Below are 115343 nucleotides of genomic sequence, written 5' to 3'. Positions count from 1 at the left end.
AGCGGTGCACCAGGGCTGATGATTCGATCACGTAGGCTGTCATAGCCCTAATGCTGCCCAACGGCCACCAGCAGTGGCACGAGTAGCGTGTACTCGTTTTTTCAGCGGATCGGTGGTGCCGCTACTTGGTTTCGAAGACTTGCACGGGTTCCGGGACTGCGAGTCCCTGTCCAAGGACCGTGCGTTTGCTGCCCGCCGGTTCCACGTCCGCAAAGGTGGCAAAACAACGCCGGCAGGAATACTCCCCGGCCAGGGCGTGACGTGATTTCCAATGCGGCCCCGCCTGCGCGCAGCGGAAGCACAGGGCGTCGGAGTACCATGCTCCGTCCGGGTCTCTTCTGACCGTCACGGGATGAAGCATAGGGCAAAACGGAGCCGCCGAACAGCTGCTTCCGGCGTCGTTTATGTCCCGCCCTCGTTCAGGAAATCTGCGTGCATGATCCTCTGGGGTCCGGCATCTCCCCCGAGGTAGCGGCCGGAGTCAACAAAGCCGGCCCTGGCATACGCCGCCTGCGCTGCCGGGTTCCGTTCGTTGACGGAAAGTACGACGCCGGTTTGCCCGCCACGGTGCCGCAGCGTCAGCCTGCGCGCCTCCAGCAGGGCCGCTGCCGCCGCTTGGCGGCCAAGACCCTTGCCCTGGCACCGGGAGTCTATGAGGAATCCCCTGAGCAGCCAGGCCGAATCGTCATCTTCCCACCCGGCAAGAGTGGCCGCTCCGGCTTGGAGGGTCAGGACCCCAACAGCTTTGCCGGCAGACTCTATGACATAGGGGAACCGTGAACCCTCATCCAGGGCGACGAGCATCATCCGCAGGGGATCCCCCACGAAGTCCTGTTGCTCCGGGAGGATGCGCAGCCCCGCTACTTCCGCCAACTGGATGGCCCGTGCGTCCTCATCCAGGAGTTTGAGGGGAATGAGCCATACAGAGCTAGTTGCCATAGAACTTTTTCTCGAAAACGCCGCGCGCCCTGCGGCTCAGGCGAAGGTAGTCCTCCTCGAACCGGCCCGCCGCTCCGGGCTCGTAACCGCACCACCGGGCCACGGCCTCAAGGTCCCGCCGCGAGGAGGGCAGCAGGTCGGAGGCGCGTCCGGTGACAATGACGTTGGCCGACCGGATCCGGCTGGCGAGCCGCCATGCCTGACGCAACAGTCCGGCGTCGTTCTTGTCAATGAAACCCAGCTGTTCAGCGGCGGCGAGTGCTTCCAGCGTGGACGTGGTCCGCAGTTCCGGATGCTTCCCGGCGTGCTGCAACTGGAGCAGCTGAACCAGCCATTCCACATCGCTCAACCCGCCACGGCCAAGCTTTACGTGCCGGGCCGGGTCTGCGCCGCGGGGAAGGCGCTCTGACTCCACGCGGGCCTTGATACGCCGGATTTCGCGCACGTCCGCGTCCGATAACTCCTCCGGGTACCGGATGGAATCGATCAAGCTCATGAAGTCGGCAGCCAACTCATCCGAGCCTGCCATGGGGCGTGCGCGCAGCAACGCCTGGGCCTCCCAGATCAAGGACCAACGGCGATAGTACTCGGCATAGGAGTCCAAGGAGCGCACCATGGCGCCGTTCTTGCCCTCGGGACGCAGGTCGGCATCCACTTGGAGAACGCGCTCGGCCATGATTGCCGGCTTGAGCGGCTGCGTCAGGAGGCTGGATATTCTTGCGACGATGGCGGCCGCCTGTTCCTGTGCCTCGACGTCGCTGAATCCGGGGCGGGCCCGGTGCACGTAGATGACATCCGCGTCCGACCCGTAGCCGATTTCGCGACCCCCCTGCCGCCCCATGGCCACCACCAGAACGTCGGTCTTCAACGGGCCGTCTTCCGCTATGGCGTTTTCGGCTACATGCAGGGCCCCCAGCACCGCAGCACGGTCCGCCTCTGCCAGCGCCAGCCCGACGGCGTCCTGGTCCAGCAATCCCGAACTGTCCGCAATGGCGGTTCGAAGGATCTCCCTGCGCCGGATGAGGCGGATCAGCCGCATGGCACTTCCCGCATCCGGGTGGCGGGACAACTTGGACTTGATCTCCTGCCACTGCGCGGAGAACGGCACAGGTGCCAGATCCTTGTCGCTGCCCAACCACGCTACGGATTCCGGTGACACCTCCAGCAAATCCGAGATCAGGCGCGAATTGGCAAGGACGTGGCACAGCCTCTCCGCGGCGGCCTGCGAATCCCGCAGGAGTCCCAGATACCAGTGGGTGGTGCCCAACGCTTCGCTGACCCTGCGGAACGCAAGCAGGCCGGCATCGGGATCCACGCCGTCGGCAAGCCACCCCAACAAGATGGGCAGCAGCTGGCGCTGCAGGGCTGCCCGCCGACTGACCCCGGCGGTGAGCGCCTCGATGTGCCGCATGGCACCTTTGGGATCGAGATACCCGAGCGCGGCGAGTCTGCCCTCGGCTGCTTCCGGGCTAAGTTTTGCGTCCTCGGTGCTGAGCTTCGCCGCGGTGTTGAGCAGTGGCCGGTAGAAGATGCGCTCATGAAGTTCACGGACCGAGCGCTTGGTCTTCTGCCATGCGGCGATCAACTGGTCGGGGTGGGGCCGCCCATGCGAGAACGGCCCGAGGACGGCTTTGGCCAGGAACCGCTGCGCGTCCTCGGCTTCCGGCATCAAGTGGGTGCGCCTGAGTTGGAAAAGCTGGATGCGGTGCTCGAGCACGCGCAGGTAGCGGTAGGCGCTATCGAACGCTGCGGCGTCGGCGCGGCCAATGTAGCCGCCGGCAGAGAGTGCCGCGATGGCCGACGTCGTGTCCCGGCACCTCAAGGACTCGTCGGACCTGCCGTGGACCAACTGCAGAAGCTGGACAGTGAACTCAACGTCCCGGAGTCCGCCCCGCCCAAGCTTGATCTGGCGGTGTTCCTCGGCGGCCGGGATGTGCTCGGTCACCCGGCGCCGCATGGCCTGCACGGACTCCACGAAACCGTCCCGGCCGGCCGAAGCCCACACCAGCGGTTCGACTGCTTTTTCATAGCGCTGGCCCAGGTCCGTGTCCCCCGCGATGGTCCTCGCTTTCAACAGCGCCTGGAATTCCCAGCTTTCTGCCCAGCGGGCGTAGTAGCTCAGATGTGACTCCAAGGTCCGCACGAGTGGACCGGACTTGCCTTCCGGGCGGAGGTTCGCATCCACCTCCCACAGGCCCGGCTCGGGAGCAGGAGAAGAAATCGCCCTGGAAATGCCTGATGCCAGCGCTGTGCCGATGGTCGAGGCGCGGGCGTCGTCAAGGTCCTGCGACTCGATCACGTAGATGACGTCGACGTCGGAAATGTAGTTGAGCTCCCGGGCGCCGCACTTGCCCATGCCAATTACTGACAACCCGACGCCGGCTACTTCCGCGGCGTCGAACTGGCCGGCCGCCTCTGCCCGGGACACGGCCAAAGCGGCCTCAACGGCAGCCCCGGCGAGGTCCGCCAGTTCAGCCCCGGCCATGGGCATGAAGTCCTGCGGCGAGGCGGCACACAGATCCTTGATAGCCAGCTCAGCCAATCCCCGGCGGTAGGCCGTGCGCAGCGCCGTGTACGCCGGAACTCCCGTCAGCCCTGCAACGGGGCGATGCGCTCCGGGCTCCGCCTTGACCGAACGCAGCAGTGTTGCGCGCAGTTGCTCGCTGGAAGCCTGGAGGGGTTCCGGGCTGACTTTCCCTTGGAAGACATCCAAGTGCTCGGGCCGCCGCAGGAGGAATTCTCCAAGCGCTTCGGAGGCACCCAGCAACCGGTAGAGCGGCTCGCTGGTGTCCGGATCCGCAGCCGCCAACTCCTTGAGCCCGGGATTTTTCTCAATCAGGCGGACCAACGATTGCAGGGCAGTATCCGGACTCGCCGCCATCGACAGTCCGGCAAACAGTGCTTCCTGCTCGATGCCGTCCAGCTCCGGGGCAGAAAGGAACCGCTGGCCCTTTTCCAGGTCACTGAAGCCGGCCGAGATGAGCCGGCGCGCCAGGCTCACAGCGCCTCCCTAGAGAATGCCGAGGTTGCGCTGCAACTCGTACGGAGTGACTTGGAGGCGGTAGTCCTGCCACTCGGCACGCTTGTTCCGCAGGAAATGCTCGAAGACCTGCTCGCCCAGGATCTGGGCCACGAGTTCGGACTCCTCCATCGCGCGGATGGCGTCATGCAGGCTGGCCGGCAACGGAGCGTGGCCCATGGCCTTGCGTTCGGCCGTCGTCAACGACCACACATCGTCCTCAGCGGCTGCGGGAAGATCGTAGCCCTCCTCGATGCCCTTGAGTCCCGCGCCAAGCAGCACGGCGTAGGCGAGGTACGGGTTGGTGGCGGAGTCGATGCCGCGGTATTCGATCCGCGCCGACTGGCCCTTGCCCGGCTTGTACAACGGAACACGTACCAGGGCAGAGCGGTTGTTGTGGCCCCAGCTCAGGTAGCTGGGCGCCTCGCCGCCGCCCCAGAGCCGCTTGTAGGAGTTCACGAACTGGTTGGTCACTGCCGTGAATTCCGGGGCGTGCTTCAGGATGCCGGCAATGAATTGCCGGGCCGTCTTGGAAAGCTGGAACTCGGTGCCCGCTTCGAAGAACGCGTTGGTATCGCCCTCGAAGAGCGAGAAGTGGGTGTGCATGCCCGAGCCCGGGTGGTCCGTGAAGGGCTTGGGCATGAAGGTCGCGTACGTTCCCTGCTGCAGGGCAACTTCCTTGATCACGGTGCGGAACGTCATGATGTTGTCCGCGGTTTGCAGGGCATCGGCGTAACGGAGGTCGATTTCGTTTTGGCCCGGGCCGCCCTCGTGATGGCTGAATTCCACGGAAATTCCCACGGACTCGAGCATCGTCACGGCGGTCCGGCGGAAGTCCTGGGCAACGCCGCCGGGAACGTGGTCGAAGTACCCGCCCTCGTCAACGGGTACCGGGGCGCCGTTGGCACCCAGTTCCTGGGACTTGAGGAGATAGAACTCGATCTCGGGATGCGTGTAGCAGGTGAAGCCCATGTCGGCTGCTTTGGCAAGGGTGCGCTTGAGGACGTTGCGAGGATCGGCTGCGGACGGTTCACCGTCGGGAGTCAGGATGTCGCAGAACATCCGGGAGGTCTGTTCCGTCTCTCCGCGCCAGGGCAGGATCTGGAACGTGGAGGGATCCGGCTGCAGCAGCATGTCAGACTCGAAGACACGGGCCAGGCCCTCAATCGCCGAACCGTCAAACCCGAGGCCTTCTTCGAAGGCACCTTCAACCTCGGCAGGTGCCAGCGCAACAGACTTCAGGGAACCAACGACGTCGGTGAACCACAAGCGTACGAAGCGCACGTCACGCTCTTCGATTGTCCGCAGAACGAACTCTTGCTGGCGGTCCATGGGGCCTCTTTCCGTTCGGTATCCACGCAGCGCCTTCCGCAGGAAGGAGCCGCAGCGTTCAGCCTTCACTCTACTAAGCAATCAGTGCGAATGCCGATGCTGCAGCGCCGCGTAACACAGCGTTTACAAATGGTGACGCTTGGCACACTGCTGGCAGCCGCTGACGGCACGGCTTAGGCTCTAACCATGGCCCCAAGCAACCATCCCGAGTCCAGCATGTCCGCCGAAGTTCCCGCACCCTATGGTTCGGGGCCTGCCGATGCCGCGCACCTGCCGCCCACGGGAAAGAAACCGGCAGCCAAAGTCCGCATCCACCACTTGCAGCAGGCCAAGGAAGAAGGCCGGCGATTCGCTATGCTCACCGCGTATGAGCAATACAGCGCCGAGATCTTTGACCAGGCCGGAATCGAAGTCCTGCTGGTGGGCGATTCGGCGTCCAACAACGTCTTCGGCAACGAAACGAGCCTGCCCGTGACGGTTGATGAACTGTTGCCGTTGTGCAGGGCCGTCAGCCGCTCAGCCAAGCGTGCCCTGGTAGTGGCCGATCTGCCTTTCGGCAGCTACGAGGTCTCACCGGCCCAAGCGGTGGCATCAGGCGTCCGGTTCCTCAAGGAGGGCCTCGCCCACGCGGTCAAGATAGAAGGGAGCGCCTACTACGCCGAAACCGTCCGCGCGATGGTCCAGGCGGGCGTTCCGGTGATGGCCCATATCGGATTCACGCCCCAGAGCGAGCACGCGTTGGGCGGCTACCGCGTCCAGGGCCGCGGCGACGACGCCCAGCGGCTGATCGATGATGCGGTGGCCCTGCAGGACGCAGGGGCCTTCAGCGTCCTGATGGAAATGGTCCCTGCCGAGACCGCGGCCGCTGTTGACGCCGCCCTCCGCGTACCAACCGTGGGCATCGGCGCAGGCAACAGGACTACGGGCCAGGTTCTGGTCTGGCAGGACATGGCCGGGCTGCGTGGCGGCAAGATGGCCAAATTCGTCAAGCAGTACGCGGACTTGCGGTCAACGCTCACGGAAGCAGCCGCCGCCTACGGAGAGGACGTCAGGTCCGGGCAATTCCCCGGGCCTGAGCACTCGTTCTAGTCGTCGTCCTGGGCGTCCCAGGCTTCGTTGCGTTCCCGGACCTTCTCCAAAGCGTGTTCGGCCTCTTCGCGCGTCTTGTACGGTCCGATCAACTGGGTCCAGTCGGACATCGCGTCCTCTTCGATCTGGTGCGTCTTGACGTTGTACCAGTACTCCGTCACGTTTCCTCCTCCATCTGCGGACCGGTGGCACGTAACGTTTGGCAGGCTTGGCCGACGACCCCGGCCTCTGTTACCTGCGTCTCTTGCGTGCCTTATATGATCAATCTATGCCTTATCCCGCTTTGACCGCACCCATCGGCACGCTCACTCCCGGAACCGTCAGCCCCGAACTGCCCGTACCGGCGTCGATTCCGCGTCCCGAGTACGTCGGCAAGAAGGCACCGGCCAAATTCACGGGCTCCGAGGTCAAGTCCGCGGAAACCATCGAAAAAATCAGGGTCGCAGCCAGGATCGCGGCGCAGGCTATCGTCGAAGTGGGGAAACACATCAAGCCCGGCGTCACCACGGACCAGCTGGACCGGGTAGGGCATGAATTCCTCCTGGACCACAAGGCCTATCCCTCAACGCTGGGGTACCGCGGATTTCCCAAGTCATTGTGTTCCTCGCTGAATGAGGTCATCTGCCATGGGATCCCGGATTCCACAGTGGTCCAGGACGGCGACATCCTCAACATAGACATCACCGCATACATCAATGGCGTCCATGGGGACACCAATTACACTTTCCTGGTGGGCGACGTGGATGAAGAGTCCCGTCTCCTGGTTGAGCGTACGCAGGAGTCGCTCAACCGGGCCATCAAGGCCGTGGCTCCAGGCCGCGAAATCAACGTCATAGGCCGCGCCATCCAGTCGTACGCAAAGCGTTTCGGCTACGGCGTGGTGAGGGACTTCACGGGGCATGGAGTCGGCGAGGCATTCCACACGGGCCTCATCATCCCCCACTATGACGCAGCCCCCGCTTACAACACCGTGATCGAACCCGGCATGGTCTTCACCATTGAACCCATGCTGACCCTCGGCACCATCGAATGGGACATGTGGGCCGACGACTGGACAGTCGTCACCAAGGACCGCAAACGCACAGCCCAGTTCGAGCACACCCTGCTGGTCACAGAGACCGGCGCGGAAATCCTTACCCTTCCCTGAGAACTTCCGGAAGGTCCACGCAGCTTTCGTGGCTGCGGCATGTCCAACCCTCCTGCCATGATCGGAATTGAATTGTCCAAAAAGGATGAGAATACCTACAAGCACGCACCGCTGATCGGAATCGACATCGGTGGAACGGGAATCAAAGGCGGCATTGTCGACCTCAAGAAGGGCAAGCTGATCGGCGACCGGTTCCGCGTGCCGACCCCGCAGCCTGCTACGCCGGAGGCGGTCGCCGAGGTAGTTGCCGAAATCGTCGAAGAACTCTCCAAGCGTCCTGATGCTCCCGCCCCGGATTCGCCGGTGGGCGTGACCTTCCCCGGCATTATCCAGCACGGTGTGGTCCATTCCGCGGCTAACGTCGACAAGTCATGGCTCAACACCGACATCGACAAGCAACTCACTGAGCGTCTGGGCCGCCCTGTGGAGGTCATCAATGACGCCGATGCTGCCGGTCTGGCGGAAGCCCGCTACGGGGCGGGCGAAGGAGTCGGCGGGACGGTCCTGGTCATCACGTTGGGCACGGGTATCGGATCGGCGTTCATCTTCAACGGCCAGTTGGTGCCGAACGCCGAGTTGGGCCACCTTGAGGTGGACGGCTTCGACGCCGAAACCAAGGCCTCAGCTGTTGCCCGGGAACGGGACGGGCTGAGCTGGGACGAATACGGAGTACTGCTTAACCGCTACCTCCAGCACGTGGAGTTCCTCTTCTCGCCCGAACTGTTCATCATCGGCGGTGGAATCTCCAAGCGGTCGGACGAATACTTCCCCCACCTGGACCTTCGCACGAGGATCGTCACGGCAAAGCTGAAGAATGACGCCGGCATCGTGGGTGCCGCACTGGAAGTCGCACTGCACCACAAGCTCGCCAAATAGTGCGGGTATGAAGATGGCGGCTGCGGCTTCCCCTCCGCAGCCGCCATCAAGCTTTTATAGCTGGCTCTTTTCCGCGCTCTTGGCATCCTTGAGGCCTGCGGCCTTGGCGTGCGCGCCGCCGTCGTGGCGCAGCAACGCGATGGCTGATTCGAAGTCTTCCAGCGACTCGAACGCCTGGTAGACACTGGCGAACCGCAGGTAGGCCACTTCATCGAGGTTGCGCAACGGGCCCAGAATGGCGAGTCCGACCTCGTGGGCATCAATTTCGGCTGCACCCGAGGAGCGGATGTTCTCTTCGACCTCCTGAGCGAGCATGGCGAGGTCGTCCTCCGTCACAGGGCGCCCCTGGCAAGCCTTGCGGACGCCGTTGATCACCTTGATGCGGCTGAACGGCTCCCCAACCCCTGAGCGTTTGATGACCGACAGGCTCGTGGTTTCCACAGTGGTAAAGCGACGGCCGCACTCAGGGCACTGGCGCCGACGGCGTATGGACGAACCGTCATCGGCCATGCGGCTGTCAACGACGCGCGAATCAGGATTCCGGCAGAACGGACAGTACACGCTGGGCCTCCCTGATGGTTCCGGCTGGGCTGTTCCGGCAGAGCCGCCGGATAAAAAATGGTGCCGGAAGTTTCGCTTCCGGCACCATTTTAGGGTCGCCCACAGGCTAATGACAAGCTTGTAATTACTATATGTAGTGGTGGCCGCCCGTATATATAGTGGTCAGGACCGTTCGGCGAACCGAATTTGCACAGCCTCCCCGTGCCCTGGAAGGTCCTCCGCGCCGGCCAGATTCACGATGTGCCCGCTGACCTGCTCGAGGGCCGCACGATCATAATTGATCACTTGGACTGCCCTGAGGAAGGTAGTGACGTTCAGTCCGGAGGAGAAGGCAGCCGTACCGCTGGTAGGAAGAACGTGGTTGGATCCTGCGCAGTAATCGCCTAGGCTGACCGGGCTGTAATCGCCCACGAAGATCGCGCCGGCGTTCCGGATCCGCCCCGCCACCGCCGGAGCATTGGCGGTCATGATTTCCAGGTGCTCAGCCGCATAGGCATTGCACACCGCGATCCCCTGTTCCAGGTCATCCACCAGGACAACACCGGACTGCGGGCCTGAAAGGGCCTCACGGACCCGGGCGCTGTGTTTGGTGGCCGCGGCCTGCCGGTTCAGTTCATCCACGACGGCGCCGGCCAGTTCCGCGGATTCGGTCACCAGGACCGATGCGGCCTTGGGGTCGTGTTCGGCTTGGCTGATCAGGTCGGCAGCTACCAGGGCGGGCTTGGCAGTGGCGTCCGCCAGGATCGCGATCTCGGTGGTGCCGGCTTCGGAGTCGATGCCAACGACGCCCTTGACCAGGCGTTTGGCCGTGGCCACGAAGATATTGCCCGGTCCTGTCACCACATCCACCGGTTCAATCGGCAGTTCGGTGCCGTCGCCCGGAACTCCGTAGGCGAAGGACACGATGGCCTGTGCACCCCCGATGGCATAGACCTCGTCGATGCCGAGGAGCGCTGCAGCAGCAAGGATGGTGGGGTGCGGGAGTCCCCCGAAATCCTTCTGGGGCGGTGAAGCCAAAGCAATTGATTCAACCCCGGCCGCCACGGCGGGCACAACGTTCATGATGACCGAAGACGCCAGCGGTGCGAGACCACCGGGCACATAAAGACCCACCCGCCCCACGGGTATCCAGTTCTGGCTCACCACGGCACCATCAGCCAGCTGCACATCGACATTTGCCGGCTTCTGCCGCTCGGCGAACTGCTTGGCGCGGGTGATGGATTCTTCCAGCGCAGCCCTCACGCCGGGATCCAGCTGCCGCAAGGCATTGGCGATCTCTTCAGCCGGGACGCGCGGGTGGGACTGCTCAACGCCGTCGAACTTTGCTGCCAGGTCCGCCAGGGCGCCGAAGCCGCGGCCGCGAACATCGGCGATGATGTCCAGCACTTTCTGTTCTGCGTCTGCCATGGTCTGATGCTTGGCACGGGGCAAGGCGGACTTCAGCTCCGCCAGCGAAAGCCGGCGGCCGCGGAAATCGATGCTGCGGAAGTCCAAAGACGCGGTGACAGTTGCATTGGAATCAGAAGGAGAGCTCACCCGAGCTATTTTACGGGCTTCCGGGAAAGAACCCCGAACAGCGCCAAGGCGAACGTCACGAAGGCCGTGGCCGCCGGCCACAGCAAGAGCGCAGCATAGGATCGCAGCGTGAAGCCGTATTCCGGCCCCAATCCAGGCTCCGGCGCGGGACCCCACAGCAGCCCGGTCAGGAGCCCGACTCCCCACGCGGCCAAAGCGCCTGCTGCTCCTCCGCCCAAGGCGAATCCGAACCGCCTCCCGGCTCCCGGTCCGTCAAGCCTGCCGTCCAACGTCAGGCCGATGATGCAACCGGCCAGCACCATGAGGGCAGCCAGGGTCAGATCCCGCGGCAACCACGAGTCAGGGTTTGAAGGATTGGCCAGTTCGGGATTTCCGGACAGCACGTTTCCTCCTCCCGGGGCCAGCAACCACCACAGGAAACCGGCAATCACTCCGGCCGCCAATGGAGCGGCCACCCATGCGATGTCCTTGCGGAAACGGTCCGTGCGCACGGGCGGGGCGGACGGGCCGGTGTGCCGGGTTGCGGCAATGAGGTGCGGAGTGGGCTCGGTCATGGACTTCACATTAACAAACGTTCACCGCCGCTCAACACAAATGCGGATGGACGGCGCTGCCAGGCATACCCTGAAGGGAGAGACCCCGCTGACCCAGGAGACAGACCACCGTGGCAAATGCAGTACCCGGCTTCGAGCAGACCTTCAGGGAAATGTTCCGGCGCCATGCGGCCGGGGTGGCGATCATCACCGCCAACTTGAACGGAAAGCCGTTCGGCTTCACCGCGACGTCAGTGGCCTCCCTGTCAGCTGAGCCTCCGCGGTTCACTTTCAATATGGCCCGAAGCTCCAGCTCTTGGCCCGCGGTGGCAAACGCCAACTACATCGGGGTCCACATGCTGGGTCTCGAGAACCAGGCCCTCGCCGATCGCTTTGCCCGTACCCGTGACCGCTTCGAGGGCGACCACTGGGAACCCGGCCCCTACGAGGTTCCCATTCTGAAGGACGTCACAGGCTGGCTCGTCGGAAAAATCCAGATGCGGCTGTCCTTCGAGAACAACGCAGTAGTAGTGGTGGAAGTGGTCGACGGCCAGGTAGGCGACGGCGGCACTCCCCTGCTCTACCACAGCGGCAGTTACAGCAAGCCTGCGCCACTGGACTACGAGATTTAGCGCTGTCCGGCGCTGCAGGACTCAATTGTCCAGGCAGGCCGGTCCCAGCAACACCTTGAGATCCCCGAACAACGACGGGCTGGGGTTCACCCTCATATGCACCGGTAAGCCCATGACTTCCACTTTGGTGTCACCCATCAGTTTGAGCCGCACCTCGGAATTGCCGCGGTGCGTGCGCAGGACGTCGCGCAGGTCCGTCACCACCGCCTCGGTTGCCTTGAACGTGGGAATCGTGATCACCACTGGACCATTGACGCTCTCACTGAGGTCCGGGACAGACAGTTCCATGCAATTGAGCGTCACCGCTCCGTCATCGCGGCGCTGCAGCCTGCCCTTGACCACAACGATCAAGTCCTCGGCCAGTACCGATGCGATCGGACCATAGACCTGTCCGAAGAACATGACTTCCATTGAACCGCCAAGGTCCTCGATCTCGGCGCGGGCGTAGGCGTTGCCGCTCGCTTTGGCGATACGGCGGCTCAAGGAGGTGATCATGCCCGCGATAGTGACGATCGCGCCGTCGTGCGGTCCGTCCTCGGCGATGATCGACGTGATGGACTGTTCCGCGTGCTGGCTGAGCACACCTTCGAGACCCTGCAGTGGGTGGTCTGAGACATAGAGCCCCAGCATGTCCCTCTCGAAGGAGAGCTTGTCCTTCTTTTCCCATTCCGGAAGGTCGGGAATTTCAGTGGTCAGCGAGGCTTCCGGCTCTTGGTCCTCGAACCCGGCGAAAAGATCGAACTGGCCGATCGCTTCATTGCGCTTCAAAGTAATGACGGAGTCGATGGCTTCTTCGTGGATCATCGCCAAGGCCCGGCGATGGTGGCCCAGAGAGTCGAACGCGCCGGCCTTGATCAGCGACTCAATCGTGCGCTTGTTGCACACGATGGCCGGAACCTTCATGAGGAAGTCCTTGAAGGAGGTGTAGGCCCCTTCCGTGGCACGGGCGGAAACCATCGCCTCGACGACGTTCACGCCGACGTTGCGGATGGCGCCCATGCCGAAGCGGATGTCATTCCCCACAGGGGTGAAGTTCAGCGACGACTCGTTGACGTCCGGCGGCAGCACGGTGATGCCCATGCGCCGGCACTCATTGAGGTAGATGGCTGATTTGTCCTTGTCATCACCCACCGAGGTGAGGAGGGCAGCCATGTACTCGGGGGCGTAGTGGGCCTTGAGGTAGGCAGTCCAATAGGAAATGACGCCATACGCGGCTGAGTGGGCCTTGTTGAAGGCGTAGTCGGAGAACGGCAGCAGGATGTCCCACAGCGTCTTGACCGCGTCCATGGAGTACCCGTTGTCCTGCATGCCCTGGGAGAAGCCTGCGAACTGCTTGTCCAGTTCCGACTTCTTCTTCTTACCCATGGCGCGGCGCAGGATGTCGGCTTGGCCCAACGAGTATCCCGCAAGTTTCTGCGCCACGGCCATGACCTGTTCCTGATACACAATCAGGCCGAAGGTTCCACCGAGGATATCTTCCAGCGGCTCGGCAAGTTCAGGGTGGATCGGAATAACTTCCTGAATCCCGTTTTTGCGCAGGGCGTAGTCCGTGTGGGCGTTAGCACCCATCGGACCGGGACGGTATAGCGCCAGGACGGCGGAAATGTCTTCGAAGTTATCCGGCTTCATGAGCTTGAGCAGCGACCGCATGGGTCCGCCGTCGAGCTGGAAAACGCCCAGGGTGTCGCCGCGCGCCAGCAGCTCATAGGAAGCCGCGTCATCCAATGCCAGGTTTTCAAGGTCGAGGTCGACGCCCCGGTTCATCTTGATGTTCTCGAGGGCATCGGAAATGATCGTCAGGTTCCGCAGGCCCAGGAAGTCCATCTTGATCAGGCCGAGGCCTTCGGACGTGGGATAGTCGAACTGCGTGATGACCTGGCCGTCCTGGAAACGGCGCATGATCGGGATGACGTCGATGATCGGGTCCGAGGACATGATGACGCCCGCGGCGTGGACGCCCCACTGCCTCTTCAACCCTTCGATGCCCAGTGCAGTTTCGAAAACCTTGGCGGCTTCGGGGTCGGTGGCAATGAGCTGGCGGAAATCGCCGGCCTCGCTGTATCGCTTGGCCTCGGGGTTCTGGATGTCTGCCAGCGGGATGTCCTTGGCCATGACGGCCGGCGGAAGTGCCTTGGTCAGCTGTTCACCCATGCTGAACGGATAGCCAAGGACGCGCGAGGAGTCCTTCAACGCCTGCTTGGTCTTGATGGTGCCGTAAGTAACGATCATCGCTACACGCTCATCCCCGTACTTCCGGGTGACGTAATCGATGACTTCGGAGCGGCGGCGATCGTCGAAGTCGACGTCAAAGTCGGGCATGGAGACGCGGTCCGGGTTCAGGAACCGTTCAAAGATCAAGCCATGCTGCAGCGGATCGAGGTCGGTGATACGCATGGCATAGGCCACCATGGAGCCTGCGCCGGAACCACGGCCCGGGCCGACCCGGATGCCGTTGTTCTTGGCCCAGTTGATGAAGTCGGCCACCACCAGGAAGTAGCCCGGGAAGCCCATGGAGGTAATGACCTCGAGCTCGTAATCCGCCTGCTTCCGGACCTTGTCCGGCACGCCTTGGGGATAGCGGTAGGCCAGTCCCTTGTCCACTTCCTTAACCAGCCAGGACGTCTCGTCCTCGCCCGGCGGGCAGGGGAACCGGGGCATGTAGTTCGCGTTGGTGTTGAACGAAACCTCGCAACGCTCAGCGATGAGGAGGGTGTTGTCGCAGGCCTCGGGATGGTCGCGGAAGAGTTCCCGCATCTCCTGGGGGGACTTGAGGTAGTAGCCGCTGCCGGAAAAAGCGAACCGCGAGCCGCCGTTGTCATACGTGGGTTCCAGGAGCGTGGAGCCGGACTGGATCGCCAGGAGTGCTTCGTGGGCCTTGGCGTCGTGCTCGTGCGTGTAGTGGAGGTCGTTGGTCGCCACGAGCGGGAGGTTCAGTTCCTTGGCCAGGCGCAGGAGGTCGCCGGTAACGCGGCGTTCGATGTCCAGCCCGTGGTCCATGAGCTCGCAGAAATAGTTCTCGGCGCCAAAGATATCGCGGAATTCCGCAGCTGCTTCCAGGGCCTCCCTGTACTGGCCCAGCCGCAAACGGGTCTGGACTTCGCCGGAGGGGCACCCTGTGGTGGCGATCAAACCCTCCGAGTAGGTGTTGAGCAACTCCCGGTCGAGGCGGGGCCATTTGCCGAAGACCGAATCCAGCGAGGCGATGGAGGAGGCCCGGAACAGGTTGCGCATGCCCACGTTGTTGTAGCTCAACAACGTCATGTGCGTGTACGAACCACCACCGGAGACGTCATCCTTGCGCTGGCTCTCATCACCCCAACGTACGCGTTCCTTGTCACCGCGGGCGGTTCCGGGAGTCACATAGGCTTCAACGCCGATGATGGGTTTGATGCCCTTGTCCGTGGCTTTCCGCCAGAAGTCGAAGGCACCGAAGAGATAACCGTGGTCCGTCGTGGCCAGTGCAGGCATGCCCAGGCGCTCTGTCTCGTCGAAGAGCTCGCCGAGGCGCGCGGCTCCATCCAGCATGGAGTACTCGGTGTGGGTGTGCAGATGGACGAACGAATCATTGCTGGAACTCACCCCGATAGTCTACCGTCCGGGTCGGACAGAACCCGGACGGCAGGCCGCGTCAACGACTACGCTGCTCCACTGGCCAGCAAATCAAGGGCGTACTGCAGGTCTGCCGGGTATTCGCTGGTGACCTCTACCCACTCCCCTGTGCGCGGGTGGTTGAACCCGAGCTGACGGGCGTGCAGCCACTGCCGGGTCAACCCAAGATCCGCTGCCAGGCGGGGGTCCGCGCCGTAGGTGAGATCTCCAGCACACGGGTGGCGCAATGCCGAGAAGTGCACACGGATCTGATGGGTGCGCCCTGTCTCCAGGTGGACCTCCACCAGCGTTGCCTTGCCAAACGCCTCAAGGACTTCGTAATGGGTCACCGAAGGGCGGCCGTCTTCGATCACGGCGAACCGCCAGTCGTGGCCCGGGTGGCGTCCAATCGGGGCATCGATGGTTCCCTCCAGGGGATCCGGAAGGCCTTGGACCACGGCATGGTAGACCTTGTCCACCGTGCGCTCCTTGAAGGCCTTCTTCAAGACCGTGTAGGCATGCTCCGTCTTTGCCACCACCATCACTCCGGAGGTTCCGACGTCGAGCCTGTGGACTATGCCGGCACGTTCAGGCGCGCCGGAGGTCGAGATACGGTACCCGGCGCCCGCAAGGCCGCCCACAACCGTAGGACCCACCCAACCCGGCGAAGGGTGTGCAGCCACGCCGACCGGCTTGTCGATGACGACGAAATCCTCGTCATCCAACAGGATCTTCAGGCCTTCCACAACTTCCTCCACCACTTCCAAGGGGTCCGGGCGCTCCGGAACCGTCACGCTCAAAACGGCGCCCGCCACGAGTTTCGCTGATTTGCCCAGTACCGCTCCGCTGCTGGTCACATTTCCCTCGGCCAGCAGCAGGGCCGCGGCGGACCTGGAGATATCCAGCAGCTTGGCAAGCCCGGCGTCGGCCCGCGCACCCGCCAAATCCTCGGGGACTACAACGGACTCACTCACCGGGCTGCCCCTCTGTTGATTCCTTGGGGTGCTTCGAAGCGGGGACGTGGCGCTTCCCGTCCATGCCGATGCCCCGCAACGTCAGCAGGCAGATGATGACCACCCCCGACACCACTGCGGAATCGGCAATATTGAAGATGGCGAAGTTCGGAAGCTGAATGAAATCCACCACGTGTCCCATGGCAAACGACGGTTCACGGAACAGCCTGTCCGTCAGGTTGCCCAAGGCACCGCCGAGCAACAGGCCCAGGGACAACGCCCACCATGCTGAGCCAAGTTTCCGCAGTTGGAACAGGATCGCCACCGATACGGCGGCCATGACGATGGTGAAAATCCAGGTCACATTCTCACCAATGGAAAAAGCCGCGCCGGAGTTGCGGATGTAGTACCAGTGCAGCAACGGAGGAAGGACCGGAATCCTTTCACCCTCAACCATGGTGCTGGTCACCCAGAGTTTGGTCAGTTGGTCGAAGACGTAGGCAAATACCGCGAAACCCGCGAAGAGCCAGATCATGGCGGGACGCCACTTGCGTTGGGCAGTGCGGGCCGGCTGCGATGCGCCGTCGGTGAGGTCGTCGGTCATAAGGCTTTCATTCGTGAACCGTGATGGAGCGGGAGGGCTTTAACAGCAAAAACCGGTGGCCGAGGAGTCCTCAGCCACCGGCTTTCAGAATACTTGCTAAACGTCAGCTGTTGCTTCGCCAACCTCAGGAGCGGCAACGGAGCCGCGGGCGTCGAGGTCGCGGAGCTGGCCTTCGATGTACGCCTTGAGGCGTGAACGGTAGTCACGCTCGAAGCCGCGGAGCTGCTCCACCTTGCGCTCGAGGACGGAGCGCTGCTGCTCGAGGGCCCCGAGGATCTTCCGGGACTTCTCCTGCGCGTCGTTGACCAGGCTCGAGGCCTCGATCTGCGCTTCCGCGATGATCTTTTCCTTCTGCTGTGCACCGTCAGCAACGTGCTTGTCGTGCATCTGCTGGGCCATGGCCAGCAGGCCTGCTGCGGACTCGGCGGACGGCGGCAAGGTGTTGCTTGCAGCAGGCGCCTTCGCGGCAGCTGCCTGCTCGGCTTCCTTCTTCTTGGCAGCTTCAGCAGCCTTGGCCTCGGCTTCTGCCTTGGCTTCAGCTTCCTTGTCCACCTTGACCGGCGCGGGGACCTTTTCGACCACAGGAGCAGCAGCAGTTGCCGCGGGCACGGCGGAACCGGCCTCGCCGAGCTTCTTGCGAAGTTCGTCATTCTCCTGGTTCAGACGGCGCAGTTCCACCACGATCTCGTCGAGGAAGTCATCCACCTCGTCCTGGTCGTAGCCTTCGCGGAACTTGGTCGGCTGAAAGCGCTTGTTGACAACGTCTTCTGGCGTCAAAGCCATCTGGTCACCTCGTTGGTCTAGTTAGTCAGTAGGCCTTCCGGCCGTCCAAAACTACGGTACCTAAATATCGTCTGGTTCCTCTAATTCAACACCATCGTGTTGATTTGGAGAATTTGCGGCCGCCCATCCGGAGCAGCACCGCAGGAAGCTATGCCAAGCCGCCAGTCACCGACATGCCTATGTAGACAGCGATGAAAAGGATTATGAAACCCAAATCCAGCGAAATGCCGCCCAGCCGCAGTGGCGGAATCAGCCTCCGCAAAGCCTTGAGGGGCGGATCGGTAAGCGAGTACACCACGTGGGCTGTTACCAACGCCACACCCCGGGGCCGCCACTGGCGGGCGAACATCTGCACCCATTCGTAGACCAACCTGATGATCAGAGCCACGAAGAACAGCAACAACACTATATAAATAAGGCCGAAAACAATGCCCACGAGTTAGCTCAGATCTCCCACTTGTTTCGGAATACCGATCGGTCCCTACTATTGCAACACAGATGCCAGGCGGGTCGGCCCGCCTGGCATCCGCAAAAAGGGAAGTGCTCAGCTCTGGTTGAAGAAGCTGGCCTGCGATTCACTGGCTTTTTTGTCGTCCCCGATGACCTCTACGTAGGACGGCGACAGCAGGAAGACCTTGTTGGTCACGCGCTCAATGCTGCCGTGGAGGCCGAAGACCAGCCCGGCAGAAAAATCCACGAGGCGTTTGGCATCGGCTTCGCCCATGTCCGTGACGTTCATGATGACCGGAATACCGTCCCGGAAACTTTCGCCGATGAGCTTGGCGTCATTGTAGGACCGCGGGTGGACGGTGGTAATTTGCCTCAGGCCAGAGGCGTCTTCGCGGCTCGAGGCCGCACGCTTGATGGGGGTCACGGGTGCGCGGTATTCCTCTTCGGCGTCAACAGTGGGCATTTCACGGACAACTTCCCGGACGGGTGCAGGAGCGCGCCGCTCTTCCCGTTCCTGCGACTGGGGGCGTTCTTCTTCGTGGGGCGCGACAGCCTGCTCAGATTCGTAGTGTTCATCGCCGTCGGCGAGCCCAAGATAGATCATTGTCTTGCGCAGAGCGCCAGCCATGGTGCACTCCTATCGTTTCTGCAGTAGGCGGGCCGCCATGACTTGACGTGTTGGAACCCCGGCCCGTCATTCCAATACTTTGACGCTACCCCACGGCCGGACGTGAACCGAGAATATCGGAGCCGATTCTCAGGTGTGTCGCCCCGAACTTAATCGCTGCTTCAAGGTCCTGGCTCATTCCTGCGGAAATCGCGGTTGCTCCGGGGTGCACCAACCTGAGTGCCTCCGAGATCCCTGCCAGTTTTTCGAAGGCCGACCCGGGATCGCCGCCCAGTGGAGCAACCGCCATGAGGCCGGCCAGCCGCAAGCCGGCCTGCCCCTCGATCCGGTCCGCAAGGCTCATCACATCGGCCGGGCGGGCTCCGCCACGGTGGTCACCGGCGTCGTCTTCCAGGCTCACCTGAATGAAGCAGTCTAGCCCCGCACGCCCGGAGGTATCCATGTGGCGGGCCACGGCTTTGCCAAGGGCATCCACCAACTGGATCCGGTCAACCGACTGCACCGACGATGCGTACTTGACCACGGACTTTGCCTTATTGCTCTGGAGCTGCCCGATGAAGTGCCAGCGGACCCGCGGATCGCCAACCTCGGCCGCCTTCGCGGCAGCCTCTTGGTCGCGGTTCTCGCCGACGTCCCGCACACCGAGGGCAGCCAGCCTGACGACATCTGCCGCAGGGTGGAACTTGGTGACAACGATCAAGTTCGGCTTGCTTGAACGGCCCGCAGCCGTGGTTGCGTCGGCTATGCGCCGGTCCACTTCCGCCAAGCGGGCCGCGAGCTGGGCGGAACGGGGGTCCGCAGGGTCCGCCGGAACGCCGTGCTCCTGGTTAGTCATGGGTCCACACCAATCCTGCGAATCGACCGGTCCCCGGATCGCGCCGGTAGGAAAACAGTCCCTCGTCCTCCAGCGTGCATCCGCCCGAATACTCCACCTGCACACCGCCATCCGCGAGTTGCGAGCGGACGCCGGCTGGAAGATCCAGCGCCGGGCTCCCCCACGAGGTCTCCGATGCCGTGGCCGGCACGACGGCGGCAACGCCCGCCCGCATCCCAGCGGGCACCTCATAGCAGCGCCCGCAGATCGACGGGCCAAGCCACGCGCTGATGGTGAGCGCCCCGAGCCTGCGCATCCCAGCCACCGTAGCGGGAACGACTCCCGATGCCACACCGGGACGTCCGGCATGCGCCACCGCAAGAACGGGCTGCCCTGCCGCGGTCTCGCCAACCAGGACAATGGGAACGCAGTCGGCCACCATGACAGCGAGGGGCTGCGCCGATCCCGCGCCCGAGGTCGAGGTCGAGGTCGAGACCATGGCATCCGCCGTCGGCCCGGGCCCGTAACGGGAGATGACGGCAACATCGTTGCCATGCACCTGGTTCATGTACTGGAACCGGGCATCCCCCAAACCAACGGTGGATTCGACGTCTCGGCGCCGTTCATCCACCCGCTGGGGGTCGTCCCCGACGTGCAGCGCCAGATTACCTGCGCGCATGTCAGTGAACGCTACGGAGATGCCTGGCCGCACTTCACTGCGCCATGAAAACACCGGCTACTGGGTCCTCCGCCTCGGCTTACTTCAGGAAATCAGGAACGTCGAGGTCGTCCGAACGGTTACCCGAAAGGTCCGGTTCCACGACGGCCGGCAGGTCAACGTCGAAACCCGAATCGGCCGGCAGGGCAGCGGGACGCTGCTGGCCCCAGTTGCTCAGCCCGGCTGCACCGATTCCTGCCGTGGCGTGCTGCGGTGCAGGTGCGCTGGCGGGGGCGGATGCGGGTGCCGCGGGACGCTCGGCCGGGACCGGGTTCTGGGCCGGACGTGACTGGTCCATGGACGGCGAGGTGGCCTTGACGTCGTCGAAGCCGGCAGCGATCACGGTGACGCGGGCTTCGTCGCCCAGGGCGTCATCGATCACGGCACCGAAGATGATGTTGGCTTCGGGGTGAGCGACTTCCTGGACCAGGCGGGCGGCCTCGTTGATCTCGAACAGGCCGAGGTCCGAACCGCCCTGGATGGACAGGAGGACGCCGTGTGCACCGTCGATGGATGCCTCCAGCAGCGGCGACGCAATGGCGAGCTCTGCGGCTTTGACGGCGCGGTCTTCGCCACGGGCGGAGCCGATGCCCATCAGTGCCGAGCCTGCACCCTGCATGACCGACTTGACGTCGGCGAAGTCGAGGTTGATCAAGCCGGGGGTGGTAATCAGGTCGGTGATTCCCTGGACACCGGAGAGAAGCACCTGGTCAGCGGAACGGAAGGCGTCAAGGACAGAGACGTTGCGATCGCTGATGGACAGCAGCCGGTCGTTGGGAATGACGATCAGTGTGTCGACTTCGTCGCGCAGGGCGTCGATTCCGGCTTCAGCCGAACCTGCACGGCGACGGCCTTCGAACGTGAAGGGGCGGGTGACGACACCGATGGTCAGGGCGCCAAGCGAGCGGGCGATGCGTGCAACGACGGGCGCACCGCCTGTACCGGTACCACCACCCTCACCGGCGGTGACGAACACCATGTCGGCGCCGCGGAGCACTTCCTCGATCTCATCGGCATGGTCTTCGGCGGCCTGCTTGCCTACCTCGGGGTTGGCGCCGGCGCCGAGTCCCCTGGTGAGCTCACGTCCGACGTCGAGCTTGACGTCGGCATCGCTCATGAGCAGCGCCTGCGCGTCAGTGTTGATGGCAATGAACTCGACTCCGCGGAGGCCGACTTCAATCATCCGGTTGACTGCGTTCACGCCACCGCCGCCGATGCCGACGACCTTGATGACGGCCAAGTAATTCTGCGGTGCTGCCACGTTTCGTGCCCCTTGCTTGTGTCCTATTGCGAAACCGATCGAGTCCAACTTGAATCCTTGGACCTTAACCCTCTAGTTGAAGGTTATAGTTATGTCAAGTAACTCTACTGCGACGGTATTTCCTCTGGTTCCCTCATGCAATGACCGCTTGCGCGTGTCGCCTGAATGAGTTTCAACCGCGGCCCCGTCAGCGGCAGGTTACTTATGAAACAGCTATTTGGTGAATGGATGCCGTGGAACGCTCACGTCGTAGACGTTCACGGGAACCTTCGGATCAGCGGGCATTTTCAGCAACGCCTCAAGTGCTTTCGCCTTCAGTTCCCGGTCCTCGGCATTGCCCCACACTACCGTCTTTCCGTCCACCAATTTTAGCTCCACCGCGTCCGGCGAAGCAGCCGAGGCAGCGGACATTCTTGCCAGGACATCAGCCGGCAACGTGTCCAGCACGGCAGCGATGGCCTTGAAGAGCTGCGTGTTGCCCGCGCCGGCTCCCGCATCGATGAGCGGCAGAGCTACCGCCGACTGATCCGCGGTGGCTCCGAGCTGCACACCATCGACGTCCACCATGACAAAAGAATCGCCCTGCTTAAGCAGGGCTACCGGCACGCGCTCCTCCACGTGGACCAGGAGTTCCGACGGCGGACGGGCCTCGATGGTGGCCGACCGCACCTGCACGAGGGGCTTGAGCAGGTCATTGACGTCCTGCTCCGTCACTTGGGGAAGCGGCTTGCCCTCCATAGGCGCCAAGGCCTCCTGCACCGCATCCACGGTGAGCAGCTTGGTCCCGTCAACGGTGATGGCCCGTACCGCAAGGGCGGGCGAAAAAACGGCGCCCGCAATAATGGCCGCCACCACGGCAGTGGTCACCGCCGCCGTCCAAAGGATGTAGCGGCGGGTCCTGTGACGCTTCGGCTCCGGAAAAGCAATGACGTTGTCGTCGGGAGCGGACTGCCCGGCCGGGGGTCGCCCCGTTTTGGGCTTCCTGGCTGCTGCTGCCTTTGCAGCAGCAAGCTTGGAACCGGCCCCTTTCCTGCCAGGAACTTGCCCGGGTTCCACAATCCGCTCTGCGCTGATGACATCGCCCGGTGCCGCATTGCTCCGCGGGTCCGGGTCGGTTGAAGGCCGCGCGGCGCCCTTCGCAGTGTCATTCGCAGGCTTGAATGTCGGCTTCCGGGTGCTAGCCATCCAGCTGCTCCACGATCAACGGCCCGTAAGCGGTGACATCTCCGGCCCCTACAGTCAGGACAACGTCGCCCTCCCCGGCAACACCGGCAACTGCGGCCACTGCTTCCTCCTGGCTCACCAGGCGCCCCTTGGAGAGCTTGTCAGCGATCAGGGCGCTGGTAACCCCGGGGATGGGATCCTCCCGCGCCGGGTAGATATCCAGGACCAGTGCGGTGTCCGCAAGATCGAGTGCCTCGGCAAACTCAGCTGCGAATTCGCGCGTCCTGGAGAAAAGGTGCGGCTGGAACAGGACATGGACTTTGTTCTGCCTTGCCACGGACCTGGCCGCTGAGAGCGCAGCCCTGACCTCCGTGGGATGGTGGGCGTAATCGTCATAGACCCGCACTCCCTTGGCCTGGCCCTTGAGTTCGAAACGCCGGGAGGCGCCGGTGAAATGGCCCAGGGCTGCAGCGGCCACCTCCGGATCAACGCCCAGTTCAAGAGCCACGCCAAAGGCAGCAGCCGCGTTCAGCGCGTTGTGCCGGCCCGGCACCTGCAGGTCCAGGCCATGATTGGCCCCGTCCACGGTGACCGAAACGCGCCCGGGACCGTCGTCGGAGAGCCGGATGTCGGCGTCGTCGGCTGTTCCATACGTCAGCACCCTCGTGGTTCCCTTCGCGGCGGTGCGCCCGGCAAGCGCGCGCGCACCGGCGTCGTCGGCACACGCCAAAAGGACGCCGTCCGCGGGGAGGAGCGCGGCAAAACTGTCGAAGGAGGCAAAAACGGCTTCGGCCGTCCCGTAATGGTCCAGGTGGTCGGCCTCGACGTTGGTCACCACCGCGATCAACGGACAGTAGTTCAGGAACGACCCATCGGACTCATCAGCTTCCGCCACGAAGATGTCCGAGGACCCGTGCGCTGCATTCACACCGAGCGCAGGGACGTTCGCCCCAATGGCGAACGTGGGATCAAGGCCCGCTTCCTTGAGCAGCACGGCAACCATGGAGGTGGTGGTCGACTTGCCGTGGGTGCCTGCCACGGTGACCACCCGGTGACCGGCCATGGTCGCAGCCAAAGCCTGGGAACGGTGCAGTACGGGAAGGCCTTGTGCACGCGCGGCGGCGAGCTCTGGATTGTCTTCCCTGATGGCCGATCCCGCGACGATGGTCTGGGCGTCCCCCAGGTTCGAGGCGTCATATCCGACACTGATTCCAGCCCCTGCCTTGGCAAGGTCATGCATCACCGGCAGGTCCTTGGCATCGCTTCCGCTGACAGGGACACCCCGCGAGACCATGATGCGGGCGACGGCTGACATGCCAACGCCGCCAATGCCGATGAAATGCACGCGGCCCAAGGACTGAAGGGACCCGGGCGATTCGAGGGACACAGGAGTGTGGGTCATGCGGATACCGCTTCCAGGACAAGATCAGCCATCCGCTGATCGGCGTTTCGGATACCAAGGCTTTCAGCTGCCCGTGCCATGGCGTTGAGGCGCTGCTGGTCGGACAGGAGCGGAATGAGCTCGCTCTCCAGCCACTGCGGAGTCAGGTCCTTGTCCGCAACGAGCAACGCACCCCCCGCCTTGACCAAGGCTGCGGCGTTCAAAGCCTGCTCCCCGTTGCCGATCGGCAAGGGAACGAACACCGCGGGCACGCCTACTGCTGCTATCTCGCTGACCGTGGCAGCTCCGGCCCGGGCGAGGAGCACGTCGGCGGCGGCATAGACAGTCTCCATGCCGTCGACGTACTCCACCTGGCGGTAGCCGTCTCCGGCGAGGAGCCCGCCGTCGTCATCCATGACAGCCTTGCCCACGCCGGTGATGTGCAGCGTCTGGATCCCCGCAGCGGCGAGGGCAGGCAGCGCCGCGGCAACGGAGCGGTTGATGCTGGCAGCGCCGGAGGATCCCCCGGTCACAATCAACGCAGGGCGGTCCGGGTCCAGGCCAAGGGCAGTCTTGGCGGCGTGCGCCGCGGACGTCCGGTCCAGGCCGGAAATGGCTTTGCGCATGGGCATGCCAACGTGGCGGGCACCGGGTAACCTGGTTCCCTCGAAGGCGACGGCGACGTGCCTGCTGAACCGGGCGCCCACACGGTTGGCCAGCCCGGCTTTCAGGTTTGCCTCATGGATCACGATGGGGATCCGGCGCTTGCGGGCGGCGAGGTACATGGGCGTGCAGACGTACCCGCCCACGCCTACCAGCACATCTGCTGCGGCATCATCGAGGATACGCCCGGCCTGTTTGACGGCTGCCGAGAGCCGCCCGGGCAACCGGGCCAAGTCCATGGAGGGACGTCGCGGGAAAGGCACCCGGTCGATGGTGGCCAGTTCATAGCCGGCCGCCGGTATCAGCCTGGTTTCCATGCCCGACGGCGTGCCGACGGCCAGGATGGCGGCGTCGGGACGCTGTGAGCGGATCGCGTCGGCGATCGCGAGCAGCGGGCTGATATGGCCTGCCGTACCGCCGCCTGCCAGGACAACTGACAACGGCGTAATGGCTTGGTGTGAATCTGCAGTCATGAAGTGCGGGTACGCTTTCGTGCGGCTTTGGGAGATCGACCGGGAATGAATCCGGGGCGTTGCTGCGGGGGCAGTTGTCCCCGGGCCAGAGACAACACTACGCCGACGCCGCACAGTGACATCACCAGGGCTGAACCGCCATAGGAGATGAAGGGCAGCGGGACGCCGATCACGGGCAGAAGCTGGGTGACAACACCCATATTCATGCTGGCCTGGCCGAGCAACCACACCATGATGCCGCCGGCCAGCGTGCGCTGGAACGGATCCGTTTGGCGGACCACAACCCGGAAAATGGCAATACCGAGGATTGCGAACAGGACCAACACCACAAGGGTGCCAACCAAGCCCAGCTCCTCGCCGATGATGGCGAAGATGAAGTCATTGTGTGCTTCCGGCAGCCAGTTGTATTTCTGCCGGCTTTGCCCGAGCCCCAAACCCGTCCAACTCCCCTGCGCCAGGCCGTACATGCCGTTGGTTGATTGGAAGTCGAAGTCGAACTGTTCGGTGCAGGTGGCCGAAGGATTACCGAGCCACGACGTGATCCGGCAAATCCGGTTGGCACTGCTGAGGGTACCCGCTGTTGCCCCGGCGGCGCCGATGAGGCCGACGATGGCCAGCATGCGGGCCGGAACACCGGCAAAATACAATGCAGCCACCATGATCGCCGCAATCACAATGACCGTTCCGAGGTCGTTGCCGAGCATTACCAAAACAATGACAAGGCCCGCTCCCGGGATGACGGGGATAATCACATGCCACCAGCTGGTGAGGTACTTCTCCTTCCGCGCGAGCACGGCAGCGATCCACACGCACAAGGCCAGCTTCGCGATCTCGGAGGGCTGGATGGTGATGCCGCCTATGTCCACCCAGTTCCGGTTGCCGTTGACGCTGTTGCCGATGACCTGCACCAGTACCAGCAGGACAACGACGATGCCAAAGCCCCACCAGGACAGCCGTTTCATCCAGTTCACGTTTGTCCGCGAGATGACGTACATGGCGATGAGGCCCATGACGCCGAAGGCTGCCTGCTTGAGGGCGTCCGCATACGGCGACTTGCCCTCGGAGATCGCTTCGACGCTCGAGGCCGACAGCACCATCATGACGCCGATGGCTGTCAGCGCCATGGCACACCCGAGGATGAGGTAGTAGGTGGAACTGTTGGGCGCCTTGCTGCGGCCTTCCAGCGCTTCCCAAAACTTCCTCACGTGTCCGCGAAGCCGGACCGGCTGCTTGGCCTTGGTCCGTTGGACGCTGGTCCGCTGGGAACCGGAGTCACCGGCGTCGGGCTCTTTGCCGCGGCTACGCGTGGGCGTGCTGACCATTGCTACTCCTCGGTGGTCTGTGCCTGCCCTTCCACGAGCTCGCGGACTGCCTGGATGAAAGCGTCGCCACGGTGAGCGTAGGAAGAGAACTGATCCATGGAGGCCGCGGCCGGTGCCATGAGGACGGTGTCGCCCGGGGCTGCCACATCGGCGGCCGAAGCCACGGCCTGGGCCATGATGGTCTCACCGAAAATTGGTGAGGCAACTGCGGTCTCCACTTCCTCAGTTTCACCCTTGGGCTGGAGGATCACGGGGACATCGGGCGCGTGTCGCCGCAGCGAACCTTCCAGGGCATCGGTGTCCGCACCGATCAGGACAACCGCCTTGAGCCGGTGGGCATGCTCCTTGACGAGGTCGTCATAGTTGACGCCTTTGGAGAGGCCGCCGGCGATCCACACGACGTTGGAGAAGGCGGAGAGGGCTGCGGACGCCGCATGCGGATTGGTGGCTTTGGAGTCGTTGACCCAGAGCACGTCGTTCTGCTTGGCAACCAACTGGATCCGGTGTTCACCGGGAAGGAAGTTGACCAGGCCCTGTTTCACCGCTGCCGGTTCCACTCCGTAGGCGCGGACCAAGGCAGCGGCCGCCAAGGCATTGGCCACCATGTGCCGGGGCGCTACCGCGCCGAGGTCGGCCAGGGCGGCGAGCTCGGCCGCAGAATCCTTGCGTTCGGCGATGAAGGCGCGGTCCACGAGCAAACCGTCCACGATCCCCACCATGCTGATGGCCGGGGTGTTGGTGGTGAAGGCGACCGCGCGGCAGCCTTCGATGACGTCCGCGTTTTCCACCATGCGTTCGGTCTCGATCTGCTCGGCGTTGTAGATTGCCGCCTTCTGCGTGTTCTCGTACACCTTGGCCTTGTCCGCCAAGTACGACTCATAGGAGCCATGCCAGTCCACGTGGTCCTCTGCAACGTTGAGGCACACGCTGGCCACTGGAGACAATGAATGGCTCCAGTGAAGCTGGAAGCTGGAGAGTTCCACCGCGAAGGCGTCGTAATCCACCGGGTCACGCAGGGCGTCCAGGATGGGTGTGCCCACGTTGCCCACGGCGATGGCTTTCAGTCCGGCCGCTTGCAGCATGGATTCCGTCATGCCCACAGTGGTGGTCTTGCCGTTGGTTCCGGTGATGGCCAACCAGTCGGCCGTCTTACGGCCTTCGCGCACTCTTAGACGCCATGCCAGTTCAACGTCGCCCCACACGGGAATGTGCTTCCGTTTGGCGGCCGCGAGCAGGGCCTGGTCCGGACGCCACCCCGGCGAGGTGACAACGAGTTCGGGCTTTTCGCCTTCGATGAGCGGCAAGCTGTTCACGGCATCCTGCCCAAGGAGGACATCAACTGCACCCACGATCTTGAGGGTGTCGGCCTGCGCTTGTGCCTTGGCCGTGGTGGATGCGTCCACAACCACCACCTTCGCCCCAAGTTCGATGAGTGTGTCCGCGGCGGCAAAGCCGGAGACGCCGATCCCGGTGACCACGACGCGGAGCCCGCTCCAGTCGGAGTCCCAACTGGTGAGCCCCTCAAGACGGTCGGAGACTGTTTCCGGGCTTGCGTTCACAGCAGCACCACCCATTCAGCGTAGAAAATTCCAAGGCCGGCAGCGACAAACAGGCCGGCGAGGATCCAGAACCGCACAACGACAGTCACTTCGGCCCAGCCCTTGAGTTCGAAGTGGTGCTGCAGCGGCGCCATCTTGAAGACGCGCTTGCCGCCGCTCAGCTTGAAGAAGCCGACCTGGATGATGACGGACAGGGTGATGAGGACGAACAGGCCGCCGATGAAGGCCAGGAGCAGTTCGGTCCTGGAGAGGATCGCGAATGCTGCCACGGCGCCGCCAATGGCCAGGGAACCGGTGTCGCCCATGAAGATCTTGGCGGGAGATGTGTTCCACCACAGGAAGCCCACCAAGGCCGCACTCAGTATTGCGGCGAGAAGCGCGAGGTCCATGGGGTCGCGCACTTGGTAGCAGCCGCTGCCCGCCTCCCTGGGGGACCCGCAGGCTTGGTTGTTCTGCCAGATGCCCATGATCGTATAGGCCCCGAACACCATGATGGATGCCCCGGCCGCGAGCCCGTCCAGCCCGTCCGTGAGGTTCACGCCGTTGGTGGCTGCCGTGATGATCAGGTTGGACCACAGCACAAAGAGGATTGCCCCCAAAACGGTCCCGCCGAAGGCGAGGTCCAGCCAAGGGATGTCGCGGACCAGCGATATCTGCGTGGAGGCAGGGCGCAGTCCGTCTTCGTTGGGGAACTGAAGGACCAGGACAGCGAAGATGATGCCCACGGCGGCTTGGAGTATCAGTTTGGCCTTGGCGTTGAGGCCCAGGCTCCGTTTGTTCGAAATCTTGATGTAGTCATCGAGGAAGCCTACAAAGCCCATACCTACCATGAGGAACAACAAAAGGAGGCCGGACGCCGATGGCCCAGGCGACCGCGGATTCATCAGCCACATGATGAGGTGGGTCACGAAGTAGCTGAGCAGCACGGCCGCCACCACCACGGTTCCGCCCATGGTCGGCGTGCCGCGTTTGGTGTGGTGCGATGTCGGTCCGTCATCGCGGATGAATTGCCCGTAACTCTTGGCCACCAGGAACCGGATGAACAACGGGGTCCCGATGAGTGCCACCAGGAGGGCGACGCCTGCGCCGATCAAAAGTGCAATCACTGCAGCTCGTTCCCTTCGCTTGCGGCGCCGTTGGCCGCGCTTTCCCCGGTGGGCTCGGCCCGTGGGGGTAATGCTATCCGATCGCCCAAATGCCGCAGCCCAACACCGTTGGAGGACTTGAAGAGGACGAGGTCACCGGGCCGGAGTTCGCTCTGCAGGATTTCATAGGCCTCTTCCACCGTCTCGGCGAATAGGCACTCGTCGCCCCAGGAGCCCTCTTGGATGGCGGATACGTACATGGCACGGGCTTCACGGCCCACCACCAGCAGGCGTGAGATGTTGAGCCGGACCACCTGCGTGCCCACTGCCGTGTGCTCGCGGATTGAATCGTCGCCGAGTTCCAGCATGGCACCGAGCACGGCCCACGTGCGGCGTCCCTGTCCGAGGTCGGCAAGGGTCCGCAAAGCGGCCCGCATCGACTCGGGATTGGCGTTGTAGGCGTCGTTGATGATGGTGACGCCGTCCGGCCGTTCGGTCCGTTCCATCCGCCAGCGGCTGGCTGCAGATTGGGAGCTCAGCGAGGCCGCGATGTCCGGTGCGGGGATGCCTGCCGCGAAAGCCGCTGAGGCTGCTGCCAGCAGGTTGGTCACGTGGTGACCGCCGATGAGCTTGCTGTGGACCGCAACGGAGGGCCCGCCGTCGGGCAATACCAGGTCAAAGTCCGGGTGGCCCTGGGCGTTCACCACCACGTTGCGGGCTTCCACTTCTTCGTTCGTTGCCGGGGAGGCCGTAAACCCAAGGACCTTGGCCCTGGTCCTGGTCCGCATCGCGGCCACCCTGCCGTCGTCGAGGTTGATGACAGCGGTACCCTCTTCGCCGAGCGCCTCCACCATTTCGCCTTTGGCCTTGGCAATGTTCTCGACGCCGCCGAATTCACCGGAATGCGCCGTCCCGACCACCAGGACCACGCCGATGTCCGGCTTGACCATGTCCGCGAGGTACTTGATGTGGCCGATCCCCGTCGCGCCCATCTCGATGACCAGGTAGCGGGTGTCTTCCGTTGCGGCAAAGACCGTCAGCGGGACGCCAACCTCTCCGTTGTAGGAACCCTGCGGCGCTACCGTAGGTCCGGTCTGGGACAAGATGCCCGCCAGGAGGTCCTTGGTGGTGGTCTTTCCCGCGGAACCGGTAATCCCGATCACCGTGAAGTCTTCACCCCGCCCGGCACGCTTGGCCCGAATCCGGCGTACGGCCTCGGCAGCCAGTTCGCCCATGGCCAGGACTGCGTCATCAACGACGACGGCGGGATACGGCGTACCGCCGGCATCGGCGACTTCGCGTTCGGTCAGCGCCAAGACGGCACCGCGTTCGAATGCAGCGGCAACAAAGTCGTGGCCGTCGGCGTGTTCGCCGGGCTTGGCCACGTACAGCGCGCCGGGGGTCGCTTCCCGCGAATCGGTGACGACGGAGGCGGGCACGAGCTCCCCGCTGCCGGTCAGGCGGCCATGGGTAATGTCGGCGATTTCAGCCGCAGTAAATGCAATCATCTCGGTTTAGGACTCTATCCGCTGGTCCGTTGAAACGCTGAATCCCTTGGATGTCAAGGCGGCCCGCAGTTCCACCCTGTCGTCCAGTGCCAGATTGACTCCCTTGACCTCCTGCCACACTTCGTGGCCACGGCCGGCCACAAGGATGGTGTCCTTGGAAGTGGCCAGTTCCACAGCAAGCCTGATGGCTTCGTCACGGGGGTGGGACTCGACAATTTCGCTGTCCAGTCCTTCCTTCTCAACGGCGGCACGTGCCCCGGCGAGGACATCCGCACGGATGGCGGCTGCGTCTTCGTCGTGGGGGTCATCGTCAGTGATGATGACTACGTCCGCGAGTCGCGCGGCGATCGCTCCCATGGTGGGCCGCTTGCCTTGGTCCCGCTGCCCGGTGGCTCCGAAGACCACAATGACCCGTGAACCCTCTTCGGCTGAGCGGACAGCCTTCAACGCGCGGGCAAGGGCATCGGGGTTGTGGGCAAAATCCACCACTGCCGCGGGCGCAGTGGAGATCAGCTGCATGCGGCCCGGCACGGAAACCGTGAAGGGATCGTGCTGGTCAAGTGCCGCTTGGAGCACTTCAAGGTCAACACCGGAAGCCGCCACCATGGCAGTCGCCAAAGCAGCGTTGGCCACGTTGAAATCACCGGGCAGGCCCGTGTGCACGCGCAGCGACCCGTAGTCCTTGTGCACGAGCTCGAATTCCGTCCCCAGTCCTTGGGAAGCAACCGAGGCAACGTGCCAGTCCGCCTCCACGTCATCAGGGGTGGTGGACAGCGTGGTGACCGGAATGTCCGCCATGCGTGCCAGTTGGCGGCCCCACCCGTCATCGACCGTCACCACGGCCTGCCGGGCACGGGCTGCCGTGAACAACTCGGCCTTGGTCCGGAAATACTCTTCCATGTCACCGTGGAGATCCAGGTGATCCTGCGTGAGGTTGGTGAAACCCGCGACGTCGAACATCACTCCGTCAACGCGATGGTACGAAATGGCGTGGGATGACACCTCCATCGACGCCGCCTCCAGGCCCCTTTCGCGCATGAGCGCCAAGAGGCCGTGGACATCGGTGGATTCGGGCGTCGTGAGCAGGCTTGGGATGGGATCGCCGCCGGCAAGGATCTCGATCGTCCCGATGAGGCCGGGCGTCTTGCCGAGCGCACGCAGCAAGGCATTGATGAAGTAGGTCGTGGTTGTCTTTCCGTTGGTTCCGGTGACACCGAAAAGGGTGGGGTGGCCACCTTCTGCGGGCTGGCTCCGGTAGATAAGGGCGGACAATCGCCCGACGGCGGTACGCGGCTCCTGGACGATCAGGACAGGAACGGGCTGCTCGCCTGCCAACGCAAGCTGGCGGGCACCGGCGTCGTCCGTCACCACCGCAACGGCACCGGACTCCACTGCCTGGGGCACGAAGTCGGCCCCGTGGCGCGAGGCTCCCGGCAACGCCATGTAGAGGTCCCCTGGCTCAACAGCCCGGGAATTAAGAGAAATACCCGTCACTCCCCCGCCCGAATCCTGCTCCGGAACGGTGACGCCGAGCACTTCGGCGATCTCCGACAACGGCACGGCCGCTACCGACCGGGGCCGGAACCCGGGCTCCCCGTCGTCGGGCGTCGTGGCGCTGGAATCTGCCTGATGGTGCTCTGACACGTGGTTCTCCAATGGTGCTCAGTGGAACGACCGGCTGGGGGCCAGCGGCGCCCGTTCGGTGGTGCGGGATCTGATCCTGGGCCGAAACAGGCGCCCAAGAAGCTTACTTGACGAACTGCGGCAAGCGCGCGGGTGTACCGGTGGACGGCGGGACGTTATAGGTCCGCAGCACTTGGGACATCACGGACCGGAACACGGGACCGTTGGTGATGCCGTAGATGCTTCCCTTCGGGCGCTGCAGGACGACTTCCACAATGAACCTGGGATCGTCCATGGGTGCCATTCCGACCATCGATGCCGTGTAGCCGTCAAAACCAGGGAGCCCGTCTTCACGGGGAGCCTGGGACGTTCCCGTCTTCGCCCCCACCCGGTAGCCGTCGATCGCGGCGTCCTTGATCTGCCCTTCGGTCACGGCGCTTTCGAGGATATCCCGCACTTGCTGCGACGTTTCCTTGGAGACCACCTGCCGGGGATCCTTGGCCGGCACCTTCTGTTCCACGCCGTCGGGATCGATGTAACTGTCAATGAGCCTCGGCTGGAGCATGACGCCGTCATTGGCGATGCTTTGGTAGGCGCGCACCGTCTGCAGCGTCGACTGCGAAACGCCTTGCCCGAACAGCACCGTGTACTGCTGGCGGTCGTCCCACTGCTCCGGTTTTGCGAGGATGCCCGTGGCTTCAGCCGGGAGGCCCACCTCGGTCTTCTCGCCGATGCCGAACTTCCTCAGCCAGTCATAGCGCTGTTCCTTGCTCAACCTGCTGCCGGCCATAACGGTGCCTGTGTTCATCGACCAGCCCAGGATGCCGGCCAGCGTGCGTTCCTCGGTCCCGTGCTCGAAAGCATCAGTGAAGGTCTGGCCATCGATCGTGTAGGACGACGGGATAGTGAAATGGTCCAGGGGGCTGGACTTGCCTTCTTCGATGACCGCTGCCGCCGTGATCATCTTCTCCACCGAACCGGGCTCGTAAGCGGCAGTCACTGCCCGCACGCCGCGGTCTTTGGCATCGACCTTCCCGGGATCGTTGGGGTCCGGGGCATTCGTATCTGCCAAAGCGATCAGGTTGCCGGTCTTGGCGTCCATCACCACAATGACGCCCCATTCGGCGTTGAGCTTGTTGACCTGGCTTTGGATTGCCTGCTGGGCAAAGTACTGGATGTCGGTGTTGAGGGTCAGCTTAACGTCGCTGCCGTCCACTGCCGGAGTCAGCTCGTCGGTGGCGACCGGGATCCGCAGGCCGTCGGCGCCGATCTCGAAGACACGCTTGCCTTCGGTGCCACGCAGGATCTCGTCCTGGGTTTGCTCGATTCCGGCTTGGCCCGTAGTTCCATCCTGCAGGAAGCCAACAACCCCCCCGGCCACGCTGCCGTTGGGATAGACCCGCTTGCTCACGCCCTCTGCCGAGACCCCCGGGATCCGAAGCTTGGTGATGCGGTCTTCGAGCTCCGGCTTGATGTCTTTGGCCACTACGGCGTACTTCTTGTCGCCGGTCAGTGAGTCCCGCACCTTCGCGACGTCGGAACCCAGGAGGGTAGCCAGTTCCGAGATGCCCTGGTCCCTGGTGATCGTCTCAACGGTCTCAGTGTCCTGGTTATACCGCTTGAAGTCGGAGGTAGCGGTATTGAGGACCTGATCCACCACGATGTTGTAACGGATCACGCTGCTCGCCAGGACTGTTCCGTTCGCGTCGACGATCTTGCCGCGCTCGGCCGGGAGCACCTGGGGCGTGAGCCTGCTGGCCAGGGCAGCTTCTGCCATTCCGCCCATGTCCAGTCCCTGGACCATGAACAGCTTGCCGCCAACCACCAGCAGCAAGGTCAGCATGATCCCCAAACCAACCCGGAGGCGCTTCCTGGCCACCGGCACTTTCGTCTTCTTGGTTTTGCCGGAGTTATGCGCCACGTTGGTTCCTTGCTGCTGGCGTTGAATCGGTGGACGGTTGGTTACTGGCCGGGCGCCTTCTGCTGCGGAGCCGGTACGGATCCGCCGTGAAGCTCAGCAGACGGCGCGGCCGGAGCCGTTGAGGCGGCCGGCGGAGTAGCTGCCGGTGCGCTTGCCGCAGGCGCGGACGGTTTCAGGTTCTCCAGCGGCTCCTTGGTAGTCACGGAGGGAACCACATCAAGCTGGCCGGCGATCGCCGGGGGTGCGATCAGGGCCGAGGGATTGTCTCCCTTGACCGCAGGAGTGGCTTTGCCTGTAACCGTCATGGTGTTCACATCAATCTGGCCTTTGACAGTGGACTGGACCATTCCCAATTCTGCCGCCTTGGCAGCCAGGTTCTGGGGAGCTTCGAAGTTCTGCTTCTTCTGTGTCAGGTCCTGGTTCTCTTTGGTGAGGGTCGCCGCCTCGGCCTTAAGCTGCACCAAGCGGTACTGCGCGGTGGACACGGAGATATTGAGGACCAGTACCGTCAGCAGGGCCGCAGCCAACGCCAGGACGCACAAAACAACCACGGGCGTGCGGCGTTTGCCGGGTGCACTGCGCACCACGGAAAGTGGCGTGCGCGGCTTCCGGGCGGTGTCCGGCTTGCCCGCGGGAAGGACGCGCGCCGTGTTGCCCACAACCGAGGGCATTGTCTTAGCTGCGGCGGTGCTCATACGACTCTCCTCGGTTTGATGCGCTCCACGGCCCGCAACCGGGCAGACGCCGCGCGTGGGTTCTCGGCAATTTCCGCTGGGGTAGGCACCTCAGTGCCTTTGGTAAGGGTTTTGAGTTCCGGCTTGTGCTCTTCCAATTCAACGGGGAAACCCAAGGGAGCCGAAGACTTGGAACCTGCTTGGAAGACGGACTTCACGATCTTGTCTTCGAGGGAGTGGTAGGACATCACCACGACCCGGCCCCCCAACGCCGTTGCCGCAACTGCTGCCGGAACGGCCCGCTCCAGGACATCCAGTTCCTCGTTGACTTCAATGCGCAAGGCCTGGAAGGTTCGCTTGGCTGGGTGGCCACCGCTCTTTGCAGCGGCAGCTGGGACTACGGCCCGGATCTCTTCGACCAGCTCACCGGTGGTCGCAAACGGCTTCTGTTCGCGGGCTCGAACGATCCTGTTGGCGATCCTTCCGGCGAACTTCTCCTCGCCCCACTTACGGATAATGCGCACCAGGTCTTCTTCGCTGTACGTATTGACTACGTCTGCCGCTGTCTGGCCCCGGCTAGTGTCCATGCGCATGTCCAGCGGAGCATCATAGGAGTAGGCGAAGCCTCGCTCCCGCTCGTCAAGCTGCAGGGAGGAAACACCCAGGTCCATGAGGACGCCGTGGACTTCGGCAATGCCGAGATCCTCCAGGACGTCGGCTATCTCGTCATAGACGGCATGAACCAGGTCCGTACGTGCGCTGAAGGGTTCAAGTCGCGCACCGGCAAGCGCCAAGGCCTCTTCGTCGCGATCGATTCCCACCAGATGCAGATCCCCGAAGCGCTGCAGCATGGCTTCGGAATGGCCGCCCATGCCAAGCGTGGCATCGATGACTACCGGCGTTTCCCCGCGTTTCCGTGCGGCTTCAAAACCGGGAGCCAAGAGATTGATGCAGCGGTCCTTCAAGACGGGCACGTGGCGTTCCGATGTCGGCTTCGCCGCGTCCTGCTCCTCCACGCTGCCTCCTCTTTCCTCACTAGCCCTGCTTGCGTCTTTCTTGGATCGGATCCCCATCCGCGCCTACCGTCCCGCCGGCCTGGCTCCGGGGAAGTTGAGCCAGGAAAGCAGAACGATGGGCGGCTGGAGATCCCATCCAAGAACAGGAGGACTCCCCCTACCGGCTAGAAGAAGCCCGGAAGATGGTCGTCATCCGTTTCTGAGAAGGCAGCTTCCTTCTCGGCGAGGTACTCATTCCAAGCCTCGGCGTCCCAGATCTCGGCCCGGGTACCGGCTCCAATAACAGCCAGCTCGCGGCCAAGCCCTGCGTATGCCCGAAGCGCCGGCGGAATCGTCACGCGCCCCTGCTTGTCAGGTACTTCGTCAGAGGCCCCGGACAGAAAGACCCGAATGTAATCACGAGCCTGCTTGGAGGACAGCGGTGCCTCCCGCATCGATTCGTGAATGCGTTCGAATTCCTTCTGACTGAAGACGTAAATGCATCGCTCCTGCCCCCGTGTGAGGACCAGGCCCGCCGCAAGCTCCTCACGGAACTTGGCGGGAAGTATGATCCGGCCCTTCTCATCGAGACGCGGCGAATGGGTGCCAAGAAACACCGGCCCACCGCCCCTCAACTAAGGTGCCCGCTCATACCCTGCTATGCCATTACCCTCTTATGCGCTCCACTTTACTCCACAAAGCACCACAGTCAACGTAGATGGACGCGTTTCTCCACCACTTTGGGTTTCCAGAGCGGCGCCGTGACGCGGAATTCCCGGCGATGGGGCGAGGTGGAGGCTCAGTCCCGCCCCGGGCGCGTTGTCCGGGGCGGGAGCAGCGCAGAACCAAGCGCATGCCGCCCTGGCCGGGGCCGCAGTGGGGACAAGTGGAGTAAGAACGTCCCCGAGGATGGAAGTGGAGGGCGCCGCGGGCCACAGGACCGGGCTGCGGGCCTGGACCGCAGAGCGGGCCATTCAACAGAGCGGGCGTTTATACGGGGCGGTCCGCTAAACAGAGCGGTCCGTTAAACAGAAAAAGGACCCGCAACGGGCCCGGCAATGATCGGCTTCGGGAATGCTCGGATTCAACAAAGCTGTGATTCCAGGATGTTGGGCGCTCCACAACTCCAGGGCGCCCCGCATCAATCGAGGACTCATAAGAAAAGAATCAAGGACCGGCAGGTCGCTGACTCAACAATAGGGGCTGACTGAACAAGCTCACTGAAAATGCTGGCTGGCCACGCAGACTGAACAAGTCGCCCGGAAGCAAGTCGGCTTGGAGGCTGTCAGGCAGCATCCATCAGCGCGTCGGCAAAAGGCGAACGGTCAGGAGTCGTCCCGGCGGCGTTCGTCCCAGCGCTCTTCGAGGCTGCTCATGAAGGAACTCTTCGACTTGGCCTTGCCCGGCTTGCCCTTCCGCCCCTTGGCGAATGCCGTACCGCGGAGTGTGGCGAAGTACACGCCGGCCCCCATGACAATGAAACCCAGAACTCCCACAAAGATTTGCTGGAGTGACACTCCAACGAGCAACAAAAGGATGCCTGCAATGGCGCCCAGCACACCTATGATGACGTGCCTGGTGGACCAGCTGCGGATGGGATCCGAACCCATGGTGTTGGCAAACTTTGGATCGTCCTCATGAAGCTGCTTCTCAAGTTGTTCGAGCAACTTCTGTTCGTGCTCCGACAGGGGCATCGCGACCTCCTTAAGTCAGCCGGCGTCTGGAAAAACCGTGGCTTGTGCGTCTGTGATTCAGAACGAACAAGCCTGAAAATTCGTTCCCCGTTACCCCCGCCGCCCTGGCGGATTTCCCGGGACCCGAACTTTCCGATCAGCAGTCCAGACGATCTGGATATTTGTACTCCTTAGGATAGTTTGTCCAGCGCTGTTCTGAAAGACGGCCTGAGCACACCTGACGGGGGCATTGCGGGCAATGCCGGGGCCGGAGTCATTGGTCTTCCGCCTGCCTCGCCCGTTCCAGGAGAGCGGCCGGCAGGAGTGTCTTTGAACCAAAACGCTCAGCTACCCGGTCAAGGGCCTGCTCGGCAGCCCTCCAGTTGTCGTCCCTGCCATCCAGGCTCAATTGCATGGACGTCCGTGCGGCCGGTTCCAACTGTTCTGCCCTGACGCCCACCAAGCGCACGCTCTGGGCCCTCGGCCCCAGCGACTCAAGCAAACCAACTGCCACCTCATAGATCAACTGGGCACTGTCAACCGGCGTGTGCAGGGTCCGGCTTCTGGTAACGGTGGAGAAGTCCGCATACCGCAGCTTCAAGGCGATGGTACGGGCCAGCATGTCCGAGCTGCGGAGCCGGGTGGCGGTGCGATGGGAAAGCCTCAGCAACTCACGGTTGAGCAGTGCGGGATCAGTGGTGTCCGTGCTGAACGTCTCCTCCGCTCCGATGCTCTTTTCCAAGCGGGTGGGCGTCACGGGACGGGGATCGATTCCCAGGGAGAGCCTGTGCACGTGCTCGCCGGCGGCTCCGAGGACCTTCTTCAAGGACGCCACGGGAGTTGCTGCAACGTCGGCAACGGTCCTGATACCGAGGCGGGCAAGGACTTCGCCTGTTCGGCCACCCACGCCCCACAAGGCATTCACCGGAAGGCTGTGAAGGTAGGACAGGGTATCTTCCGCATCGATCTGCAGGATGCCGTCCGGCTTACACCGCGTGGAAGCTATTTTGGCCACGAACTTGGTGCCGGCGATGCCCACTGAGGCCGTGATGCCAAGCTCGGACTGAACCCGGGCCCGGATCATGTGCCCGATGTCCAAGGGGGATCCCAGGCGTCGGATGGCTCCCTTGACATCAAGGAACGCCTCATCCACGCTCAGTGGCTCCACGAGGTCCGTGATGGACGAGAAGATATTCATGATCTGCCCGGAGACCTGGTAGTAGAGCTTGTGCCTCGGTTCGATGATGATGGCGGCCGGACACATCCGCATGGCGATGGCCATGGGCATTGCCGACTTGACGCCGGTCGCCCTGGCTTCGTAGGACGCTGAGAGCACCACCGATCGCTCAGCCGGGAAGCCGACGATCACGGGTTTGCCCCGCAGGTCAGGCCTGCTGCGCAATTCGACGGACACGAAGAAGGCATCCATGTCCACGTGCAGAATGCTTGTCCGACGCATCTGCTGCAGCAATTCTTCCGGGGTGCGGTGGGACTTCCGGCTATCTCCAGGGCCGGGTCCCGGTACATCGTGCCTCACAACGGCAATACTATGCCCGGCCACTGACTAAACTGGAGGCTCAGCCCGGCGTCAGCCCACGCCAAGCCCCGGTGTCACCCCAAGGAAGGACATCCCCGTGAAGCTCTCTGGAACTCCCCGAACGCGAGGGCTCGCCCTGCTCGCCGTTGGCGTTGCCATAACGGCCTCGGCCTGCACCCAGCCATCCGGCGGTTCTGCCGCCCCCTCCTCCGGAGCATCATCCAGCGCGCCCGTTTCGGCGTCACCTTCTGCGGGCAGTGCCTCTGCAACTGCAACGCCCTCCGGAAGCAGCACGGCCCCGGCACCGGCGCCGAGCGCAACCGCTACGGTCGGAGCGCTGGTTGAGGGTTTCCCCCAGCAGTTGATCCCCGTCATGCCCAAGACCTCGGTCCGGTCCAGCAGCTTCGATAAAGCAGCCTCCCCCGCCACGGTGGCACTGGTGGGCACCGTGAAGGCTCCGCCGGAGGGAGTGGTGGAGTTCTACAAGGCATCCTTGGAGGCCCAGGGCTTCAAGGTGGTTCCTGGTCCTGAAGCGGTGGGCAACGTCACGTCGATCGACTTCATCAGGGGCGATGGTGAAACCGTGAACCTGTCCGTGCGGCAGAAGGAAGGCGTTTCCACCTTCACTATTGGCGCCAACGTGGCGGCCGGTTCCGTTAAGTGAGTCCCGTGGAACAACTAGCCGAAGAGCAGTCAGCATTCATCGCAGGCGTTTCGGGAGAACTGACTTCCTTCTTGTCCGCCCAGCAGGACCTTATGGCCCCCATTTCACCGGACGTTGCCCCGCTGCTGGACTCGATCTCCAACCTCGTGTCCGGAGGCAAGCGGATGCGCGCCCTGATGTGTTACTGGGGCTGGCGGGGGGCCGGCGGCGCAGCCGGGGATGACGAAATCCTCACAGCCGGCTGTGCCCTTGAACTGTTCCAGGCCGCCGCGTTGATCCACGACGACATTATTGACCGCTCCGATACCCGGCGGGGCGGCCCCAGCGTCCACAAGCGCTTCAGTCAACTGCATTCGGACAACGGCTGGGCCTTGGACGCTGAACGCTTCGGTCAGGCGGCAGCAATACTCACCGGCGATCTTTGCCTGTCCTTCAGTGAAGAGGCCTTCACGCGCGTGGGACTTCGGGCCGCCGCAGGCACCGAAGCCCGCCGCATCTTCAACCTGATGCGCGCCGAGGTCATGGCAGGCCAATACCTGGACATCCTCGAAGAAGTGGCCGGACCCGTCCGGGACCGGTCCGGCTCGGTAGAGCGCGCCAAGGCGATCATCAGGTACAAATCGGCAAAATACTCCACGGAGCATCCACTCGCGCTGGGCGGGGCCTTGGCGGGAGCCTCAAAAGAACTGCTCGCGGGCTACTCGGACTTCTCGCTGCCCTTGGGCGAGGCCTTCCAAATGCGTGACGACGTTCTGGGGGTCTTTGGGGATCCGGAGACCACCGGGAAGCCTGCCGGGGATGACCTCCGCGAGGGCAAGCGCACTGTATTGGTTGGTTTCGCCATCAACATGGCTTCGGCGGATGACGCCGCCTACGTAGACCAAGTGCTTGGAAAACCCGACCTGGACCAGGCTGAAGTTGACCGGATCCGTCACATTGTTGTCGAATGCGGTGCACTGGAAGCCACGGAGTCCCTCATTGCGGAACTTAGCAACACAGCTTTCGCGGCGCTGGAACAACTCCCCTTGGCAGAGTTGCCCTTGACGGCGCTCCGCCGCCTGGCGGAAGCCGCGGTCAGCCGAGCTGCTTAAAGAAGCTTTCCCGGGTTTCGATTTACTGAAGATGCACGACGGCGGCTGCTTGCCGCCGTCGGGCATCTTCAGTTGTGGCCTTGAACGGGCCAGCTACCACGCCAGGGACTGTGCACGCCGCCGGATTTCGGTCTTCCGGCCTTCCCGCAGCGCGTCGATGGGACGGCCACCCAGGGATTCGTCCGGGGTGAACAGCCAGATAATCAGTTCTTCGTCGCTGTAGCCGGCGTCGCCCAGGACGGCCACTGTGCCTTTAAGGCTGTCAACTACATGCCCGTCCTGGATGAACAAAGCAGGGATGGAACGAATTTTCCGTTCACCGCGTTTGATGGCCACCAGCGCGCGCTCATCAAGCAGTCCGTGCACTTTGGTGATGCTGACATCAAGCAGTTCGGCAACATCAGGCAAAGGCAACCAGTCGGAAACAAGGCTTTCTACATTACTCACGGAACAAGGTTGCCACGCCAACCCGCCGCTCGCCTAGCCGACAGTAAAAGGCCCCGCAGGAAAAGCATGCGGCCGGATCGCGGGAGGGCATTTCACTTTTTGTTTTCCGGAATCCAGCGGATTTCTTGTGCCACGGGAATAAGTGTGAGAGATTCACACTGATCACATTCGTATCACATACAACATTAGTAACATTGGCAACACTGGTAACAGCGGTCACACTGACCATCTCCGCTGCCTAGACGAGGACACCATCCATGACCACGCCCCGCCCGACGAAACGAACCATGAGCATGCCGGTAATCGCGGCTACCACGGCTGCGCTTCCTGCCGTGGTCCTGTCCTCGCTCGCCGTGGCCCAGCCGGCCACCGCAGCGCCGGCTCCGCTACAGCGCAAGATCCCCGCTACCCTCGCTGCGGCCATGCAGGCCCAAGCGGCACAAAAGGCCGCTGTCATTCCGGCGCAGTCCGTCGCCTCCACGCTGCCTTCGGCGCTGCGACCGATGGCCCCTTCGACGCCGGACACCTACAAGATCGTCAGAGGCGACACCATCAGTGCCATCGCGTACCGGTTCAACCTGGATACGAACGATCTCCTGCGGCTGAACAACCTCACCGCCACCACGATCATTTACCCCGGGCAGACCATCAAGCTCACCGGCAGCGCCCCCAAGCCGGCGCAACCGGCACCTGCCCCGGCCGCCCCGGCACCGGCAACAAACGCCGCCGCGACCTACACCGTGGTTCCCGGTGACACCCTCAGCGCCATCGCGGCCAAGCACGGCGTCCCCCTGTCCAGCATCTTCAGCTGGAACAACCTGAGCGGAAGCTCCATCATCTACCCCGGCCAAAAGATCAAGGTCAGCGGGGGCGGTACCGCCCCGGCGCCGTCGGCCCCGGCACCCGCCACGCCGGCTGCGCCGTCGCCGGCCCTCGCCAACACCGGCAGCTACACGATCAAGGCAGGCGACACCCTGAGTGCCATTGCCTCACGCCTGGGAGTCTCCCTGTCCGCGCTCATGAGCGCGAACAACGTCACGGCCACCACCGTGATCTACCCCGGGCAGAAGCTGACGGTTCCGGGCAGCGGTGCCTTGCAGCCGGCCGGGGACACCAAGCCCCTGGTCCCAAGCACCTTCCTTGGCTTCACCTACCCGCCGGCCGTGGTCAGCTCCGCGAACGAAAACAAGGCGCTGTTGAATGCATCGCCGGTTCCCAGCAGGGCCGAGATGAAGACCATCGTTGCCGATACCGCCCGCCGCATGGGCGTCAGCCCGTCCCTGGCCCTGGCATTCGCTGAGCAGGAGTCCGGCTTCGACCAGCGCGCCGTCTCCCCTGCCAATGCCATCGGCACCATGCAGGTGATTCCGTCGTCCGGACAGTGGGCTTCCGACCTGGTGGGCCGGAAGCTCAACCTCCTGGATCCGTACGACAATGCCACGGCCGGTGTGGCCATCATCCGTGCACTCATCGCCACCAGCAAGGACCTGGACACTGCGATCGCAGGCTACTACCAGGGCCAGTACTCCGTCAGCAAGTACGGCATGTACGACGACACCAAACGCTACGTCGAGTCGATCAAGGCGCGTCAACGCACGTTTGGCTAGACCTGGCCATGCTTCATGGGCGGGGCCCGGATTCCGCAGGAATTCGGGCCTTTTCCTTGCCTCGATTAGGATCATAGGGTGCAAGAAGCTACGCAGGACCACCTGATCGGCACAACTGTGGACGGGCGCTACCAGGTACGCTCACGCCTGGCCAGCGGCGGAATGTCCACGGTCTATTTGGCGACGGACCAGCGGTTGGAACGCGACGTCGCCCTCAAGGTCCTCCACCCCCACCTGGCGAACGACCAGGTGTTCCTGGAACGGTTGAGCCGCGAGGCAAAGTCGGCCGCGCGCCTCTCGCACCCGCACGTCGTGGGTGTCCTGGACCAAGGGGAGGATGGCCACATTGCCTATCTGGTGATGGAGTACGTCCAAGGCCACACCCTCAGGGACGTCCTCAACCAACAGGGCGCCCTGCCCCCGCGCCTGGCGCTGGCACTGTTGGATCCTGTCATCGAAGGGCTTGCTGCGGCGCACAACTCCGGCCTCATCCACAGGGACGTGAAGCCGGAGAACGTGCTGATCGCCGACGACGGACGCATCAAAGTGGGCGACTTTGGGCTGTCCCGGGCTGTCACGGCCACCACCAGTACAGGGGCTTTGATCGGCACGGTCGCCTACCTTGCGCCGGAGCTGGTGATGGGCCAGGCCGCCGATGCCCGCAGTGACATCTATTCCGCGGGCATCATGCTCTACGAAATGCTCACCGGACAACAGCCTTACGCCGGGGACTCCCCCATCCAAGTGGCCTACCAGCACGTCAACTCGTCCGTGGGCAAACCCTCGCAGCTTGCTCCGGGCCTGGCCCAGGACCTCGACGAACTGGTGCAATGGTGCACCGCGGTGGATGCCGAGAACAGGCCGGTGGACGGTACTGCCCTGCTCACGGAGCTGCGGCACATTCGAACCACGCTGAGCGACGAACAGCTCGACCACCGCCAGCCCTCCTCCACACCCGGCGCGATGCCCGCCGTACCGGGCCGCGGGGACGCCATGGATCAGCGCACGGAGTCTATCCGCACCACCGCCGCCCCGACCGAGTTCATTGCACAACAGAGCAATCCCACCACCGTGATGGCTGCTTCCGTCCCGCCCCGGCCCCGGCCGGGCGGGATAGTCTCCGGGGTGGATACGAGTGCCCCGCAGCCAGGTAAGCGCGAGCTAAAACGGATGCAACGGCAAGAGGTCAAGGACCGCGCCCGGGCCGCAGCTACTCCGGTCCGTCCGCTGCGCGAGGGCAACCCTCGCAGGCGGGGAGTCATCTGGACGGTTGTGGTGGTGATCCTCGCCGTTCTGGCCGCGTCTGCCGGGTGGTTCTTCGGAATGGGCCCCGGTTCACCAGGCACCGTGCCCGAAGTGAAGAGCAAGACCGTAGCGGAAGCACAGCAGCTCCTGCGGACCGCAGGGTTCCAGTCGGAACCACGGGACGTCTTCGACGACGACATCCCGCCGGGCATGGCGGTCGGAACCGAACCGCCGCCCGGGTCCCAGGTCCGGAAATTCCAGCCCATCACGCTCTTTGTCTCCAAGGGGGCCCAGCTCTTCGCGTTGCCGGGCCTGACGGGAGGGACGCTGGACGAGGCCAAAGCTACCCTGAACGCTGCGGAAATGGCACTGGGCAACGTCACCGAAGCCTACGACGACAAAGTACCGGCCGGCGTCGTGCTTTCCCAGGACCCTGCGAAGGGCACCGAGGTGCGGCACGGCACCCCTGTGGCGCTGGTCGTCTCCAAAGGACCCCAGCCCATCCCGGTCCCCGATGTCCCGTGGCCAGCCGCAGGACGCGGCTGTCAAGGCTATTCAGGATGCCGGGCTGAAGGCTGTCATCGCGCCTGAGACGGTCAACGACAAGACGGTGCCGAAGGGCGCAATCGTCTCGCAGGCACCGGCCAATGGAAACCTGTTCAAGGGTGACACCGTGACGCTGACGGTTTCCAAGGGTCCAAAGATGGTGAAGGTGCCTAACTTCATCGGGAAGCAAGCCGGCGACGCCGAGCGGGAACTGAAGAAGCTGGGCTTCAAGGTTGACGTCAACAAGATTCTCGGAGGCTTCTTCGGGACGGTGCGCGACCAAAACCCGGTCAACAACGAAGTCCCCGAAGGGTCAACGGTCACCCTGACGGTGGTCTAGCCGAGGACAAACGAAAGGCGCGGCCCGACGATTCGGACCGCGCCTTTCGCTGTTTGCTGCCGGCGGACCTACCGCTTGGCGAGGGCCCCTGCCACCAGGAATGCCATCTCCAGCGACTGCATGTGGTTCAAACGCGGATCGCAAACGGATTCGTAACGGTCCAGGAAAGCGTCCTGGTCGATCGGATCGGCGCCGCCCAGGCACTCGGCAACGTCGTCACCGGTCATCTCGACGTGCAGGCCGCCAGGGACCGTACCGAGGGAGTGGTGCACTTCGAAGAAGCCGCGGACTTCATCAATGACGTCGTCAAAGTTACGGGTCTTGTAGCCGTTGGGCGAGGTGACGGTATTGCCGTGCATCGGATCCGTCACCCAGAGCACCTGGGCGCCGGAGGCAGTCACGCGTTCGACGACGGCGGGCAGCTTCTCGCGGATGTTCTTGGCGCCCATGCGGGTGATAAATGTCAGGCGGCCGGGTTCGCGGTTCGGGTCCAGCTTGTCGATCAACCGCAGGGCGTCGTCGCCGGACGTGCCGGGGCCAAGCTTGACGCCGATGGGGTTGCGGACCCGGGACAGGAAGTCCACGTGGGCGTGATCGAGTTCGCGGGTCCGCTCGCCGATCCAAAGGAAATGCGCCGACGTGTCGTAGGGCAGGCCGGTGCGCGAGTCGATGCGGGTGAGGGCCCGCTCGTAGTCGAGCAGGAGGGCCTCGTGGCTGGCGAAGAACTCCACCCGCTTGAGGGCTTCGAAGTCAGCCCCGCAGGAATCCATGAATTTGATGGCACGGTCGATGTCGCGGGCCAGGGACTCGTAGCGTGCGTGTGCAGGGTTCTCGGTGAAGCCCTTGTTCCACTGGTGCACCAGGCGAAGGTCAGCAAAGCCGCCTTGCGTGAACGCACGGATGAGGTTGAGCGTGGAAGCAGACGTGCGGTAGGCCTGCAACATCCTTCCGGCGTCGTGCGCGCGTGACTCAGGGGTGAAGTCGTAGCCGTTGACGATGTCTCCCCGGTAAGCCGGGAGGGTCACGCCGTTTCGGGTCTCGTCGTTCGAGGACCTGGGCTTGGCGAACTGGCCGGCCATGCGGCCCATCTTGATGACGGGCATGGCGGCACCGTAGGTGAGGACAACGGCCATCTGCAGGATGGTCTTGACCCGGGCGCTGATCTTGTCAGCCGTGGCTGCCTCGAAAGTCTCCGCGCAGTCACCGCCCTGCAAGAGGAAGGCCTTGCCCTGCGCTGCCGCAGCCAAACGGTCCCGCAGGACGTCCACCTCGCCGGCAAAAACCAGCGGCGGCACGATCGAGAGTTCCTTGACCGTGGCCTTGAAGACTTCCTGGTCTGCCCATGAAGGCTGCTGGGAAATGGGCAGGTCCCGCCAGGCGTCAAGCCCGGGGTAGTCCGCCGCGCCGCTCTGGGCGGTGCTCGCAAGCGGATCTGCTGCTGATGGTGCGGGGTTCGCGGATAGCTCAGTCACCCTACAAGAGTAGTAGCCTTCGCCGGGGTTGGGGCACTGCTGCCGTAACCCACCCGGCGGGAGGCGTCACAGTTTCCCGGAACCCCCGGCAGTGTCATCGCCGGGCTCGGCTACGGGCTCATCGCGGTCTTCGGCAATATCACTCGGCGACTCCTCTGCGGCTTCAACCTTGTGCACCGGCTCGGGCCCCTTGCCCGCCAGCCGTGCTTTGACCACCGCAGCGTATTCGTCCACATATTCCTGGCCGGAAAGCCGCATCAGTTCGTACATGATCTGGTCTGTCACAGCGCGTTGGATGACCCTGTCATCTTCCATGCCGTAGTAGCGGCTGAAGTCCAGGGGCTGCCCGAAGATGATCCCGATCCGGCGGATGTTGGGCAGTCGCTTGCCGATCGGCTGCACTTTCTCGGTGCCGATCATCGCTACCGGTATGACGGGTACCCGCGACTGCAGGACGAGCCTGGCTACGCCCACCTTGCCGCGGTACAACCGGGCGTCGGGACTGCGGGTCCCTTCCGGGTAGATGCCCAGCAGGCCCCCGGAGTTGAGTACGTCCTTTCCGGCTTGCAGGGACATCTCGGAGGCAGCGCCCCCGGAGCGGTCCATGGGCAGCTGGTTGCTGAGCCTGAAGAACAGCGCCGTCAGCCGGCCCTTGATTCCCTTGCCCGTGAAGTACTCCGACTTGGCCAGGAAGATCACGGGACGGTGAACCATCAACGGGAGGAAAATGGAGTCCGAAAAGGACAAGTGGTTGGAGGCGAGGATCGCGGCACCCGTGTCGGGGACATTGTCCAAACCCTTGACCCACGGCCTGAACAACAGTTTCAGGACGGGACCCAGGAAGATCCTCTTCATGACCCAATAGAACACGCTCGTCCTCTCACCACCGCCGGCTTGGCTGTTTCCGACCGCTTCACGGCCGGGATTAAACAGCAACCCTACTCCAGTGAGAAATGCGTGGAACAGTGACACGATGGTGCCATGACGGAACGCAACCAACCCGGCGCCCCGCTCGCTTTCCATCACCCGGGGCACGGTGAAAATGCTTCGACGGGCGTAGCCATCTGCCATGGATTCACCGGCAGCCCCCTCAGCATCCTGCCTTGGGCCGAATACCTCGCCCGGCAGGGTTTCGCCGTCTCAGTCCCCCTCCTTCCCGGGCATGGAACAAACTGGCGTGACCTGGCCACCACCACATGGCAGGACTGGTACCGGACGTTCGAATCCAGCTACCTCGACCTCGAGGCAAAGACGGATGCTTGCTTCGTGGCCGGCCTGTCCATGGGTGGAGCCGTGGCACTGCGGGCAGCTTCCAGGCACCCGGTGCCGGGCGTGGTCCTGGTCAACCCCGGCCTTAGCTTCTACGATCGAAGGGTCCGCTACATAGGTGCCCTCAAATACGTCATGCGCACCACCACGCCCATCGAAGAGGAAGCGCCAACGGCCGCAGTCACTGAGGACGGCGATTACTCGAAGACGCCGTTGGCGTCCGTCCACGAACTCAAGAAGCTTTTCGGCCAGGCCACACGCGCCCTCCCCCATGTCAAGGCGCCGGCTTTGGTCTTCAAGTCCGCCGTGGACGGTGTCATTCCGCCAAGCTCCCTCAAAGCCATCACCAAGCACATGGATCGGGAACAGCTGAAGGTGGTCCCGCTGCCAAGAAGCGGACATGTGGCCACCCTGGACGTCGATGCACCGACCATCTTCGAAGAATCAGCACGGTTTTTGCGTCAACATGCCAAGGACAGAGTAGCCTCGGAGACATCATGAAAGTGCTTCCCGATTTCTCGCCCTTCCGCAGCGCCTTCTCCGGTACCGGCCCAAGGGTGGGCGTCGTCATGTCCCACGGGTTCACGGGTTCCCCGCACAGCGTCCGGCCTTGGGCCGAGCACCTGGCGGCGGCCGGTTTTGCGGTTAACCTTCCGTTGCTGCCCGGCCACGGAACCACATGGCAGGACATGGCCACGCGGTCGTGGCGGGAATGGCACAGGGCGGTGGACGATGCTTACCTGGAAATGGCGTCCGAATGCGATTACGTCTTCGCCGCCGGCTTGTCTATGGGCGGCACGCTGGCCTTGCGCATAGCTGCCACCCGGCCCGTGGCAGGGACCATCGTGGTCAATCCGGGAATGGTGCTCGATGACCCGCGGGCCGCAGTCGTTGCGGCCCTGAAGTACGTGGTCAAAAGCACTCCGGCGATTGCCAACGATATCCTCAAGCCGGACCAGGACGAGGGCGCCTACGCCCGGACCCCCGTAGCCGCGGCCCACCAGTTGAAGAAGATGTACAAAGACACTGCGGGAATCCTCCCCCGCATAACGGCTCCTGTCAGGGTGTTCCGGTCCACGGTGGACAAGGTCGTCTCGAATGCCAGCCTGCAGTTCCTGCAGTCGCGGGTCCAGGCTCCCGTTGAAATCAGCTACCTCGACAACAGCTACCACGTGGCCACGCTGGACAACGACGCCCCGGCCATCTTTGCCGGCACGGTGGACTTCATGAACAAACGGCTTGGCGACCTCGCGTCCGGGGACCGCTCGCTGGATAGGGACAAAGCCAATGACCAGGCCTGATCCGGACCCTGCCGACCAGAGCGCCAATAAGGACGACGACGCCGTTTGGCTGGACTTGGTGGCGCGGCTGGAGTCTACGTCGTCCTCCTCCGGGGATTCCGAGGAGGAGCACGGGCGGCCGGATGCCGGGGCACCCGGGATCGTACCGCCGGCGCGGAAGCCCTTCAGCGCGTTCGACCCCCTGGGGTTGGCGACGTCTGCGACACCGGCAGAAGACCCCAGCGAGGATCGCCCTGGGCGCCGTAACGGCCAGGAAGAGTCTCCGGGAGGGCCACGGGATTACGAGGTCGACGACGCTGATGACGGCGATTTTGTCCCGGAAGATCCGCCCAGCCTTGCCGGAACCGAACCATTGACCATGCTGGCCTGGCTCGGTGCGGTGGGCGGTCCCATCGCACTCCTGTTCACTGCGATGTTCTGGCGGTCCGCCCCGCTGGCGGCCGTCCTGGGGATTGTTGCGGCGTTCGTCGCCTCGGTGGTGTACCTGATCATGCGGCTGCCGCATGAAAAAGACGAGTACGACGACGGCGCCCGCATCTAGGTGCCTCGGCGCCCGTATCCAAGTGCCTGCGCGGGGCTGCTGTGACCATCGAAGTTGGCCACCTGAGTTGACCGTCGTGGCCGGGGCGTTAGCTGTAGGCCCGTCCGCTGACGCGGGAGAGATCCGCTGCGCCGATCATTCCCGCCCGCGGACCAAGCGCCGCGAGCTCGATCCGGGCCATGGGCCTGAAGCCCCTGCCCGTCAGGTTTTTGGCAAAAGCCGCCCTGGCTGGATCGGCGAGGAGGTCGCCGGCGTCGCACAACCCGCCGCCGATGACGAACATGCCGGGATCCAGCGCGGCAGCGAGGTTGGCCAAACCCAGCCCCAGCCACTCGCCCTGATCTGCGATGAGTTCCCTGGACGTGGCATCGCCGGCCAGCGCCAGCGCCGTGATGGTTGCCCCGGTGATGCTGTCCGCGTCACCACCGGCTTTCTCCAGGAGGGCGCGGCCTTCCTGGGAATTCGTCTTCACCAGTTGCCGTGCCTCGCGTCCCAGGGCATTGCCTGAGGCGTACTGTTCCCAGCAGCCACGGTTGCCGCATTCACAGCGGTGCCCGCCGGGGAAAATGATCTGGTGGCCGAATTCGCCGGCGACGCCATAGCGGCCGCGCTCTACGCGGCCGTCCATCACCATGGCGCCCCCGATTCCGGTACCCAGGGTGATGCAGACCAGCCGGCTCTCCCCCTGCCCCGCACCGAAGCGCCACTCCGCCCAGGCGGCGGCATCGGCGTCGTTCGTCAGCAGCACCGGGCGCCGCAGCAGGTTCTGCAGGCTGTCCCTCAGTGGCTCGTTGCGCCAGGCCAGATGGGGACTGAACAGCACCGTGCCGCCGTCGAGGTCCATCCATCCGGCTGCACCGATTCCGACAGAAGAGATGCGATGCCCGGCGCTCAACTCATCAACGAGTTCCACGATGGTTCGCTCCACCGCGCGCGGGTCCGCTCCCGGAGTTGACCGGCGGGCTTCGGCCAGGACGCGGCCGTCGGCGTCCACGACGCCCGCTGCCACTTTTGTTCCGCCGATGTCGATGCCGATGGCAAGTCCCCTGCGGCCAAGATGGTTCCGCCGGGGTGCCCAGGGAACATCTTTGCGGGATCCGAAGGAGGGCCGGAGCCCGGGGCGCGAACTGGACCGGTGTTGGGGCATCCCATCATCCTATTCCGCGTGCCTCCGCGAGAAACGCTCCGAGGGCGCCGGAAGGCCCTTTATGGCGTGAAGTTGCCCAAAACGGCCGGGAATCCGTAAAGTTACTCGCCAGTAGGTGAAATCGGACACACTTCCGCGGGTCGGCATACTAGAGTGAAAAGTGCCCCTCGCGGCCCGTGGATATCAAAGGAGCTACCGTGCGCGAATTTAGTGTTCCTCCCCTTATTAATGTTTCCCCTGAAACCAACATCACGGACCTTGTTATCCGGGAGGCAGCAAAGGCGTCCAATCCGGCGCTTTTCGCCAAGCTGGACGGTGCAGGTCAGTGGCAGGACATCCGCGCAACGGACTTCCTGGCCGACGTGAAGGTCCTCGCCAAAGGTCTCATCGCCAGCGGCGTGGGGCTCGGAGACCGCGTTGGCATCATGTCCCGCACCCGCTACGAGTGGTCGCTGGTGGATTTCGCGATCTGGTTTGCCGGAGCCGTTTCGGTGCCGATCTACGAAACATCGTCTCCTTCGCAGGTGGCATGGAATCTTGGCGACTCCGCGGCCGTGGCGGCCTTCGGTGAAAGCGCCCACCATGAGAACGTCCTCCGCCAGGCCGTAGCTGCGGAAGACATCAGTTCCGTGGCACACGTCTGGCAATTGGACGGAGCAGGACTCGACGTCCTGCGTGCTGCCGGTTCGGGGGTCTCCGACGATCAACTGGAAGCCCGCCGTTCGGCAGCCGGCCTCAATGACCTGGCCACGATCATCTACACCTCCGGCACAACCGGCCGCCCCAAGGGTTGTGAACTGACCCACGGCAACTTCGTCGAGTTGTCCGAGAACGCCAGGCTTGCCATCCCGGAAGTGGTCAAGGAATCGGCCAAGACCATCATGTTCCTCCCCCTCGCCCACGTGTTCGCCCGGTTCATCTCCGTGCTTGCCGTGGCCGGCGGAGTCAAAGTGGCGCACACGCCGGACATCAAGAACCTGTTGGCCGACCTGCAAAGCTTCCAGCCAACGTTCATCCTCGCCGTTCCCAGGGTGTTCGAAAAGGTCTACAACTCCGCACTGACCAAAGCCGAAGACGGCGGCAAGGGCGCCATCTTCCACCGCGCTGCGGACACCGCGATTGCCTACTCGAAGGCCCGGGAATCCGGATCCGTGGGGCTGGGCCTCAAACTCAAGCATGCCTTGTTCGACAAACTGGTCTACGGCAAGCTGCGGGCCGCCATGGGCGGCCAGGTGTCCCATGCCGTCTCCGGCGGAGGGCCGCTCGGAGAGCGCCTGGGCCACTTCTTCCAAGGGATCGGCCTGCAGATCCTGGAAGGATACGGCCTGACGGAGACCACTGCACCCATCTCCGTCAACCGCCCGTCCCGGATCAAGATCGGTACGGTGGGCGCTCCCCTGCCGGGCAACTCGGTGAAGATCGCCGACGACGGCGAGATTCTCGCCAAGGGAGTGTGCGTGATGCGCGGCTACCACGGGCGCGAGGACCTCACCGCCGAAACGTTCGACGACGGGTGGTTCCGTACCGGCGACATCGGACAGTTGGATGGCGACGGCTTCCTCAAGATCACCGGCCGCAAAAAGGAAATCATTGTCACTGCCGGCGGCAAGAACGTGGTGCCGGCATTGCTCGAAGACCAGATCCGGGCGGATGCGCTCGTCTCCCAGGTGCTGGTGGTCGGCGACAACCGCCCCTTCATCGGCGCACTGGTGACCCTGGACGAGGAAGCCCTGCCCGGATGGCTGGAGCGCCACGGCCTGCCCTCGACGACGTCACTGGCCGAAGCCGCCAACCACGCCGTGGTGAAAGCTGCCGTTCAGGAGCTCATCAGCAAGGCCAACCAGTCCGTGTCCCAGGCCGAGGCCATCAAGGCTTTCCGGATCGTCGCCTCCGACTTCACTGAAGCGTCCGGCCACCTCACCCCTTCCCTCAAGGTCAAGAGGGCCCAGGTCATGAAGGATTTCGACGCCGTGATTGAAGAGATGTACTCCGCTCCCCGCGCAGGCTGAGCAAGAAATACGCAAACCCTAAAAGGCGGCACATACACGGGAGCCCCGCCGGAACTGTTCTGAACAGTTCCGGCGGGGCTCTTTTGCGCTCCCTGGTTTTCCGGGTCCGATCGGGCTAGCCCACTACGAGGAGCAAGTCCCCGCCCTGGACCTGCTCGACCGAGGAGATGGCCAGGCGAGAGACCTTGCCGGCCACCGGCGTCGTGATGGACGCTTCCATCTTCATTGCCTCGATCGTGGCCACCGTATCGCCGGCCTTGACCTCGTCGCCCTCCTTCACCGTGACCGTGACGGCCCCCGCGAACGGTGCGGCAACCTGGCCCGGCTGGGCGGGGTCGGCCTTCTCTGCAGCCTTGACGTTGCTGACGACGGAACGGTCGCGGACAACCACGGGACGCGATTGGCCGTTAAGTGTGCACATCACCGTCCGCATGCCCTTCTCGTCCGGGTCGGAGACGGCTTCGAGCTGGGCGATCAGGCGGACACCCTTTTCCAACTCGATGACGTGCTCCTGGCCGCGCTGCAGGCCATACAAGTAGTCGCGGGTGTCAAGGACAGAGACGTTGCCATAGGTTTCAAGGCTCTTGAGGTAGTCCTTGGTGGGCCCGGCGAAAAGCAGGCGGTTCAGCGTCTGCTGGCGCGTCTTCGAGTCGGCTTTGAGGGCGGCACTGTCTTCGGCGCTGATCTCTACATCGCGTACCTTGACGCTCCTGCCCTGGAGGGCCTTGGTGCGGAACGGCTCAGGCCAGCCTCCGGGAGGATCTCCAAGCTCGCCGGACAGGAAACCGATCACGGAATCGGGGATGTCGTAGTTCTGCGGGTTCTCGTTGAAGTCCGCAGGATCGGCGTTCAGGCCCACCAAGTGGAGGGCGAGGTCGCCGACGACCTTCGATGACGGGGTCACCTTGACCAGGCGCCCGAGGATCCGGTCGGCGGCGGTGTACATATCCTCAATGGCTTCGAACTGTTCACCGAGTCCCAGGGCAATGGCCTGCTGCCGAAGGTTGGACAGCTGGCCGCCCGGGATCTCGTGCTTGTAGACCCGGCCTGTGGGACCCGGAAGGCCCGACTCGAACGGTGCGTAGACGCGGCGCACTGCTTCCCAGTAGGGCTCCAGGGCGCCGACGTTTTCCAGGCTGAGGCCCGTATCCCGAGGGGTGTTGGCCAAGGCGGCAACCAGCGCCGACGCAGCCGGCTGGCTGGTGGTGCCGGCCAAGGACGCCGCGGCGACGTCCACCGCGTCGACTCCGGCCTCGACGGCAGCGAGCAGCGTTGCGAGCTGTCCGCCTGCGGTGTCGTGCGTGTGCAGGTGGACCGGGAGGTCGAAGCGCTCGCGCAGCGCCGAAACCAGCTTGGCAGCGGCGGCCGGACGCAGGAGTCCCGCCATGTCCTTGATGGCCAGGATGTGGGCGCCGGCATCGACGATCTTCTGGGCCAGGTCCAGGTAGTAGTCCAGGGTGTACAGGTCCTCTTCCGGATCCAGGAGGTTGCCGGTGTAGCAAAGTGCCACTTCGGCCACTGCCGTTCCTGTTGCCCGGACTGCGCGGATGGCCGGAGCCATCTGGTTCACGTCGTTCAGGGCATCGAAGATCCGGAAGATATCGATGCCGGTCGCGGCGGCTTCGTTGACGAATGCCTCCGTGACCTCCTCGGGGTACGGCGTGTAGCCCACCGTGTTGCGTCCACGGAGCAACATCTGGATACACGTGTTGGGCAGCGCCTGCCGCAAAGCAGCCAAGCGGTCCCAGGGGTCCTCACCAAGGAAGCGGAGCGCGACGTCGTACGTTGCACCGCCCCAGGCCTCCACGGACAGAAGCTCAGGCAGCAATGCCGTCACCGCCGGCCCGGCGGCCACGAGGTCGCGGGTACGGACGCGGGTGGCCAACAGCGACTGGTGTGCATCACGGAACGTGGTGTCCGTAACCGCCAGGGCTTCCTGCTCGCGCAGCGCCTTCGCGAAGCCCTCCGGACCCAGTTCAAGCAGCCGCTGGCGGGAGCCCGACGTCGGCACAGGACCATCGATGACCGGCAGCTTGCTGGCGGGGTCCGACTGGACTTTCAGATCGCCGTTGGGCTTGTTGACCGTGACATCGGCAAGCCAGGTGAGCAGCTTGGTGCCGCGGTCCGAAGGGATGTGCGACTTCAGCAATTCAGGGCGCTTGTCGATGAAGTCAGTAGCAACGTTCCCGGCGTTGAAGTCCGGATCTGCCAGCACTGCCTGGAGGAACGGAATGTTGGTGGATACGCCACGGATGCGGAACTCGGCCAGGCCACGGCGGGCACGGGCAACGGCAGTGGGGTAATCGCGTCCGCGGCAGGTCAGCTTCACCAGCATCGAGTCGAAGTGCGGGCTGATTTCCGCGCCCGAGTAAACCGTCCCGCCGTCGAGCCGAACGCCGGCACCGCCGGCTGAGCGGTAGCCCGTGATCTTTCCGACGTCCGGGCGGAAACCGTTGGCAGGGTCCTCGGTGGTGATACGGCACTGGAGCGCAGCACCCTTGATGGACACGGTGTCCTGGCTCAGTCCGAGATCGGCCAGCGTCTCCCCCGAGGCAATACGCATCTGCGACTGCACCAGGTCCACGTCGGTGATCTCCTCGGTGACGGTGTGCTCCACCTGGATGCGGGGGTTCATTTCGATGAAGACGTGCTGGCCTGCGCGGGCACCTTCGGTGTCAACCAGGAACTCGACCGTTCCGGCGTTGACGTAATTCAAGGCCTTCGCGAACGCGACGGCGTCGCGGTACAGGGCCTGGCGGATGTTGTCGTCCAGGTTCGGCGCCGGGGCGATTTCCACCACCTTCTGGTGGCGGCGCTGAAGCGAACAGTCACGCTCGAAGAGGTGCATGACGTTGCCCTCGGCGTCGGCCAGGATTTGGACCTCGATGTGGCGGGGGCGCAGCACGGCCTGCTCAAGGAACATCGTGGGATCACCGAACGCGGCGTCGGCTTCGCGCATCGCGGACTGCAATGCTTCCGGGAGCGCTTCGCGGGTTTCCACACGGCGCATGCCGCGACCACCGCCACCGGCCACCGCCTTGGCGAAAATGGGGAAACCGATCTCGTCCGCTGCGGCAATCAGCTCATCCAGGTCCTTGGACGGCTTGCTGGACTTGAGGACGGGAACACCTGCTTTGCGGGCGGCTTCCAAGGCGGCAACCTTGTTTCCGGCAAGTTCCAGCACTTCAGCCGGGGGGCCCACGAACGTGATGCCGGCAGCCTTTGCGGCGCGGGCGAGGTCCGGATTCTCGGACAGGAACCCGTAGCCCGGGTAAATAGCATCAGCGCCGGCTTCTTTGGCGACGCGGATGACTTCGTCTACGTCGAGGTAGGCGCGGACGGGATGACCCACCTCGCCAATCAGGTACGCTTCGTCCGCTTTCTGCCGATGGATCGAGTTGCGATCCTCGTACGGAAAGACAGCCACGGTCTTGGCGCCCAGTTCATAACCAGCGCGAAAAGCCCTGATCGCGATCTCGCCGCGATTGGCCACCAGAATTTTCGAAAACATGCTTCTCCTGCATCATTGCGGTGGATCGGTCGGTGGTCACAGTGTGTAGTGCCGCCAGCATCAAACACAAATCTTTGTGGCAACCATCACAAAGGATTCGTCATCTGCACTGTATATACGTACGCGCGCGTCCGCTGCGTGATATATCGCAGCTTCCCGATGCGCCCCGTGGCGCGTAGAAATCGGGATTCCGGGAGCACGCAACATATGATGTTGAAGGGGCTTCGGCAAGCCCCGGCTCCGATTATCCCGGAGTTGAAAACAGCGCGATACGGCAACCGGCGTTAGGTTTTGGGTAACAAGTGCAAGTAGTCAGCATCAGCAGCCTCAAGGGCGGCGTGGGAAAGACCTCTGTGACCACCGGCCTCGCTTCTGCGGCCCTCGCGGCAGGGATCTCCACACTGGTAGTGGACCTTGACCCCCACGCTGATGCCACCACAGCCCTCGGCGTCCAACCCAACGGAAAGCTCGACGTTGGCCGGATGCTCAAGAGCCCCCGCAAGGCAAAGCTGGCAGAGAACGTCTCCCCCAGCAGCTGGATTGCCAACGGTTCCAGTGACGGCACCTTGGACGTTGCGGTAGGTTCAGCGTTGACCGGAATCTATGATCGCCCCGACCTCGGCCGACGCGATCTCCGGAGGCTCTCCGGAGTTCTCGCCGGGACATCCAGCTACGACTTGGTGCTGGTTGACTGCCCGCCGTCCCTCAACGGGCTGACCCGCATGGCCTGGAGTGCCAGCGACCGCGTAGTACTCGTTGCCGAGCCGGGGCTCTTTTCCGTTGCGGGAACCGAGCGCACCATGCGTGCCATCCAACTGTTCCGGCAGGAGTTTGCCCCGAACCTCGCACCGGCGGGCATCGTCGCCAACCGTGTGCGGACGGGCTCCACCGAGCACACGTTCCGGCTTGCCGAGATGGAGTCAATGTTCGGTGATCTGCTGCTGACCCCGCACATTCCGGAACAGGCCAACTGGCAGCAGATTCAAGGCGCTGCACATTCCGTCCATCACTGGCCGGGCGACTCCGCCAAGAACGCCGCGAAGCTCTTCGACGCCCTGCTGGAGAGCCTCCTGAAGAACCAGACGAGTTTCAGGGACCGTCGGCAACGCCAGTAAGGAGGCAGAAGACAGAAGAAAGCCGCCCCCGACAAACGTCGGACGGGCGGCTTTCTTCTGAAATCGGAGTTATCCAATCCGACGCGCAACGCGCCGCTTGCTCAATTCGTCGTCGGGAAAGGACTGCTCCGCTGCATGCTCACTCGGCAGAGCGGCCAAACTTCCTTCAACTTCACGCCATACGCGTCCAACGGCGATGCCAAAGACGCCCTGGCCGCCCTGGACGAGGTCAATCACTTCATCCGCCGACGTACATTCGTAGACGCTCGCGCCGTCGCTCATCAGTGTGATCTGCGCAAGGTCCTCAACGCCCCGCTCGCGCAGGTGTTCAACGGCAGTACGGATCTGCTGGAGGGACACGCCGGTGTCCAGAAGGCGTTTGACGACCTTGAGCACAAGGATGTCGCGGAAACCGTAGAGCCGCTGGGAGCCTGAACCCGCAGCTCCGCGGACTGCCGGCTCTACCAACCCGGTCCGCGCCCAGTAGTCGAGCTGGCGGTAGGTGATGCCGGCGGCTTTGCATGCTGTGGGGCCGCGGTAGCCGGCATCCTCGTCCAGCACGGGAAGGTCCTCGGTGAAGAGCAGACCTTGGGCGCCGGCTGCGGGCGCAGCAATGCCGGACGGGGCCTGCTTCAACTCGCCTGCTTCGCCTTTCGGACTCACGTGACCTCCTTGTTGTCAGCTCCCCTGGGGATGGTGCGCACACTTAACACGAACGCCGAAATTCAGCCGTGTAATTCCCACAAGTCCGCACCTTCCAGTGTGACTTGCGTCGCGAGCGTATGCAACGGGAACTTGATACTTCGACGTTAGGCCCGCGAGGGCCCGAGGTCAAAGACGTTGGGCTCCAAAAGTGGTCGTGTCGAAAGTTTCACCCTCAACTTTAGGTTGAGGGTCAGTTAACCTTCGAAATCCTCGGGCTCAACGTCGTCAAGAAACTCCCGGAAGCGGCGCAGCTCCCGTTCCTCATCGACGCTGGGATCCGGCTCGGAGTCCTCGCCCTCATCATGTTCGGTGATACGGACCCCGGCCTCCTCCATCACGGCATCGGCGCACCAGATGCGGCACTTGGCGCGCAAGGCCAAGGCCAGGGCGTCCGACGCGCGTGAGCTGACCACCGTGCCGTCGTCGAACTGCAGCTGTCCGTAGAAGATGTTGTCCTCCACCGCCACAATATTGACGCTGATGATGGAATGACCGAGCGATTCAACGACGTCGATCAGGAGATCGTGGGTCATGGGCCGGGGCGGAACCACACCTTGCTGGGCGAGGGCGATCGCGCTGGCTTCGGGGGTGCCGATCCAGATGGGAACGTGGCGCTCACCCTTGAGTTCGCGCAGGAGGACCAACGGCTGATTGGAGGGCAATTCGATCCGAACACCCACGATTTCAACTTCGATCATCAGGAGTCCATCCTTGAGATGCGGTGGTGAACCAGCGCCCTGTGCAACGTCATGCAAAGATCGCTGATTTCACGGGCTGCCTCGGCCGCCCTCGCCTGCGAGGCGGCGTCCCTGCGGGAAGTGAGCGGAGCAACGGCACGCTCCACCAAACCGAACTCGCGATCCGCAGCTGCCTGGAACGGCCTCAAGTGGCGAGGTTCCAAACCGTGCACTTCGAGCTGGACGCAGGCACGTGCAACCTGGAGGGCATGCTCGTCAAATTTACCGTCTTCGTGGCTGATCAAACCGAAACTCAGGAGCGACTCAAGCAGGCCGGCGCTGGCACCGGACTCCGTGCGGAGCTGCTCTTCCGTCAGGGTACGGGCACGTCCCTGGATGTCCGCGGCCATTTCAGCAGTGACCACCCGGGGCGAGACCGTCACACCGGGGGGCAGGTTGTCCGGGCGTTCCCCTCGATCGATCGCGTCAAGGTAATCCTTGATGACTTTCAAGGGCAGGTATTGATCGCGCTGCAGGGCGAGGACAAAACGAAGACGCTCAACATCGCTGTCCGCATACTGCCTGTATCCGGCAGGAGTCCGCTTGGGGTTGATCAGCCCCTTCTCCTCGAGGAAACGGATCTTGGACGCGGTCATTCCCGGGAAGTCGTCGCTCAGCTGCGCCAGGACTTCCCCGATGTTCAGGACCTGGGGTCCGCGACGTTCCGGCTGGGCCATTGCCACAGGCAGGTATCCCGGGGTCAGACGTGGCCCGCGGGGCGGCTGGGGCTCAGGTAGTAGGTCAGCCGGAACTTGCCGATCTGGACCTCGCTGCCCGTCTTGAGCTGCACACGGTCCACGCGGTCATGGTTGACGTAAGTACCGTTCAGGCTGCCCATATCAACGAGCTCGAAGCCTGCTGCACTCCGGTGGAACTCAACATGCTTGCGCGACACCGTGACGTCGTCCAGGAAGATATCGGCATCCGGGTGCCGGCCCACCGTGGTGGTGTCGGCGTCGAGCAGGAAGCGCGCGCCCGCATTCGGTCCGCTATGGGCAATCAACAGCGCGGAGTTGGGCGGCAGGGCGTCTACAGAGGCCCGCTCCTCCGGCGCCAGCTTGGGAGCGATGCTTGGCTCGTCCCACGTTGGCGTGATGCTGATGGAGGTGGTCTCCGACGTCGGCTGTTCTTCCGCGCCGTTTCCGGCATTGGCTTGGTTCTTGTCGCCGCCAACCATGGAACTTCCTCCTCATCCGCCGGCAGTTCCAAAACCTGCCGGACACATCCACCTCCCGGTAACCGCCGGGCAAATCGGTTGCTGGCCCGCCGTCCCGCTTCCCACGAGGGAAAATGCAGCAGGGCGGGCCAGATAACTTTAGCCTACCTGTTGTTCGTACTCCGATGCACTGAGCAGGGATTCCACCGCGTCAGCTTCGGCCAGCTTTACTTCAAAAAGCCACCCCTCACCGTAGGGATCGGAGTTGATGAGTGCCGGATCCTGGTCCAAGGCGTCGTTGCGGTTGATGATTTCACCGCTGACGGGCGCATAAATATCGCTGACGCTCTTGGTGGATTCCACTTCCCCCACCACATCATTGGCGGTGATCTTGGTGCCTTCCTCCGGCATCTGCGCGTAGACGACATCGCCCAGGGCATCCTGCGCAAAGTCGGTGATGCCGACGCGGACTACGCCGTCAGCATCCGGCTCCGATACCCACTCATGTTCTGCGGTGTAGGAAAGATCGGCTGGAATATTACTCATGGGTCGCCTTTCATCGGGACGTTCATGAACCTCGACGGCGGGCCGGGCATCCGGCCACCGCTGAAAGTATAGGCATAATTGCCGCTTTTCCGATGAGCGCAGGGCAGTGGACCGGACGCCAAAAACCCGGCACGGAAACAGAACCGTGCCGGGCTTTGCCGTGGGGGGGGCTTCGCCATAGGGCCGTCCGGCCTAGCGGGCTGCCGCCTCCCGGGATTCACTCCCGACGTCGGCCGTCCCGGCAGGTGCCGCCGACACAGGGTTCGGCTCGGCAACGTTCGGGTCAGCAGCGTGCTGGTCAGTTGCGTGAGGGGCGACAGTCCGCCGGGCAGCCGCGCCGGCGGCAACCATGACCGCCAGGGCCGTGATGGTGATTCCCGCACCGGCCCAGATGGGCGAGGTGTAGCCCAGCCCGGCGCTGATGGTCACTCCCCCGAGCCAGGCACCGAGTGCGTTACCGAGGTTGAAAGCCCCGATGTTGGCGCCGGAGGCGAGCGTGGGGGCCGACGAGGCGAAGTGCATGACCCGCATCTGCAGACCGGGCACAGTGGCGAATCCGAATCCGCCCATGAGTGCCAGTGACACCAGGGTGGCGACCGGGTTGGCGGCGGTCAGTGCGAAGAAGACCAGGACTGCAACCAGGCCCGAGAGGATGAGGATCAGGGACTTGTCCAGTGCTTTGTCTGCCGCTTTGCCACCCAGGAAGTTTCCAACGAACAGGCCTGCTCCGAAGAGCACCAGAAGCCATGGGACGGACGTCGAGGCAAAACCGGAAACTTCGGTCAGCGTGAAGGCGATGTAGGTGAAGGCGCCGAACATGCCGCCGAACCCGAGGATCGTGACCAGGATGGAGAGCCACACTTGGGTGGACTTGAACGCACCCAGTTCGCTGCGCAGGCTCTTGGCGGCCGCGGCGTCCTGCTTGGGAACCAGCAATGCGATTCCCGCCAGGGCCACGACGCCTATGAGGGTGATGGCCCAAAAGGTGGAGCGCCATCCGAAGTTCTGGCCAAGAAGCGTTCCAAAGGGAACACCCAGCACGTTGGCGGCAGTCAAGCCTGTGAACATGATGGCAATGGCGCCGGCCTTCCTGCTGGCCGGCACGAGGCTGGCCGCTACCACCGAACCGATGCCGAAGAAGGCGCCATGGCAGAGCGCGGCAATGATGCGGCCTATCAGCATCATCGAATAGCTCTCCGAAACAGCGGAGAGGAGGTTCCCTGCAATGAACAGCACCAGCAAGCCGATCAGCACGGGCTTGCGGGGAAGCTTGGTGACAGCTGCCGTGACCACCAGGGCTCCGACGGTGACGCTTAGTGCGTAACCGGAGATGAACCAGCCGGCCGACGCTTCGCTGACGCGGAAATCGGCCGCTACCTCGGGCAGGAGACCCATGATGACAAACTCAGTCAGCCCAATGCCGAATCCGCCGAGGGCAAGGGCAATCAACCCTGCGGGCATAAAACGCTCCTTAGATGGAATGGCCCCCTTGGAAGTGGAAGTGCGTCGCCGGGAGCCGTAGAATATTAGTTGCAGACGCTGTATAAATAGTTGCACACGCTAGGTACTTGCGCAAGCAACTACTTTGCCGTCTGCGCCGGATATTGCGAACATGAGGCAGGAGCACAGGAGACATGGGCATCAAGGATGACGCCGTAGAGGTACGGGCACAGGGATGGCGCACCCTCGCGGCCCTCCACGGAAGCATCGAAACCGAACTGGAGAAAGCCCTGCAGGCCTCCAGCGAGCTCTCGGTGGTGGAATACACAGTGCTCGATGCCCTGAGTCGCCAGGACGGCTGGCACATGCGCATGCAGCAGCTTGCCCGGGCCACAGCCCTTTCGAGCAGCGCTACCACGCGCCTCGTGAACCGCCTCGAAGACCGCGGCTTGCTGACCCGGATCCTCTGCGCAGACGATCGGCGGGGAATCTACACGGAATTGACCGCGGCGGGACAGAAACTCCTGCAGAAGACCAAGCCTGTGCACGAAGACACTCTCGCAGCAGCTTTGCAGGCAGCGGAGGAGGTTCCAGAACTTGAACCGCTCGTCCGGGCGCTGGGGGCACTGCAGCACGCCTAGGGCGTTAACGGCCAAAGGCCGGAACTCCGCATTCTGCGTAGTTCCGGCCTTTTTGGTCGGGCTGACAGGATTTGAACCTGCGACCCCTTGACCCCCAGTCAAGTGCGCTACCAAGCTGCGCTACAGCCCGCTGGTTCTACCGTTCTCCGCACAGGTTTTCCTCCGAAGAGTCCTTCCTAAGCAGTCCGGCCGAACCACCTCCAAAAGCTTACACGACGTTGGAGGGTGCTTGCGCCATCAGAGCCAAAGTCGCCTGTGATGCCCGTCTCATTTAGCGTTTGCGGCCCCGTTTTTCGCGGACGCGCATGCTGACCTCGATGGGTGTGCCCTCGAAGCCGAAGGTCTCACGGAGCCGACGCGTGATGAAGCGGCGGTATCCGGGATCCAGGAAGCCAGTGGTGAACAGGACAAACTTCGGCGGCCGGCTCGAGGCCTGCGTACCGAAGAGGATGCGCGGCTGCTTGCCACCGCGAACCGGGTGCGGATGGGCGGCCACCAGCTCGCCAAGGAACGCATTGAGGCGCCCCGTGGGGATACGGCGGTCCCAGCTTTCCAACGCGGTATCAAGGGCAGGAACAAGGCGGTCCTTGTGCCAGCCCGTCTTGGCGGAGATGTTAACGCGGGGCGCCCAGTCAACGTGGGCCAGGTCCTGCTCGATCTCGCGTTCAAGGTAGCGGCGGCGTTCGTCGTCCAGCAGGTCCCACTTGTTGAATGCCAGGACCAGGGCCCGGCCGGATTCGATCGCCAGCTGCAGAATGCGGACATCCTGCTCGCTCAGCACTTCGTCAACGGCAAGAAGCACGACGGCGACCTCCGCCTTTTCCAGCGCGGCCTGCGTCCGCAGGGAGGCGTAAAAATCGGCACCCTGCGCCATGTGCTGGCGTCGGCGGATACCGGCTGTATCCACGAAGCGCCAGGTACGTCCACCCAGTTCGATGAACTCATCCACGGGATCACGCGTGGTTCCGGCCAGCGGGTCCACCACCACGCGTTCCGAGCCTGCAAGCTTGTTCAGCAGCGAGGATTTGCCGACGTTGGGACGGCCGATGAGGGCAATGCGGCGGGGGCCGCCGGAACGGTCCACACCCTCTACCTGCGAGAACTCGGGAAGGGTGTCCATGACGTGGTCCAGGAGGTCGGCAACCCCCCGGCCATGCAGTGCTGAAACCGGGTACGGCTGGCCGAAGCCAAGTCCCCAAAGTGCTGCAGAGTCGGCTTCCTGCACAAAGTCGTCAACCTTGTTGGCCACCATGATGACCGGCTTCTTGGACTTGCGGAGCATCTTCATGACGCCTTCGTCGGTGGCAGTGGCGCCAACCGCGGAGTCAACAACGAACAACACTGCATCGGCCAGTTCCACGGCCATTTCGGCCTGGTCCGCCACCCGGGCGTGGATGCCCTTGGCATCGTGCTCCCACCCGCCGGTGTCCACCAAGGTGAAGTTGCGGCCGTTCCAGCGCGCGGAGTACATGACACGGTCGCGGGTCACGCCGGGGGTGTCCTCGACGACCGCTTCGCGACGGCCCAGGATGCGGTTCACCAAAGTCGACTTGCCCACGTTCGGCCGGCCGATGATGGCCAGGACGGGGTCAAGCTTGAGGGGCCCCTCTTCGCCTTCGTCGTCGTAGTCACCGCTAAGCAGGGCGGCGTCGTCTTCGTCGAGATCGTAGTCGTCCAGTCCCGCCCGCAGTGTGGCTGCGCGAAGTTCGGCTTCCTCGTCATCCAGGGCAGCCAGGTTCTCGGCCACCTGATCGGTGCCGGTGGGCGTGTATTCGTCGTCGCCGGCGCCGTGGTGGCCGGATTTTTGAGTCGTATCGCTCATTGCACTTTTCCTTAGTGGTGGTCTGCCGGGGTTCCGGCTACTGCGGTGGGACGGTGGTCCGGATCAGGGGTGGCCCTTGGAGCTTCCGGGAGGGCCTGACCGGTGTTGCGGACTGCTTCCTGGACGTGTCCGGCCAGGGCACTGCGGATTACTGCCGCCGCCCTGTCCATTGAAGCACGCCCGGATTCGCCCTTCCGTCGCTGGACGGTGTGTGGTTCGCCGAAGCTGACATACAACGTGCGGCGCATGGCAGGTATATGGTCGCGGTGCTCCCGGCCCTGCCTGGTTCCCAGGATGGCGACGGGGATAACGGTGGCTCCCGAGTTCAACGCCAGCCACGCCACACCGTTGCTGATAGTTTCCGCGGCCCCGCTCCCCCGGGTACCTTCGGGCAGGATGCCAACGCACCGGCCGGCGTCGAGCAGTTGCCTGGCCAGCTGCAGGGTGGTGCGGTCACCGGTCCGGTCAACCGGAAGCTGCCCTGACGCCTTCAGCACCTTGCCGAGGAAACCCTTGAACATCTCCTTCTTGACCAGGATGTGCATGGGCCGCGGGGCAGCCCCGAACATCACCGGTCCGTCCAGGAAACTGATGTGGTTGCCGGCGAAGATCACGGGTCCCGCTGCCGGGATGTTGCTCTTTCCCGTGATGACCGTGCGGTAGAGGACGTGATCGAGGAACCAGCCCACGGGACGGCTCCAGGCCCGGCTCCACGTCGCGGGCAGATTGTTGCTAGTCGCCATAAATGACCTTGCTGACAATCGCCAGGGCGGTGTCCACGGTCTCTTCGAAGTCCAGGTCGGAGGAGTCCAGGGTCACCACGCCATCGGCGGCCTGGGTGAAGTTGACCACGGTGGAATCCTTGGCATCGCGCTGGATAACCTGGGCAGCCAACTGCTCTTTGGTCTGCGTACCGCCCAGCTGGATACCACGACGCCGGAGCCTGGCTTCCTCGCTGGCCGTCAGGAGCATGCGGACCTCCGCGGCGGGCGCGACGACGGTGGTGATGTCCCGCCCCTCCACCACCATGCGGTGGTGGTGCTGGTCGATGAGCTGGCGCTGCCGGCGGATCAGCTCCGTCCGCGCTCCCAAGGTGGTGGCGACTGCACTGACCGAAGAGGAGATCCGCGGATCCCTGATCTCCTCAGTGATGTCCGTGCCGTCAACAGCCACGTATTCGGTGGCCGTACTGGTACTGATCTCCAAGGGCATGGCCTTGGACGCTTGCTCCACCGCGGCGCCGTCGTGGAGGTCCACGCCGGTCTTCAGGCAGTACCAGGTCAACGCCCGGTACATGGCGCCGGTGTCGAGGTAAGCGAGCTTGAGGCGCCGGGCCACTTCCTTGCTTACACTCGATTTTCCGGACCCCGAGGGTCCGTCAATGGCAATCACCAAGGGCTTGCCGGGACGGGCAACCGTCTCCGGGCCAAAGAATTCACGCGTCATTACTGCAGTACCCGCCATCCACGGTCAGTCAAAGCTTCAACAAGGAGGTCGTGTTTGTTGGGCAGGACGGAGAGCTCCACCATGCCCACGTTCTGCCCGGAGGAATGATCGAGCCGAAGGTCTTCGACGTTCACGCCGACTTCACCGATCTCCGTCAGGAGGCGGGCGATCTGGCCGGGTTTGTCGTCCACCAGGATCGTCAGCCAGGAGTAGGCCTGGGGCGGTCCTCCATGCTTGCCAGGAATCCGGGCCTGCCCGGCGTTGCCTTCGCTGATGAGCTGGGCCAGGTCCAGGCGGGCACCGGGGGCCAGGGGGGACTCCAGGGTCCCGATCAACCGGTTGAGGTCCTCACGGACACCGTGCAGGATGTTGACCACTTTCTCAGCATTGCCACCCAGGATCTGAACCCACAGCGTGGGGTCGGACGCAGCAATCCGGGTAGTGTCCCGCAAGCCGTTTCCCGCCAAGGACAATGCGTGCAGCGGAGTCCCCTGCAACCGGCTCGCCAGCAGCGATGACATGATCTGGGGCAAATGCGACACCAGGGCCACGGCTTCGTCGTGTTCATCAGCAGTGAACTGGGAGACGATCGCGCCGAGGTCGCCGGCCAGCGAACGGGCAACCTGCAGCGCCGCCGCGCCGGTTTCTTCCGTGGGGCAGATGACCCACGGCATGGACGTGAACAATTCACCCCGCGCAGCCACAGGACCGGACTTCTCCCGGCCCGCCATGGGATGCGTGCCTACGTAACGGGAAAGGTCCACGCCGCGTTCGCGGAGTTCGGCCTGGATGCCTGCCTTGACGCTGGCGATGTCCACCACCACTGATTCCGGGTAATCGGCCAAGGCCTTCTCCACCACCTGCGCCGTGACGTCCGGCGGAGCAGCCACAACCACCAGCTGGGGTGGACCGTCCAGTTCCTCCAGTGGCCTGCCCGCACCAATATCCACGGCCACAGCCTGGTTGGTAGGCGAGGTATCAAAGAGGAAAACCGGTACGCCGCGGCCACGCAGGCCGAGGCCAATGCTGGCGCCCAGCAAGCCCGTGCCGAGGATGACGACGGGCCCGTCCAAGTGGCCGCGGCCATGCGCGCGGAATGCCGACATAGCTTAGAGTCCCACCGCTGCCATGAGGTGGCCGATCTCCTGCTTGCCGAGGTTGCGGATGCTTCCCTGGCGCTGGTCGCCCAGGCCGATGGGTCCAACCTTGACGCGGACCAGCCGCTCAACCGGGAAGCCCACGGCGTCAAACATGCGGCGGACGATGCGGTTCTTGCCCGAGTGGAGGACAACCTCAATCAGGACGTGGCCGGGCGTGGAGTCAACCAGCCGGAAAGAATCCACCGCCGCGATGCCGTCTTCAAGCTCGACGCCGGACTTCAGCTGCGCGCCCACGCCCTGCGGGAACGGCCCCCGCACCTGGACCAAGTAGGTCTTGGGGACCTCGTAGGAAGGGTGGGTCAAGCGGTTGGCAAGTTCGCCGTCGTTGGTCAACAACAGCAGCCCCTCGGTGGCGACATCCAGGCGGCCGACGTGGAAAAGACGTTCGCCCTTGTTCTTGTTGGTCTTGAGGAAATCGCTGATGCAAGGCCGGCCCTCGGGGTCCTCCATGGTGGAAACTACGCCCTTGGGCTTGTTGAACACCATGTACACGAGGGTCTCGTCGAGCTGGATGCGGATCCCGTCAACGTGGATCACGGCGGATTTCGGGTCCACGCGGACGCCGAGCTCGGTAGTAACCTGCCCGTCGACCTCGACGCGTCCCTCGAGGATCATTTCCTCGCAGACGCGGCGCGATGCCACGCCGGCCTGTGCCATCACTTTCTGCAGGCGCACGCCGTCAGCATCGTGGACTTCGGACTGCGGGACTTCCTGCCGGGAACCCCGGTTGCCCGCAGGCTTGCGGACAGGGCCCAGGTTGCGGCCGAACCGCTCGCTGCCGAAAGCCTTCGAACCGTACTGCTTGGCGTTGCCGGGCTTCTTCTTGGGCTTCAAGGCCCCGGGCGTTCCGGGAGCCTTGCCGTAGCCCGGCTTGTTGGAACCCGGCTTGCGGAAGGGCTTGGCCGGCTTCGCGGCCCTGAAGCTATCCGCCGTCGTGGGGTTGTCGGGATCGAACGGCCGTTCTTCCCGGGGCTTCGCAGCCTTGAAGGGGCGGCCTTCGCCCTGATTGAAGGAGCGCTTACCCGCGCCGGCGCCGCCTCGCTGGGTGAAACCGGAACGGCCTGCGCCGCCCTGTGCTCCATTGCGTCCGGCGCTGTTGCGTCCCGAACCGTTACGTGGTGAACCCTGGCGTCCCGCCTGTGTCATGACCCGTCCTTGTGTTGTTATGGCCGGCATTGGGTGTTGGAACCAACACTAGCCAGCCGGGCAGGTGTAGTCTGCCCCTTGCTGCTCCGGCACGCGTCACGCGTGCCATGGAATTCCGTATTAAATTACTTCGTGCCGGCGGAGGATGTCCTCACATCCGGCTGGCGTCGTAGTACTCCTCGATCCCTTCCAAACCGGGAAGGTGCGGAGCCAGCTGGGGCAGTTCAGCCACCGAGCCGATTCCCATCCGCTCCAGGAAGTAGGAGGTGGTCCGGTACAGGATTGCGCCGGATTCGGGATCGTTCCCGGCGTCCTCGATCAACCCGCGCTGGGTCAGCGTCCTGACGACGGAATCGACGTTAACGCCGCGAATTGCCGAAACCCTCGCCCGGGAGACAGGCTGCCGGTAGGCAATCACCGCCAGCGTCTCCAGTGCTGCCTGCGTCAGCTTGGAAGTTTGCCCTTCAAGGACGAACTTCCCCACGATGTCAGCAAAGTCCGGCCGCGAATAGATGCGCCAGCCACCGGCGACGTTCCGCAATTCGAAACCCCGGGGTGCAGTGCTGGCAGCGGCAAAGCCGTCAACGTCCACGTCCGGGGCTTTAACAGTATAGCCGCTATACTCCCGCTGCAGGTCCTGCAGCAAATCTTCGACGACGGCGACCGTCACGTTGAGGCCGGCGGCCAGCTCTTCGGACGTGGCCGGCTCATCAATGACCATCAGCACTGCTTCCAGGGCTGCCCGCGCCCCTCCCGGCAACGCTTCGAGTTCGGCGAGGCCGTCTTCGGCGTTCTGCTCAGTCATCGATGCCACCGTCTCCTTCGTCCTGGTACTCTTCGCTGAGGTTGGAGCCGTCCCACCCGGCATCCTGACCTGTCCACCGCACGGTCAATCCGCCCAGCGGTGCCGGCTGTTCAAAGGCCACAACGCGGTCCCGGAACATCTCCAGCAACGCCAGGAAACGGGCCACCACCACCAAGGTGCTGTCGGCGTCGGCAACCAGTGCCTGGAAAGTCAGCGGTGCGCCGCGCTTCAGCCTGTCTCCGAGGATTACTGCCTGCTCCCTAACGCTCACGGGCGGCGCATGCAGGTGCTCCAGTCCAACCTCGGTTGGCGGTGCTTCCTTTGGCTTGAGCGCTTTGGCAGCCAGCGCGGCGAACTGCTCCGGGGTGTGCCGCCATAGAAGCTCGGGCAACAACGCCGCGAAGTGTCCTTCAAGGGCCACCTGGCGCGGAAACCTGCGGGCTTCCTCTTCCAAGGTGCCGGCCAGTATCCCTGCCACTTGCTTGAAGGCCTTGTACTGCAGGAGACGGGCGAAGAGAAGGTCCCGCGCTTCCAGTAAGGCGATATCCTCGTCGTCCTCCACCTCGCCCGCCGGCAATAAGCGGGCGGCTTTCAGGTCCAGGAGGGTGGCGGCAATCACCAGGAACTCGCTGGCCTCGTCCAAGGCCCAATCCTCACCGAGGTCCTGCAGCCTGCGGATGTACTTGATGAATTCATCAGTCACCGTGGCCAGGGCAACCTCGGTGATGTCCATCTTGTGCTTGGCAATGAGGCCCAGCAGGAGGTCGAACGGCCCGGTGAAGTTGGCCAGCCGTACCTCGAAGCCCCCCTTGCCGCCGGAGGAGGCAGCGGCGCCGGGCGAGGCAGCGGCGTCGGAGGAGGCCGCGGCGCCGGGCCCTTCTGGAGACGGGTCCACTGCCTGCGGAACTACCGGAAGAGTCACGCCGTCGGTTAGGGCGCGCCGCCGCGCGAGATGAGTTCCTTGGCCAGCCGGCGGTAGGCGTCAGCGCCCACGTGATTGCCGGCGTAGCTGGTAATGGGCTCGGCAGCTACGGTGGCGTCGGCGAACTTGATGGAACGCTTGATGACGGTCTCGAACACCTTGTCTCCGAAAGCTTCCACGAGCCGGGAAATGACCTCGCGGCTGTGCAGTGTACGGGCGTCGTACATGGTTGCCAGCACGCCGTCCACCTGGAGCCTGGGGTTCAGCCTGTCCTGGACTTTCTCGATGGTTTCCACGAGCAAGGCGACAGCGCGGAGCGCGAAGAACTCGCAAATGAGGGGAATGATGACGCCGTGGGCCGCGGTGAGCGCGTTGACGGTCAGCAGCCCGAGGGAGGGCTGGCAGTCGATCAGGACGACGTCGTATTCGTCTTCGACGCTCTTCAACGCACGGTCCAGCACCTGCTCGCGGGCAACTTCATTGACGAGCTGCACTTCAGCCGCGGAGAGGTCGATGTTTGCCGGCAGGAGGTCCACTCCTTCGACGCCGGTCTGGTGGATGGCATCGCGAATGCTCACCTTGCGGTCCATGAGCACGTTGTAGACCGTCAGGTCCAGCTCATGCGGGTTGACCCCGAGTCCTGCCGACAACGCACCCTGGGGGTCGAAGTCCACCAACAGGACTTTGCGGCCGAACTCGGCGAGCGCAGCGGCCAGGTTGATGGTGGAGGTGGTCTTGCCGACGCCGCCTTTTTGGTTGACCATGGCGATAACCCGCGCAGGTCCGTGGGAGGCAAGCGGAGCCGGTTCCGGGAATTCGCGGTAAGGGCGGCCCGTAGGTCCCATGATGGCGTCTTCCAGATCGAGCTCGGTGCCTGCCAGGGTTGCTGTTCCCCGTTCGATGCTCACTAATCCAACCACTCTTTCGACGACGATCTTCCCTGCCGCTGATCCTTGAGGTTCAGCCCTGCTACCCCCTAGGCTACAGCCCCCGACACGGTATTTTTGGGAACTTGACTTTCCTTCATTCGTGAGCCTTTACCCTCTAGTTGAGGTGGAAGGTTGCTTGTCTTTCACGGCGGTCCATCCGGACACGGGAAAGGCCGGCACCCTTGCGGGTACCGGCCTTCCTTGGTGCAACAAGGAGCTAGACAGAAGCCTTTTCCCGTTCCTGGGGAGCTTCGGCCACCTCGTCGTGAGCCATCATTGTTTGCTCGTCGAACGGTGCATTTCCGCTGAGAACCTGGTTGACCTGGGTTGAGTCGATCTCCTTGACCCAAGTGCCGATCAGGACGGTGGCCACGGCGTTGCCCGTGAAGTTGGTCAGGGCCCGGGCCTCGGACATGAAGCGGTCGATGCCAACGATCATTCCCACGCCGCCGAGGAGTTCGGGCTTGTGGGCCTGGAGGCCGGCGGCCAGGGTGGCCAGGCCTGCTCCGGTGACGCCTGCCGCGCCCTTGGAAGCGATGATCATGAAGACCAGCAGGGAGATCTGCGCGCCGAGGTCAAGGGGTGTGCCCATGGCGTTGGCGACGAACAGCGAGGCCATTGTCAGGTAGATCGCAGTTCCGTCGAGGTTGAAGGAGTAACCGGTGGGAACCGTGACACCGACCACGGGCTTGGAGACACCGAGGTGTTCCATCTTGGCAATGAGGCGCGGAAGGGCAGCTTCGGAGGATGACGTGGAGAAGATGAGGAGGTACTCGCGGGCGAGGTACTTCATCAGCTTGAAGATATTGACGCCGGCTACCGTGCGGAGCAAGGTGCCGAGGATGACCACGATGAACAGTGCGCAGGTGATGTAGAAGGCGAGCATCAGCGTGAACATGCTCAGGATTGCCTGGGCGCCGGTTGCACCGACGACGGCGGCGATGGCGCCGAAGGCGCCTACCGGGGCGAGCCACATGATCATGATGAGGATGCGGAAGACCAATCGCTGGCCGTGGCCGATGGCGTTGAGGATCGGCTGGCCCTGCTTGCCCATCTTCTGGAGTGCGAAACCTACCAGGATAGCCGCGAGCAGCGTCGGCAGGACCGGGATATCGCCCGGGATGATCCCGAGGAGGAAGTCCACGGTGCTGTCCGTTGCGGCCTTCTTGTTGGGGTCATAGGGAGTGAGCTTCAGCCCTTCTCCGGGATGGATCAGGTTGCCCACTACCAGGCCGATGGCGAGGGCGAAGGTGGACATGGCCACGAAGTAGCCCAGGGCAAGTCCGCCGACTTTTCCGACGGTGGCTGCCTTGGCGATGGAGCCGATGCCCAGGACGATGGTGCAGAAGATCACGGGCGCGATCATCATCTTGATCAACTTGATGAAGCCGTCGCCGAGCGGCTTGAGCGATTTCCCTGCTTCGGGGAACACGAGGCCCACCACGGCTCCAAGGACTACGGCCAGGATGACGGCGATGTAGAGGTAATGCGACTTGTCGAGCCCCTTACGCCCTCCTGCGGCGGCGACTGCCGACTCTCCTCGTTGAGAGGTCATTGGATTCTCCTTCTGGATACTGTGTAAGGCGCCGCGGTGCTGCTTGCCAGCCCACTCCGCTGTCCTTGTGTGATATCCATCATTCAGCCAGTGGTGACACGTATCACCGTTGCGGTCATATTGGTCATGGGAGGCCACACGTGTTTCACAGCTGGAGTATTGCCCGCCGCCTGTTCGTGGCGAACTTGCTGTTCGTCCTGGTCCTCACCGCGGTGTTCGGCGCCTTCTCGGTAGTGGAGGCCCGCGACCGGGCGTACGACGATGCAGGCATCCGGATGCGGGCCATCGCTACGTCCATAGCCAACAACCCCTTTGTGCTGCAGGCCGCCGCCGCACCTGATCCGACAGCTTCCCTGCAGCCCTACGCCATGGAGGTGATGGCCGACGCCGAGGCCGACTTCATCACCATCATGGCGCCGGACAGGACACGCTGGACCCACCCCCGGCCCGAGGAAATCGGAGGGGCGTACATCGGGACCATTGAGCCGGCGCTGCGGGGCGAAACGTTTACGGAAGTTACGGCCGGTACGCTTGGGCCTTCCGTCCGGACCATTGCCCCCGTCAAGGACCCGGAGGGCACCGTGAAGGCCTTGGTAGCCGCCGGTGTCACTGTCCGCACCGTGGACACGGACCTGGCCCAACGGCTGGGGGTCATTGGCGGCATCGCCATAGGTGTGCTGATCTTCGGTTCCTTCGCATCCTGGCTGCTGGGCCGCTACCTCCGTACGGTCACCCGCGGCTGGGGTCCTGAACAGCTTGCCCAGTTGTTCGCCTATTACGAATCAGTCCTGCATTCGGTCCGGGAGGGACTCATCCTCATCGACACGCAGGGCAAAGCGGTGATGTACAACGACCAGGCCGCAGAGCTGCTGGGACTCCAGCCCGCGGCTGCCGACCGCTCCCCCGACCAGGCTCCACGGCTCAGCGAGCTTCCGCTGGAAGGCAGCCTCAAAGCATTGTTTGAATCCGGTAGGACCGCCCATGACGAGATCCACTTGACGGGTTCGCGCATCCTGGTGGTCAACCAGGCCCCTGCTGCCGGACCGACCTCCACGCGAAACCGGCAAAAGCCCGCCGTGTACGGCACCGTTGCCACCATCCGGGACCGTACGGAGATCGAGTCGCTCGGCACGGAACTGGAAACCATGAAGACACTGTCCGACGCGCTGCGGGCACAGACCCACGAACACGCCAACCGGCTTCACATGATCGTGTCCCTCCTGGAATTGGGCCGCACGCCGGAGGCCTTGGAATTCGCCACCAAGGATTTGGAGTTGAGCCAGCAATTGACTGACGACATGCTCGCTTCCGTCGACGAGCCGGTCATGAGTGCGCTGGTGATGGGCAAAGCCGCGGAAGCCCACGAACGTGGCGTGGAGCTTTCCGTCCGGACATCGGGCAACGCCGACGTGCGCGGCGTGGAAATCCAGGACCTGGTGACCATCCTCGGAAACCTGCTAGACAACGCGATCGACGCCGCGGCCGCCGGCGAGCCGCCCCGGAAGGTGGAGTTGGCCGTGGGCGCCGGGGACGCCGTCGTCGAACTTACGGTCCGGGACTCGGGCCCCGGGATCGACCCGACCTCCATTGACGACATCCTGCAGTACGGCTACAGCACCAAGTCTCCGCACGATCCCCGCGGCGGCCACGGCAGGGGCGTCGGGCTGGCCCTGGTCCGCCAGGCTGTCCGGCGGCTGAACGGTAGGATGTCCATCGACAACCGGGGGCTTTCCGATGGTGGTGAGGGGTCGGTTGACGGCACCGGAGGCGCCCGCTTCCATGTTGTACTGCCCGCGCCCGTTCCCAAGGAAGAGAAGGCATGACGGACATCCGCGTTCTGGTGGTCGAGGACGAACCCATTGCCTCGGACGCACATTCCACTTACGTCGGCAGGGTTGAGGGTTTTACGCTGGTCGGCACTGCGGCGGATGGACAGTCGGCGCTCCGGATCCTGGGCGAGTTTTCCGCGTCCGGCGCGCCCGTGGACCTCGTGCTCCTGGATATGAACCTGCCGGACCTGCACGGCCTGGACGTCGCGCGGCGCATGCGTTCGGCCGGAATATTCGCTGACATCATCGCCATCACTGCGGTCCGCGAACTCAGCATCGTCCGGAGCGCGGTGTCGATCGGGGTCGTGCAGTACCTGATCAAACCCTTCACCTACGCCACCTTCGCCGACAAGCTCAACAGCTACCGCACCTTCCGGGACCAATTGGCCGGCCCCGCTGCAGGCCCGTCGAAAGCCGGCGCCTCCCAAAGCGACGTGGACCAGGCGTTCGCCAGCCTCCGGGCCCCCACGGAACTGCCCCTGCCAAAAGGGCTGTCCGGGTCTTCCCTTGACATGGTGAAGGAGTTCGTCCGGGGCAACCCGGGACCGGTGTCGGCGAACGAAGTAATGGAAGCGCTCGGGATGTCCCGGGTCACGGCGCGCCGCTACCTTGAGTACCTCGCCGACGCCGGAACTGTCACCCGGGCGCCCAGGTACGGCACGCCGGGGCGCCCGGAGAACGAATACGGCTGGAACCGGAACTAGCACTCCTTTGTATACATTCAACCCGTGCAGAGCAGCGCACTAGCGCTTAAGGGGCCTTGATGTATACACTGGCGGCATGCGCGCTAGTGACCGGGCTTACGCCACCCTCCGGGAGGACATCGTTGAGTGGCGTCTTCGTCCGGGGGCGGTCCTGGCCGAAGTGGAGCAATCCGAGCGGCTTGGCGTGTCCCGCACTCCCCTTCGGGAGGCATTGGGCCGGCTGACCGCAGAAGGACTGACGACGGCGGCAGGCGGCCGCGGCGTCGTTGTCACCGACATCTCCCTCGACAGCATCGATGAACTTTTCGAACTGCGCGAAACCCTGGAGGTCCGCGCAGCAGCCCTCGCTGCCGTTCGCGGGGAACCCGCCGTGTTTGCGGACTTGCAGGCCCAACTCCTCAGGGCACCTGAACTGCTCAGCAGCGAAGACCCTGCGCGCCGCGACTACTACGCCCTGGTCAGCCGGCTGGATGACGCCATGGACGCCGCCATCGCAAATTCCTACCTGGCCCAAGCCATGCGCAACCTGCGCGTGCACTTGGTCCGGGTGCGGCGCCTCGCGGCCGACGACACGGCGCGGCTAAAGGCGGCGTCCGCAGAGCACGCTGCCATCGCCGAGGCCATAGCTGCCGGAAACAGCCGGCTGGCTGAAGCGGCTACCACCGTCCACCTGCACCGCAGCCTTACCCATCTCAAAGCCACATACGCGGCACGCTGAAACGCCCTACCCGAAGGAGCACCATGGTCCGGAACCACCACGTTCGTGTTTACAAGTCCGAGGAGAACCTCCCGCGTGAGGAGCAGTTGGCCCACAAGATCGCGGTGGTTGCCGCTGACCCCGTAGACGTGACGCCGGAAGTGACGGAGATGGTGATCAACCGGATCATCGACAACGCCTCCGTGGCAATTGCTTCGCTGAACCGTGCACCGATCGTTGCCGCGAGGGCGCAGGCACTGGCCCACGGCCCCTCCGCCAACGGCAAGGGCGCCAAGGTGTTCGGCATCGATGAGCGGGTCTCCCCGGAGTGGGCTGCCTGGGCCAACGGCGTGGCGGTACGGGAACTGGATTACCACGACACCTTCCTGGCCGCCGATTACTCCCACCCCGGCGACAACATTCCCCCGATCCTGGCCGTTGCCCAGCACACCGGGGCCAACGGTGCCGACCTCGTCCGGGCGATCGCCACCGGCTATGAAATCCAGGTGAACCTGGTCAAGGCCATCTGCCTGCACAAGCACAAGATCGACCATGTAGCCCACCTCGGTCCCTCGGCCGCCGCCGGCATCGGAACCCTGCTTGGCCTGGACGTGGAGACCATCTTCCAGTCCGTGGGCCAGGCACTGCACACCACTACCGCCACCCGGCAGTCCCGCAAGGGCGAAATCTCCACCTGGAAAGCCCACGCCCCGGCCTTCGCCGGCAAGATGGCCATTGAATCCGCCGACCGTGCCATGCGCGGACAGACCTCCCCCGTGCCGATCTACGAGGGCGAAGACGGCGTGATCGCCTGGATGCTCGATGGCCCCGATGCCTCCTACGAAGTGCCGCTGCCGGAAAAGGGCGAGGCCAAGCGCGCCATCCTGGACACCTACACCAAGGAACATTCCGCCGAGTACCAGGCCCAGGCCTGGATCGATTTGGCCCGCAAGCTCAACCGCGAGCACCCCGAAACCACCGACCCCGCCAACGTGGACTCCGTGCTGATCAAGACCAGCCACCACACCCACTACGTCATCGGCTCCGGGGCCAACGACCCCCAGAAGTACTCCCCCACGGCGTCGCGGGAAACCCTGGACCACTCCATCCCGTACATCTTCACCGTCGCCCTGCAGGACGGCGCCTGGCACCACGTGGACTCCTACGCCCCCGAACGCGCCGCGCGCCCGGACACCGTGGAACTCTGGCACAAGGTCAGCACCGTGGAGGACCCCGAGTGGACCCGCCGCTACCACTCCCTCGACATCACGGAGAAAGCCTTCGGCGGCACCGTTGTCATCACACTCAAGGACGGCACGGTCATCACCGATGAAATCGCCGTCGCCGATGCCCACCCGCTCGGCGCCCGGCCGTTCGCCCGCGAGCAGTACGTCAACAAGTTCCGCACCCTCGCCGCCGGCCTGGTCGAGGAGGCAGAGATCGAACGGTTCCTCGCCGCCGTCGAACGCCTCACCGAACTCGGCGCCGGCGAACTTGACCAGCTCAACATCACCGCCGCCCCCGGCGTGATCAACCTCGAAGCAGCTCCGAAGGGACTGTTCTAAATGCTCTACTCCACCACCACGCCCGAACAGAAACGGGTGAAACTGCGGGAGCTGCTGGGCTCCGGGTCCGTGCAGCAATTCCCGGGCGCGTTCAACCCGCTCTCCGCCCGCCTCATCGAGGAAAAAGGCTTCGCCGGGGTCTACATCTCCGGGGCCGTCCTGGCCAACGACCTCGGCCTGCCCGACATCGGCCTGACCACCCTCACCGAAGTCGCCACCCGCGCAGGACAGATCGCCCGGATGACGGACCTGCCCTCCCTCGTGGACGCGGACACCGGCTTCGGTGAACCCATGAACGTGGCCCGCACCATCCAGGAACTCGAAAACGCCGGCCTGGCCGGCTGCCACATCGAGGACCAGTTCAACCCCAAACGCTGCGGCCATCTGGACGGCAAGAACGTGGTGGACCTCGACACCGCCACCAAGCGCATCCGCGCCGCAGCCGACGCACGCCGGGACCCGAACTTCCTCATCATGGCCCGCACGGACATCCGCGCCGTTGACGGTTTGGAGGCCGCGAAGGATCGTGCCAAAGCACTCGTGGACGCCGGCGCCGACGCGATCTTCCCCGAAGCCATGCGGGACCTTCACGAGTTCCAAGCCATTCGCGACGCCGTGGACGTGCCCATCCTGGCCAATATGACCGAGTTCGGAAAAAGCGAGCTCTTCACCGTCGAACAGCTCCAGGAGGTGGGCGTGAACATGGTCATCTACCCCGTCACCCTCCTCCGCATTGCCATGGGCGCAGCAGAGCGTACTCTGGAAACGATCAAGGCTGCGGGGACCCAAGAGGCGCAAGTAGAGAACATGCTCACGCGCGCTCGCCTCTACGAACTCGTGGACTACGAGGCATACAACCAGTTCGATACCGGCGTTTTCAATTTCCAGGTTCCTGGCATCCGCTAGGCCCGTACCAACAAGGGGACGCTGGCCACCGGAATCTTCCGGCGGCCGGCACTAGAACGAAGGAGTTCAACATGGCAGATGTTGACATCAAGAAGGGCCTCGCCGGAGTCGTGGTGGATTACACCGCAGTCTCCAAGGTCAACCCGGAGACGAACTCGCTGCTGTATCGCGGCTACCCGGTCCAGGAGCTGGCCGCCAAGTGCAGCTTCGAGGAAGTCGCCTACCTCCTCTGGAACGGTGAACTTCCAAACCAGGCCCAACTGGCTGAGTTCACAGCCCGCGAGCGCGCGGGCCGCGCGCTGGATCCCGTGGTCAAGACCGTGATCGACACGCTGCCCACTACCGCGCACCCCATGGACGTCTGCCGGACCGCGGCTTCAGTGCTTGGTGCACGCCACGAACTCGCCGAGGACTCCAGCCCCGAAGCCAACATGAAGAAGGCCATCGATCTGTGGGCTGCCATGCCTGCCGTGGTGGCCTACGACCAGCGCCGCCGCAGGGGCGAGGACGTCGTTGAACCCCGGGAAGACCTGGACTACTCAGCCAACTTCCTCTGGATGACATTCGGTGAGGAACCCGTTGACGAGGTGGTAGAGGCTTTCAACGTCTCGATGATCCTCTATGCGGAGCACTCGTTCAACGCCTCGACGTTCACCGCCCGCGTGGTGACCTCGACGTTGTCCGACCTGCACTCTGCCGTGACCGCAGCCATCGGGGCGCTCAAAGGACCCCTGCACGGCGGCGCCAACGAAGCTGTCATGCACACGTTCGACGAGATCGGCATCCGCAGCGAAGAAACACTCGAAGAAGCCGCGGCCAGGGCCCGGTCCTGGATGGAAGAAGCCCTCGCCCAAAAGAAGAAGATCATGGGTTTCGGTCACCGCGTCTACAAGCACGGCGACTCACGCGTTCCCACCATGAAGGCCGCCCTGGACAAGATGATTGCCCACTACGGCCGTCCGGAACTCCTGGGCCTGTACAACGGCCTTGAGCAGGCCATGGACGAGGCGAAGGCTATCAAGCCGAACCTCGACTACCCGGCCGGACCCACGTACCACCTGATGGGCTTTGACACCCAAACCTTCACGCCGTTGTTTGTGGCCAGCCGCATCACCGGGTGGACCGCCCACGTCATGGAGCAGCTGGCATCCAATTCCCTGATCCGGCCGCTCAGCGAATACAACGGCCCGGAGGAGCGCCACGTCCCCTAAGACCGGGGTTGGAGAGCAGTACCCGGGTGTGAAAGCACCACAAACGACGGCGGTTCTGCCACCTTAACGTGGCGGGGCCGCCGTCGTTCGCATGCACGAGTCCCCGCTTTGTTCCGGTGCCCTTAGCTGCCCGACCAGGCGACGGTGTAAACGCTCGCGACGCTCTGGTTGTCCGGCGCAAGGTCAACCTGCACTGCGATCCGTTGCCCCGCGATCATGGCCGGCAGCCAGTGTTCGGCGTCCGCCCACATGCGTTCCACGGGAAGCCGCGCCACCGGATACCAGTCTGGGGCGATCTCATCGCTTTCCGATGGCTCCCCTATCCAGGTACGCGTCAAATAGACGGTAGTGGCCATGTTCCATTCAGGCCGGGCAGGGAAGATGAAGTCGACCGTTCCCGCCTGGACGAGGTCCGCTGCCCTGACCACGACGTTGATCTCTTCCATGACCTCGCGGACGGCTGCTTCCACGGCTGTCTCGCCGGGCTCCACATGCCCTCCGACGCCTACGACCTTCCCGCTTCCGAAGCCCGTTTTCTTGGTACCAAGCAGGACGTGCTCTCCCTCGGCATCGTTTCGAAGAAGGAAGCAAAGAGTCACGTGGGCTGCTGTCATGCAGCCCACCTTAACCCGATATCCCCCGCTGGTGCCGCCATTGCTACAGTGAGCGCATGAACAACTCCGGGGGTGAAATGCGCGCGGCCACAGCCGCCGTCAGCGACAGCGGAACCATCGCGGAGCCGGGGGCAGCCGAAGCCCGGGAAACGTTGACCACTGAACCCGAAGCAACTAGGGCTCCGGGTAAGCCACAGCAAAAAGCTCCGCACCGTGATGTCCGGCTTCCCAAGTGGCTTGTAGCCCACCCCCTGTACGTCGGTTGGGCATGGACTGTTGTATGGGCCGGGCTGATCGTCGTGGACGAGGTGGTGGACCTGGCAGGCTGGACGTGGTATCTGCTGGTCTTCGCTGCCGCGCTGCCCACGATCGTCTCCACCCTGTTCGTCCTTCATGCAACGCCCCGCAGCCACCTGCGCGCAGTGGATTCCACGGTGCTGGGCCACTTCTTCGTCAGGTTCCTGGCACTCGTCGCGGCGTTCATGGTCTGGGCAGCTTCGGTGGTGATGAGTGCTTCCATCTCCACTACGGTCCAAACCCTCATCGGGGACTCGGAGAAAGAAGTCACTGCCCTGGGCTTCAACCTGATGCTGGCTGCCGTCCCGTTGGTGCTGTCCGTCCTGTGGATGGCTTTCATCATCCGCTGCGCATGGTTCCTGAGGCGGCTTCGTGGCTGGCGGGAAGTGCCGCTCAAGACCCGCGTCCCCAGGAAGTTCCTGCGCCGCCACCCGGACCTGAAGAGGGTAGTTGTGGGTTTGGCCCATCCGGGACTGTTGCTGGTTGCCGGGCTGGGAACGTCGCTGCTGGCGGTCTTCGTGGATGCCGTGGAACTCACCATCAGCGTCCTGGAGTAGGACGCCTGGATCCGTGGACGGTCAGCCCAGGGCGCGGGGATGCGCCGCTGCGTAGACTTCCCGCAAAGTATCTGCCGTCACCAGGGTGTAGACCTGCGTCGTGGTAACCGACGCATGGCCCAACAATTCCTGCACCACCCGGACATCCGCTCCACCTTCCAGGAGATGGGTTGCGAAGGAATGGCGCAGCGTGTGTGGTGATACGTCCTTGGTGATGTTCGCCTTTTCTGCGGCAGTCTTGAGGATAGTCCAGGCGCTCTGGCGGGAAATCCTTCCACCGCGGGCATTGAGGAACAAGGCCGGGGTTCCCTTACCCTTGGAGGCCAGAAGCGGCCGGCCACGGACGACGTAGGCGTTGATAGCCCGGGCACCGTAGGAACCGAGCGGCACCAGCCGCTCTTTGGAACCCTTTCCGAAAAGCCTGACGATCGCAGGTTCGCCCACCGCACCGTCCGGTGCAACACCGTCCGGTGCCACGCCGTCCGTTGACGTACTGTCGGTTGCCGTGCTGTCCAGCGAAACGTCGTCCACGTCCAGGCCGACCGCCTCGCTGATGCGCGCACCGGTGGAGTACAGGAATTCCAGGAGGGCCCGGTCCCGTAGTCCGGTGGCAGTGTCGGTGCCTGCTGCCTCCAGAATCCTCGTTACTTCGTCCACGGTGATGGCTTTCGGAAGCCTCCTGCCCGGCATCGGCGGGTGGACCTCGCTGGCGGGATCCGCCGTCGTGATTCCTTCCAGCGCCCAGAATTTATGCAATCCGCGGACCGCCACCACAGTGCGCGCTGCGGAGCGGACGTTCAGTGCCGACGCGCCGTCGGAACCGTCGGACAACGCCTGCACAAAGGCGGTGACGTGGTGTCTGGTGATGTCCCGGGGCCCGGATACTCCCTGGGCGGCCAGGAAGTTCGCGTAGCGGGCGAGGTCGCGTTTGTAGGCGGACAGGGTGTTGGCAGCCAACCCGCGTTCCACCCCCACGTGTTGGAGATAGTCAGTCATTGCGCGGTCAACACCGTTGACAGCGCGTGCCTCCCCGGGCCCGGGCATGCTCAGCGCTGGCTGGGGTGGGCCGGCCACGGGGCATCAGCAGGCCGCAGGCTGCTGAAGCCGTCCGCCTTGGCCGCCGCGGCAGCCAGGATGCCCAGCACTGCGGAGGGGTTATGCAGCCTGCCCTCCAGCACAGCGCGGACGGCATCTTCCAACGGAATCCAATGCAGTTCGATTTCGGCTTCTTCGTCCGTCCGGACGTGGCGGTCGGCCTCCGGCACGTCCGTGAGTCCCCGGGCAAGGTAGATACGGACCGCTTCGCTGGAGGAGCCCGGTGAGTTGAAGAAGTCAACCAGGACGTTCCACGTCGCAGCAACGAGGTCGGCTTCTTCGGCAAGTTCGCGGGCAGCACCGACGACGAAGTCCTCCCCCTCGATGTCCAACAGCCCGGCCGGGATCTCCCAGAGGTCCATGCCTACCGGGTGCCGGTACTGCTTGAGCAGCAGCACTTCACCGTCCACGTTCATGGGCAGGACTGCCACCGCGCCGGGATGGTCGATGTAGTCCCGGACCAGCGCGTCAGTATCCTCCGCAAGCTGGAATTTGTCGCTGACGACGTCCCAAATGCGGCCCTCGTAGACCTTGCTGGAAGACAAAAGACGGCGCGGGCTCGGCACGTCCGAAACCTGCCGTGTCGTGTTGGGGGTTTCAGAAGTACCGGGCATCGCGCCGTCCTTTGCTTATTCGGTTATTACTTGGCAGCTACCGTGCGGGCGCCGGTATCGGTCCCGACGGCGGCACCTTCACGGCGCTCGAGCGCAGCCTTGACCAGTCCGGCGAACAGCGGGTGCGGACGGGTGGGACGTGAGCTGAGCTCCGGGTGGGCCTGCGTAGCAACGTAGTACGGGTGGACTTCGCGGGGAAGCTCAACGTACTCAACCAGCTTGCCGTCAGGTGAGGTACCGGAGAACACCAGGCCCTGGGCCGCAATCTGATCACGGTATTTGTTGTTGACCTCGTAGCGGTGCCGGTGGCGTTCGCTGACAGTGGTGGTGCCGTAGGTCTCGGCAACCACGGAGCCTTCGTCGAGCTTGGCCTCGTAGAGTCCCAGGCGCATGGTGCCGCCGAGGTCTCCCTTGCCTTCCACGATGTCCAGCTGCTCTTCCATGGTGGCAATGACCGGGTACTTGGAATCGGGCTCGAACTCGCTCGAGGATGCACCTTCAAGGCCCACGACGTTGCGTGCGTATTCGATCACCATGCACTGCAGGCCAAGGCACAAGCCAAGAACGGGGAGCTTGGTTTCGCGGGCGAACTTCAGGGCGCCCAGCTTGCCTTCAAGGCCGCGGATGCCGAAGCCGCCGGGCACGCAGATGGCATCCACGCCGGCCAAGGACTTGGTGGCCCCTTCCAGCGTTTCGCACTCATCCGAGGGCACCCAACGGATCTTGACCTTGGCTTCGTTGGCGAAACCGCCGGCACGGAGGGCTTCGGTCACCGAAAGGTAAGCATCAGGAAGGTCGATGTACTTACCCACCAGGGCGATCTCCACATGGTGCTTCGGGTTGTGGACGGCTTCGAGCAGCTTGTCCCACTTGCTCCAGTCGACGTCCTTGAACGGCAGGTCCAGGGCCCGGACGATGTAGGAATCCAGCCCCTGGGAATGCAGGGTCTTGGGGATGTCATAGATGCTCGGCGCGTCGGCTGCGTTGACCACGGCGTCGATGTCGACGTCGCACATGCGGCCGATCTTCTCACGCATGGCCTCGGGCACCTCACGGTCCGAACGGATCACGATCGCCTCGGGCTGGATGCCGATGGAGCGCAGTGCTGCCACGGAGTGCTGCGTCGGCTTGGTCTTCAGTTCCTGGGACGGACCGATGTACGGAACCAGCGAAACGTGCAGGAAGAACACGTTGTTCCGGCCGACGTCCTGGCGCACCTGGCGTGCGGACTCAAGGAACGGCTGGGACTCGATATCGCCCACCGTGCCACCGATTTCCGTGATGATGACGTCGGGAGCGTTCTTGCCCTCGGCGGGCAGGCGCATGCGGCGCTTGATTTCATCCGTGATGTGCGGGATGACCTGGACGGTGTCCCCGAGGTATTCGCCGCGACGTTCCTTGGCAATGACTGTGGAGTAGACCTGGCCCGTTGTGACGTTGGCCGAGCCTTCGAGGTTTTCGTCAAGGAAACGTTCGTAGTGTCCGATGTCGAGGTCGGTCTCTGCGCCATCATCGGTGACGAAAACTTCGCCGTGCTGGAAGGGATTCATCGTGCCCGGATCCACGTTCAGATAGGGATCGAGCTTCTGCATAGTTACAGACAAACCGCGTGCCCGCAGCAGGTGGCCGAGGCTGGAAGCCGTCAGACCCTTACCGAGCGAGGACGCCACACCACCGGTGACGAAGATGTGTTTGGTCGTCTTGGACGAGCCCGGGAACCGGGAATTTACACGGGAATTTGATCGCTGCACCACGGAATTCGAGCTTATCATCAATTACGCCTTCCAAGCGTCCGGTTCGGGTTCCCCAAATGGTCCATGGTTGCCCGGTTCCCTGCCAGTAATCAAGGCCCCGGGGAACAAATCGGGCGGATGTGATTGTGCTCCCAGTTTGGCGCTAGGCCCGTTGGGGCAGGAGTTTTGCATCGTCCAGGAGCTCCTGCGCATGTGCCTGGGCGGACTCAGAGTCTTCCTGTCCGGCCAGCATCCGGGCCAGCTCCTTGACCCGTTCCTCATCCGAAAGCAACTGCACATCGCTCGAGGTGAACCCGCTGGTGGTCTTCCCGTCAGCCCCGCGAACCGACGTTTTGGTAACCCGGATGTGTTGGTCTGCGAAAGCGGCAACCTGCGGCAAGTGGGTCACCACCAGCACCTGGACGTGGCGGGCCAGCATGGCCAGCCTGCGGCCGATCTCGACGGCGGCCCGCCCGCCCACGCCCGCGTCCACTTCGTCGAAGACGAACGTCGGGACGGGATCGACGGCGGCAAGCACCACTTCGATAGCCAGCATCACACGTGAGAGTTCACCGCCCGAGGCGCCCTTCCCCAGCGGACGCTCCGGAGCTCCCGAGTGCGGGCGCAGCAGGAACGCAATCTCATCGGCTCCCCACGGGCCAAGGGATCCGGAGTCCTCCACCTTGATCACCAGCGTGGCGTCAGCCATGGCAAGCGCCTTCAACTCCGCACTGACCCGCGCTGAAAGATCCTTGGCTGCCTTGGTACGCGCCTTGGTGATCGCAGCTGCCAGTTTCCGGAGCTTTTCCTCGGAGGCCACCACCTCTGCGTCCAATGACTCGATGCGGCTCGAGTCGTCTTGGAGCTCATCAAGCCTGGTGCGCGCCGTGGCCGCCCACTCGAGCACTTCGTCAATGCTCGGCGCGTACTTGCGGATTAACTTCGCCAGCGCGGCCCGCCGTTCTTCGATCCCGGAGAGCCGCTCCGGCCCCTCTGTATCCAAGGTGGCCTGATAGCTGGAAAGTTCGGCGGCGATGTCGTTGAGGAGGAACCCTACCTCCGCGAGGCGGGCAGCGGCAGCCCCCAGCGCTTCATCGTGGTCCGCAACGTGTTCCAATGTTCGCTTCGCAGCATCCACCAAGGACGTCGCGTCCCCCGCGTCGCCGAACTCCTCAGCGATGAGCGACTCGTGCGCGGACGCGGCGGCCAGGCGCAGCTCCTCGACGTTGGCCAGTTTCACGGCTTCCGCTTTGAGGGCTTCGTCTTCTCCGGGCTGGGGATCAATCCCGTCAATTTCGCTCAGCGCCGCCTCCAGCGACTCGGCCTCACGGAGCCGCTCCCGCGCTTCGCTGCGCAGGGTCTCCAGTTCGCCTTGAATGGACTTCCAGTGCTGGTAGAGGTCCTGATACTCCCCCAGGGACTTGGCCAGGGCAGCCCCGGCGAAGCGATCCAGCGCATGGCGTTGGGCGGCTGCCCCCTTCAAGCGGATCTGGTCCGTTTGGCCATGGACCACCACCAGGCTCTCGCCCAGCTCCGCCAGGACGCCCACGGGTGCCGTCCGTCCGCCAACGTGGGCACGGCTGCGTCCGTCCGCGCCTACCGTGCGGGCCAGCAGCAACTCCGCGACGCCGTCGAACTCCTCCGCGTCCCCGCCGGCTTCGCGGGCACGTTCCACGGCGGCGTGCCCCGGGTCCAACTTGAGCACCGCTTCAGCGGAGGCTGACTTGGCCCCGCTGCGCACCGCACCGGCGTCCGAACGCGCGCCCAGGAGGAGCCCGACGGCGGTGACCACCATGGTCTTTCCGGCGCCGGTTTCACCGGTGACGACGCTGAGGCCCGGGCCAAGCGGAAGGGCGGCGTCAGTGATGACGCCGAGGTCACGGATTCGGAGTTCTTCAAGCATGCTTCACTTCGCATTCGTGGGATCGGAGGGTTCACCGGGCCCAAGCTCGTGCGGGCTCGGAAGGGGCGCCGGGGAGGGGGTACGGATGACGGGAATCGGCCCCGTATGGACCTCGCCGGTCCGTGGCGCGGGACCACGCCAGCCGTGGATCGGCAACTGGAACTTCCGCACCAACCGGGCGGAGAAGGGCGTCTTGTGCGTCCTGGCCAACCGTACCGGGGTTGCTGAACGCGTCACCTCCACGCGGGCTCCCGGAGGAAGGTCGACTGATCGCCGACCATCGCACCACAGCACGCCCAGCGCATCAGTCCGGTTCATGATTTCAACGGCGAGCTTGGAACTCGGCGAGACCACAAGGGGTTTGGCGAACAAGGCGTGCGCGCTAATGGGGACGATCACCAAAGCCTCCACTTCCGGCCAGACCACCGGGCCCCCGGAGGAGAACGCATAAGCTGTGGAGCCGGTCGGAGTCGCCAGGACCACGCCGTCGCAGCCGAAGGACGTCAGCGGCCGCTCATCCACTTCCGTGACGACCTCCAGCATCCGTTCCCGGTTTGCCTTCTCTATCGCTGCCTCGTTCAACGCCCACGTGTGCCAGATCTTCTGACCTTTGATCCAGACCTGGACATCGATGGTCATGCGCTCTTCCACCGTGTACTGGCGGCTGGCGATCCACTCCACCGTCTGGGCAAGATCCGCCCGTTCGCTCTCTGCCAGGAAACCCACGTGGCCGAGGTTGACTCCCAGGAGGGGGACATCCACTTCCCGGACCAGCTCCGCGGCCCTCAGGATGGTGCCGTCGCCGCCAAGGACCATCACCAGTTCCACGTCCTCCAGGCTGACGTGGTCATGGAGGATCTCGATCGGCGTGTCCACGGCGCCGAAGAACCGCTCAACGTCCGCCAGTTCCGACTTCTGCAAGACGGGCACCAGCCCGGACGAATGCAGCTGCGTACACGCATCCCACGCCGCCCGGAGGGACTCCTCCCGTCCGGTGTGGGCAAGGACAAGTACGTGCCTGCTCATTCGGATTCTGCTTCCTAGTCGTTCGGCCAGAGTGTTCTCATCAACGCAGCAACATCCTCGTCCCGCCCTTCGATCTTAGGCACGGGCACGGACATCCTGCGTTTCATCCACAGAAAGTATTCAATGTTTCCGTCCTGCCCCGGCAACGGGCTGGCAGCCAATCCCCTCAGCCCCAGCCCCGCATCGACCGCAGCACCCGCCACCCGGGCAACCGCCCGCCGTCGTTCGTGGTCCGAGGAAACGACGCCGGTACGGCTCAACCGTTCCTTGCCCACTTCGAACTGCGGCTTGACCATCAGCACCAAATCGCCACCCGGCTCCGTGCAGGCAGCCAACGGCTCCACGACGAGGGTCAGGGATATGAAGGAAAGATCCGCGACAGTCAACGCTGCAACCCCGCCGATCAGGTCCGGAGTCAAGTACCTGACATTCAGGCCCTCGTGGACGTCCACTCGCGGGTCCTCGCGGAGCGGTTGGACCAACTGCCCGTGCCCGACATCCACGGCGACGACTTCCGCCGCACCCTGCCGAAGCAGCACATCAGTGAACCCGCCCGTGGAGGCACCGGCGTCCAGACACCTGCGCCCAGCCACGGCGACCGCGGGAAAGGCCGCCAACGCGCCGGCGAGTTTATGGCCGGCCCGGCTGACGTACACGTCCTCGGGATGGGCAGCGACCTCCAGCTGTGCGTGCGCATCAACGTGGAGGGACGCCTTGGACAAGACCGCACCGCCTGAGCTCACCTTGCCGTCGCTGATCAGTTTCGCCGCATGCGTCCGGGACCTCGCGAGACCACGCGAGACGAGTTCCTGGTCAAGTCGTGCCATGCGTCAGCTGGTGCCTTCCGGGTTCAGGGATGTTTCCCGGGGTGCGGCCGGAGGCAACGCGGGTTCAGCGTCGAGTGCCTCGAGCAAGGAGTCGTGGACGGCGGCGTAGATGTCCACGTGGTCCGCCACGGGTGCATCCGGTATACCTGCCAGGAAGCCAAGAGCCCGGTCAACCGCGGGGTCATTGGTCTCTTCAGGAACACCCGGCCAGCGAACAACGGCCTCGGCTTCCCCGGGAACAGTGGGATCGCTCATCACGCCAGTTTAGTGAGCCTGCCAGACAAGCCGCGGCGACTGCGCCACCGGAGCGTCAGGAACCGCCGCCCACCACGCCGCGCAGGCAGCACGCCAGGCGTCGAGGCTATCCTTCGGGCCCGCCACGGTGACTTCCCCGTCCACGGCGGTCGCCCACGCAGCACCGCAGTAGTACGTGCCGCCGTCGTTTGTTAGACGGGGGTAGGGATCATACAGGTCCTGCAGGTTGGCCAGCAGGTAGGTGGGCCGCTCATCGGCGCGGGCGGACAGGATGCTGTGGGTGGTGTCGACGCCGGTCAGGACAGCCGCGGTGGCATAGCCGGCGCGGTTGCCGCCCAGGATATCCGTATCCAGCCGGTCGCCCACAACCAAGGGCCGGTCGGCGCCCAACCGCTTTGCGGCGGCGTGGAAAAGTGGCGCCTCGGGCTTGCCTGCCACCAGCGGTTTCTTTCCGGTGGCGGCCGCCACAGCCGCAACCAAAGTGCCGTTCCCGGGGGCGATGCCCCGGGCCTGCGGAATGGACATGTCCGTATTCGTTGCGAACCATTGGGCTCCGGCGGCCACCACGTACGAGGCTTCCGCCAGGTCCTTCCAGCCCAGCTCCGGGCTGAACCCCTGTACTACCGCCACCGGATTCTCAGCGGCGCTGTGTACCGGTTTCAGGCCCACCAGTTCGATCTCGTGCGCCAAGGCCGCGCTTCCCGTAATGAGCACGCGTGCGCCCTGGGGCAACATGGACGCCAACAATTCGCCCGCCGCCTGGGATGAGCTGACCACTTGATGGTCCTCTGCAGGCGCGCCCAGTTCACGAAGGTGCGCCGCAACCTGAGCGGGAGTCCGGGACGCGTTGTTCGTCACGTAACCAAGACCCACACCCACGGTGGCGAGGCGCTGGAGCGACTCGATGGCACCCGGGATGGCATGCGGTCCGGCATAAACGACGCCGTCAAGGTCGGACAGGACGGCGTCGTACGCCGAGATCAGTGAATCAGCCATTCCGGTTGCCTTCTCCTGCTTCCTCTTGGCCTTCTTCCTGCTCTTCGTCGGCGTCCTCGTCCGCGTCTTCGTCAATGGAGTCGATGTCCGATTCCGGGTCATCGGACTCGAAGTAGTCCGCCTCGGCGTCGTCCACTTCAACGTCGTCGTGGGCGGCGTCCGCTGCCGCCGCTTCAGCAATGACGGTTTCCGGGTCAGCCTGCACGACGTCGGTACCGCCGTCGGTCTTCTGGAAACGCGGCTTACGCGCGGCTGCCCCTTCTTCCTCGTCCCAGCCCAAGTCCACAATCTCGGGCTCAGCGAACTCGCCGACGCCAAGGGCGTTCTCCGCAACGACAGCCTGGCGCTCCCACTTGGTGGCCTCCTCGGCACGACCTGCCGCCGTCAGAGCTTCCGCATAGGCACGGAACAGCCGCGGGCTGTAGGAGAACGCACGATTAATATCCAGCTGCGGAATCTCGAGCTCAGCGACGGCCGCATCCAGCTGGTTAAGGTCCGCGCGGGCACCCGACGCCACAATGGCCAATTCCACCTTGCCGGGAGCATCGAGGTCCTGGGCCTCAGGTGAACGGACCATATCCAGGGCACGGTCCGGGCGGCCCAGTCCACGCTCGCAGTCGGCCATGACCGGCAGGTGCGCGTTGGAGCCGCTGATCCGGCGGTAGGTGCGGAATTCCCGCAAAGCCTCGCCGTAGTGGCCGGCAGCATACGCCGTCAGCCCCACAGCTTCACGAACCGCCGACAAGCGACCCCCACGGCGGCTGGCTGCCAGGGCGTGCTGGAAGGCAAGCTCGGGCTCAATATCGATCAGGCGGCCGGCCATGACCAAGTGCTTGGCAACCCAGCCGGCACTCTGGTCTTCAAGTGTGTTGATCTGATGGGCAGTTGCCCGGTCCAATTCGCGTCCCGTGACATCGGGATCGATTTCCGGCGAACGCTCGCGGTCAGGGCGGTTGGCACTGCGGATGTCCCGGGCATTCGGGACGCGGGCGGGACGGTCTTCCCTAGGGCCGCGGTCGCTGCCGAACGGACGACGGTCGCCGCTGTCACGACGGGGACGGTCAAAGTTCCGCGGGCCACGCTCCGGACGAACACCAAACGGCTTACGATCACGATCGCCACCAAAGGAACGACGATCATCACCATCACGACGGGGACGGTCAAAGTTCCGCGGGCCACGCTCCGGACGCTCACCAAACGGCTTACGATCACGATCGCCACCAAAGGAACGACGATCATCGCCATCACGACGGGGACGGTCATCACCATCACGGCGCGGACGGTCAAAGTTCCGCGGGCCACGCTCCGGACGCTCACCAAACGGCTTACGATCACGATCCCCACCAAAGGAACGACGATCATCACCATCACGACGGGGACGATCAAAATTCCGCTGACCGCGGTCGGGACGCTCGCCATAGGACCGCCGGTCGCCGTCGCCGAAAGGCCGCCGCTCTCCGTCACGGGCAGGACGGTCGCCGGAAGGCTTACGATCACCATAGGGGCGGCCGTTGTTATTGCCGTCCCGGTTATCGCGGGAACGGAAGCCCCGCGGGTCACCGCCGGAGTTGTTGTTGGCGCGGAACGACCCGCGGTCACCGCGGTCTCCGCCAAAGTTTCCGCGATTACCGCCGCGATTGCCGCCGTTGTGCTCAGCCATTATGGATTCCTCCTGTTGCGAGCCGACCAGTGGCGCGTGCGTAGTCGCTCATAACCCGTATTTCGTTATCACGCGGCCAGCACCTTTAAAGCCCGGCCCGTATGTCTTATGCAATTCTAGGCGACCGCGTCGCAGCGACCGAACCCGGAGCCCGGCCCGAACCCCACTCGTGGTAAGACTCACAGCCGCGTCAGCGGCTTGTATGGCCAGGCGTCGAATGGATTTTAAATGCAGTGAGCCCCGACCGTCGTGGTCGGGGCTCACTGTGTAATTTATGTCCGGCGGTGTCCTACTCTCCCACACCCTCCCGGGTGCAGTACCATCGGCGCTGTGGGTCTTAGCTTCCGGGTTCGGAATGGGACCGGGCGTTTCCCCCACGCTATGACCGCCGTAACCTTGTTACCCGTCCCCCCTGTGTGGGGGTGGGAAGTGTGTGTGGTTACAACTGTGGTGCTTGTTTAGTTGTGTTGTTGTGTTGTTGTTCCCGGGTTGTTGGTTGGGAACCACATAGTGGACGCGTGCAGTGTGTTGTGTGTGGTGTAAGTTGTTGGCCTATTAGTACCGGTCAGCTTCACGAGTCTTTAGTCCTCGCTTCCACATCCGGCCTATCAACCCAGTGGTCTGGCTGGGGGCCTCTCACACATAATGTGTTTGGAAATCTCATCTTGAAGCGAGCTTCCCGCTTAGATGCTTTCAGCGGTTATCCCATCCGAACGTAGCTAATCAGCGGTGCACTTGGCAGTACAACTGACACACCAGAGGTTCGTCCGTCCCGGTCCTCTCGTACTAAGGACAGCCCTTCTCAAATTTCCTGCGCGCGCAGCGGATAGGGACCGAACTGTCTCACGACGTTCTAAACCCAGCTCGCGTACCGCTTTAATGGGCGAACAGCCCAACCCTTGGGACCTACTCCAGCCCCAGGATGCGACGAGCCGACATCGAGGTGCCAAACCATGCCGTCGATATGGACTCTTGGGCAAGATCAGCCTGTTATCCCCGAGGTACCTTTTATCCGTTGAGCGACGGCCATTCCACAATGTACCGCCGGATCACTAGTCCCGACTTTCGTCCCTGCTTGAGATGTCTCTCTCACAGTCAAGCTCCCTTGTGCACTTACACTCGACACCTGATTGCCAACCAGGCTGAGGGAACCTTTGGGCGCCTCCGTTACTTTTTAGGAGGCAACCGCCCCAGTTAAACTACCCATCAGGCACTGTCCCTGACCCGGATCACGGGCCGAAGTTAGATGTCCAAAGTGACCAGAGTGGTATTTCAACGATGACTCCACCCGAACTGGCGTCCGGGTTTCAACGTCTCCCACCTATCCTACACAAGCCACTCCGAACACCAATACCAAACTATAGTAAAGGTCTCGGGGTCTTTCCGTCCTGCTGCGCGTAACGAGCATCTTTACTCGTACTGCAATTTCGCCGAGTTTATGGTTGAGACAGCGGGGAAGTCGTTACTCCATTCGTGCAGGTCGGAACTTACCCGACAAGGAATTTCGCTACCTTAGGATGGTTATAGTTACCACCGCCGTTTACTGGGGCTTAAATTCCCAGCTTCGCCCGCAAAGGGGCTAACCGGTCCTCTTAACCTTCCAGCACCGGGCAGGAGTCAGTCCGTATACATCGTCTTGCGACTTCGCACGGACCTGTGTTTTTAGTAAACAGTCGCTTCCCCCTGGTCTCTGCGGCCCACACCCGCTCCACAAAGCAAGTCTGTATCACGGGGCAGGCCCCCCTTCTCCCGAAGTTACGGGGGCATTTTGCCGAGTTCCTTAACCATAATTCTCTCGATCGCCTTGGTATTCTCTACCTGATCACCTGTGTCGGTTTGGGGTACGGGCGGCTAAAACCTCGCGTCGATGCTTTTCTAGGCAGCATAGGATCACCGGATCCCCCCATGCGGGAGTCCCATCAGATCTCAGGATCGTGCTCGAAACACACAGGAACGGATTTGCCTATCCCTGACCCTACATCCTTGGACCGGGGCTACCATCGCCCGGCCCGGCTACCTTCCTGCGTCACACCTGTTAATACGCTTGCCTCCCGGGATCAGGTCCCAGCACCAGCCCAACCATCACACCACAAGTGGCGCAACAAGAAAGACCGGCGGTGGTTAGTATCCCCCGTTCAACATGGGCGGTTTTTCGCCGGTACGGGAATATCAACCCGTTGTCCATCGACTACGCCTGTCGGCCTCGCCTTAGGTCCCGACTTACCCAGGGCAGATTAGCTTGACCCTGGAACCCTTGATCATTCGGCGGACGGGTTTCTCACCCGTCTTTCGCTACTCATGCCTGCATTCTCACTCGTGTAGGCTCCACCGCTGGTTTACACCGCGACTTCACCGCCCACACGACGCTCCCCTACCCATCCACACCCCTGAACCACGAAGGCTAGGGTAATGCGTGAATGCCACAACTTCGGCGGTGTACTTGAGCCCCGCTACATTGTCGGCGCGGAATCACTTGACCAGTGAGCTATTACGCACTCTTTCAAGGATGGCTGCTTCTAAGCCAACCTCCTGGTTGTCTAAGCAACTCCACATCCTTTCCCACTTAGCACACGCTTAGGGGCCTTAGTTGGTGGTCTGGGCTGTTTCCCTCTCGACTATGAAGCTTATCCCCCACAGTCTCACTGCTGCGCTCTGACTTACCGGCATTCGGAGTTTGGCTGACGTCAGTAACCTTGTAGGGCCCATCGGCCATCCAGTAGCTCTACCTCCGGCAAGAAACACGCAACGCTGCACCTAAATGCATTTCGGGGAGAACCAGCTATCACGGAGTTTGATTGGCCTTTCACCCCTACCCACAGCTCATCCCCTCCATTTTCAACTGAAGTGGGTTCGGTCCTCCACGACGTCTTACCGTCGCTTCAACCTGGCCATGGGTAGATCACTCCGCTTCGGGTCTAGATCACGCCACTGAACACGCCCTGTTCAGACTCGCTTTCGCTACGGCTTCCCCACACGGGTTAACCTCGCGACGTAACACTAACTCGCAGGCTCATTCTTCAAAAGGCACGCCATCACACCCATACAACCCCGAAGGGCTGCAGATGCTCTGACGGATTGTAAGCACACGGTTTCAGGTACTGTTTCACTCCCCTCCCGGGGTACTTTTCACCTTTCCCTCACGGTACTGGTCCGCTATCGGTCATTAGGAAGTATTTAGGCTTATCAGGTGGTCCTGACAGATTCACACGGGATTTCTCGGGCCCCGTGCTACTTGGGATCCTCTCCAAAGGCGGTGCCACACATTACGGTTACGGGACTCACACCCTCTCTGGCCGGCCTTTCAAGACCGTTCACCTATACGCGCACCCACACCCCACCGGTCCGGCAGAACCAGCACGGAAAGTCCCACAACCCCGCCCACGCAACGCCCGCCGGCTATCACACATGGAACGGTTTAGCCTCATCCGCGTTCGCTCGCCACTACTAACGGAATCACTCTTGTTTTCTCTTCCTGCGGGTACTGAGATGTTTCACTTCCCCGCGTTCCCCCCACGCACCCTATGAATTCAGGCACGGGTCACACAATCACCTTGCAGCGTTGTGCGGGGTTTCCCCATTCGGACATCCTGGGATCACCGCTCGGTTATCAACTCCCCCAGGCTTATCGCAGATTCCTACGTCCTTCTTCGGCTCCTAATGCCAAGGCATCCACCGTGCGCCCTTAAAAACTTGACCACACAAAACCACAACCCAAACAGGCCGCGGCTGATGCACTCAATCAATTCGAGAGAACCACGACCACAAAAGGGCCAGGTTCATTCATCAAAGAAATTGCTAGAACACACAACCCACACCCCCAAAAAGAGTGCAGGACCATGTGTCCAGATGCTCGCGTCCACTATGTAGTTCTCAAACAACAACCCCGTCAACCACACCCACCCCACACAAACACGAGGGGGTGCCGGCCGCAGGAACAACAAGAAACACCAAGGATTCCCTGCATTGCTGCAAAAAGGCCCTGTTGCCTCAGGACCCAACAGTGCGCCAAACACAACCCGGCAACCAACACCCCGGACCGCTTTCCCAACAACCCCCCCCACACACAAAAGTGCGAAAAGAGGGCCGCCGTACTCACGCCAGGACACCACCACCAACAGGCCATGCCAAAAAACTTGATTTGCTGATATTCCACCCATGAGCACCCACCGCAGAACAGACGCCTGCGCAATGGGCAACACTGACAACCCCGGAACCCGCCCATGCAGGCAGACCCGGACGCCGTTAGCAGCTCCTTAGAAAGGAGGTGATCCAGCCGCACCTTCCGGTACGGCTACCTTGTTACGACTTAGTCCCAATCGCCGGTCCCACCTTCGACGGCTCCCCCCACAAGGGTTAGGCCACCGGCTTCGGGTGTTACCAACTTTCGTGACTTGACGGGCGGTGTGTACAAGGCCCGGGAACGTATTCACCGCAGCGTTGCTGATCTGCGATTACTAGCGACTCCGACTTCATGGGGTCGAGTTGCAGACCCCAATCCGAACTGAGACCGGCTTTTTGGGATTAGCTCCACCTCACAGTATCGCAACCCTTTGTACCGGCCATTGTAGCATGCGTGAAGCCCAAGACATAAGGGGCATGATGATTTGACGTCGTCCCCACCTTCCTCCGAGTTGACCCCGGCAGTCTCCTATGAGTCCCCGGCCGAACCGCTGGCAACATAGAACGAGGGTTGCGCTCGTTGCGGGACTTAACCCAACATCTCACGACACGAGCTGACGACAACCATGCACCACCTGTAAACCGGCCGCAAGCGGGGCACCTGTTTCCAGGTCTTTCCGGTCCATGTCAAGCCTTGGTAAGGTTCTTCGCGTTGCATCGAATTAATCCGCATGCTCCGCCGCTTGTGCGGGCCCCCGTCAATTCCTTTGAGTTTTAGCCTTGCGGCCGTACTCCCCAGGCGGGGCACTTAATGCGTTAGCTACGGCGCGGAAAACGTGGAATGTCCCCCACACCTAGTGCCCAACGTTTACGGCATGGACTACCAGGGTATCTAATCCTGTTCGCTCCCCATGCTTTCGCTCCTCAGCGTCAGTTACAGCCCAGAGACCTGCCTTCGCCATCGGTGTTCCTCCTGATATCTGCGCATTTCACCGCTACACCAGGAATTCCAGTCTCCCCTACTGCACTCTAGTCTGCCCGTACCCACTGCAGAACCGGAGTTGAGCCCCGGTCTTTCACAGCAGACGCGACAAACCGCCTACGAGCTCTTTACGCCCAATAATTCCGGATAACGCTTGCGCCCTACGTATTACCGCGGCTGCTGGCACGTAGTTAGCCGGCGCTTCTTCTGCAAGTACCGTCACCCCCAAAGAGGGCTTCTTCCCTACTGAAAGAGGTTTACAACCCGAAGGCCGTCATCCCTCACGCGGCGTCGCTGCATCAGGCTTTCGCCCATTGTGCAATATTCCCCACTGCTGCCTCCCGTAGGAGTCTGGGCCGTGTCTCAGTCCCAGTGTGGCCGGTCACCCTCTCAGGCCGGCTACCCGTCGTCGCCTTGGTAGGCCATTACCCCACCAACAAGCTGATAGGCCGCGAGTCCATCCAAAACCACAAAAAGCTTTCCACCCCCCACCATGCGATGAGGAGTCATATCCGGTATTAGACCCAGTTTCCCAGGCTTATCCCAGAGTCAAGGGCAGGTTACTCACGTGTTACTCACCCGTTCGCCACTAATCCCCGGCGCAAGCACCGGATCATCGTTCGACTTGCATGTGTTAAGCACGCCGCCAGCGTTCATCCTGAGCCAGGATCAAACTCTCCGTTCAAAAACAAAAAACGAAACACAACCACCCCCACCGGAAATCACGGCAAGAAGCAGCTGCAAATCTGAAACCAGCTGAAAACCAAACCACCACACACGGGGGTGCGCAATGGCCCGGCAAAAATTCAACCAATCAAAAAACAATCGGTATCAACAAACTTGGCACACTATTGAGTTCTCAAACAACAGGTCACTAATCCAAAGCAGTACCACCACCAACCACAACGGCCAGCAGATCGCTCCGGAGCAACTTTTCAAACTTACCCGAACCAACTCGGTCTTGGCAAATCAGCGTTTCCGCGATTCAGGCCGGGGTTTCGGCCCCGCCCGGCAAAGGTCGCGCATAAAAGCGAACCATTTTCAGGCTGTTATCAAGGGGTTTGTCCTCCGCGGTTTCCAGCCTCAGGCTGTCTCACTCGCGGCGACTCAGAAGACATTACACGCCTCTACCCCGACTTACAAATCGGCCTGGAACCCGCCCAAATGCCCTGAAACACAGGGGAAACGGCGCGAAGACAATCCCAGTCAGCAAAACTGCACTTCCGTGAGCCCCATCACCTACCCCTTCCGGGCCTTGGACTCCCGGTGATAGAGCAACTCTGGAAGACCGACGGGAGGTGATAGAGCAACCTTGGGGAACCGGCGGGAGGTGATAGAGCAACCCCGGGAAACCGACGGGAGGTGATAGAGCAACCGGGGTGGCGTGGGTATGCCGAAGGCCGGCAACCACTGGGGTTGCCGGCCTTCGGGATGATGCGGGACGGGTGCTTAGGCCGAGACTTCCACGGTGGCAAGGTTCTTCTTGCCACGCCGAAGCAACAGGTACCGGCCGTGAAGGAGCTGCTCCTGTGCCACCACGGCGTCGGGGTCCGAGACCTTGGCGTTGTTCACGTACGCACCCCCCTCCCCTACGGTCCGGCGGGCTGCTGACTTGCTGTCGGACAAACCGGAAGCAACCAGGAGGTCGATGATTCCCAAGCCATCGGCACCGACGGTTGCCGACGGAAGTTCCGCCGTTGCGGCAGCAAGGGTCGGCTCGTCGAGCACGGAGAGATCGCCATTGCCGAACAGCGCAGCCGAGGCAGCAATGACCTTCTCGGTCGCTTCCACGCCATGGACCAGGGAGGTCACCTCGTACGCAAGCTTCTTCTGGCCTTCGCGGGCGAAGGGCCGTTCTGACACGGACTGCTGCAGCTCTTCGATCTCCGCACGGGTCAGGAACGTGAACACCTTGAGGCGATCAACGACGTCGGCATCGGCGGTGTTCAGCCAGAACTGGTAGAAGGTGTACGGGCTGCACATCTCCGCATCCAGCCACACGGCGTTGCCCTCGGACTTGCCGAACTTGGTGCCGTCGGAGTTGGTAATGAGCGGCGTGCCCAGGGCGTGGACGCTCTTGCCCTCCACCTTGCGGATCAGCTCGGTGCCGCTGGTCAGGTTCCCCCACTGGTCCGAGCCGCCGGTTTGAAGCGCACAACCGTACTCGCGGAAGAGCTCAAGGTAGTCCATGCCCTGGAGGATCTGGTAGCTGAACTCCGTGTAGCTGATGCCCTCATCGGAGTTCAGGCGGGACGCAACGGCATCCTTGCGCAACATGGTGCCCACGCGGTAGTGCTTGCCGATTTCCCGCAGGAAATCGATGGCACTCAGCGGCGCAGTCCAGTCCAGGTTGTTGACCATGCGGGCAGCGTTGTCGCCGTCGAAACTCAGGAAGCGGCGTACCTGCCCCTGGAGCCTGCCGACCCATTCCGCAACGGTGTCCTTGGTGTTCAAGGTGCGTTCCGCCGTCGGACGCGGGTCTCCGATCAGGCCGGTCGAACCGCCGACCAGGCCCAGCGGCTTGTGGCCTGCCAGCTGCAGGCGACGCATCACAAGCAGCTGCACGAGGTTGCCCAGATGAAGCGACGGTGCGGTGGGGTCGAAGCCACAGTAATACGTGATCGGGTCCCCGGCGAGCAGCTTTTCCAGTTCCGTTTCATCGGTGGAAACGTGCACCAGGCCGCGCCATTTGAGCTCCTGCCAGATGTTGGCAAAGGCGGGATCGTTGTGTTGGGACTCGATGTTGTTTACGTGTGACACGAGATCTAAGTTAGCAGGATTGACCACCCCGGATTGCCTACCGTTCAATGCCGGCGGGCAGGGGTGCGGCCGTGATGAGGCGAAGGCGCTGCGTCGGCCGGGTCATGGCGACGTAAAGGTCCCCCACTTTGCCGTGCTCGTGGTTGAGCATCGCGGCCGGTTCCAGCACCACGACGCCGTCGAATTCCAGGCCCTTGGCCTCCTTGGGACTGATCACCACGATGTCCTGCTCGTAGCTGCCGGCACCTGTCCCGATGCGCTTGCCGTAGGCTTCCCGCAGTGCAGCGGCGGCTGCCGGCAGCAAGGGACCATCGGCAATAACGGCGAGCAAGCCGCCGTCGATCGCGTCGATTTCCTCCGGCAGGACTTCCACCAGCCGCTGAACGATGCCGTCCTCGTCGACACGGTCAACTATGGGTGACCATTTGCCTTCGCGGACGGCCTTCGGCGCGGAGACAACCAGGCCCGCGCGGTTCGCCATGCGGACGGCGGCCTCGGCGATCTGGGACGGCGTGCGGTAGTTGACCGTTAGTTCTTCCAACGTCCAGCGGTCACCGAACGACGGCGCCAAGGCACTTTGCCAGGAATTGGCACCTGCCGCGGCACTCGTTTGGGCGATGTCGCCGACGATGGTGAAGGATTTCAGCGGGCAGCGCCGGACAAGGAGGCGCCACTGCATGGGCGACAATTCCTGTGCTTCGTCAACCACGATGTGCCCAAAGGCCCACGACCGGTCGCTGTTGGCCCGTTCGGCGGCCGTCAGGCGGTTTTCGCGTTCCTGGTTTTGTTCAGCCAGTTCCTCGGCGGTCATGAGGACGTCGACGCCCATGGCCTCCATGTTGGCGAGGGTCTGCTTGGCGTTGGCAAGATCGCGGGCGCGGTCTGCTTCCTGTTGTGCCAGTCCCCTGCCAGCGGCCGGATCCAGTTCGCCCAGCAGCTCGGCTGCTTCATCGAGCAACGGAACGTCCGCTTCGGTCCACGGCGCATCTGCCGGCCGCTGGAGCAGGGCACGCTGTTCCGGGGTCAGGTGCGGCGTGCAGGCCTCCAGGATGGCGGGCTTGCTGAAAAGTTCGGAGATGAGCTTTTCAGGCGTCATGGGCATCCAGCACAGATTGAGCATGATGCGCACATCGCGGGCGGTCCGGACATCTTCGGCGAGGTAGGCGCGGTCCGCATTGTTGCCGATGTTGTCGGCTTCCACCTGCTCGGTCAGCTGCTCAGTGAGTTCGCGCAGGAGGATCTTGATGAACGTCAGCCGCGCCTCGTTATGGGGCTTACCGGTAGCGCGGGCTTTGTCCCGCGCCCGGCGTACCTGGCGCTCAGTGAGCGTGAGCTTGCGGGAATCGACTTCCAGGATCCGGTCCTTGCCGGGGGTCCGCTGCCTGTTGGCGACGGCGTTGGCCACCACTGCGGCCATGTCCAGCTTGCCCTTGAGCGCAGCGACGTCGGCGTCCTGCTCCGGCACCGCGTTGATGCCGGGCATGAGACGGCCCAGGCTGGCCATCACCACGCCGGTTTCGCCGAGCGATGGCAGCACACGTTCGATGTAGTGCATAAAGGATGAGGACGGGCCAACCAACAGTACACCGGCACTCTTGAGCCTGTCCCGGTGGGTGTACAGCAGGTATGCGGCACGGTGCAGGGCAACCGCGGTCTTGCCGGTGCCCGGGCCGCCTTGCACCACCAAAGCACCGGAAATGGAGGAGCGGATGATCCTGTCCTGCTCGGACTGGATGGTCCCGACGATGTCGGACATGCGCCCGGTACGCTTCGAGTTCAGCGCAGCCAGCAGGGCACCTTCGCCCTGCAGGGAGTCGTCATCGGCAAGCATGTCAGCATCCAGGACATCGTCCTCGATCGCCTTTACCTCACGCCCCTGCAGGATCAGGTGGCGACGGCGGCGCACACCCTGGCGATCGAACGCTGTTGCCTGGTAGAAGTGCCCGGCTTCTGGCGCGCGCCAGTCAACCATGAGCCGCTGGAGATCGGCCGTGGACAAACCGATGCGGCCGATGTACTGGGCCTCACCGTTGTCCAAATCGAGGCGGCCAAAGACCAAACGATCGTCGACTGCGTCGAGCTGGGCCAGGCGGTCCTCGTACAGTGCTGCGAAGGCGTCCCGTTCAGAAACGTTTTGCATGGTTCCCACGGCACCGGCTTTGCGCACCTGCGCCAGCTGGGCGCGCTTCTCTTCGCGCAGCTCATCGAGCCGGGCATACAACCCGGCAACGTATTCCTGCTCGTGAACCAAATCAGCGTCGTGCATCGAAACCGTAACCCCTATCGAAAAAGACAGACCGTCCATTCTACAGCGATTTTGTTAAATACGTCGGGCGCATGCCACATATCGGAAACGCCGGGCGCGGGACCACCCGGGGGTAGGCATCATGCCGGTTTGCGGGGGCTTTTGGGCCGTGCCGCCTTGTACCGGGAAACGGTGGGGTCATCCTCGATCCAGAACCGCCACGGATACTCCGTGGTTCCTCCGGGTCCGGCAACGCCGACGCGTGGACCGCTGGCCACGGCAGAGGCCGCGAACTCAGGCAACCGCACACTGAAAGGTGCGGCGAGCGCATCCCGCCCGGTGTCCGCCGTCGTAAGCCCCAATGCGGACGCGAGACGGGCCGGTCCGCTGGCCAAATCCTTGTGTGCCTTGGACGCAGGCCGGCGCTCGGCAGCGAGCTCCTGGCCGGCCACGATCTCGCCCGCCCGCAGGAGGAGCGCCGACGGCGAGCCATCCGGTCCGCACACGATGTTGGCGCAATAGTGCATCCCGTACGTGAAATAGACGTAGAGGAACCCTGCCGGACCAAACATTGGCGCGTTCCTGGCCGTGCGTCCGCCGTAGGTGTGCGAGCCCGGATCCGGATGGGCGGAATCCCGGGGGCCCAGGTAAGCCTCCACCTCTGTCAACCGCACTGACACCGGGCCTGCCTCCGACTCGTGCGTCAGGACCGCCCCAAGAAAAAGCGGGGCGATGGTCCGTGGGTCTCCGCTGAGGAAATCACGGACAGCACGGGGGTCGCTGGCGGGGCTGGCTGTCATGGACCGACCATAGCAAGCCGCCTCGGAGTCCGCGTCCGATTTCCGCTAGCAGCGATGGTGCCGGGCTGGGAGGATGGGCCCATGGACTTCTGGCAGCGCTACCGGGCGATCGACACCCGCGACCCCCGGTTCGATGGCCAGTTCTACACCGCCGTGCGTTCCACCGGGATCTACTGCAGGCCCTCATGCCCCGCACGGACACCCAAGCCCGGGAACGTCACGTTCTACGAGACTTCGGCCGCTGCCCACGAGGCCGGCTACCGGGCGTGCAAGCGATGCCTGCCCGAAGCCGTGCCCGGCACCCCTGCATGGAATGTCCGGTCCGACGTTGCGGGCAGGGCAATGCGCCTGATCAACGACGGCGTGATCAACCGCGAAGGCGTTGACGGCCTCGCCCGCAGGCTCGGTTACTCGACGCGCCAACTCAACAGGATCCTGAGCCACGAACTCGGCGCCGGCCCCCTGTCGCTCGCCCGGGCAAGCCGCGCACAAACTGCCAGGACGCTGCTGGTATCCACGGACATGCTGTTCTCCGATGTGGCCTTCGCCTCGGGATTCAACAGCATCCGGCAGTTCAACGACACCATCGGCGAAGTCTTCGCCATGACCCCGACGGCGTTACGCGGCTCTGCCGCAAAGTCCCCGGCGCGCCGGGGGTCCGCCGGCCCGGCCCCGGCGCCGGCGTCGCTGACACTGAATCTCCCCTACCGGGAACCCTTCGACGCCGGAATCTTCGATTTCCTTGCGGCAAGGGCGACCCCCGGCATCGAGGCAGCCACCGTAGAGGAGGGGCGCAGGAGCTACTCCCGTTCGCTTCAGCTCCCCCGCGGCCAGGCATCTTTTACGGTGTCGTTTGGCCCAGCGGGTGCGGTCGACCGGGGCTCCGGCGGTTCGCGGCTGCAACTCCGGGCCACTTTGGCGGATCTTCATGACCTTCCGGCACTCCTGAGCCGGGCGCGGCGCCTGTTCGATCTCGACGCCGACCCCCTGGCCATAGATGAGGCACTGAGCGTCGATCGGCGGCTGCGCGGGAGCGTAGTGGCGCTGCCGGGTATCCGGTTGCCCGGGGCTGTTGATCCCGCGGAGCTACTCATCCGCGCCATGATCGGCCAACAGATCACGGTGGCGGCCGCCCGGACCGCGCTAACGCAACTATCCGTTCTTGGGACTCCCGTCGGCGGGGGCACAGCCGGACCCGATCGACTTTTCCCGACGGCGGCCCAGATCGCCGAAGGCGGGCGGGCGGTGCTCCGGGGGCCGCAGCGAAGAATTGACGCGTTGATTTCAGCGGCTACCGCACTGGCCAACGGCAGTGTTGACTTCGGTTACGGCGACGACGAAGCAGCCCTGGCCCGGAAACTGCTACCGCTTCCCGGGATCGGGCCGTGGACCGTGGGCTACGTGGCCATGCGGGTACTTGGCGCCCCCGACGTCTTCCTTGGCAACGACGCCGCTGTGCGCAACGGGCTGAAAGTTGTGGCTGACGGGTCAGGGCTGAGCGCCGATTTCCGTGAAGTGAGTCCGTGGCGTTCTTATGCAGTGATGCACCTGTGGCGCGCGGCGGTCAAGCCCTGACATGCCACGCGTCGCACTTTCACGCGCCCGACGGCGGCGGTCACACGCCGCCGTCGAGCCTTTCTGCGGGAAGTGACGGAAGAACACCCGGAACCGGCGGGAAGTGATAGAAGAACACCCGAAACCCGGCGGGAAGTGATAGAGGAACGGGGGGTTTAGCGGGCCGGTTGGGCGGGGACACCTGCGGGCCAGGGCAGCAGGTCCGGGAGGTCCACGCCGTCGGCGGCTGCGGTGGCGCGAAGGCTGCCAAGGCTCGGTTCCCGTCCGGCGAGCCAGGCGGCAATATCCGTGAGCATCCCCGTGATGGCTATGGAGGTACCGCCATGGCCGAGGGTCAGCGGGGCCAGGCCCGTGGGCTGCAGGACGAACTTGTAGTCGGCCGGGACACGGGGTTCAAGGAAGCTGAACAAGTGCTCGCAGAAGGGACGGCTCCACGTCTCCGGCCCGTAGCCCATGCCCAGGTCCGAGGCATGGATGGTGAGTTCGCGCCAAAGCGCCAGACCGCCGTCGAACACCGTTCCGTCGCGGTAGCTGATGGGCGCCTGCCAGCCGTTCGGTTCCAAGCTGTCGAACGCCGCAACTGCGGCATTGACGGCAGTGGTCACTGAAGCGGTGTGGTCGGCGAGGCTGTGTCCGGCGGCAAGGTCGATCGCCTTCGTGCGGCCTTCCATGCCGCCGTCATACAGTTCGATCTTTTCGCCCCGCTGCGCGTATTCCAGTTGCCGGGCCATGGCATTGGAGATGCCAACGATGTGGGCCAGTACGTGTCCGCGTGTCCAGCCGGGGAGTTCAGATGGCCCGGTGAGGGACGATTCGTCCATGGTGGAGAGAAGACGGGTGACGGTGCCGGCGGCTTTGTGAAGCTCTGCGGGCAGCGTCTCAACTGTGATCGGGGTCATAGCGCCATGCTAACGCACCCCTGAATCAAGAGCGGGCCAGCTAAAGCAAGGACGGGACGGTGCCGGAAGGCACCGCCCCGTCCCGGGTCAAGCAGGCTATGACGCGTAGGAGCGTGTTGCGTCCAGTTCCGCTTCGAGAGCCTTGAGTTGGCGTTCGACGGCGGCCGGCGCGGTTCCGCCCTGCGAGTTACGGCTGTTGAGCGAACCTTCGGTGCTGAGGACGCTGCGGACCTCGGGAGTCAGGTGCTCCGAGATCGCGGCGTACTCGTCATCGCTCAGGTCCCAGAGCTCCACGTTGCGGCTTTCAGCCTGCTTCACTGCCGCCCCGGAGAGCTCGTGCGCTTCACGGAACGGCACGCCCTGGCGGACCAGCCATTCTGCGATGTCCGTGGCCAGGGCGAAGCCCTGCGGAGCCAGGGACTCCATGCGCTCAGTGTTGAACTTCAACGTGGCGATCATGCCGGACACGGCCGGAAGCAGGAGCTCCAGGGTGTCGGCGGCGTCGAAGACCGGTTCCTTGTCTTCCTGCAGGTCGCGGTTGTACGCGAGTGGCAGGCCCTTGAGCGTGGCCAGCAGGCCGGTGAGGTTGCCGATGAGGCGTCCCGCTTTGCCGCGCGCGAGCTCGGCAACGTCCGGGTTCTTCTTCTGCGGCATGATGGAGGACCCCGTGGAGTACGAGTCATGCAGGGTCACGAAGGAGAACTCCTTGGTGGCCCAGAAGATGACTTCCTCGGAAATCCGGGACAGGTCCACGCCGATCATCGAGCAAACCCAGGCGAACTCGGCGAAGACGTCGCGGGATGCGGTGCCGTCGATCGAGTTGTGCACGGCCGAGTAGAAACCCAGGTCCGCAGCAACCGCTTCGGGGTCCAGTCCCAGTGAGGACCCTGCCAGGGCTCCGGAGCCGTAGGGTGACACACCCGCGCGCTTGTCCCAGTCCTGGAGCCGCTGGACATCGCGCAGCAGCGCCCAGGCGTGGGCCAGGAGGTGGTGGCTCAGCAGGACCGGCTGGGCGTGCTGCAGGTGCGTACGGCCAGGCATGGCCACACCGGGGTGTGCCTTTGCCTGCTCCACCAGGGCATCGATCGTGGCGAGGACGCCCCGGGCAATGATCCGGGCGTGGTCACGCAGGAACATGCGCCCCAGCGTTGCCACTTGATCGTTGCGGGACCGGCCGGCGCGCAGTTTTCCGCCCAGCCGGGCACCTGCCCGCTCGATCAGGCCGCGCTCCAGGGAACCGTGGACATCCTCATCGCTCTCGGCCGGGAGGTAAGCGCCACTGGCGACGTCCTCGTCCAGCTGCGTGAGGGCAGCGAGCATGCCTTCGAGCTCTGCGTCGTCCAGCAGTCCGGCCTTGTGCAGCACGCGGGCGTGCGCCTTGGACCCGGCGATGTCGTAGCGGGCCAGCCGCCAGTCAAAGTGCGTGGACTTGCTCAGTGCGGCCAGGGCGTCTGCCGGGCCGCCGGCGAACCGGCCGCCCCACAGCGCGCCTTCGTTTGTTGCCGACGTCATTATTCGCCTGCAACCCGGAGGTCGCGGCCGGAGGCAACCTTGGAGGACATGCCCCACAGCTCGATGAAGCCGCGGGCCATGGACTGGTCGAAGGTGTCGCCGGTGTCGTAGGTGGCGAGGTCGAAATCGTACAGCGAGGTATCCGAGCGACGCCCGTTGACGATTGCCTGGCCGCCGTGGAGGACCATGCGGATGTCACCGGAGACGTACTTCTGGGTGTCCTCGATGAACGCGTCCAGGGAGCGCTTCAGCGGGGAGAACCACTGGCCGTCGTAGACCAGCTCGGACCAGCGCTGGCCCACGGTGGCCTTGAAACGGGCCTGTTCGCGCTCGATCGTCACGTCTTCGAGGTGCTTGTGCGCGGTGATGAGCGCCATGGCACCGGGAGCTTCGTAGATCTCGCGGGACTTGATGCCGACGAGGCGGTCCTCGACGACGTCGATGCGGCCAACGCCCTGGGCGCCGGCGCGGCGGTTGAGTTCCTGGATGGCCTGCAGCGGGGTGACCTTCACGCCGTCGATCGCTACCGGGATGCCGGCCTGGAAGGAGATGGTGACTTCATCCGGTGCCGGCGGGAATTCCGGGGTAGCCGTGTAGTCGTAGATGTCCTTGGTGGGAGCGTTCCAGATGTCCTCGAGGTAGCCGGTCTCGACGGCGCGTCCCCAGACGTTCTGGTCGATCGAGTACGGGTTCTTCTTGGTGGTCTCGATCGGCAGGCCCTTTTCTTCGGCGAAGGCAATGGCTTTGTCGCGCGTCAAGGCAAGGTCGCGGACAGGTGCGATGCACTTCAGGTCCGGGCCGAGGGTCTGGATGCCGACTTCGAAGCGGACCTGGTCGTTGCCCTTGCCGGTGCAGCCGTGGGCAACGGTAGTGGCGCCGAATTCGCGGGCAGCCTTCACGAGGTGCTTGACGATCACGGGACGCGAGATAGCGGACACCAGCGGGTAGTGGCCCTGGTAGAGGGCGTTGGCCTTCAGGGTGGGCATCGCGTATTCGTTGGCGAACTCGTCGCGGGCGTCCGCGACGTAGGCCTCGACGGCGCCGCAGCCCAAGGCGCGCTGGCGGATGGTCTCGAGGGACTCGCCGCCCTGTCCAACGTCAACTGCTACGGCGATGACCTCGGCGCCGGTAGCTTCACCGATCCAGCCGATGGCTACGGACGTATCGAGGCCACCGGAGTAGGCCAGAACAATGCGCTCAGTCACGAGAGTGCTCCTTTGGTTGTTGCTTGGTTGTATCTAATGCTTGAAGAAAAAGCGTTCAGTTGCCGGGTCCGGCTTCCTCGGCCAATTGCAGGAAACGGGCCGCCAGTTCCGCCCCGCCGTCAGGATCGCGTGCCACCAACATCACGGTGTCGTCGCCTGCGATCGTACCTAAAACGGACGGCATCACGGAGTGGTCGATGGCCAGGGCAAGGAAATTCGCCGCACCCGGCGGTGTTCGGAGGACCACGATGTTGCCCGATGCCTCGGCCGTCACCAGCAGTTCGCCGCAGAGGCGGCTGAGCCGGGCATCAAGGATCTCCTGTGTGACACCGCTCTTGGCGTGCCGCTCTCCCCCTTCACCCGGAACGGCGTAGACCAAGGCGCCGTCTTTGCCCCGCACCCGGACGGCACCAAGTTCCACGAGGTCCCGCGAGAGGGTCGCCTGGGTAACCTGGACGCCGTCGTCCGCGAGCAGGGCCGCGAGCTCTGCCTGCGAGCGCACCGACTCGCCCGTCAGGATCGCGGTGATGCGCGCCTGCCGGGCAGTCTTGGTGGCCGGGCTGGCGCCCGGAACGGTCGGGTTGACGGACACTAGAACGTGCTCTCGCCGGTTCCCTCGACGGGTGCGAGGCCGTCGACAAACGCGAGCCCGGAGCGGTGCATCAACCAGGCCATGAGTGCTTTCTGGGCGTGGAGGCGGTTCTCCGCTTCGTCCCACACGATGGACTGCGGTCCGTCGATGACGCCGGCGGAGATCTCGTAACCGCGGTAGGCAGGGAGGCAATGCAGGACGACGGCGTCGGGAGCTGCCTGCGCCATGGCGGCCTCGTCCACGGAGTAGTCCCGGAACAGTTGCAGGCGGGCTTCCTTCTCCGCTTCCTGTCCCATGGAGACCCAAGTGTCGGTGGCCACGACGTCGGCTCCCTTGAGGGCCTCCTTGGCGTCCGTGGTGATGAGTACCGAACCTCCGGTCTCTGCGGCCCGCTGCTCTGCCGCAGCCACAATCTCCGCGGCGGGCAGGTAGCCATCGGGGCCGGAGATGCGCACATGCATCCCTGCGGTCACCCCGGCCAGCAGGTAGGAGTTGGCCATGTTGTTGGCGGCGTCACCCAGGTACGCCATGGTGAGTCCGGCCAGCTTTCCCTTGTGCTCCTTGACCGTCAGGAGGTCGGCCAGGAGCTGGCAGGGGTGGTAGTCGTCGCACAAAGCGTTGATGACGGGCACCTTGGAGTTTTCCGCCATCGCCACCAGGCCCGCGTGGGCGCCGGTGCGCCACACGATGGTGGACACCATGCGCTCCAGGACCTTGGCGGTGTCCTCGACGGACTCCTTATGCCCGATCTGTGCTTCGCCCGGATTGATGATGAGCGCGTTGCCGCCCATGTCCGCCACGCCGGTTGCGAAGGAAACACGCGTCCTGGTGGAGGTCTTGTCAAAGATCACGGCGACCGTCTTGCGTCCGCTTCCCTCCGCGGCATACGGCTGGACGCTGTAGGGGGCGGCTTTCATGCGGACGGCCAGTTCCAGGACTTCGGCTTGTTCGGCCGGTGTCAGGTCCGTGTCCTTGAGGAAGTGCCGGGTGCTGGTGGAAGGAGTAGTCACTGTGCGTCCTTAGCGGTGGTGGCGGTAGCCGTTGCGATCAAGGAAGGGAGGGCGGCAAGGAACCGGTCAACCTGTTCGGTGGTCAGGATGAGCGGTGGTGCCAGGCGGATGGTCCGCGGGCCGGGGCTGTTGATGATGAACCCGGCGTCCAAGGCTGCCGTGACCATTGCGGGGGCAATGCCGGCTGTCAGGTCGAAGCCGATCAGCAGGCCTTCTCCGCGGACTTCGGTGACGCCTTCGACGGCGGCAATTCCGGTTCGCAGGTACTCCCCCACAGACTGCACGTTCTGCAGCACGCCCTGGCTTTCGATGGCGTGCAGCGTCGCGAGCGCCGCGGCGGTTGCCACCGGGTTCCCGCCGAAGGTGGTGCCGTGCTGCCCGGCGGTGAGCAGGGCCGACGTCGTACTTCCGAACGTCACCAGGGCGCCGATCGGGAAGCCGCCGCCCAGGCCCTTGGCGAGCGTGATGGCGTCCGGAACAATTCCGGCGTCTTCGCTGGAGAGCCATTTGCCGGTGCGGCCGATGCCCGTCTGGACTTCGTCCAGGATCAGGAGCGCGCCGGCTGCGGTGGTTGCCTCGCGGGCTGCCCGGAGGTAGTCGGCGCCGAGCGGACGCACGCCCGCCTCACCCTGGATGGGTTCCAGGAACACTGCGGCGGTGGAATCGTCGACGGCGGCACGCAGGGCCTCTATGTCGCCGAACGGGATGTGGACCACGCCGCCGGGCAGGGGTTCGAACGGTGCCCGGTACGCTTCCTTGGCGGTGAGGGCGAGGGCCCCCATGGTGCGGCCGTGGAAGGCGCCTTCGAGGGCAAGGATCTTGGTGCGTTTGCCGTCGCCGCTGTTCCGGCGGGCCAGCTTGAAGGCTGCCTCGTTGGCTTCGGTTCCGGAGTTGGCGAAGAACACCTTGGAACCGGCCGGTGCCTGGCTGATGGCCAGGAGCTTCTCCGCGAGCGCGATCTGCGTCGGGCTGGTGAAGAAGTTGGAAACGTGCCCGAGCGTGGACAGCTGGCTCGAGATCACGGACGTCACGAACGGGTGCGCGTGGCCGAGGGCGTTGACGGCGATGCCGCCGAGGAGGTCAAGGTATTCCTTGCCGTCCGCGTCCCAGACGAGGCAACCGGCGCCACGGACGAGCACCCGTTGCGGCGTGCCGAAGACGCCCATGAGCGAGGACGAGTAACGGGCCAGCCAGTCGGCGCCTGAACTTTGGGTGACAAGCGTCGACGCCGCGGCTTCCGCCAACTGTGTTTCGTTGCTGCTCATGCGTTTACTTCCTGGTCCGGTACTACCTGTGTGCCGATGCCCGCCGTCGTGAAGGTTTCCAGCAGCATCGAGTGGGCGAGCCGCCCGTCCACGATGTGGGCGCGTTCCACGCCCTCGTCGATTGCCTTCAGGCAGGCGGCCATCTTGGGAATCATTCCCGATTCCAGGCGCGGCAGCATGTCCCGGAGTTCGGACGCCGTCAGCGACGAGATCAGCGAGGACTTGTCCGGCCAGTTCGCGTAGAGCCCTTCAACGTCGGTGAGGATGACGAGCTTCGAGGCTCCCAGCGCCGAAGCAACAGCTGCTGCGGCGGTATCGGCGTTGACGTTGAGGACCTGCCCCGTGGTCTGGAAACCGGTGGCGTCGTCGATGATCTCCGGTGCGACCGTGGAGATCACGGGGATGCGTCCGGCGTCGAGGATGTCCTTGATCCCTGTGGGATCGACGCCGATCACCTCGCCCACCAGGCCCAGGTCCACTTCTTCACCGTCAACGACGGTTCCGGTCCGGACGGCACGGAGCAGGCCGCCGTCTTCCCCGGACATACCTACCGCATAGGGTCCGTGCGAGTTGATGAGCCCGACGAGTTCGCGTCCCACTTGGCCTGTGAGGACCATGCGGACTACGTCCATGGCCTCGGGCGTGGTGACCCGGAGGCCCCCTTTGAATTCGGATTCGATACCGAGGCGTCCGAGCATGGAGTTGATCTGCGGACCGCCGCCGTGGACCACGACGGGGTGGATCCCGACGTGGTGGAGGAACACGATGTCCTCGGCGAAGGCACGGCGGAGTTCGTCGTTGACCATGGCGTTGCCGCCGTATTTGATGACCATGGTGGTTCCGGCGAAGCGCTGGATCCAGGGCAGGGCCTCAATGAGGGTCCCCGCTTTGTCCTGGGCGTCGGCCATGGACGTGGTGTCGCGCGTGTGTGCGGTCATTGTCATCCTTAGCTCGAGTACGCGCTGTTCTCATGCACGTAGTCGTGCGTGAGGTCGTTGGTCCAGATGGTGGCCTCGGCGTCGCCTGCCTGGAGGTCGATGTCCACCCGGACTTCACGCGGTTCGAGGTCCACGAGGTTGCGGTCATCACCAATGGCGCCGTTGCGGCAGATCTGGACGCCGTTCATGGACACGTTCAGCTGGTCTGCTTCGAAGACGGCATCGGTGGTGCCCACTGCTGACAAGACCCGCCCCCAGTTGGGGTCCTTCCCGAAAATGGCGGCCTTGAACAGGTTGGAGCGGGCTACTGCCCGGCTGACGATTTCAGCGTCGCGTTCGCTGGCTGCATTGAAAGTGCGGATGGCGATGTCGTGGCTGGCGCCTTCGGCATCCCCAATCAGCTTCCGGGCGAGATCGGCGCACACGTTGGTGACGGCTTCGCTGAGCTGCTCGGCGGAGGGCAGTGCTTCCGACGCTCCTGAGGCAAGCAACACCACGGTGTCGTTGGTGGACATGCAGCCATCGGAATCAGCACGGTCGAAGGTGACGCGCGTGGCGTCGCGGAGGACGACGTCGAGTTCGTTGGCCGGCACCTCGGCGTCGGTGGTGAGGACCACCAGCATGGTGGCGAGGCCCGGGGCGAGCATGCCTGCGCCCTTGGCGATGCCACCCACGGTGAAGGACTTGCCCTGTGCGTCCTTGCCCGTGAAGACAGCTTCCTTGGAGACGCTGTCCGTGGTCATGATTGCGGTGGCCGCGGCACTGCCGCCGTCCTCGCTCAGTTCCTTGGCTGCCGCTTCGACACCCGGGAGGATCTTGTCCATGGGGAGCTGCTCGCCGATCAGGCCGGTGGAACACACCACGACGTCGGAAGCTGAGACTCCCAGCACCTCGGCCACTTTCTCTGCGGTGGCGTGGGTGTTCTGGAAACCCTGCGGACCCGTGCAGGCGTTGGCGCCGCCCGAATTCAGGACGACGGCGTCAACGCGGCCGTCCGTGACAACCTGGCGCGACCAATGCACGGGAGCTGCGGCAACACGATTGGACGTGAAGACTGCGGCCGCTGCTTTCTGCGGGCCGTCATTGACAACGAGGGCCAGGTCCGGATTGCCTGATGCCTTGATGCCGGCTGTGATTCCAGAGGCGCGGAATCCCTTGGGGGCGGTAATGGTCACGGTGCAACTCCCTGCAGGTTCAGGCCGGCGGTTTCATCCAGGCCGAGGGCAATGTTCATTGACTGCACGGCACCGCCGGCAGTTCCCTTGGTGAGGTTATCGATGGCGCAGGTGACGATCACCCGGCCGGTGTGGGCATCGAAAGCCAACTGCATGACGGCGTGGTTGGAGCCCTGCACGGACTTGGTACTGGGCCACTGCCCCTCCGGCAGAAGGTGAACGAACGGCTCGTCGTCGTAGGCGTCGGCCCATGCCTGGCGCAGCTCGGAGGCTGTCACGCTGCGTCCTGCCTGCGGCCGCACTTTCGCGGTGGCCGTCGTCAGAATGCCGCGGCTCATGGGCGCCAGCGTGGGCGTGAAGGACACCGTTACGGGTTCGCCTGCGGCGTTGCTGAGTCCCTGTTCGATTTCCGGCGTGTGGCGGTGTCCGCCACCCACGCCGTACGGGCTCATGGAGCCCATGACCTCGGAACCAATGAGGTTCACCTTCGCTGCCTTGCCGGCACCGGAGGTTCCGGACGCGGAGACAATGACGACGTCGTCCGCCTGGAGGAGGTTGCTGGCGAAGCCCGGCGCCAACGCCAGCAGCGACGACGTCGGGTAGCAGCCGGGAACGGCGATCCGCGTTGCGCCCTTCAGCGCCTCGCGCTGGCCCGGGAGTTCGGGCAGGCCGTACGGCCAAGTACCTGCATGGGCGGATCCGTAGAACTTTTCCCACGCGGCGGCGTCCTGCAAACGGTGGTCCGCTCCGGCGTCGATGACCATTGTTCCTTCCGGCAGTTGCGCGGCAATCTCCGCGGAGGCACCGTGCGGAAGGGCGAGGAACACGACGTCATGCCCGGCCAGGTTCTCCACGGTGGTGTCTTCCAGGATCCGGCTGGCCAGCCCATGGAGATGCGGCTGTAACTCGCCTAGTCTGGAACCGGCGTTGCTGTGCGCCGTAATGGCGCCGATGGTGACGTTGGGATGGTTGGCCAGCAGGCGCAGCACTTCTCCCCCGGCATAGCCACTGGCACCGGAGACAGCAACAGAAATAGTCATGAGCCCCATAATACAGCAAAAGTATTCATCGGGGCCGATATTTATGCATGCCTACAACATCGCGTTTGTTAGGACATTGCCGGTATGCTTAATGGAGGGTGATCCAGACCGTGCAGTCCGAACGTCGGCTGCAGCGTTGCCCGTTATCGATACGGGGCACATTCTTGGCACCCACTTCCACATCTGAGCGGCCCAAAGTTCGCGCAATCCAACCCAACCCGGTGGTCCAGAGCTATTCGGAACTCCTGAAGAGCGTCAAGAAAGCCGGGCTGCTCGAACGCCGCAGCGGCTTCTACATCTGGCTTTTCGTGGCCTTGATGCTCCTCATGGCAGGTACCTGGCTGGGCTTCGCACTCATCGGCGACTCCTGGTATCAACTGCTGATCGCCGCAGCCCTGGGGATCTTCTGTACGCAACTGAGCTTCCTGGCCCACGAGGCCGGCCACAAGCAGATTTTCGCATCCCGCCGCGCCAATGACTGGTCCGCCCGCCTGTTGGCTACTGGGGTGGCAGGCATCAGCTATTCGTGGTGGGAACAGAAACACGGAGCCCACCACAACCACCCGAACGTTATTTCCAAGGATCCGGACATCCGGAACAACGCCCTGGTGTTCTACGAAGAGGCCGCCGCGCAACGCAAAGGACCCTTGGCGTTCCTCACCCGGAAGCAAGGCTGGTTCTTCTTTCCGCTCCTCACACTGCTCGGCATCAGCCTCCAGTTCGATTCCCTTCGATACGTCTTCAGCCGGGGCAAAGTCCGTCACCGCTGGGTAGAGACCCCTATCCTCGTGGCCCGGCTTGCCGCATTGCCCGTTCTGGCCTTCACATTCCTGCCCATCGGCATGGCGTTCGCATTCCTCGGCGTGCAAATCATGGTGTACGGCTTCTATATGGGTGCCTCCTTCGCGCCCAACCACAAGGGGATGCCGGTCCTGCCGAAAGAGAGCCGGGTGGATTTCCTCAGCAGGCAAGTCCTGACCTCACGGAACATCGCCGGCGGCCGCTTCATGGACTTCCTCCTCGGCGGCCTCAACAGGCAGGTGGAGCACCACCTGTTCCCGGATATGGCCCGCCCGCACCTGCACCAGGCAGCCGGAATAGTGCGTGCATTCTGCGCCAAGCACTCCATCCCCTACACGGAAACGTCCCTGGCCGGGTCCTACGGAATAGTGGTCAGGTACCTGAACGAGGTAGGCCTGGCGGCCGGGCGCGGCTTCGATTGCCCGGTGGCCTCAACCCACGGACGACGCTAGGAATTTCGCGGTCGCGTCCAGTCCGTCCCTAGGATGGAACCTGGAACCGGGCACCGGAAGGACCGTCCCGGAGTGAGGAGCCACCATGTCGCACGCCATTGTTGCCAACAAACCGGGAGGACCTGAAGTCCTCGAGTACGCTTCAGTCGAACCTCCCGTCCCAGGCGCAGGCCAGCTGCTGATCAAGGTCGCGGCGGCCGGCGTCAACTTCATCGAGACCTACCAGCGCAGCGGGATCTACAAGGTTCAATACCCTTTCACTCCCGGCGCAGAAGCCGCCGGAACCATTGAAGCGGTGGGCGAAGGCGTCGAAGATTTTGCTGTTGGCGACAGGGTAGCCACCGCGGAAGCAACCAAGACCTACGCCGAGTACGCCGTAGTGGATGTCGATAAGGCCCTGCCTGTCCCGGCCGGGGTTGATGACCACACCGCAGCCGCTTTGCCGCTCCAAGGCATCACTGCCCACTACCTGATGAACTCGTCATTCCGGGTGGAACCGGGACACACCGTTTTGCTCCACGCAGGCGCCGGTGGCGTCGGGCTCTTGCTGACCCAGCTGCTGAAGGCACGCGGAGCCAGGGTCATCACCACCGTTTCTTCGGACGAAAAAGCCGAACTTTCCCGGCTTGCGGGAGCCGATGAGGTCCTGCGCTACGAGGGTTTTGCGGACAAGGTACGGGAACTCACCGACGGTGAGGGCGTGAATGTGGTGTACGACGGCGTCGGCAAGGACACTTTCGACGATTCCCTGAGAAGCCTGCGGATCCGCGGCGCCATGGTGCTGTTCGGAGCGGCTTCCGGGCCCGTTCCACCGTTCGATCCCCAGCGGCTCAACGCCGGAGGTTCGCTCTCCCTGACGCGTCCCACGATGGGCCACTTTGTCCAGAACGCCCACGAAAGGCGCTGGCGGGCCGCAGAAATTTTCGACGCCGCCGCCAACGGCACGTTGTCCGTCCGGGTCGGCGCCACCTACCCGCTGGCAGAAGCAGCCCAGGCCCACAGGGACCTGGAAGGCCGGAAGACCACCGGCAAGGTGCTGCTCCTCCCCTAGCCGCGACCGGGACACCACCCAGGCCCTGAAGCGACAAAAGGCCCTGACAACCGAATCCATAACGGAACGGTTGTCAG

Annotated in this window: 96 protein-coding genes, 1 tRNA gene, 3 rRNA genes and 1 pseudogene; 25 read left to right on the top strand and 76 right to left on the bottom strand. The window is 63.7% G+C overall.

Annotated features, from left to right (window positions below):
* Positions 1-402 precede the first annotated feature (402 nt).
* The 3 genes from QN084_RS19840 to glnA are packed head-to-tail and all read right to left on the bottom strand — an operon-like array spanning position 403 to position 5290.
* Positions 403-939, bottom strand: a complete 537-nt coding sequence (locus tag QN084_RS19840) for a GNAT family N-acetyltransferase (protein WP_069695357.1) — start codon at positions 937-939, stop codon at positions 403-405.
* Positions 929-3940, bottom strand: coding sequence for a bifunctional [glutamine synthetase] adenylyltransferase/[glutamine synthetase]-adenylyl-L-tyrosine phosphorylase (locus QN084_RS19835; RefSeq protein ID WP_069695356.1), 3012 nt, complete (start codon positions 3938-3940; stop codon positions 929-931). Before QN084_RS19835 ends, QN084_RS19840 begins: the two co-directional genes overlap by 11 nt.
* A gap of 9 nt (positions 3941-3949) precedes the next feature.
* A complete protein-coding gene (gene glnA / locus QN084_RS19830; protein ID WP_021473345.1) occupies positions 3950-5290 on the bottom strand; it encodes a type I glutamate--ammonia ligase in 1341 nt (446 codons plus the stop codon).
* A gap of 186 nt (positions 5291-5476) precedes the next feature.
* Between glnA and panB the strand changes: the two genes are divergently transcribed.
* Entirely contained in the window at positions 5477-6379 is a 903-nt protein-coding gene (panB, locus tag QN084_RS19825) for a 3-methyl-2-oxobutanoate hydroxymethyltransferase (RefSeq protein WP_069695355.1), read from the top strand.
* On the opposite strand, the gene QN084_RS19820 is transcribed toward panB, so the two are convergent.
* A complete protein-coding gene (locus QN084_RS19820) occupies positions 6376-6540 on the bottom strand; it encodes a hypothetical protein (RefSeq protein ID WP_021473347.1) in 165 nt (54 codons plus the stop codon). The two genes, panB and QN084_RS19820, sit on opposite strands and share 4 nt — an antisense overlap.
* A gap of 107 nt (positions 6541-6647) precedes the next feature.
* On the opposite strand from QN084_RS19820, the gene map reads away from it, so the two are divergent.
* Together map and ppgK are read left to right on the top strand one after the other, a co-directional pair.
* On the top strand, positions 6648-7526 hold the full coding sequence (gene map / locus QN084_RS19815; protein WP_069695354.1) for a type I methionyl aminopeptidase: 879 nt from the start codon (positions 6648-6650) through the stop codon (positions 7524-7526).
* Between the two features lie 72 nt (positions 7527-7598).
* Positions 7599-8402: a polyphosphate--glucose phosphotransferase gene (gene ppgK / locus QN084_RS19810; RefSeq protein WP_031216804.1), complete on the top strand. Its 804-nt coding sequence runs from the start codon at positions 7599-7601 to the stop codon at positions 8400-8402.
* Positions 8403-8456: 54 nt separating this feature from the next.
* On the opposite strand, the gene nrdR is transcribed toward ppgK, so the two are convergent.
* The 3 genes from nrdR to QN084_RS19795 form a co-directional block, all read right to left on the bottom strand.
* Complete coding sequence (gene nrdR / locus QN084_RS19805; protein WP_031216805.1) at positions 8457-8963, bottom strand: transcriptional regulator NrdR; 507 nt, start codon at positions 8961-8963, stop codon at positions 8457-8459.
* Between the two features lie 162 nt (positions 8964-9125).
* On the bottom strand, positions 9126-10499 hold the full coding sequence (gene hisD / locus QN084_RS19800; RefSeq protein WP_069695353.1) for a histidinol dehydrogenase: 1374 nt from the start codon (positions 10497-10499) through the stop codon (positions 9126-9128).
* Positions 10500-10504: 5 nt separating this feature from the next.
* Positions 10505-11053, bottom strand: a complete 549-nt coding sequence (locus QN084_RS19795) for a hypothetical protein (RefSeq protein ID WP_021473352.1) — start codon at positions 11051-11053, stop codon at positions 10505-10507.
* A gap of 152 nt (positions 11054-11205) precedes the next feature.
* Here QN084_RS19795 and QN084_RS19790 point away from each other — a divergent pair, with 152 nt between their 5' ends.
* On the top strand, positions 11206-11664 hold the full coding sequence (locus QN084_RS19790) for a flavin reductase family protein (protein WP_052474160.1): 459 nt from the start codon (positions 11206-11208) through the stop codon (positions 11662-11664).
* Between the two features lie 21 nt (positions 11665-11685).
* Here QN084_RS19790 and dnaE read toward each other — a convergent pair whose 3' ends face one another.
* From dnaE to dinB, 23 genes are all read right to left on the bottom strand, one after another.
* Complete coding sequence (dnaE, locus tag QN084_RS19785) at positions 11686-15243, bottom strand: DNA polymerase III subunit alpha (protein WP_062096138.1); 3558 nt, start codon at positions 15241-15243, stop codon at positions 11686-11688.
* 56 nt (positions 15244-15299) lie between these two features.
* Complete coding sequence (locus QN084_RS19780; protein WP_069695352.1) at positions 15300-16226, bottom strand: RluA family pseudouridine synthase; 927 nt, start codon at positions 16224-16226, stop codon at positions 15300-15302.
* Positions 16219-16809, bottom strand: a complete 591-nt coding sequence (gene lspA / locus QN084_RS19775; RefSeq protein WP_021473356.1) for a signal peptidase II — start codon at positions 16807-16809, stop codon at positions 16219-16221. Before lspA ends, QN084_RS19780 begins: the two co-directional genes overlap by 8 nt.
* A gap of 96 nt (positions 16810-16905) precedes the next feature.
* Complete coding sequence (locus tag QN084_RS19770; RefSeq protein WP_021473357.1) at positions 16906-17592, bottom strand: DivIVA domain-containing protein; 687 nt, start codon at positions 17590-17592, stop codon at positions 16906-16908.
* 148 nt (positions 17593-17740) lie between these two features.
* Positions 17741-18028, bottom strand: a complete 288-nt coding sequence (locus QN084_RS19765) for a YggT family protein (protein ID WP_021473358.1) — start codon at positions 18026-18028, stop codon at positions 17741-17743.
* A gap of 108 nt (positions 18029-18136) precedes the next feature.
* Positions 18137-18670 carry a cell division protein SepF gene (locus QN084_RS19760; RefSeq protein WP_021473359.1) on the bottom strand — a complete coding sequence of 178 codons (534 nt, stop codon included), beginning with the start codon at positions 18668-18670 and terminating at the stop codon, positions 18137-18139.
* An 85-nt stretch (positions 18671-18755) separates the two neighbouring features.
* Positions 18756-19505, bottom strand: a complete 750-nt coding sequence (locus QN084_RS19755; RefSeq protein WP_021473360.1) for a YggS family pyridoxal phosphate-dependent enzyme — start codon at positions 19503-19505, stop codon at positions 18756-18758.
* On the bottom strand, positions 19498-20217 hold the full coding sequence (locus tag QN084_RS19750; protein WP_031216807.1) for a purine nucleoside phosphorylase YfiH/LACC1 family protein: 720 nt from the start codon (positions 20215-20217) through the stop codon (positions 19498-19500). The genes QN084_RS19755 and QN084_RS19750 overlap by 8 nt, the downstream gene beginning before the upstream one ends.
* Positions 20218-20242: 25 nt before the next feature.
* Positions 20243-21463, bottom strand: coding sequence for a cell division protein FtsZ (ftsZ, locus tag QN084_RS19745; RefSeq protein ID WP_031216808.1), 1221 nt, complete (start codon positions 21461-21463; stop codon positions 20243-20245).
* A gap of 213 nt (positions 21464-21676) precedes the next feature.
* Entirely contained in the window at positions 21677-22648 is a 972-nt protein-coding gene (locus tag QN084_RS19740) for a cell division protein FtsQ/DivIB (protein ID WP_021473363.1), read from the bottom strand.
* The gene (gene murC / locus QN084_RS19735; RefSeq protein ID WP_069695351.1) at positions 22641-24029 is read right to left on the bottom strand and encodes a UDP-N-acetylmuramate--L-alanine ligase; all 1389 of its coding nucleotides are present in this window, start codon (positions 24027-24029) and stop codon (positions 22641-22643) included. Before murC ends, QN084_RS19740 begins: the two co-directional genes overlap by 8 nt.
* Positions 24026-25144, bottom strand: a complete 1119-nt coding sequence (murG, locus tag QN084_RS19730; RefSeq protein WP_069695350.1) for an undecaprenyldiphospho-muramoylpentapeptide beta-N-acetylglucosaminyltransferase — start codon at positions 25142-25144, stop codon at positions 24026-24028. Before murG ends, murC begins: the two co-directional genes overlap by 4 nt.
* Positions 25141-26466 carry a putative lipid II flippase FtsW gene (gene ftsW / locus QN084_RS19725; RefSeq protein WP_021473366.1) on the bottom strand — a complete coding sequence of 442 codons (1326 nt, stop codon included), beginning with the start codon at positions 26464-26466 and terminating at the stop codon, positions 25141-25143. The genes murG and ftsW overlap by 4 nt, the downstream gene beginning before the upstream one ends.
* 2 nt (positions 26467-26468) lie before the next feature.
* On the bottom strand, positions 26469-28040 hold the full coding sequence (murD, locus tag QN084_RS19720; RefSeq protein ID WP_069695349.1) for a UDP-N-acetylmuramoyl-L-alanine--D-glutamate ligase: 1572 nt from the start codon (positions 28038-28040) through the stop codon (positions 26469-26471).
* The gene (gene mraY / locus QN084_RS19715) at positions 28022-29131 is read right to left on the bottom strand and encodes a phospho-N-acetylmuramoyl-pentapeptide-transferase (RefSeq protein WP_069695348.1); all 1110 of its coding nucleotides are present in this window, start codon (positions 29129-29131) and stop codon (positions 28022-28024) included. Before mraY ends, murD begins: the two co-directional genes overlap by 19 nt.
* Entirely contained in the window at positions 29128-30618 is a 1491-nt protein-coding gene (locus QN084_RS19710) for a UDP-N-acetylmuramoyl-tripeptide--D-alanyl-D-alanine ligase (RefSeq protein ID WP_069695347.1), read from the bottom strand. Before QN084_RS19710 ends, mraY begins: the two co-directional genes overlap by 4 nt.
* A gap of 6 nt (positions 30619-30624) precedes the next feature.
* Complete coding sequence (locus QN084_RS19705; protein ID WP_069695346.1) at positions 30625-32262, bottom strand: UDP-N-acetylmuramoyl-L-alanyl-D-glutamate--2,6-diaminopimelate ligase; 1638 nt, start codon at positions 32260-32262, stop codon at positions 30625-30627.
* Positions 32263-32365: 103 nt separating this feature from the next.
* Entirely contained in the window at positions 32366-34162 is a 1797-nt protein-coding gene (locus QN084_RS19700; RefSeq protein ID WP_069695345.1) for a peptidoglycan D,D-transpeptidase FtsI family protein, read from the bottom strand.
* Positions 34163-34203: 41 nt separating this feature from the next.
* Complete coding sequence (gene ftsL, locus QN084_RS19695) at positions 34204-34857, bottom strand: cell division protein FtsL (RefSeq protein ID WP_062096110.1); 654 nt, start codon at positions 34855-34857, stop codon at positions 34204-34206.
* A complete protein-coding gene (gene rsmH / locus QN084_RS19690; protein ID WP_069695344.1) occupies positions 34854-35852 on the bottom strand; it encodes a 16S rRNA (cytosine(1402)-N(4))-methyltransferase RsmH in 999 nt (332 codons plus the stop codon). Before rsmH ends, ftsL begins: the two co-directional genes overlap by 4 nt.
* Positions 35853-36016: 164 nt before the next feature.
* On the bottom strand, positions 36017-36448 hold the full coding sequence (gene mraZ / locus QN084_RS19685) for a division/cell wall cluster transcriptional repressor MraZ (protein WP_021473374.1): 432 nt from the start codon (positions 36446-36448) through the stop codon (positions 36017-36019).
* A 708-nt stretch (positions 36449-37156) separates the two neighbouring features.
* Complete coding sequence (locus tag QN084_RS19680) at positions 37157-37525, bottom strand: SCO2097 family morphological protein (protein ID WP_021473375.1); 369 nt, start codon at positions 37523-37525, stop codon at positions 37157-37159.
* Between the two features lie 253 nt (positions 37526-37778).
* A complete protein-coding gene (gene dinB / locus QN084_RS19675; RefSeq protein WP_069695362.1) occupies positions 37779-38963 on the bottom strand; it encodes a DNA polymerase IV in 1185 nt (394 codons plus the stop codon).
* 175 nt (positions 38964-39138) lie between these two features.
* Between dinB and QN084_RS19670 the strand changes: the two genes are divergently transcribed.
* A complete protein-coding gene (locus QN084_RS19670) occupies positions 39139-39705 on the top strand; it encodes a hypothetical protein (protein ID WP_062096104.1) in 567 nt (188 codons plus the stop codon).
* Positions 39702-40796: a polyprenyl synthetase family protein gene (locus QN084_RS19665; protein WP_069695343.1), complete on the top strand. Its 1095-nt coding sequence runs from the start codon at positions 39702-39704 to the stop codon at positions 40794-40796. The genes QN084_RS19670 and QN084_RS19665 overlap by 4 nt, the downstream gene beginning before the upstream one ends.
* 93 nt (positions 40797-40889) lie before the next feature.
* Here the strand turns inward: QN084_RS19665 and QN084_RS19660 are convergent, their stop codons facing one another.
* A complete protein-coding gene (locus QN084_RS19660) occupies positions 40890-41243 on the bottom strand; it encodes an Rv2175c family DNA-binding protein (protein WP_031216816.1) in 354 nt (117 codons plus the stop codon).
* 257 nt (positions 41244-41500) lie between these two features.
* Here QN084_RS19660 and QN084_RS19655 point away from each other — a divergent pair, with 257 nt between their 5' ends.
* Both QN084_RS19655 and pknB read left to right on the top strand, forming a co-directional pair.
* Positions 41501-42850, top strand: a complete 1350-nt coding sequence (locus QN084_RS19655) for a lytic transglycosylase domain-containing protein (RefSeq protein ID WP_062096097.1) — start codon at positions 41501-41503, stop codon at positions 42848-42850.
* A gap of 78 nt (positions 42851-42928) precedes the next feature.
* Positions 42929-44981: pseudogene (gene pknB, locus QN084_RS19650) on the top strand (Stk1 family PASTA domain-containing Ser/Thr kinase).
* A 68-nt stretch (positions 44982-45049) separates the two neighbouring features.
* On the opposite strand, the gene QN084_RS19645 reads toward pknB, so the two are convergent.
* Both QN084_RS19645 and QN084_RS19640 read right to left on the bottom strand, forming a co-directional pair.
* Positions 45050-46453, bottom strand: a complete 1404-nt coding sequence (locus QN084_RS19645; protein WP_021473383.1) for a class II 3-deoxy-7-phosphoheptulonate synthase — start codon at positions 46451-46453, stop codon at positions 45050-45052.
* 66 nt (positions 46454-46519) lie between these two features.
* Positions 46520-47323, bottom strand: coding sequence for a lysophospholipid acyltransferase family protein (locus QN084_RS19640; protein ID WP_069695361.1), 804 nt, complete (start codon positions 47321-47323; stop codon positions 46520-46522).
* Positions 47324-47434: 111 nt separating this feature from the next.
* Here QN084_RS19640 and QN084_RS19635 point away from each other — a divergent pair, with 111 nt between their 5' ends.
* The 3 genes from QN084_RS19635 to QN084_RS19625 are packed head-to-tail and all read left to right on the top strand — an operon-like array spanning position 47435 to position 49564.
* Complete coding sequence (locus QN084_RS19635) at positions 47435-48223, top strand: alpha/beta hydrolase (protein WP_021473385.1); 789 nt, start codon at positions 47435-47437, stop codon at positions 48221-48223.
* Positions 48220-49023, top strand: coding sequence for an alpha/beta hydrolase (locus tag QN084_RS19630; RefSeq protein WP_021473386.1), 804 nt, complete (start codon positions 48220-48222; stop codon positions 49021-49023). The genes QN084_RS19635 and QN084_RS19630 overlap by 4 nt, the downstream gene beginning before the upstream one ends.
* Positions 49010-49564, top strand: coding sequence for a hypothetical protein (locus QN084_RS19625; protein ID WP_021473387.1), 555 nt, complete (start codon positions 49010-49012; stop codon positions 49562-49564). Before QN084_RS19630 ends, QN084_RS19625 begins: the two co-directional genes overlap by 14 nt.
* Positions 49565-49652: 88 nt before the next feature.
* Here the strand turns inward: QN084_RS19625 and QN084_RS19620 are convergent, their stop codons facing one another.
* Complete coding sequence (locus QN084_RS19620) at positions 49653-50711, bottom strand: ROK family protein (RefSeq protein ID WP_021473388.1); 1059 nt, start codon at positions 50709-50711, stop codon at positions 49653-49655.
* Positions 50712-50908: 197 nt separating this feature from the next.
* Between QN084_RS19620 and QN084_RS19615 the strand changes: the two genes are divergently transcribed.
* Positions 50909-52720, top strand: a complete 1812-nt coding sequence (locus QN084_RS19615) for an AMP-dependent synthetase/ligase (RefSeq protein ID WP_069695342.1) — start codon at positions 50909-50911, stop codon at positions 52718-52720.
* Positions 52721-52835: 115 nt separating this feature from the next.
* On the opposite strand, the gene QN084_RS19610 is transcribed toward QN084_RS19615, so the two are convergent.
* Entirely contained in the window at positions 52836-56231 is a 3396-nt protein-coding gene (locus QN084_RS19610) for a pyruvate carboxylase (protein WP_021473390.1), read from the bottom strand.
* Positions 56232-56533: 302 nt separating this feature from the next.
* Here QN084_RS19610 and QN084_RS19605 point away from each other — a divergent pair, with 302 nt between their 5' ends.
* A complete protein-coding gene (locus tag QN084_RS19605) occupies positions 56534-57346 on the top strand; it encodes a ParA family protein (protein ID WP_021473391.1) in 813 nt (270 codons plus the stop codon).
* 69 nt (positions 57347-57415) lie between these two features.
* Here the strand turns inward: QN084_RS19605 and QN084_RS19600 are convergent, their stop codons facing one another.
* The 6 genes from QN084_RS19600 to QN084_RS19575 form a co-directional block, all read right to left on the bottom strand.
* The gene (locus tag QN084_RS19600) at positions 57416-58009 is read right to left on the bottom strand and encodes a MerR family transcriptional regulator (protein WP_021473392.1); all 594 of its coding nucleotides are present in this window, start codon (positions 58007-58009) and stop codon (positions 57416-57418) included.
* Positions 58010-58245: 236 nt separating this feature from the next.
* Positions 58246-58749 carry a bifunctional nuclease family protein gene (locus QN084_RS19595; RefSeq protein WP_021473393.1) on the bottom strand — a complete coding sequence of 168 codons (504 nt, stop codon included), beginning with the start codon at positions 58747-58749 and terminating at the stop codon, positions 58246-58248.
* Positions 58749-59465 carry a transcriptional regulator FtsR gene (ftsR, locus tag QN084_RS19590; RefSeq protein WP_021473394.1) on the bottom strand — a complete coding sequence of 239 codons (717 nt, stop codon included), beginning with the start codon at positions 59463-59465 and terminating at the stop codon, positions 58749-58751. The genes QN084_RS19595 and ftsR overlap by 1 nt, the downstream gene beginning before the upstream one ends.
* A 23-nt stretch (positions 59466-59488) precedes the next feature.
* Complete coding sequence (locus tag QN084_RS19585) at positions 59489-59965, bottom strand: FHA domain-containing protein (RefSeq protein ID WP_069695341.1); 477 nt, start codon at positions 59963-59965, stop codon at positions 59489-59491.
* 138 nt (positions 59966-60103) lie between these two features.
* The gene (gene gcvH, locus QN084_RS19580) at positions 60104-60490 is read right to left on the bottom strand and encodes a glycine cleavage system protein GcvH (RefSeq protein ID WP_021473396.1); all 387 of its coding nucleotides are present in this window, start codon (positions 60488-60490) and stop codon (positions 60104-60106) included.
* Positions 60491-60682: 192 nt separating this feature from the next.
* Entirely contained in the window at positions 60683-61951 is a 1269-nt protein-coding gene (locus tag QN084_RS19575; RefSeq protein WP_021473397.1) for an MFS transporter, read from the bottom strand.
* A 173-nt stretch (positions 61952-62124) separates the two neighbouring features.
* On the opposite strand from QN084_RS19575, the gene QN084_RS19570 reads away from it, so the two are divergent.
* Complete coding sequence (locus QN084_RS19570; protein WP_021473398.1) at positions 62125-62571, top strand: MarR family winged helix-turn-helix transcriptional regulator; 447 nt, start codon at positions 62125-62127, stop codon at positions 62569-62571.
* Positions 62572-62624: 53 nt separating this feature from the next.
* Here the strand turns inward: QN084_RS19570 and QN084_RS19565 are convergent.
* The 10 genes from QN084_RS19565 to QN084_RS19520 all read right to left on the bottom strand — a co-directional run bounded on the left by QN084_RS19565 (position 62625) and on the right by QN084_RS19520 (position 72356).
* A tRNA-Pro gene (locus QN084_RS19565) sits at positions 62625-62701 on the bottom strand.
* 141 nt (positions 62702-62842) lie between these two features.
* Complete coding sequence (gene der, locus QN084_RS19560; protein WP_021473399.1) at positions 62843-64393, bottom strand: ribosome biogenesis GTPase Der; 1551 nt, start codon at positions 64391-64393, stop codon at positions 62843-62845.
* 11 nt (positions 64394-64404) lie between these two features.
* Positions 64405-65136 carry a lysophospholipid acyltransferase family protein gene (locus QN084_RS19555; RefSeq protein WP_069695320.1) on the bottom strand — a complete coding sequence of 244 codons (732 nt, stop codon included), beginning with the start codon at positions 65134-65136 and terminating at the stop codon, positions 64405-64407.
* Positions 65126-65839 (bottom strand): (d)CMP kinase, encoded by a 714-nt coding sequence (gene cmk / locus QN084_RS19550; RefSeq protein WP_062096081.1) that lies wholly within the window; start codon positions 65837-65839, stop codon positions 65126-65128. The genes QN084_RS19555 and cmk overlap by 11 nt, the downstream gene beginning before the upstream one ends.
* Positions 65839-66945, bottom strand: coding sequence for a prephenate dehydrogenase (locus tag QN084_RS19545; RefSeq protein ID WP_069695319.1), 1107 nt, complete (start codon positions 66943-66945; stop codon positions 65839-65841). Before QN084_RS19545 ends, cmk begins: the two co-directional genes overlap by 1 nt.
* 3 nt (positions 66946-66948) lie before the next feature.
* The gene (locus QN084_RS19540) at positions 66949-68145 is read right to left on the bottom strand and encodes a pseudouridine synthase (protein WP_021473403.1); all 1197 of its coding nucleotides are present in this window, start codon (positions 68143-68145) and stop codon (positions 66949-66951) included.
* Positions 68146-68296: 151 nt separating this feature from the next.
* Entirely contained in the window at positions 68297-68950 is a 654-nt protein-coding gene (gene scpB / locus QN084_RS19535) for an SMC-Scp complex subunit ScpB (RefSeq protein WP_069695318.1), read from the bottom strand.
* The gene (locus QN084_RS19530) at positions 68943-69872 is read right to left on the bottom strand and encodes a segregation and condensation protein A (RefSeq protein WP_374978461.1); all 930 of its coding nucleotides are present in this window, start codon (positions 69870-69872) and stop codon (positions 68943-68945) included. Before QN084_RS19530 ends, scpB begins: the two co-directional genes overlap by 8 nt.
* 8 nt (positions 69873-69880) lie before the next feature.
* Positions 69881-70780, bottom strand: a complete 900-nt coding sequence (locus QN084_RS19525) for a ParA family protein (RefSeq protein ID WP_021473406.1) — start codon at positions 70778-70780, stop codon at positions 69881-69883.
* 238 nt (positions 70781-71018) lie between these two features.
* Positions 71019-72356, bottom strand: a complete 1338-nt coding sequence (locus QN084_RS19520) for a cation:dicarboxylate symporter family transporter (RefSeq protein ID WP_021473407.1) — start codon at positions 72354-72356, stop codon at positions 71019-71021.
* 140 nt (positions 72357-72496) lie between these two features.
* On the opposite strand from QN084_RS19520, the gene QN084_RS19515 reads away from it, so the two are divergent.
* The 6 genes from QN084_RS19515 (at position 72497) to QN084_RS19490 (ending at position 79268) form a co-directional block, all read left to right on the top strand.
* Positions 72497-74179, top strand: a complete 1683-nt coding sequence (locus tag QN084_RS19515) for a sensor histidine kinase (protein ID WP_069695316.1) — start codon at positions 72497-72499, stop codon at positions 74177-74179.
* On the top strand, positions 74176-74889 hold the full coding sequence (locus QN084_RS19510; RefSeq protein ID WP_021473409.1) for a response regulator: 714 nt from the start codon (positions 74176-74178) through the stop codon (positions 74887-74889). The genes QN084_RS19515 and QN084_RS19510 overlap by 4 nt, the downstream gene beginning before the upstream one ends.
* A gap of 76 nt (positions 74890-74965) precedes the next feature.
* Positions 74966-75607 (top strand): GntR family transcriptional regulator, encoded by a 642-nt coding sequence (locus tag QN084_RS19505; RefSeq protein WP_062096064.1) that lies wholly within the window; start codon positions 74966-74968, stop codon positions 75605-75607.
* Between the two features lie 23 nt (positions 75608-75630).
* Positions 75631-77151, top strand: a complete 1521-nt coding sequence (locus tag QN084_RS19500) for an MmgE/PrpD family protein (protein WP_069695315.1) — start codon at positions 75631-75633, stop codon at positions 77149-77151.
* On the top strand, positions 77152-78057 hold the full coding sequence (gene prpB / locus QN084_RS19495; RefSeq protein WP_069695314.1) for a methylisocitrate lyase: 906 nt from the start codon (positions 77152-77154) through the stop codon (positions 78055-78057). It abuts the gene before it with no gap.
* A gap of 71 nt (positions 78058-78128) precedes the next feature.
* The gene (locus tag QN084_RS19490) at positions 78129-79268 is read left to right on the top strand and encodes a bifunctional 2-methylcitrate synthase/citrate synthase (RefSeq protein WP_021473413.1); all 1140 of its coding nucleotides are present in this window, start codon (positions 78129-78131) and stop codon (positions 79266-79268) included.
* 122 nt (positions 79269-79390) lie between these two features.
* On the opposite strand, the gene QN084_RS19485 is transcribed toward QN084_RS19490, so the two are convergent.
* Positions 79391-79882, bottom strand: coding sequence for an 8-oxo-dGTP diphosphatase (locus QN084_RS19485; RefSeq protein WP_062096058.1), 492 nt, complete (start codon positions 79880-79882; stop codon positions 79391-79393).
* A gap of 56 nt (positions 79883-79938) precedes the next feature.
* On the opposite strand from QN084_RS19485, the gene QN084_RS19480 reads away from it, so the two are divergent.
* The gene (locus QN084_RS19480) at positions 79939-80736 is read left to right on the top strand and encodes a hypothetical protein (protein ID WP_139126791.1); all 798 of its coding nucleotides are present in this window, start codon (positions 79939-79941) and stop codon (positions 80734-80736) included.
* A 21-nt stretch (positions 80737-80757) separates the two neighbouring features.
* Here QN084_RS19480 and xerD read toward each other — a convergent pair whose 3' ends face one another.
* The 9 genes from xerD to QN084_RS19435 all read right to left on the bottom strand — a co-directional run bounded on the left by xerD (position 80758) and on the right by QN084_RS19435 (position 90083).
* Complete coding sequence (xerD, locus tag QN084_RS19475) at positions 80758-81780, bottom strand: site-specific tyrosine recombinase XerD (RefSeq protein ID WP_083262043.1); 1023 nt, start codon at positions 81778-81780, stop codon at positions 80758-80760.
* Positions 81781-81782: 2 nt separating this feature from the next.
* The gene (locus QN084_RS19470) at positions 81783-82445 is read right to left on the bottom strand and encodes an NUDIX domain-containing protein (protein WP_069695312.1); all 663 of its coding nucleotides are present in this window, start codon (positions 82443-82445) and stop codon (positions 81783-81785) included.
* A gap of 26 nt (positions 82446-82471) precedes the next feature.
* Positions 82472-84217, bottom strand: coding sequence for a CTP synthase (gene pyrG / locus QN084_RS19465; RefSeq protein ID WP_021473418.1), 1746 nt, complete (start codon positions 84215-84217; stop codon positions 82472-82474).
* 124 nt (positions 84218-84341) lie between these two features.
* Positions 84342-86081 (bottom strand): DNA repair protein RecN, encoded by a 1740-nt coding sequence (gene recN, locus QN084_RS19460; RefSeq protein ID WP_069695311.1) that lies wholly within the window; start codon positions 86079-86081, stop codon positions 84342-84344.
* A gap of 3 nt (positions 86082-86084) precedes the next feature.
* Positions 86085-87107, bottom strand: coding sequence for an NAD kinase (locus QN084_RS19455; RefSeq protein ID WP_021473420.1), 1023 nt, complete (start codon positions 87105-87107; stop codon positions 86085-86087).
* Positions 87108-87121: 14 nt separating this feature from the next.
* On the bottom strand, positions 87122-87934 hold the full coding sequence (locus QN084_RS19450; protein WP_069695310.1) for a TlyA family RNA methyltransferase: 813 nt from the start codon (positions 87932-87934) through the stop codon (positions 87122-87124).
* A 3-nt stretch (positions 87935-87937) separates the two neighbouring features.
* Positions 87938-88189, bottom strand: a complete 252-nt coding sequence (locus QN084_RS19445) for a hypothetical protein (RefSeq protein WP_069695309.1) — start codon at positions 88187-88189, stop codon at positions 87938-87940.
* A gap of 9 nt (positions 88190-88198) precedes the next feature.
* Complete coding sequence (locus QN084_RS19440; protein WP_069695308.1) at positions 88199-89185, bottom strand: HAD-IIA family hydrolase; 987 nt, start codon at positions 89183-89185, stop codon at positions 88199-88201.
* Positions 89178-90083 carry a tetratricopeptide repeat protein gene (locus QN084_RS19435; RefSeq protein ID WP_259362929.1) on the bottom strand — a complete coding sequence of 302 codons (906 nt, stop codon included), beginning with the start codon at positions 90081-90083 and terminating at the stop codon, positions 89178-89180. Before QN084_RS19435 ends, QN084_RS19440 begins: the two co-directional genes overlap by 8 nt.
* Between QN084_RS19435 and QN084_RS19430 the strand changes: the two genes are divergently transcribed.
* Positions 90063-90899, top strand: coding sequence for a hypothetical protein (locus tag QN084_RS19430; protein WP_264398821.1), 837 nt, complete (start codon positions 90063-90065; stop codon positions 90897-90899). The genes QN084_RS19435 and QN084_RS19430 overlap by 21 nt on opposite strands.
* 222 nt (positions 90900-91121) lie before the next feature.
* On the opposite strand, the gene rrf is transcribed toward QN084_RS19430, so the two are convergent.
* The 6 genes from rrf to QN084_RS19400 all read right to left on the bottom strand — a co-directional run bounded on the left by rrf (position 91122) and on the right by QN084_RS19400 (position 101751).
* Positions 91122-91238, bottom strand: a 5S ribosomal RNA gene (gene rrf, locus QN084_RS19425).
* 141 nt (positions 91239-91379) lie between these two features.
* Positions 91380-94541 (bottom strand): 23S ribosomal RNA (locus tag QN084_RS19420).
* A gap of 561 nt (positions 94542-95102) precedes the next feature.
* Positions 95103-96631 (bottom strand): 16S ribosomal RNA (locus QN084_RS19415).
* Together the 16S, 23S and 5S rRNA genes form the textbook arrangement of a ribosomal RNA operon.
* A gap of 764 nt (positions 96632-97395) precedes the next feature.
* Positions 97396-98706 carry a tyrosine--tRNA ligase gene (gene tyrS / locus QN084_RS19410; protein WP_021474284.1) on the bottom strand — a complete coding sequence of 437 codons (1311 nt, stop codon included), beginning with the start codon at positions 98704-98706 and terminating at the stop codon, positions 97396-97398.
* A 37-nt stretch (positions 98707-98743) separates the two neighbouring features.
* Positions 98744-100972, bottom strand: coding sequence for a helicase domain-containing protein (locus QN084_RS19405; protein WP_062096037.1), 2229 nt, complete (start codon positions 100970-100972; stop codon positions 98744-98746).
* Positions 100973-101091: 119 nt separating this feature from the next.
* Positions 101092-101751: a DNA-3-methyladenine glycosylase gene (locus tag QN084_RS19400; protein WP_021474286.1), complete on the bottom strand. Its 660-nt coding sequence runs from the start codon at positions 101749-101751 to the stop codon at positions 101092-101094.
* An 81-nt stretch (positions 101752-101832) separates the two neighbouring features.
* On the opposite strand from QN084_RS19400, the gene QN084_RS19395 reads away from it, so the two are divergent.
* Positions 101833-103326, top strand: a complete 1494-nt coding sequence (locus QN084_RS19395) for an Ada metal-binding domain-containing protein (RefSeq protein ID WP_021474287.1) — start codon at positions 101833-101835, stop codon at positions 103324-103326.
* A gap of 155 nt (positions 103327-103481) precedes the next feature.
* Here QN084_RS19395 and QN084_RS19390 read toward each other — a convergent pair whose 3' ends face one another.
* The 9 genes from QN084_RS19390 to argC form a co-directional block, all read right to left on the bottom strand.
* Positions 103482-104225 carry a maleylpyruvate isomerase family mycothiol-dependent enzyme gene (locus QN084_RS19390; RefSeq protein WP_069694530.1) on the bottom strand — a complete coding sequence of 248 codons (744 nt, stop codon included), beginning with the start codon at positions 104223-104225 and terminating at the stop codon, positions 103482-103484.
* Between the two features lie 96 nt (positions 104226-104321).
* Positions 104322-105737 carry an argininosuccinate lyase gene (gene argH, locus QN084_RS19385; RefSeq protein ID WP_021474289.1) on the bottom strand — a complete coding sequence of 472 codons (1416 nt, stop codon included), beginning with the start codon at positions 105735-105737 and terminating at the stop codon, positions 104322-104324.
* Complete coding sequence (locus QN084_RS19380) at positions 105737-106942, bottom strand: argininosuccinate synthase (RefSeq protein ID WP_021474290.1); 1206 nt, start codon at positions 106940-106942, stop codon at positions 105737-105739. Before QN084_RS19380 ends, argH begins: the two co-directional genes overlap by 1 nt.
* Before the next feature lie 55 nt (positions 106943-106997).
* Complete coding sequence (locus QN084_RS19375) at positions 106998-107534, bottom strand: arginine repressor (protein ID WP_021474291.1); 537 nt, start codon at positions 107532-107534, stop codon at positions 106998-107000.
* Positions 107534-108544, bottom strand: coding sequence for an ornithine carbamoyltransferase (gene argF, locus QN084_RS19370; protein WP_021474292.1), 1011 nt, complete (start codon positions 108542-108544; stop codon positions 107534-107536). The genes QN084_RS19375 and argF overlap by 1 nt, the downstream gene beginning before the upstream one ends.
* On the bottom strand, positions 108541-109809 hold the full coding sequence (locus QN084_RS19365) for an acetylornithine transaminase (protein WP_069694529.1): 1269 nt from the start codon (positions 109807-109809) through the stop codon (positions 108541-108543). The genes argF and QN084_RS19365 overlap by 4 nt, the downstream gene beginning before the upstream one ends.
* The gene (argB, locus tag QN084_RS19360) at positions 109806-110747 is read right to left on the bottom strand and encodes an acetylglutamate kinase (RefSeq protein WP_021474294.1); all 942 of its coding nucleotides are present in this window, start codon (positions 110745-110747) and stop codon (positions 109806-109808) included. Before argB ends, QN084_RS19365 begins: the two co-directional genes overlap by 4 nt.
* Positions 110748-110755: 8 nt before the next feature.
* A complete protein-coding gene (gene argJ, locus QN084_RS19355; protein ID WP_021474295.1) occupies positions 110756-111922 on the bottom strand; it encodes a bifunctional glutamate N-acetyltransferase/amino-acid acetyltransferase ArgJ in 1167 nt (388 codons plus the stop codon).
* A complete protein-coding gene (argC, locus tag QN084_RS19350) occupies positions 111919-112962 on the bottom strand; it encodes an N-acetyl-gamma-glutamyl-phosphate reductase (protein WP_062099111.1) in 1044 nt (347 codons plus the stop codon). The genes argJ and argC overlap by 4 nt, the downstream gene beginning before the upstream one ends.
* 164 nt (positions 112963-113126) lie before the next feature.
* Between argC and QN084_RS19345 the strand changes: the two genes are divergently transcribed.
* Together QN084_RS19345 and QN084_RS19340 are read left to right on the top strand one after the other, a co-directional pair.
* The gene (locus QN084_RS19345; RefSeq protein WP_031217140.1) at positions 113127-114215 is read left to right on the top strand and encodes a fatty acid desaturase family protein; all 1089 of its coding nucleotides are present in this window, start codon (positions 113127-113129) and stop codon (positions 114213-114215) included.
* Between the two features lie 85 nt (positions 114216-114300).
* Positions 114301-115266 (top strand): quinone oxidoreductase family protein, encoded by a 966-nt coding sequence (locus QN084_RS19340; protein WP_062096022.1) that lies wholly within the window; start codon positions 114301-114303, stop codon positions 115264-115266.
* The last annotated feature ends 77 nt before the right edge of the window (positions 115267-115343 follow it).

Source organism: Paenarthrobacter sp. R1 (assembly GCF_030264015.1).
In the GTDB taxonomy this organism is placed as follows: domain Bacteria; phylum Actinomycetota; class Actinomycetes; order Actinomycetales; family Micrococcaceae; genus Arthrobacter; species Arthrobacter ureafaciens.
The sequence above is the reverse complement of the archived record's forward strand: the minus strand, read 5'-3'. Positions and strand labels throughout refer to the sequence as shown.

What these genes read in the sequence shown, in the direction of transcription:
- dinB (WP_069695362.1), bottom strand. Translation starts at nt 38,963, where the DNA reads ATGCGTCGGACAAGCATTCTGCACGTGGACATGGATGCCTTCTTCGTG.
- QN084_RS19760 (WP_021473359.1), bottom strand. Translation starts at nt 18,670, where the DNA reads ATGGCTGGCGCTCTGCGCAAGACAATGATCTATCTTGGGCTCGCCGAC.
- QN084_RS19575 (WP_021473397.1), bottom strand. Translation starts at nt 61,951, where the DNA reads ATGCCCGCAGGGTTGATTGCCCTTGCCCTCGGCGGATTCGGCATTGGG.
- QN084_RS19625 (WP_021473387.1), top strand. Translation starts at nt 49,010, where the DNA reads ATGACCAGGCCTGATCCGGACCCTGCCGACCAGAGCGCCAATAAGGAC.
- QN084_RS19555 (WP_069695320.1), bottom strand. Translation starts at nt 65,136, where the DNA reads ATGGCGACTAGCAACAATCTGCCCGCGACGTGGAGCCGGGCCTGGAGC.
- QN084_RS19505 (WP_062096064.1), top strand. Translation starts at nt 74,966, where the DNA reads ATGCGCGCTAGTGACCGGGCTTACGCCACCCTCCGGGAGGACATCGTT.
- prpB (WP_069695314.1), top strand. Translation starts at nt 77,152, where the DNA reads ATGCTCTACTCCACCACCACGCCCGAACAGAAACGGGTGAAACTGCGG.
- ftsR (WP_021473394.1), bottom strand. Translation starts at nt 59,465, where the DNA reads ATGGCCCAGCCGGAACGTCGCGGACCCCAGGTCCTGAACATCGGGGAA.
- QN084_RS19405 (WP_062096037.1), bottom strand. Translation starts at nt 100,972, where the DNA reads ATGCACGACGCTGATTTGGTTCACGAGCAGGAATACGTTGCCGGGTTG.
- murG (WP_069695350.1), bottom strand. Translation starts at nt 25,144, where the DNA reads ATGACTGCAGATTCACACCAAGCCATTACGCCGTTGTCAGTTGTCCTG.
- QN084_RS19365 (WP_069694529.1), bottom strand. Translation starts at nt 109,809, where the DNA reads ATGAGCAGCAACGAAACACAGTTGGCGGAAGCCGCGGCGTCGACGCTT.
- pyrG (WP_021473418.1), bottom strand. Translation starts at nt 84,217, where the DNA reads ATGATAAGCTCGAATTCCGTGGTGCAGCGATCAAATTCCCGTGTAAAT.
- ftsW (WP_021473366.1), bottom strand. Translation starts at nt 26,466, where the DNA reads ATGGTCAGCACGCCCACGCGTAGCCGCGGCAAAGAGCCCGACGCCGGT.
- QN084_RS19770 (WP_021473357.1), bottom strand. Translation starts at nt 17,592, where the DNA reads ATGGCTTTGACGCCAGAAGACGTTGTCAACAAGCGCTTTCAGCCGACC.
- cmk (WP_062096081.1), bottom strand. Translation starts at nt 65,839, where the DNA reads ATGACGCGTGAATTCTTTGGCCCGGAGACGGTTGCCCGTCCCGGCAAG.
- QN084_RS19520 (WP_021473407.1), bottom strand. Translation starts at nt 72,356, where the DNA reads ATGACCTCTCAACGAGGAGAGTCGGCAGTCGCCGCCGCAGGAGGGCGT.
- QN084_RS19545 (WP_069695319.1), bottom strand. Translation starts at nt 66,945, where the DNA reads ATGTCGGCATTCCGCGCGCATGGCCGCGGCCACTTGGACGGGCCCGTC.
- ftsL (WP_062096110.1), bottom strand. Translation starts at nt 34,857, where the DNA reads ATGAGCACCGCCGCAGCTAAGACAATGCCCTCGGTTGTGGGCAACACG.
- QN084_RS19840 (WP_069695357.1), bottom strand. Translation starts at nt 939, where the DNA reads ATGGCAACTAGCTCTGTATGGCTCATTCCCCTCAAACTCCTGGATGAG.
- QN084_RS19620 (WP_021473388.1), bottom strand. Translation starts at nt 50,711, where the DNA reads ATGCCCCAACACCGGTCCAGTTCGCGCCCCGGGCTCCGGCCCTCCTTC.
- QN084_RS19430 (WP_264398821.1), top strand. Translation starts at nt 90,063, where the DNA reads ATGGGCAGTTGCCCGGTCCAATTCGCGTCCCGTGACATCGGGATCGAT.
- map (WP_069695354.1), top strand. Translation starts at nt 6,648, where the DNA reads ATGCCTTATCCCGCTTTGACCGCACCCATCGGCACGCTCACTCCCGGA.
- QN084_RS19610 (WP_021473390.1), bottom strand. Translation starts at nt 56,231, where the DNA reads ATGTTTTCGAAAATTCTGGTGGCCAATCGCGGCGAGATCGCGATCAGG.
- murD (WP_069695349.1), bottom strand. Translation starts at nt 28,040, where the DNA reads ATGGGTGGTGCTGCTGTGAACGCAAGCCCGGAAACAGTCTCCGACCGT.
- QN084_RS19390 (WP_069694530.1), bottom strand. Translation starts at nt 104,225, where the DNA reads ATGACCCCGATCACAGTTGAGACGCTGCCCGCAGAGCTTCACAAAGCC.
- murC (WP_069695351.1), bottom strand. Translation starts at nt 24,029, where the DNA reads ATGACCCACACTCCTGTGTCCCTCGAATCGCCCGGGTCCCTTCAGTCC.
- QN084_RS19445 (WP_069695309.1), bottom strand. Translation starts at nt 88,189, where the DNA reads ATGAGCGATCCCACTGTTCCCGGGGAAGCCGAGGCCGTTGTTCGCTGG.
- QN084_RS19570 (WP_021473398.1), top strand. Translation starts at nt 62,125, where the DNA reads ATGGGCATCAAGGATGACGCCGTAGAGGTACGGGCACAGGGATGGCGC.
- QN084_RS19635 (WP_021473385.1), top strand. Translation starts at nt 47,435, where the DNA reads ATGACGGAACGCAACCAACCCGGCGCCCCGCTCGCTTTCCATCACCCG.
- QN084_RS19585 (WP_069695341.1), bottom strand. Translation starts at nt 59,965, where the DNA reads ATGGTTGGCGGCGACAAGAACCAAGCCAATGCCGGAAACGGCGCGGAA.
- argC (WP_062099111.1), bottom strand. Translation starts at nt 112,962, where the DNA reads ATGACTATTTCTGTTGCTGTCTCCGGTGCCAGTGGCTATGCCGGGGGA.
- QN084_RS19500 (WP_069695315.1), top strand. Translation starts at nt 75,631, where the DNA reads ATGGTCCGGAACCACCACGTTCGTGTTTACAAGTCCGAGGAGAACCTC.
- QN084_RS19510 (WP_021473409.1), top strand. Translation starts at nt 74,176, where the DNA reads ATGACGGACATCCGCGTTCTGGTGGTCGAGGACGAACCCATTGCCTCG.
- QN084_RS19450 (WP_069695310.1), bottom strand. Translation starts at nt 87,934, where the DNA reads ATGGCACGACTTGACCAGGAACTCGTCTCGCGTGGTCTCGCGAGGTCC.
- QN084_RS19480 (WP_139126791.1), top strand. Translation starts at nt 79,939, where the DNA reads ATGAACAACTCCGGGGGTGAAATGCGCGCGGCCACAGCCGCCGTCAGC.
- recN (WP_069695311.1), bottom strand. Translation starts at nt 86,081, where the DNA reads ATGCTTGAAGAACTCCGAATCCGTGACCTCGGCGTCATCACTGACGCC.
- QN084_RS19400 (WP_021474286.1), bottom strand. Translation starts at nt 101,751, where the DNA reads ATGACAGCCAGCCCCGCCAGCGACCCCCGTGCTGTCCGTGATTTCCTC.
- QN084_RS19680 (WP_021473375.1), bottom strand. Translation starts at nt 37,525, where the DNA reads ATGCCCCTGTCGGAGCACGAACAGAAGTTGCTCGAACAACTTGAGAAG.
- gcvH (WP_021473396.1), bottom strand. Translation starts at nt 60,490, where the DNA reads ATGAGTAATATTCCAGCCGATCTTTCCTACACCGCAGAACATGAGTGG.
- QN084_RS19740 (WP_021473363.1), bottom strand. Translation starts at nt 22,648, where the DNA reads ATGGCTAGCACCCGGAAGCCGACATTCAAGCCTGCGAATGACACTGCG.
- QN084_RS19395 (WP_021474287.1), top strand. Translation starts at nt 101,833, where the DNA reads ATGGACTTCTGGCAGCGCTACCGGGCGATCGACACCCGCGACCCCCGG.
- QN084_RS19790 (WP_052474160.1), top strand. Translation starts at nt 11,206, where the DNA reads ATGTTCCGGCGCCATGCGGCCGGGGTGGCGATCATCACCGCCAACTTG.
- der (WP_021473399.1), bottom strand. Translation starts at nt 64,393, where the DNA reads ATGAGCGATACGACTCAAAAATCCGGCCACCACGGCGCCGGCGACGAC.
- scpB (WP_069695318.1), bottom strand. Translation starts at nt 68,950, where the DNA reads ATGACTGAGCAGAACGCCGAAGACGGCCTCGCCGAACTCGAAGCGTTG.
- QN084_RS19340 (WP_062096022.1), top strand. Translation starts at nt 114,301, where the DNA reads ATGTCGCACGCCATTGTTGCCAACAAACCGGGAGGACCTGAAGTCCTC.
- QN084_RS19710 (WP_069695347.1), bottom strand. Translation starts at nt 30,618, where the DNA reads ATGATTGCATTTACTGCGGCTGAAATCGCCGACATTACCCATGGCCGC.
- QN084_RS19455 (WP_021473420.1), bottom strand. Translation starts at nt 87,107, where the DNA reads ATGAGCAGGCACGTACTTGTCCTTGCCCACACCGGACGGGAGGAGTCC.
- glnA (WP_021473345.1), bottom strand. Translation starts at nt 5,290, where the DNA reads ATGGACCGCCAGCAAGAGTTCGTTCTGCGGACAATCGAAGAGCGTGAC.
- QN084_RS19490 (WP_021473413.1), top strand. Translation starts at nt 78,129, where the DNA reads ATGGCAGATGTTGACATCAAGAAGGGCCTCGCCGGAGTCGTGGTGGAT.
- argB (WP_021474294.1), bottom strand. Translation starts at nt 110,747, where the DNA reads ATGACCGCACACACGCGCGACACCACGTCCATGGCCGACGCCCAGGAC.
- QN084_RS19485 (WP_062096058.1), bottom strand. Translation starts at nt 79,882, where the DNA reads ATGACAGCAGCCCACGTGACTCTTTGCTTCCTTCTTCGAAACGATGCC.
- lspA (WP_021473356.1), bottom strand. Translation starts at nt 16,809, where the DNA reads ATGACCGACGACCTCACCGACGGCGCATCGCAGCCGGCCCGCACTGCC.
- QN084_RS19470 (WP_069695312.1), bottom strand. Translation starts at nt 82,445, where the DNA reads ATGCCCGGTACTTCTGAAACCCCCAACACGACACGGCAGGTTTCGGAC.
- QN084_RS19795 (WP_021473352.1), bottom strand. Translation starts at nt 11,053, where the DNA reads ATGACCGAGCCCACTCCGCACCTCATTGCCGCAACCCGGCACACCGGC.
- xerD (WP_083262043.1), bottom strand. Translation starts at nt 81,780, where the DNA reads ATGCCCGGGCCCGGGGAGGCACGCGCTGTCAACGGTGTTGACCGCGCA.
- QN084_RS19655 (WP_062096097.1), top strand. Translation starts at nt 41,501, where the DNA reads ATGACCACGCCCCGCCCGACGAAACGAACCATGAGCATGCCGGTAATC.
- QN084_RS19630 (WP_021473386.1), top strand. Translation starts at nt 48,220, where the DNA reads ATGAAAGTGCTTCCCGATTTCTCGCCCTTCCGCAGCGCCTTCTCCGGT.
- QN084_RS19540 (WP_021473403.1), bottom strand. Translation starts at nt 68,145, where the DNA reads ATGACACAGGCGGGACGCCAGGGTTCACCACGTAACGGTTCGGGACGC.
- QN084_RS19755 (WP_021473360.1), bottom strand. Translation starts at nt 19,505, where the DNA reads ATGACTAACCAGGAGCACGGCGTTCCGGCGGACCCTGCGGACCCCCGT.
- panB (WP_069695355.1), top strand. Translation starts at nt 5,477, where the DNA reads ATGGCCCCAAGCAACCATCCCGAGTCCAGCATGTCCGCCGAAGTTCCC.
- argH (WP_021474289.1), bottom strand. Translation starts at nt 105,737, where the DNA reads ATGACGTCGGCAACAAACGAAGGCGCGCTGTGGGGCGGCCGGTTCGCC.
- QN084_RS19595 (WP_021473393.1), bottom strand. Translation starts at nt 58,749, where the DNA reads ATGATCGAAGTTGAAATCGTGGGTGTTCGGATCGAATTGCCCTCCAAT.
- QN084_RS19440 (WP_069695308.1), bottom strand. Translation starts at nt 89,185, where the DNA reads ATGGCTGATTCACTGATCTCGGCGTACGACGCCGTCCTGTCCGACCTT.